The organism is Corynebacterium jeikeium (assembly GCF_000738175.1).
Classification (GTDB): Bacteria; Actinomycetota; Actinomycetes; order Mycobacteriales; family Mycobacteriaceae; genus Corynebacterium; species Corynebacterium jeikeium_C.
Map to the genome: position 1 here is coordinate 1 of NZ_JFCH01000011.1, position 113,822 is coordinate 113,822.

The 113,822-nt window shown below is 63.4% G+C and carries 104 protein-coding genes and 1 tRNA gene (1 of these 105 running past the window's edge); 34 read left to right on the plus strand and 71 right to left on the minus strand.

Annotated features, from left to right (window positions below; translation table 11 throughout):
- The first annotated feature begins 244 nt into the window (after window positions 1-244).
- Window positions 245-1,423: an IS256-like element IS3507 family transposase gene (locus JQ46_RS01020; RefSeq protein WP_034984675.1), complete on the plus strand. Its 1,179-nt coding sequence runs from the start codon at window positions 245-247 to the stop codon at window positions 1,421-1,423.
- A gap of 112 nt (window positions 1,424-1,535) precedes the next feature.
- Here the strand turns inward: JQ46_RS01020 and JQ46_RS01025 are convergent.
- Together JQ46_RS01025 and JQ46_RS01030 are read right to left on the minus strand one after the other, a co-directional pair.
- Window positions 1,536-1,609: transfer RNA gene (locus JQ46_RS01025), tRNA-Met, on the minus strand.
- 96 nt (window positions 1,610-1,705) lie between these two features.
- Window positions 1,706-4,771, minus strand: coding sequence for a UPF0182 family protein (locus JQ46_RS01030; RefSeq protein ID WP_034984676.1), 3,066 nt, complete (start codon window positions 4,769-4,771; stop codon window positions 1,706-1,708).
- A 131-nt stretch (window positions 4,772-4,902) separates the two neighbouring features.
- Here JQ46_RS01030 and JQ46_RS01035 point away from each other — a divergent pair, with 131 nt between their 5' ends.
- Window positions 4,903-5,463: a PPA1309 family protein gene (locus JQ46_RS01035; protein ID WP_034984679.1), complete on the plus strand. Its 561-nt coding sequence runs from the start codon at window positions 4,903-4,905 to the stop codon at window positions 5,461-5,463.
- Window positions 5,464-5,487: 24 nt separating this feature from the next.
- On the opposite strand, the gene JQ46_RS01040 is transcribed toward JQ46_RS01035, so the two are convergent.
- On the minus strand, window positions 5,488-6,567 hold the full coding sequence (locus tag JQ46_RS01040) for a YlbL family protein (protein WP_034984681.1): 1,080 nt from the start codon (window positions 6,565-6,567) through the stop codon (window positions 5,488-5,490).
- Between the two features lie 144 nt (window positions 6,568-6,711).
- Between JQ46_RS01040 and JQ46_RS01045 the strand changes: the two genes are divergently transcribed.
- Entirely contained in the window at window positions 6,712-8,202 is a 1,491-nt protein-coding gene (locus JQ46_RS01045; RefSeq protein ID WP_034984682.1) for a zinc-dependent metalloprotease, read from the plus strand.
- Here JQ46_RS01045 and JQ46_RS01050 read toward each other — a convergent pair whose 3' ends face one another.
- Entirely contained in the window at window positions 8,203-8,793 is a 591-nt protein-coding gene (locus tag JQ46_RS01050) for a M48 family metallopeptidase (RefSeq protein ID WP_034984684.1), read from the minus strand.
- A 130-nt stretch (window positions 8,794-8,923) separates the two neighbouring features.
- Here JQ46_RS01050 and JQ46_RS01055 point away from each other — a divergent pair, with 130 nt between their 5' ends.
- A complete protein-coding gene (locus JQ46_RS01055; protein WP_034984685.1) occupies window positions 8,924-9,805 on the plus strand; it encodes a hypothetical protein in 882 nt (293 codons plus the stop codon).
- Here JQ46_RS01055 and JQ46_RS01060 read toward each other — a convergent pair whose 3' ends face one another.
- The 7 genes from JQ46_RS01060 to JQ46_RS01090 form a co-directional block, all read right to left on the minus strand.
- Window positions 9,806-11,896 (minus strand): ATP-dependent DNA helicase UvrD2, encoded by a 2,091-nt coding sequence (locus JQ46_RS01060; protein WP_034984687.1) that lies wholly within the window; start codon window positions 11,894-11,896, stop codon window positions 9,806-9,808. It lies immediately after the preceding gene.
- An 11-nt stretch (window positions 11,897-11,907) separates the two neighbouring features.
- Window positions 11,908-12,990 carry a potassium channel family protein gene (locus tag JQ46_RS01065; RefSeq protein ID WP_034984689.1) on the minus strand — a complete coding sequence of 361 codons (1,083 nt, stop codon included), beginning with the start codon at window positions 12,988-12,990 and terminating at the stop codon, window positions 11,908-11,910.
- A 13-nt stretch (window positions 12,991-13,003) separates the two neighbouring features.
- Entirely contained in the window at window positions 13,004-16,642 is a 3,639-nt protein-coding gene (locus JQ46_RS01070; protein ID WP_034984693.1) for a UvrD-helicase domain-containing protein, read from the minus strand.
- Complete coding sequence (locus JQ46_RS01075) at window positions 16,643-20,023, minus strand: ATP-dependent DNA helicase (RefSeq protein WP_034984695.1); 3,381 nt, start codon at window positions 20,021-20,023, stop codon at window positions 16,643-16,645.
- Between the two features lie 73 nt (window positions 20,024-20,096).
- On the minus strand, window positions 20,097-20,996 hold the full coding sequence (locus JQ46_RS01080) for a TIGR02569 family protein (protein ID WP_051876185.1): 900 nt from the start codon (window positions 20,994-20,996) through the stop codon (window positions 20,097-20,099).
- An 8-nt stretch (window positions 20,997-21,004) separates the two neighbouring features.
- The gene (locus JQ46_RS01085; RefSeq protein ID WP_051876186.1) at window positions 21,005-21,949 is read right to left on the minus strand and encodes a DUF3152 domain-containing protein; all 945 of its coding nucleotides are present in this window, start codon (window positions 21,947-21,949) and stop codon (window positions 21,005-21,007) included.
- A 19-nt stretch (window positions 21,950-21,968) separates the two neighbouring features.
- Window positions 21,969-22,214 (minus strand): DUF3107 domain-containing protein, encoded by a 246-nt coding sequence (locus tag JQ46_RS01090; protein WP_034984697.1) that lies wholly within the window; start codon window positions 22,212-22,214, stop codon window positions 21,969-21,971.
- 98 nt (window positions 22,215-22,312) lie between these two features.
- Between JQ46_RS01090 and JQ46_RS01095 the strand changes: the two genes are divergently transcribed.
- The 4 genes from JQ46_RS01095 (at window position 22,313) to JQ46_RS11610 (ending at window position 25,759) form a co-directional block, all read left to right on the plus strand.
- Complete coding sequence (locus tag JQ46_RS01095) at window positions 22,313-23,662, plus strand: DEAD/DEAH box helicase (protein ID WP_034984996.1); 1,350 nt, start codon at window positions 22,313-22,315, stop codon at window positions 23,660-23,662.
- Window positions 23,659-24,957: a hypothetical protein gene (locus JQ46_RS01100; protein ID WP_034984699.1), complete on the plus strand. Its 1,299-nt coding sequence runs from the start codon at window positions 23,659-23,661 to the stop codon at window positions 24,955-24,957. The genes JQ46_RS01095 and JQ46_RS01100 overlap by 4 nt, the downstream gene beginning before the upstream one ends.
- A 365-nt stretch (window positions 24,958-25,322) precedes the next feature.
- Window positions 25,323-25,589: a WhiB family transcriptional regulator gene (locus JQ46_RS01105; protein ID WP_005293852.1), complete on the plus strand. Its 267-nt coding sequence runs from the start codon at window positions 25,323-25,325 to the stop codon at window positions 25,587-25,589.
- A gap of 95 nt (window positions 25,590-25,684) precedes the next feature.
- Window positions 25,685-25,759, plus strand: a complete 75-nt coding sequence (locus JQ46_RS11610; protein ID WP_011274008.1) for a 50S ribosomal protein bL37 — start codon at window positions 25,685-25,687, stop codon at window positions 25,757-25,759.
- A gap of 84 nt (window positions 25,760-25,843) precedes the next feature.
- Here the strand turns inward: JQ46_RS11610 and rsrA are convergent, their stop codons facing one another.
- Genes rsrA through JQ46_RS01120 form a run of 3 tightly spaced genes read right to left on the minus strand, consistent with a single transcriptional unit; the run spans window position 25,844 to window position 27,394 of the window.
- Window positions 25,844-26,107, minus strand: a complete 264-nt coding sequence (gene rsrA, locus JQ46_RS01110) for a mycothiol system anti-sigma-R factor (protein WP_034984701.1) — start codon at window positions 26,105-26,107, stop codon at window positions 25,844-25,846.
- 6 nt (window positions 26,108-26,113) lie between these two features.
- Entirely contained in the window at window positions 26,114-26,728 is a 615-nt protein-coding gene (locus tag JQ46_RS01115) for a sigma-70 family RNA polymerase sigma factor (protein WP_034984704.1), read from the minus strand.
- Between the two features lie 33 nt (window positions 26,729-26,761).
- On the minus strand, window positions 26,762-27,394 hold the full coding sequence (locus tag JQ46_RS01120) for an SOS response-associated peptidase (RefSeq protein WP_034984706.1): 633 nt from the start codon (window positions 27,392-27,394) through the stop codon (window positions 26,762-26,764).
- A 72-nt stretch (window positions 27,395-27,466) separates the two neighbouring features.
- Between JQ46_RS01120 and aroA the strand changes: the two genes are divergently transcribed.
- Together aroA and rsgA are read left to right on the plus strand one after the other, a co-directional pair.
- Window positions 27,467-28,756 carry a 3-phosphoshikimate 1-carboxyvinyltransferase gene (gene aroA, locus JQ46_RS01125; RefSeq protein WP_034984708.1) on the plus strand — a complete coding sequence of 430 codons (1,290 nt, stop codon included), beginning with the start codon at window positions 27,467-27,469 and terminating at the stop codon, window positions 28,754-28,756.
- Entirely contained in the window at window positions 28,757-29,764 is a 1,008-nt protein-coding gene (gene rsgA / locus JQ46_RS01130) for a ribosome small subunit-dependent GTPase A (RefSeq protein ID WP_034984710.1), read from the plus strand.
- Between the two features lie 8 nt (window positions 29,765-29,772).
- Here rsgA and JQ46_RS01135 read toward each other — a convergent pair whose 3' ends face one another.
- Window positions 29,773-30,279 (minus strand): DUF6912 family protein, encoded by a 507-nt coding sequence (locus JQ46_RS01135; protein WP_034984724.1) that lies wholly within the window; start codon window positions 30,277-30,279, stop codon window positions 29,773-29,775.
- 3 nt (window positions 30,280-30,282) lie between these two features.
- Window positions 30,283-30,693: an HAD family hydrolase gene (locus JQ46_RS01140; RefSeq protein WP_034984727.1), complete on the minus strand. Its 411-nt coding sequence runs from the start codon at window positions 30,691-30,693 to the stop codon at window positions 30,283-30,285.
- Window positions 30,694-30,829: 136 nt separating this feature from the next.
- Here JQ46_RS01140 and JQ46_RS01145 point away from each other — a divergent pair, with 136 nt between their 5' ends.
- Entirely contained in the window at window positions 30,830-31,330 is a 501-nt protein-coding gene (locus tag JQ46_RS01145; RefSeq protein ID WP_034984730.1) for an Rv3235 family protein, read from the plus strand.
- Between the two features lie 3 nt (window positions 31,331-31,333).
- Here JQ46_RS01145 and secA read toward each other — a convergent pair whose 3' ends face one another.
- The 9 genes from secA to JQ46_RS01190 form a co-directional block, all read right to left on the minus strand.
- The gene (gene secA / locus JQ46_RS01150; protein WP_034984732.1) at window positions 31,334-33,937 is read right to left on the minus strand and encodes a preprotein translocase subunit SecA; all 2,604 of its coding nucleotides are present in this window, start codon (window positions 33,935-33,937) and stop codon (window positions 31,334-31,336) included.
- 193 nt (window positions 33,938-34,130) lie between these two features.
- On the minus strand, window positions 34,131-34,835 hold the full coding sequence (hpf, locus tag JQ46_RS01155; protein WP_034984735.1) for a ribosome hibernation-promoting factor, HPF/YfiA family: 705 nt from the start codon (window positions 34,833-34,835) through the stop codon (window positions 34,131-34,133).
- A 130-nt stretch (window positions 34,836-34,965) separates the two neighbouring features.
- Entirely contained in the window at window positions 34,966-35,649 is a 684-nt protein-coding gene (locus JQ46_RS01160) for a ComF family protein (protein ID WP_051876187.1), read from the minus strand.
- A gap of 5 nt (window positions 35,650-35,654) precedes the next feature.
- On the minus strand, window positions 35,655-37,397 hold the full coding sequence (lpqB, locus tag JQ46_RS01165; protein WP_034984738.1) for an MtrAB system accessory lipoprotein LpqB: 1,743 nt from the start codon (window positions 37,395-37,397) through the stop codon (window positions 35,655-35,657).
- A complete protein-coding gene (gene mtrB / locus JQ46_RS01170; RefSeq protein ID WP_034984742.1) occupies window positions 37,390-39,147 on the minus strand; it encodes an MtrAB system histidine kinase MtrB in 1,758 nt (585 codons plus the stop codon). Before mtrB ends, lpqB begins: the two co-directional genes overlap by 8 nt.
- Before the next feature lie 6 nt (window positions 39,148-39,153).
- Window positions 39,154-39,831 (minus strand): MtrAB system response regulator MtrA, encoded by a 678-nt coding sequence (gene mtrA, locus JQ46_RS01175; protein WP_155271074.1) that lies wholly within the window; start codon window positions 39,829-39,831, stop codon window positions 39,154-39,156.
- A gap of 5 nt (window positions 39,832-39,836) precedes the next feature.
- Window positions 39,837-40,487 (minus strand): dTMP kinase, encoded by a 651-nt coding sequence (locus JQ46_RS01180; RefSeq protein ID WP_034984748.1) that lies wholly within the window; start codon window positions 40,485-40,487, stop codon window positions 39,837-39,839.
- A gap of 2 nt (window positions 40,488-40,489) precedes the next feature.
- Entirely contained in the window at window positions 40,490-41,929 is a 1,440-nt protein-coding gene (gene ahcY, locus JQ46_RS01185) for an adenosylhomocysteinase (protein ID WP_034984751.1), read from the minus strand.
- Window positions 41,930-42,007: 78 nt separating this feature from the next.
- Entirely contained in the window at window positions 42,008-42,388 is a 381-nt protein-coding gene (locus tag JQ46_RS01190; protein ID WP_034984754.1) for a DUF4259 domain-containing protein, read from the minus strand.
- Between the two features lie 187 nt (window positions 42,389-42,575).
- Here JQ46_RS01190 and JQ46_RS01195 point away from each other — a divergent pair, with 187 nt between their 5' ends.
- Window positions 42,576-43,373, plus strand: a complete 798-nt coding sequence (locus JQ46_RS01195; protein ID WP_034984757.1) for a hypothetical protein — start codon at window positions 42,576-42,578, stop codon at window positions 43,371-43,373.
- Here JQ46_RS01195 and manA read toward each other — a convergent pair.
- Genes manA through JQ46_RS01210 form a run of 3 tightly spaced genes read right to left on the minus strand, consistent with a single transcriptional unit; the run spans window position 43,351 to window position 46,248 of the window.
- Complete coding sequence (gene manA, locus JQ46_RS01200) at window positions 43,351-44,433, minus strand: mannose-6-phosphate isomerase, class I (RefSeq protein ID WP_034984760.1); 1,083 nt, start codon at window positions 44,431-44,433, stop codon at window positions 43,351-43,353. The two genes, JQ46_RS01195 and manA, sit on opposite strands and share 23 nt — an antisense overlap.
- 9 nt (window positions 44,434-44,442) lie before the next feature.
- Window positions 44,443-45,819 (minus strand): phosphomannomutase/phosphoglucomutase, encoded by a 1,377-nt coding sequence (locus tag JQ46_RS01205; RefSeq protein ID WP_034984763.1) that lies wholly within the window; start codon window positions 45,817-45,819, stop codon window positions 44,443-44,445.
- 15 nt (window positions 45,820-45,834) lie between these two features.
- Complete coding sequence (locus JQ46_RS01210) at window positions 45,835-46,248, minus strand: DUF3499 domain-containing protein (protein WP_237744662.1); 414 nt, start codon at window positions 46,246-46,248, stop codon at window positions 45,835-45,837.
- 82 nt (window positions 46,249-46,330) lie between these two features.
- Here JQ46_RS01210 and JQ46_RS01215 point away from each other — a divergent pair, with 82 nt between their 5' ends.
- Window positions 46,331-46,783 carry a metallopeptidase family protein gene (locus JQ46_RS01215; protein ID WP_034984769.1) on the plus strand — a complete coding sequence of 151 codons (453 nt, stop codon included), beginning with the start codon at window positions 46,331-46,333 and terminating at the stop codon, window positions 46,781-46,783.
- On the opposite strand, the gene JQ46_RS01220 is transcribed toward JQ46_RS01215, so the two are convergent.
- From JQ46_RS01220 to JQ46_RS01235, 4 genes are all read right to left on the minus strand, one after another.
- Window positions 46,784-47,074, minus strand: a complete 291-nt coding sequence (locus JQ46_RS01220) for a WhiB family transcriptional regulator (protein WP_237744672.1) — start codon at window positions 47,072-47,074, stop codon at window positions 46,784-46,786.
- Between the two features lie 364 nt (window positions 47,075-47,438).
- A complete protein-coding gene (locus JQ46_RS01225) occupies window positions 47,439-48,521 on the minus strand; it encodes a sugar phosphate nucleotidyltransferase (RefSeq protein ID WP_034984774.1) in 1,083 nt (360 codons plus the stop codon).
- A 75-nt stretch (window positions 48,522-48,596) separates the two neighbouring features.
- The gene (locus JQ46_RS01230; protein ID WP_034984780.1) at window positions 48,597-49,466 is read right to left on the minus strand and encodes a glycosyltransferase family 2 protein; all 870 of its coding nucleotides are present in this window, start codon (window positions 49,464-49,466) and stop codon (window positions 48,597-48,599) included.
- An 11-nt stretch (window positions 49,467-49,477) separates the two neighbouring features.
- Window positions 49,478-50,302 (minus strand): SDR family oxidoreductase, encoded by an 825-nt coding sequence (locus tag JQ46_RS01235; RefSeq protein ID WP_034984786.1) that lies wholly within the window; start codon window positions 50,300-50,302, stop codon window positions 49,478-49,480.
- Between the two features lie 47 nt (window positions 50,303-50,349).
- Between JQ46_RS01235 and JQ46_RS01240 the strand changes: the two genes are divergently transcribed.
- Both JQ46_RS01240 and JQ46_RS01245 read left to right on the plus strand, forming a co-directional pair.
- On the plus strand, window positions 50,350-52,038 hold the full coding sequence (locus JQ46_RS01240; protein ID WP_034984791.1) for an LCP family protein: 1,689 nt from the start codon (window positions 50,350-50,352) through the stop codon (window positions 52,036-52,038).
- Entirely contained in the window at window positions 52,038-52,619 is a 582-nt protein-coding gene (locus tag JQ46_RS01245; protein ID WP_034984795.1) for a TIGR03089 family protein, read from the plus strand. The genes JQ46_RS01240 and JQ46_RS01245 overlap by 1 nt, the downstream gene beginning before the upstream one ends.
- Here JQ46_RS01245 and JQ46_RS01250 read toward each other — a convergent pair.
- The 8 genes from JQ46_RS01250 to JQ46_RS01285 form a co-directional block, all read right to left on the minus strand.
- Complete coding sequence (locus JQ46_RS01250) at window positions 52,612-53,346, minus strand: ABC transporter permease (RefSeq protein ID WP_034984798.1); 735 nt, start codon at window positions 53,344-53,346, stop codon at window positions 52,612-52,614. The two genes, JQ46_RS01245 and JQ46_RS01250, sit on opposite strands and share 8 nt — an antisense overlap.
- Window positions 53,346-54,278 carry an ATP-binding cassette domain-containing protein gene (locus JQ46_RS01255; protein WP_034984801.1) on the minus strand — a complete coding sequence of 311 codons (933 nt, stop codon included), beginning with the start codon at window positions 54,276-54,278 and terminating at the stop codon, window positions 53,346-53,348. The genes JQ46_RS01250 and JQ46_RS01255 overlap by 1 nt, the downstream gene beginning before the upstream one ends.
- Window positions 54,279-54,298: 20 nt before the next feature.
- Window positions 54,299-55,039, minus strand: a complete 741-nt coding sequence (locus JQ46_RS01260) for an ABC transporter permease (protein WP_034984804.1) — start codon at window positions 55,037-55,039, stop codon at window positions 54,299-54,301.
- Between the two features lie 25 nt (window positions 55,040-55,064).
- On the minus strand, window positions 55,065-56,000 hold the full coding sequence (locus tag JQ46_RS01265) for an ABC transporter ATP-binding protein (RefSeq protein ID WP_034984806.1): 936 nt from the start codon (window positions 55,998-56,000) through the stop codon (window positions 55,065-55,067).
- A 59-nt stretch (window positions 56,001-56,059) separates the two neighbouring features.
- Window positions 56,060-57,220 (minus strand): HNH endonuclease signature motif containing protein, encoded by a 1,161-nt coding sequence (locus JQ46_RS01270; protein WP_034984808.1) that lies wholly within the window; start codon window positions 57,218-57,220, stop codon window positions 56,060-56,062.
- A gap of 169 nt (window positions 57,221-57,389) precedes the next feature.
- Window positions 57,390-58,073 carry a response regulator gene (locus JQ46_RS01275; RefSeq protein WP_034984810.1) on the minus strand — a complete coding sequence of 228 codons (684 nt, stop codon included), beginning with the start codon at window positions 58,071-58,073 and terminating at the stop codon, window positions 57,390-57,392.
- Window positions 58,074-59,285: a sensor histidine kinase gene (locus tag JQ46_RS01280; RefSeq protein ID WP_034984812.1), complete on the minus strand. Its 1,212-nt coding sequence runs from the start codon at window positions 59,283-59,285 to the stop codon at window positions 58,074-58,076.
- A 15-nt stretch (window positions 59,286-59,300) separates the two neighbouring features.
- Complete coding sequence (locus JQ46_RS01285) at window positions 59,301-60,083, minus strand: SDR family oxidoreductase (protein WP_034984814.1); 783 nt, start codon at window positions 60,081-60,083, stop codon at window positions 59,301-59,303.
- A gap of 41 nt (window positions 60,084-60,124) precedes the next feature.
- Between JQ46_RS01285 and JQ46_RS11190 the strand changes: the two genes are divergently transcribed.
- On the plus strand, window positions 60,125-60,577 hold the full coding sequence (locus JQ46_RS11190; RefSeq protein WP_155271075.1) for a hypothetical protein: 453 nt from the start codon (window positions 60,125-60,127) through the stop codon (window positions 60,575-60,577).
- Between the two features lie 34 nt (window positions 60,578-60,611).
- On the opposite strand, the gene purE is transcribed toward JQ46_RS11190, so the two are convergent.
- From purE to JQ46_RS01305, 4 genes are read right to left on the minus strand one after another with little or no spacing between them, the layout of a single operon-like run.
- Window positions 60,612-61,124 carry a 5-(carboxyamino)imidazole ribonucleotide mutase gene (purE, locus tag JQ46_RS01290; protein ID WP_034984816.1) on the minus strand — a complete coding sequence of 171 codons (513 nt, stop codon included), beginning with the start codon at window positions 61,122-61,124 and terminating at the stop codon, window positions 60,612-60,614.
- Between the two features lie 3 nt (window positions 61,125-61,127).
- Entirely contained in the window at window positions 61,128-62,363 is a 1,236-nt protein-coding gene (locus tag JQ46_RS01295; protein WP_051876189.1) for a 5-(carboxyamino)imidazole ribonucleotide synthase, read from the minus strand.
- 5 nt (window positions 62,364-62,368) lie between these two features.
- Window positions 62,369-62,872 (minus strand): hypothetical protein, encoded by a 504-nt coding sequence (locus JQ46_RS01300; RefSeq protein WP_034984818.1) that lies wholly within the window; start codon window positions 62,870-62,872, stop codon window positions 62,369-62,371.
- Window positions 62,869-63,711 (minus strand): biotin--[acetyl-CoA-carboxylase] ligase, encoded by an 843-nt coding sequence (locus JQ46_RS01305; protein WP_034984820.1) that lies wholly within the window; start codon window positions 63,709-63,711, stop codon window positions 62,869-62,871. Before JQ46_RS01305 ends, JQ46_RS01300 begins: the two co-directional genes overlap by 4 nt.
- Before the next feature lie 85 nt (window positions 63,712-63,796).
- Between JQ46_RS01305 and JQ46_RS01310 the strand changes: the two genes are divergently transcribed.
- The 3 genes from JQ46_RS01310 to JQ46_RS01320 are packed head-to-tail and all read left to right on the plus strand — an operon-like array spanning window position 63,797 to window position 65,954.
- Complete coding sequence (locus JQ46_RS01310) at window positions 63,797-65,161, plus strand: acyl-CoA carboxylase subunit beta (protein WP_034984821.1); 1,365 nt, start codon at window positions 63,797-63,799, stop codon at window positions 65,159-65,161.
- 10 nt (window positions 65,162-65,171) lie between these two features.
- Window positions 65,172-65,366, plus strand: coding sequence for an acyl-CoA carboxylase subunit epsilon (locus tag JQ46_RS01315; RefSeq protein WP_034984823.1), 195 nt, complete (start codon window positions 65,172-65,174; stop codon window positions 65,364-65,366).
- Window positions 65,367-65,369: 3 nt separating this feature from the next.
- Window positions 65,370-65,954: a Maf family protein gene (locus tag JQ46_RS01320; protein WP_034984825.1), complete on the plus strand. Its 585-nt coding sequence runs from the start codon at window positions 65,370-65,372 to the stop codon at window positions 65,952-65,954.
- A gap of 5 nt (window positions 65,955-65,959) precedes the next feature.
- Here the strand turns inward: JQ46_RS01320 and JQ46_RS01325 are convergent, their stop codons facing one another.
- From JQ46_RS01325 to JQ46_RS01335, 3 genes are all read right to left on the minus strand, one after another.
- A complete protein-coding gene (locus JQ46_RS01325; protein ID WP_034984827.1) occupies window positions 65,960-67,192 on the minus strand; it encodes a bifunctional 2-methylcitrate synthase/citrate synthase in 1,233 nt (410 codons plus the stop codon).
- A gap of 19 nt (window positions 67,193-67,211) precedes the next feature.
- The gene (gene prpD / locus JQ46_RS01330) at window positions 67,212-68,708 is read right to left on the minus strand and encodes a 2-methylcitrate dehydratase PrpD (protein WP_034984828.1); all 1,497 of its coding nucleotides are present in this window, start codon (window positions 68,706-68,708) and stop codon (window positions 67,212-67,214) included.
- A 123-nt stretch (window positions 68,709-68,831) separates the two neighbouring features.
- Window positions 68,832-69,896 (minus strand): Cj0069 family protein, encoded by a 1,065-nt coding sequence (locus tag JQ46_RS01335; RefSeq protein WP_034984831.1) that lies wholly within the window; start codon window positions 69,894-69,896, stop codon window positions 68,832-68,834.
- A 151-nt stretch (window positions 69,897-70,047) separates the two neighbouring features.
- Here JQ46_RS01335 and JQ46_RS01340 point away from each other — a divergent pair, with 151 nt between their 5' ends.
- The 5 genes from JQ46_RS01340 to JQ46_RS01360 are packed head-to-tail and all read left to right on the plus strand — an operon-like array spanning window position 70,048 to window position 75,597.
- Window positions 70,048-70,914, plus strand: a complete 867-nt coding sequence (locus JQ46_RS01340) for a sulfurtransferase (protein WP_034984834.1) — start codon at window positions 70,048-70,050, stop codon at window positions 70,912-70,914.
- Window positions 70,915-70,970: 56 nt separating this feature from the next.
- On the plus strand, window positions 70,971-72,764 hold the full coding sequence (locus tag JQ46_RS01345) for an acetyl/propionyl/methylcrotonyl-CoA carboxylase subunit alpha (RefSeq protein WP_034984837.1): 1,794 nt from the start codon (window positions 70,971-70,973) through the stop codon (window positions 72,762-72,764).
- A gap of 22 nt (window positions 72,765-72,786) precedes the next feature.
- Complete coding sequence (locus JQ46_RS01350; protein WP_034984840.1) at window positions 72,787-73,404, plus strand: hypothetical protein; 618 nt, start codon at window positions 72,787-72,789, stop codon at window positions 73,402-73,404.
- Window positions 73,405-74,991 (plus strand): glycerol kinase GlpK, encoded by a 1,587-nt coding sequence (glpK, locus tag JQ46_RS01355; RefSeq protein ID WP_034984842.1) that lies wholly within the window; start codon window positions 73,405-73,407, stop codon window positions 74,989-74,991.
- 24 nt (window positions 74,992-75,015) lie between these two features.
- Window positions 75,016-75,597: a DUF1707 SHOCT-like domain-containing protein gene (locus tag JQ46_RS01360; RefSeq protein WP_051876190.1), complete on the plus strand. Its 582-nt coding sequence runs from the start codon at window positions 75,016-75,018 to the stop codon at window positions 75,595-75,597.
- Here the strand turns inward: JQ46_RS01360 and JQ46_RS01365 are convergent.
- The gene (locus JQ46_RS01365; RefSeq protein WP_034984844.1) at window positions 75,578-76,810 is read right to left on the minus strand and encodes an amidohydrolase; all 1,233 of its coding nucleotides are present in this window, start codon (window positions 76,808-76,810) and stop codon (window positions 75,578-75,580) included. The two genes, JQ46_RS01360 and JQ46_RS01365, sit on opposite strands and share 20 nt — an antisense overlap.
- 57 nt (window positions 76,811-76,867) lie before the next feature.
- Between JQ46_RS01365 and JQ46_RS01370 the strand changes: the two genes are divergently transcribed.
- Together JQ46_RS01370 and JQ46_RS01375 are read left to right on the plus strand one after the other, a co-directional pair.
- Window positions 76,868-77,680, plus strand: a complete 813-nt coding sequence (locus JQ46_RS01370; RefSeq protein ID WP_034984847.1) for a purine-nucleoside phosphorylase — start codon at window positions 76,868-76,870, stop codon at window positions 77,678-77,680.
- Window positions 77,677-79,212, plus strand: a complete 1,536-nt coding sequence (locus JQ46_RS01375; RefSeq protein ID WP_034984849.1) for a phospho-sugar mutase — start codon at window positions 77,677-77,679, stop codon at window positions 79,210-79,212. The genes JQ46_RS01370 and JQ46_RS01375 overlap by 4 nt, the downstream gene beginning before the upstream one ends.
- Here the strand turns inward: JQ46_RS01375 and upp are convergent.
- A complete protein-coding gene (gene upp / locus JQ46_RS01380; RefSeq protein ID WP_034984852.1) occupies window positions 79,183-79,821 on the minus strand; it encodes a uracil phosphoribosyltransferase in 639 nt (212 codons plus the stop codon). The genes JQ46_RS01375 and upp overlap by 30 nt on opposite strands.
- Window positions 79,822-79,909: 88 nt before the next feature.
- Here upp and JQ46_RS01385 point away from each other — a divergent pair, with 88 nt between their 5' ends.
- Genes JQ46_RS01385 through JQ46_RS01395 form a run of 4 tightly spaced genes read left to right on the plus strand, consistent with a single transcriptional unit; the run spans window position 79,910 to window position 82,650 of the window.
- The gene (locus JQ46_RS01385; protein WP_034984854.1) at window positions 79,910-80,221 is read left to right on the plus strand and encodes a hypothetical protein; all 312 of its coding nucleotides are present in this window, start codon (window positions 79,910-79,912) and stop codon (window positions 80,219-80,221) included.
- Between the two features lies 1 nt (window position 80,222).
- The gene (locus tag JQ46_RS01390) at window positions 80,223-81,143 is read left to right on the plus strand and encodes a C40 family peptidase (protein WP_034984856.1); all 921 of its coding nucleotides are present in this window, start codon (window positions 80,223-80,225) and stop codon (window positions 81,141-81,143) included.
- A 33-nt stretch (window positions 81,144-81,176) separates the two neighbouring features.
- A complete protein-coding gene (locus tag JQ46_RS11305; RefSeq protein WP_005291698.1) occupies window positions 81,177-81,347 on the plus strand; it encodes a hypothetical protein in 171 nt (56 codons plus the stop codon).
- Window positions 81,348-81,387: 40 nt separating this feature from the next.
- Window positions 81,388-82,650, plus strand: a complete 1,263-nt coding sequence (locus JQ46_RS01395; RefSeq protein ID WP_034984858.1) for a hypothetical protein — start codon at window positions 81,388-81,390, stop codon at window positions 82,648-82,650.
- On the opposite strand, the gene JQ46_RS01400 is transcribed toward JQ46_RS01395, so the two are convergent.
- From JQ46_RS01400 to JQ46_RS01460, 13 genes are all read right to left on the minus strand, one after another.
- On the minus strand, window positions 82,647-83,318 hold the full coding sequence (locus JQ46_RS01400; RefSeq protein WP_237744664.1) for a hypothetical protein: 672 nt from the start codon (window positions 83,316-83,318) through the stop codon (window positions 82,647-82,649). The genes JQ46_RS01395 and JQ46_RS01400 overlap by 4 nt on opposite strands.
- Before the next feature lie 94 nt (window positions 83,319-83,412).
- On the minus strand, window positions 83,413-84,339 hold the full coding sequence (locus JQ46_RS01405) for a hypothetical protein (protein ID WP_080719470.1): 927 nt from the start codon (window positions 84,337-84,339) through the stop codon (window positions 83,413-83,415).
- 104 nt (window positions 84,340-84,443) lie between these two features.
- Window positions 84,444-85,094, minus strand: coding sequence for a hypothetical protein (locus JQ46_RS01410; protein WP_034984863.1), 651 nt, complete (start codon window positions 85,092-85,094; stop codon window positions 84,444-84,446).
- Window positions 85,095-85,109: 15 nt separating this feature from the next.
- Window positions 85,110-85,970: a hypothetical protein gene (locus JQ46_RS01415; RefSeq protein ID WP_034984866.1), complete on the minus strand. Its 861-nt coding sequence runs from the start codon at window positions 85,968-85,970 to the stop codon at window positions 85,110-85,112.
- A 49-nt stretch (window positions 85,971-86,019) separates the two neighbouring features.
- Window positions 86,020-86,805 (minus strand): ATP-binding cassette domain-containing protein, encoded by a 786-nt coding sequence (locus JQ46_RS01420; protein ID WP_034984867.1) that lies wholly within the window; start codon window positions 86,803-86,805, stop codon window positions 86,020-86,022.
- Window positions 86,806-87,801 carry an ABC transporter permease gene (locus JQ46_RS01425; protein ID WP_034984870.1) on the minus strand — a complete coding sequence of 332 codons (996 nt, stop codon included), beginning with the start codon at window positions 87,799-87,801 and terminating at the stop codon, window positions 86,806-86,808. It lies immediately after the preceding gene.
- Window positions 87,798-88,766 carry a substrate-binding domain-containing protein gene (locus JQ46_RS01430; RefSeq protein WP_192817220.1) on the minus strand — a complete coding sequence of 323 codons (969 nt, stop codon included), beginning with the start codon at window positions 88,764-88,766 and terminating at the stop codon, window positions 87,798-87,800. The genes JQ46_RS01425 and JQ46_RS01430 overlap by 4 nt, the downstream gene beginning before the upstream one ends.
- A 120-nt stretch (window positions 88,767-88,886) precedes the next feature.
- Window positions 88,887-90,206 carry an adenosine deaminase gene (locus JQ46_RS01435; RefSeq protein WP_034984874.1) on the minus strand — a complete coding sequence of 440 codons (1,320 nt, stop codon included), beginning with the start codon at window positions 90,204-90,206 and terminating at the stop codon, window positions 88,887-88,889.
- A gap of 47 nt (window positions 90,207-90,253) precedes the next feature.
- On the minus strand, window positions 90,254-91,336 hold the full coding sequence (locus tag JQ46_RS01440) for a YhjD/YihY/BrkB family envelope integrity protein (protein WP_034984876.1): 1,083 nt from the start codon (window positions 91,334-91,336) through the stop codon (window positions 90,254-90,256).
- 115 nt (window positions 91,337-91,451) lie between these two features.
- Window positions 91,452-92,483 (minus strand): tryptophan--tRNA ligase, encoded by a 1,032-nt coding sequence (gene trpS / locus JQ46_RS01445; protein ID WP_034984878.1) that lies wholly within the window; start codon window positions 92,481-92,483, stop codon window positions 91,452-91,454.
- An 11-nt stretch (window positions 92,484-92,494) separates the two neighbouring features.
- Window positions 92,495-93,352, minus strand: coding sequence for a trimeric intracellular cation channel family protein (locus tag JQ46_RS01450; RefSeq protein ID WP_034984881.1), 858 nt, complete (start codon window positions 93,350-93,352; stop codon window positions 92,495-92,497).
- Window positions 93,346-94,356 carry an exodeoxyribonuclease III gene (locus JQ46_RS01455; RefSeq protein ID WP_034984883.1) on the minus strand — a complete coding sequence of 337 codons (1,011 nt, stop codon included), beginning with the start codon at window positions 94,354-94,356 and terminating at the stop codon, window positions 93,346-93,348. Before JQ46_RS01455 ends, JQ46_RS01450 begins: the two co-directional genes overlap by 7 nt.
- A 59-nt stretch (window positions 94,357-94,415) precedes the next feature.
- Window positions 94,416-95,660, minus strand: a complete 1,245-nt coding sequence (locus JQ46_RS01460; protein WP_192817219.1) for an MFS transporter — start codon at window positions 95,658-95,660, stop codon at window positions 94,416-94,418.
- A gap of 221 nt (window positions 95,661-95,881) precedes the next feature.
- Here JQ46_RS01460 and JQ46_RS01465 point away from each other — a divergent pair, with 221 nt between their 5' ends.
- The 3 genes from JQ46_RS01465 to metX all read left to right on the plus strand — a co-directional run bounded on the left by JQ46_RS01465 (window position 95,882) and on the right by metX (window position 101,580).
- Window positions 95,882-98,110: an NADP-dependent isocitrate dehydrogenase gene (locus JQ46_RS01465; protein ID WP_034984886.1), complete on the plus strand. Its 2,229-nt coding sequence runs from the start codon at window positions 95,882-95,884 to the stop codon at window positions 98,108-98,110.
- Between the two features lie 925 nt (window positions 98,111-99,035).
- Complete coding sequence (locus JQ46_RS01470; RefSeq protein ID WP_034984888.1) at window positions 99,036-100,367, plus strand: O-acetylhomoserine/O-acetylserine sulfhydrylase; 1,332 nt, start codon at window positions 99,036-99,038, stop codon at window positions 100,365-100,367.
- A gap of 34 nt (window positions 100,368-100,401) precedes the next feature.
- Window positions 100,402-101,580 (plus strand): homoserine O-acetyltransferase MetX, encoded by a 1,179-nt coding sequence (gene metX / locus JQ46_RS01475; RefSeq protein WP_034984889.1) that lies wholly within the window; start codon window positions 100,402-100,404, stop codon window positions 101,578-101,580.
- On the opposite strand, the gene JQ46_RS01480 is transcribed toward metX, so the two are convergent.
- The 8 genes from JQ46_RS01480 to JQ46_RS01515 all read right to left on the minus strand — a co-directional run bounded on the left by JQ46_RS01480 (window position 101,577) and on the right by JQ46_RS01515 (window position 111,269).
- Window positions 101,577-101,936, minus strand: coding sequence for a DUF3017 domain-containing protein (locus tag JQ46_RS01480; RefSeq protein ID WP_034984892.1), 360 nt, complete (start codon window positions 101,934-101,936; stop codon window positions 101,577-101,579). The genes metX and JQ46_RS01480 overlap by 4 nt on opposite strands.
- Entirely contained in the window at window positions 101,929-102,786 is an 858-nt protein-coding gene (locus JQ46_RS01485) for a bifunctional methylenetetrahydrofolate dehydrogenase/methenyltetrahydrofolate cyclohydrolase (protein ID WP_034984893.1), read from the minus strand. Before JQ46_RS01485 ends, JQ46_RS01480 begins: the two co-directional genes overlap by 8 nt.
- 74 nt (window positions 102,787-102,860) lie before the next feature.
- Window positions 102,861-103,490 carry a hypothetical protein gene (locus JQ46_RS01490; RefSeq protein WP_034984896.1) on the minus strand — a complete coding sequence of 210 codons (630 nt, stop codon included), beginning with the start codon at window positions 103,488-103,490 and terminating at the stop codon, window positions 102,861-102,863.
- A 175-nt stretch (window positions 103,491-103,665) separates the two neighbouring features.
- Window positions 103,666-104,583 (minus strand): pilin N-terminal domain-containing protein, encoded by a 918-nt coding sequence (locus JQ46_RS01495; protein ID WP_034985010.1) that lies wholly within the window; start codon window positions 104,581-104,583, stop codon window positions 103,666-103,668.
- A gap of 12 nt (window positions 104,584-104,595) precedes the next feature.
- Window positions 104,596-105,516 carry a class C sortase gene (locus JQ46_RS01500; RefSeq protein WP_034984898.1) on the minus strand — a complete coding sequence of 307 codons (921 nt, stop codon included), beginning with the start codon at window positions 105,514-105,516 and terminating at the stop codon, window positions 104,596-104,598.
- Window positions 105,517-105,549: 33 nt separating this feature from the next.
- A complete protein-coding gene (locus tag JQ46_RS01505) occupies window positions 105,550-107,040 on the minus strand; it encodes a SpaH/EbpB family LPXTG-anchored major pilin (RefSeq protein ID WP_034984901.1) in 1,491 nt (496 codons plus the stop codon).
- Between the two features lie 247 nt (window positions 107,041-107,287).
- A complete protein-coding gene (locus JQ46_RS01510; RefSeq protein WP_034984904.1) occupies window positions 107,288-110,518 on the minus strand; it encodes a prealbumin-like fold domain-containing protein in 3,231 nt (1,076 codons plus the stop codon).
- A 235-nt stretch (window positions 110,519-110,753) separates the two neighbouring features.
- The gene (locus JQ46_RS01515; protein ID WP_034984907.1) at window positions 110,754-111,269 is read right to left on the minus strand and encodes a tRNA (cytidine(34)-2'-O)-methyltransferase; all 516 of its coding nucleotides are present in this window, start codon (window positions 111,267-111,269) and stop codon (window positions 110,754-110,756) included.
- A gap of 30 nt (window positions 111,270-111,299) precedes the next feature.
- Here JQ46_RS01515 and JQ46_RS01520 point away from each other — a divergent pair, with 30 nt between their 5' ends.
- Complete coding sequence (locus JQ46_RS01520; protein WP_034984911.1) at window positions 111,300-112,580, plus strand: saccharopine dehydrogenase family protein; 1,281 nt, start codon at window positions 111,300-111,302, stop codon at window positions 112,578-112,580.
- 10 nt (window positions 112,581-112,590) lie between these two features.
- Here the strand turns inward: JQ46_RS01520 and JQ46_RS01525 are convergent, their stop codons facing one another.
- Window positions 112,591-113,822, minus strand: the 3' portion of a protein-coding gene (locus JQ46_RS01525; RefSeq protein ID WP_011274073.1) for an alpha-hydroxy acid oxidase. It continues 46 nt past the right edge of the window; the window shows 1,232 of its 1,278 coding nt (coding positions 47-1,278); its start codon lies off the right edge, out of view; the stop codon is at window positions 112,591-112,593.

Below are 113,822 nucleotides of genomic sequence, written 5' to 3' on the forward strand. Positions count from 1 at the left end.
TGAGTGCGCTTGTAAACCTGCAGAGCTATGCGTCGCTGCTCCTTGGTGTATGAGCGGTTCATGATGGAATCCTCCAAGATTCCGTCCGCATCCCCGAAAGTGTGTCTGGATTCGGTGATTTGTAGTGGTTGACCTCTAGGTTTCAGGAAAATATATGCTCCAGGAGCATATATCTGGCTCCGGGACGGTAAATCCACGGTGTGGCAGCAGTGATGTGCTACATGCGGCGTGGTGTGGTGTCGCAATGTCAAAGAACCAACCACGCTGCCACTGCGGCGGTGAGATGAAACGCAACGGCACCACCAGCAAAGGAACTACCAGGTGGCGATGCAAACACTGCGGCGCGTCGAGTGTGAAGCGCCGGATCGACATCACCAATTCCACGGGTTTTACCGCCTTCATTGACCATCTCACCACCGGCGCCAGCCTCGATACCATTGCCAGCCGTGTGGGATGCTCGCCGCGCACACTGCAACGCCGCTTCGAACCCTTCTGGCTCGTTGACGTACCCGATCCAACCATCGGACACATCGGGCGGGTCTACGACCAGGTGTTTCTAGACGGCACATATACCGCCGGCGGCTGTTTGATCATTGCCGCCACTATCGACCATGTCATCGCCTGGCACTGGTGCAAACACGAAACCACGCGCGACTACCAACGACTTCTCGAGCGCATCGAAGCCCCACTTATCGCCGTTATCGATGGCGGCCAGGGAGCGTTTAGCGCGATCAAAAAGTGCTGGCCCACCACGAAAATCCAGCGTTGCCTCGTGCACGCCCAACGCGTGGTACGCCGCTACACCACCTCACGTCCCCGCACTGATGCTGGGCGCACCATCTACCGACTGGCGCTGAAACTGACCCGGATCACCACCCTGGACCAAGCAGCAGCATGGGGTGCGCAACTGCACGAATTCTCCACGATCTACCGTTCCTGGATGGACGAGAAAACCACGGTCAAAGACCCTAAAACAGGTACATGGACCCGCACGTGGACACATCACAACGTGCGTAAGGCCTACAACAGCCTCAACCACCTCTGGCGCTCCGACCTGCTGTTTGTCTACCTCACCCCACCAGAAGGTGTGCTGGAGAAAAACCGGATTAAATCCACCACCAACAGCCTTGAAGGCGGCATCAACTCCCAGATCAAACTACTTGCCAGAACACACCGCGGAAGATCAGGCGAACGACAACGCCGGATGCTGGATTGGTGGCTCTACTTAAAAACCGAACTGCCCGACGATCCAGCACGAATCGCCAGGCAGTCCAACTGGGGCCAGGACCAACTCGCCAAAGTTTCCACCCTGACCCAACACGAGAACCAAGCCGACCACGAAACAGGACGACCAGCCCTCTACGACAACGCTATCGACACCGACTACACCCACTCAATCGGCATCCAGAAAGGCCAAATCTAACCCCCGCGCGACACGCCGAGCCAGACACACATTTTGTCGTTTAACCCGGACTAGGCCTTCTCAACGAGAAAATCCCCTCGCCGGTATCTAAACCAACGAGGGGATCAATTTGTAGCGGGGGCAGGATTCGAACCTACGACCTCTGGGTTATGAGCCCAGCGAGCTACCGAGCTGCTCCACCCCGCGACGAGTGCTGTACGCCATCGCGTCAGCGACTCCCCTACTGTAACGCAGAGCTTGGATAAAGTGAAATCGCCTGGTCATAGGCGATTTCACCAGAGACTAGCGCTCAGTCTGCAGGTCCTGCACTGCCTTATCCAGCTCGTCCAGCGCCTTACCGAACTCCTCGAAGGTGCCGGACTCGCGGGTCTTGTTCACCTTGTCCATCGCATCGCGCACGCGCTGCTCCGGAGCCGTATCGGTACCCTTGTCGTCGGACTTGCCGGCAGCGCCCTTCGCATCCGAGCTCTGCTCGTCCTTGGACTTGTCTGTGTCCTTGTCTGCACCCTTGGCCTTATCGCCCTTATCACCCTTGGCCCCATCCTTAGTCGGATCAACGACCGAACCGTCAATCTCCTGGATGTCAGTAGTGGAGGACGTCTTGATCCCTACCTGGTCCAGGGCCTCAGCAATGGTCGGGGCATAGCCCACCTGGCCGTTGTAGCTCACCAGCACGCGCAGCAGCTTCGGGAAGGCCGAATCCTGCCCACTGCGCTGCGAGTACACCGGCTCGACGTACAGGATCTGTCCGTCGCCCACCGGCAGCGTCAGCAGGTTACCGTTCGTCAGGTCGTTCGTGCCCTTTAGCAGGGTACGCTCGCGGGCGATCTCGTCGGAGGACATCATCGTGTCCTGCGCCTGGTTCGGGCCCAGCGTCTGCGTGCCCGTCGGCAACACTCGCACGTTGATTTGTCCGTAGTTATCCGGGTCGGAGCCCACGGACATGTGCGCCGCCAGGAACTCACGGCGCAGGCCACGGAACGGGGTAATCAGCTGGAACGACGGCTTGTTGGTCTCCGGGTCAGCCGCCACCACGTAGTACGGCGGCTGCGCATTATCTTGGCGGTCCTGCGGTGCCGTCGGATCCGTCGGCACGGACCAGAAAGAGTCGTTCTGGAAGAATACGCCCGGGTCGGAGACGTGGTACTTGGCGATGAGCTCGCGCTGCACCTTGAACATATCCTCCGGGTAGCGCAGGTGATCCTCCAGCTCCTTGCTGATCTCGGAGCGCGGCTTCACCACGTCCGGGAACGCGCCCCGCCACGCCTTCAGCACCGGGTCCGATTCATCGAAGGCGTACAGATCCACGCTACCGTCGTAGGCATCGACCACGGCCTTCACGGAATTGCGAATGTAGCCAACCTCATTGTCGACGACCTGGGTTTCACTAACGCCGTCGGGATTAAGGGCGTCCGCAGTAGAATCAGTGAGCCCAATCCGCTCGGAGTAGGGCAGGTTATTCAACGTCGTGTAACCGTCAACGACCCACTTCACACGGCCGTCAATAACGATCGGATAGGTCTTGGAATCCGTGGTCAGCCACGGAGCAACCTTGTGCACACGCTCGCGGGGGTCGCGCTCGTAAAGAATCTTCGAGCCCTCACCAATACGGTCCGTCAGCAACATGTTCATCGACTCGAAGTGGGCCGAGAACATTAGGCGGTTGAAGTAGTTAGAGACATCCACACCACCGGTGCCGGTGTAGGTGTAATTGGATGCGTCGGTATCGTACTCCAACGGTTCACCCTCGGAATTGCCGACGATCGCGTAGTCAGAGTTGTTCTGGTTCGACGAAGCAATAACCGGACCGAAGTAGATGCGCGGCTGCTTAATATCCAGTTCCAGCTCGCCGCCCTGCTTACCGGACTGCATCGACTGCAGATCCGCGACCGTGTAGACCGGGTAGCCACCGCGGGCAGAGCCGACGTCGCGGGCGACCTCATCCACCTTGCGGGCTGGGGCTGCTACAAAGCCGTTGCCGTGGGTGTAGACCGTGTGGCGGTTGATCCAGTCGTTCTGGTTGCCGTCCAGGGTGTTCGGGTTCAGCTCGCGGGCGGCAACTACAAAGTCGCGCATCTTGCCGTCCACCTCGTAGCGATCGATCGCCAGCTCGTCCGGGAACCCGTAGAAGTTACGCAGCTGCTGTTGCTGGGTGAACGTCGGGCTCAGCACCTCCGGGTCCAGCAGGCGCACGTTAGAGAGGGTGGCGGAGTCGTCCGCAACGGCCTTCTTCTGCTCCTTCGAGGCCGCATCTCCAGCAGCACCCCAGTCACGGTCGTAGGTGACCTTGTCGTCACCAATGCCGTAGGCGTACCGGGTAGCCTCGATGTTGCGGGCGATGTACTCGCGCTCCTTCTCCGCACGGTTCGGGTTGACGGAGAACTGCTCCAGCATCGCAGGCCACGCCAGCCCCACGGTCAGCGAAGAACCCACCATCAACGCCACCGCCAGCGCCGGGATGCGCAGGTCGCGGAGAACAATCGTTATGAAGAACATGGCTGCCACGAAGATCGAGATCACCAGCAGCACAATCTGTGCAGGCAGTACAGCGTTGACGTCCGTGTAGGAGGCACCCGTGAAGGTTTCGTGCGAACGGGTAAGCAACCCGTAGCGGTCGAACCAGTAGCCGACTGCCTTAAGCAACATCCATGCACCGGCAATGACCGCCAGCTGACGGCGGGCATTCGTAGAGATAGAGGCTTTCTCCCCCACCCGCGGGTTACCCGTCGTGATGGATCCCAGCAGGTAGTGGCCAATGCCGTTGATCACAAAGGCCAGGATCAGCAGCACGCTGAAGGTGGAGACCAGCATCTGCAGGAAAGGCAGATTAAAGGCGTAAAAACCCAAGTCCTTGTCGAACTGCGGATCGTGCACGCCAAAGTTCGACCCGTTCAGGAATAACAGCACCGAACGCCAGTTGGATTGCACGATCATGCCGGTGATCACACCCACGAACAGCGGAATGCCCACCAGGAAGGGGCGCATGTTGCGGCGGATCAGCGGTCGGTACTCAGCCAGGGGCGAGGAGGTTCCCAGGGATTCGATCTCGTCCGGCCGCGCCCGGTAAGCCAGATACGCGGCCAGCCAGGAGATCAGTGCACCGATCAGTCCAAAGACTGCGAAGAGCACCAGTCGAGTCACAATCACATTCATGAACACACCCTGGTAATCCACGCTGCGGAACCAGGCGAAGTCGGTGTACGTGCTCACCACCACCGGCACGATGAAGATCATGATGGCGATGGCTGCCACCAGGATCCCCAGGAATTTCGAGCGCCTGCTCGACCCTGGGGTGGACGGGAACGGCTGCTTCGGGCGACCCGAAGACGGTGGCGTGGGCGTGCTCAAGGCTTAAATACTCTCCTGCTAATCGCACCTGTGGGTATCGCTGATCGCGATGTTTCTACCAGGATACGTACAATTCTTAAAGCCTCATAACAAACCCCAACCCATCCCCCAACGAAAGAAAGGCATCACGAATGACCTCTCCCGATTCCTCCCCGAACGTCGATCTGCAGGACGAGCGCGTGCTCAACGCAGCTCTGCGCGAGGCCGTGGACTTCGTGCAGGCCGAGGGCTGGGATCAACCGGCCACCCTTTTTGCCCTGGTTCCGGCCTCGCTAATCGCCGATGCCGCGCCCCAGGCCTTCGACGACGATGCCCCGGCCAACCCATTGGCCCTGGTGGTGCAGGAGGACATCCCGGAGCATATCCGCCCTGGCAGTGAGGAACTTGGCCAGTTCCTCGCCACCATCCGCTGGCCCGCCCCCGTCGTCGGGGCGATCCTCGCCCAGGAGATCACCTTCTCCAACGCCGCGTCCGGTGCGGACCCTGCCCCGCGCCAGGCTCGTTTGTTCAGCGGAATTCTTTGTGACGCCGACTTTTCCGGCCCCGAGCGTTCCCTTATCCAGCTCCGCCCCAGCGAGGAGGAGCTTGCGGAAGATCCCTTCGGCCAGGACAAGGTGCAGCTGCTCGGCGGGGACGACATCGCCCCCGGCGTAATTCACACCCTGCGCGCCACCTTCGAGGCTGATGAATAGGCCCTACCTGTAAACGCTACTTGGCTACTTGCAGGTATCGGCCTGCTTGCCGTCGTTGTAATCCTGAAGGTCCTTGATCGCATCGTCGAGCGTATCGACTTTCAGCAGGGTGATCCCCTCCGGCGGCTCGTGGACCGCTTCGGCGCAGTTCTGCGCCGGCACTAGGAACACCTCTGCACCGGCTCCCTTGGCAGCGGCGATCTTGTGAGTGATGCCACCAATCGGGCCGACCTTGCCTGCGGCGTCAATAGTTCCGGTGCCGGCGACGAACTTCCCACCTGTCAGTTCCTCGGGCGTCAGCTTGTCGACGACCGCCATAGAGAACATCAGTCCGGCGGACGGGCCGCCGATGTCGGTCAGGTTGTACTCCACCTTGATGTCACCGCCCGGCTGAGCAACGGCCGTCACGCCGAGGAAGGCAGTGTCCTTCGGATGGTCGCCACGCACCTCCTCCGGTAGTTCGGCGAGCTTGACCTTGATGTCCTTGTCCTTCTCCTGGCGCTTGACGGTGACGGTGACCTCATCACCCGGCTTGTAGCCCTTGATTTTGTCGGACAGTTCGCTGGGCAGCGTGATCTTCTCCCCATCGACCTTGGTGATGATGTCGTTGACCTCGATCTTGCCCTGTGCGGGGGAATCCTCGGAGATCTCCAGCGCCATGGTCTCCAGGGGCTTGTCCAGGTGGTTCATCGCCGAAATCGTGGCGTTGGACTCCGAATTGGCGAAAGCGGCGGCATTCTGGCGCTGTACTTCCTCCGAAGACTTGCCTGAGGGGAATACATGCTCAATCGGCACCAGGGTGTCGTCCGTGGAGATCCAGCGCTTCAAGGCCTGTGGCAACGTCATGCTCGTGCGGACGGACACGGTGGTCATGTTGAGGTTTCCGCTGGTTGGGTGAGTCTTCGCGCCACTGATATCTACGACCTCCTGGCCATCGATCTCGCCCAGAGTATTGAACGTCGGCCCGTTCCCCTCGGCTGCATAGGGGACGGTCAAGTCAATGTTGGTGCCGGGGATCGACGGCAGTCCAAGGAGGGAAAAGATCGCCACGACGGGCACTGCGCCCACGACGATGGTGCGATTTCGCCTGTTCCAGAATTTCACCCGCCCAACTTTACATGCTTCACCGGCCCGGTTTGCCCACCCCGGCACAGGCCGAACCCTGTTCGCTCTCAGCACACGCAAATAGGCGCCTTTGCGGCCTTTCGAGGTCGTTTTCACCCTGCAACAGTCGGTACGGTGGGGTACATGAGTAAATTCGGTTTTGGCTTCCACGGCCCGCACGATTCCGATGACGACCGCGACAAAGACGGCGATAAAGACGGCGACAACAACCGCGACGAAAACGGGAACCAGAACAACCCGTTCGGCTTCTTCTTCGGCGGCCCCATGGGCGGCGGCGCCGGCGGTATGAACGGCGGCGCGGGCAACATGGGGGCAGGCAACCTGGGCGACATCCTGAACCAGTTTGGTTCCATGCTCTCCGGATTCGGTACAGACATGAACAGTGCCGAGGGCCGGGGGCCGGTCAACTACGGGCTGGCCAAGCGCACCGCGCGCCAGCGGATCGCCGCCACTAACAAGGACACCCGCCCCAGCCAGAACGACTCGCAGGCGGTAGCCGATTCCGTTCGTCTGGCCGAGCTGTGGCTGGACGAGGCCACCAACCTGCCCGCGGGCGCCTCCGGCTCCGTGGCCTTCGGCCCGGCGCAGTGGCTGGACGAAACCTTCGAAACGTGGAAGCGCGTGGTCACTCCCCTGGCCGACAAGCTCGGCGACGCTGCCCTGGGTGGCGTGCCGGAGGAAATGCGCAGCCAGCTCGGCCCGCTGGCGGGAATGATGAAGCAAATCAACGCCATGAACTTCGGCGCCCAGTTGGGCAACACCCTGGGCGCGATGGCCACCGACGTGGTGCTTTCCACCCAGTGGGGCGTGCCGCTGGCCGAGGGCGATACCGCCGCCATCGCAACCGAACACCTGGATTCCATGGCCAAGAAGTTGGGCTGCGAGCCCCGCGAGGCACTGATCTACCTGGCCGCCCGCGAGGCCGCGCATCTGCGCCTGTTCAAGCACGTCCCGTGGCTGGTGGAGCGCCTCATCCTGGACGTCGAGGAGTTCGCCGCCGGCCTGTCGCTGGACTACTCCGCCATTGAGGAAGCCACCCGGGAGATCACCCCGGAATCCATGAACGATCCGGCGAAGATGCAGGAGATGATGGAGCGGATGCAGGGCCAGGATCTCTCCCCCCAGGTCGTCTCCACCAACGCCCATGCCCGCGAACGCCTGGAAACCAGCCTGTCGCTCATCGAGGGCTGGGTGGATTATGTCGTGGGCTCCGCCTTGAATTCGCGCATCCCCGGCGCGGCCATGATCGGTGCGGCCTGGTCCGAGTTCCGCAACAACGGCTCCCCCGCCATGGATGCGCTGACTAAGGCCGTCGGAATCAGCTTCACTGCTCCGAAGGCAAACGAGGCAGCCGAGCTGTGGCGCAAGCTGGATGATGCGGTGGGCGTCACTAAGCGCGACGGCGTGTGGGACCACCCCGACTTCCTTCCCGTGGCCTCCGACCTGGACAACCCGGCGGCCTTCATCAGCAGCGTGGCTTTCGACGAGGACGAGATGGAGGACTTCAACCCCATCAGCGAGATCGAGAAGCTGGAGCGGGAGCTCAACGAAAATCGCGGCGACGAAGACGGCGAAGACGGCGCCGGCGAGAACGACGACAGCGACAAAGAGTAGCTAGCCGCGCATCCCCCAGCGCTTAAAAGCCTCCAGGTAGCCCTGCGCCTTCTCCAGCTCCGGGGTGCGCGCCTCCCATTTACGAAACTCCGGGCCGTGATTCGGCACGAACGTGTGGATCAGCTCGTGGATAATCACCGCATCCAGCACGTAGCCGGGCACTTCCTGCAACTGGTGGGCGATCCGGATGCGCTTGGACTGCACCGAGCAGCTGCCCCAGCGCGTGTTCATGTTCGTGACGAACTTGATCTCCCCGATTGTCGCCCGGCCGCCGAGGTACTTGTCGTTGAGCTGCACCGCCCGCGCTGCTAACTCCTTGTTGCCCATTGTTTGACGCCGACTCTTCAGCGCCTTACCCACCAGCTCTACGCTGATTCTGCGCAGCTCGGCCTCTCCGATGGCCGCGGGCGACATGACCAAGAACCCATCGCCTTCTTCCCGCACCGCAACTGTCTTCTTGCGCCGGGTGGACAGGCGGATGGTGATGGGCGGAACCGTGGAGTCTGACCCCAGGTGGGTCGCAAGATCCTCCTGCACCTCGCGGGCCAACCGCTGCGGGTCGATCGCCTGGGAGCGGAAGGAGGGGGCCATCGGAACAACCTTTCCACCAGCGAGGACGATGCTGCGCTGCTAGGGTGAAAGGCGACTGCACAGCGCGCATGGGGAGCGCAGGCTGTCGCACTGGGGATCTAAGGTGACAGGGGTTTAGGGGAATGCAATCATGCTAGAGCTTAACTTGCCGTCGAGCACAGCCATCCTGGCCAGGCCGACGATCGGCCTGCAGTTCGGGGTGCTGCCGCACGAATCGATGATCCTGCCGCTGCCGAAAAGCGTGAACCCTGGCCAGGTGGCACACGTGTTCGCCCTGGCCCGCGTGGGAATCGGTTTCGACGAACTGCACCAGAAGCTGGGCTACTGCGGGCTGGAATCTGAGGATGCGCGGTTGATGCTCTCCGAGATGATGCAAGCCAGGATCCTGCGGCCTTCCCAGGGGAACGTGGACTTCCACGTCCTGGCCTCCGGCGTGGCCAGCGAGCGGCTGGAACCCGTGCTGGAGGCGCTGGGCTTAAGCTACCGCATCACCTCCACCCCCAGCGAGGCTCGACGTTCGCTGATAGCCCTCCCCGGCGCGGTGTTCCCCACCCCGGACGTGCAGCACGCACTGATGGTCAACCGCGTGGCCCACTACCCCGCGGGCATCGTGGACGGGAAAACCGTGCTGGGGCCGCTGGTGGTCCCGGGTGTTACTCCGTGTCTGGCCTGTATGGATAGCTACTACGGGAAGATTGACGATGGCTGGCGCGGAGTTCGACTGCAGGCCACGGGTAGGCCCGGCAGCACGGAGCGGCACCTCATCCAGGCAGCCTCCACGCAGCTGGCGATGATGCTGAACGAACATGTGCTGCCCTGGTGGCGGGCACACAAGGACTTCATCCGCACACGCCGGATGGCGCGGCTCCAGCAGGAGCCCCCGCCGGAGGAGCCGGAGATCCCGGAAGTCCTGAAGCAACGGCGGCTGGTGGACTTTGCCACCGGGGCCGTGCAGACCTATCAGGTGCCCTTCAACGACAGCTGTCTATCCTGCCGGGCGGTGCGGGTCTAGCTAGGCATAGTTGCTGACGATCGCCAGCACGTCCTCACCGAACTCCTGGACCTTCACCGGGCCTATGCCCGGCACAGCCAACAACTGGTCAGACGTGGTGGGCAGCTTCTCGGCGATGGCGCGCAACGTGGCGTCGGTAAAAATGACATACGCCGGCACCGCCTTGTCTTTCGCCTGGGCAATACGCCAATCGCGCAGCTCAGTGAGCAAAAGGTGGTCGGTTTCGGGGGCGTGCTGGCCGCAGCGGCCGAGGATCTTCAGTTCGGGGCTGCCCAGGCGAGCGCCGCAGACGACGCAGGCGTTCTTCGGCGCGCCAAGCCTCTCGCGGGAGCCTCCGCTGCCAGAGCGGCGCTGGGCGGCGGCTGCTTCCTCCTGCGGAACCAGCCCATCGAGGAAGCGGGTGCGGTGGCGGTTCGCCTTCGACCCCTCTTGGCGCGCGAGCGACCAGCTGAGATGCAGGTGCTCGCGGGCGCGGGTGATGCCGACATAGAACAGGCGGCGCTCCTCCTCGATGGCCTCCTCCGCGCCTGCCCCCTTGAGCGCATGGCGGATCGGCAGGGTGCCTTCGTTCAGGCCGACGAGGAACACCGCGTCCCACTCCAGGCCCTTGGCGGCGTGGATGCTGGCGAGAGTGACCCCCTGGAACTTCGGCGGGTTCTTCGCGCTCATGCGCTCCTTCAGCAGCGCCACCACACCCGGCATGCTTAAGGGCTCGGCGGCGCTGGAGGTGATCTCCTTCACCAGATCGAACAGCGCCTGCAGGGACTGCCAGCGGGCGCGTTCCTGCGAGCCGGAGGGTTCGGTGGTAGTCAGGCCGACGGGGACGAGGGCGGCGCGGACAGCATCGGGCACGTCCTCCGGGGCTGGGTCGTACTTCTTCGCCGCGGCGATGATGGCATTCATACCCTCGCGGATTTCGGTGCGTTTGAAGAAGCCCTCGCCGCCCTTGACCTGGTAGCCGATTCCGGCCTGCTCCAGCTCGTATTCGTAGTTCGCCGACTGCGAGTTGATGCGGTACAGGATCGCGATGTTCGCAGGTTCCACGCCCTTGCTGATGAGCGACTGGATTTCCTTAACCACCGCCACGGCTTCGGCGGGCTCGTCCGGGTACTCGTGGAACTGCGGGAGCGGACCTGCGGGGCGCTGGCCTTCCAACTTCAGGCGAGTGCCCGCCACACGCCCCTTCGCCTTGCCAATGACGTTGTTCGCCAGGTCCACGACCTGCGGGGTGGAGCGGTAGTCGCGGTACAGGCGCACGGTGGTGGATTCCGGGTACTTGGTGGTGAAGTCCAGTAGGTACTCCGGGGTGGCGCCGTTGAAGCTGTAGATCGTCTGGTTGGCATCGCCCACCACAGTCAGGTCGTCGCGGTCGCCCACCCAGGCGTCCAGAACCCGCTGCTGCAGGGGCGTGACGTCCTGGTACTCGTCGACGACGAAGGTGCGGTAGCGGGAGCGGAACTCGTCTGCGATACCCGTGTTGGATTCGATGGCTGCCGCCATGTGCAGCAGCAGGTCGTCAAAGTCTAACAGCATGCCCTCTGGCGTGGCCTTCATGCTCTCGTAGCCCTGGAAAACCTTGACGAATGCCTTGGGATCCACTGGGCAGTCGCGGCGCCGGGGCTCGACGTATTCCGGGTAGTCTTCCGCGCTGATCAGGGAGGATTTCGCCCATTCGATCTCCCCGATCAGGTCGGCCAGCATCGTGGTGCTGGTTTCCACTCCCACGGCCCGGGCGGCGCGGGAGACGATGCGGAACTTGTTGTCCAGCAACGTCCACGGCAGGTCGCCCGCGTAGGCGGGCCAGAAGTATTTCAGCTGTCGCATCGCCGCAGCGTGGAAGGTCTTGGCCTGTACCTTGGGGATGTTCATGAGCGCCAGGCGCTCGCGCAGCTCCGCGGCGGCGCGGGCGGTGAAGGTGACGGCCAGAACGTGGTCGGGGTTTACAAACCCGCCGTCCACGAGGTGGGCAATGCGGTGGGTAATGGTGCGGGTCTTACCGGTACCGGCGCCGGCGATGATGCTGACCGGCCCGCGTGGGGCCGAGGCAGCTCTTGCCTGTTCCGGATCCAGTCCGTCCAGCAGGGAGCTCACTTAAAGCACCCCTACTTCGCGCCGAGGATGTCGTCGGCTCCTGGGTTAGAGCGCACGTACAGCACGCGGTCGCCCGGTTCGATCGTCTCCGCCTCGGAGGAATCGATGCGGTACAGCTCGCCGGAGCGCACCACACCCAGCACGACGTCTTCCAGCACGCGCGGGTTGCCGCCGACTTCCTCTTCGCTGACCAGTCGCTCGGCGATGGAGAAGCCTTCGTCTGGGGACAGCAGATCCTCCATCATTTCCGTCACCGACGGGGTGACGGTCGCCAGACCCATCAGGCGGCCCGCTGTTTCGGAGGAAATCACCACGGAGTCCGCGCCGGACTGGCGGAGCAGGTGCGAGTTATCGGATTCGCGCACGCTGGCGACGATGGTTGCGGCCGGGGCGATCTCGCGTACCGACAGAGTGATCAGCACGGCGGTATCGTCCTGGTTCGGCGCCACAACGACGGCGCGGGCACGATTAACGCCGGCGAGCTTCAGCACGTCGGACCGGGTGGCGGAGCCCTGCACGGTCACCAGTCCTTGTGCGGAGGCCTGGTCCAGCACCTCGCGGTCCGTATCCACAACCACGATCTGCGAGGGCGACACGCCGTCGGCCAAGAGTGCTGCGATGGCGGAGCGCCCCTTGGTGCCATAGCCGATGACGATGGTGTGGTTGCGCATTTTCTTCCTCCAGCGGCGAATGTTGAAAGTCTTGCGGGACTCTTCGGTAAGGACGGACAGCGTAGTACCGACCAGCAGGATCAGGAAGATCAGACGGGCCGGGGTAATGATGAGGATGTTGACGAGCCGCGCATTTTGCGTCTGCGGCGAGACATCGCCGTAGCCCGTGGTCGACAGGGATACCGACGAGTAGTACAGGGCGTCTACAAACGTTTCCATCCCCTCGTACGCATCCCGGTCAAGGTAGGCCAACACGGCGACAAGCATTATCAGCAGGAAGGCGTAGAACATTCGCCGGATGATCAGCCACCAGGGGCTTTGGATCACTGAACTCGGGATACGGACGATGTTGATTAGCGCGTGCGGCGGTAGCTCATCGACTTCATCGTCGGCGCGGAAGCGCTCGCGCAGCCGGTACTTCATCTACGTCCTCTCGTCACTGCTCGTGGTTGCCTTGGGTGGTCTTTTTGGTGACGCCCCCAAGCATCCCTTCGAGCTCGTCTGCAGACAGTAGTGTACGCGGTTCATAGGTTTCATTTGCCGCGACATAGTGGAACGCAGCCCGGACGTTCTCGGCGGGCACCTCCACCCCCAGTTTCGCACTGAGCAGTTTGGCCCAGGCGAGCCGGTAGACGGCCAGCTGCATGGCGGCTGCGTCCATGTCCGCGCCGGTGGGTTTGCGTCCGGTCTTCCAGTCCACGACGATCCAGCCGTCGGTGGGGTCAGTTCCGTCGTGGAAGACCGCATCGATTCGGCCTTCGAACACGTGGCCGCCGATGGTGACGGAGTACGCCCCTTCCACGCTCTCGGGTTGGCGGTCGGCCCACTCGGAACGTAAGAAGGCCTCCTTGAGAGTTTCAAGATATGGGTCCTCCAGGGTTGCGTCGGAAGCACCGGGGAGTTGTTCTTCGTCCAGCAGGCTGACCTGCTTGTAGCGTTCCTCCACCCAGTTGTGGAAGGCGGTGCCGCGCTTGGCATAGGGCTTCGGTTCCAACGGAATAGGCCGGCGGGCACGCAGGGCGAACTCCTGGTCGTCCTTGCGCAAGCTCACGGCTTCGGTGGCCGTCATGCGGACGTTCAGCGGAACCACCAGCTCGGCATTGTCCATTGCCGAGAACTCCTCGAGCAGCAGGTTCGTCTCGAGATCCCAGGCCTCGGCGAGGGTGGTCGGCGCTTCGCTCGCAGTGGCGCCTGGCTCGGGCTGGTGCTGTGCACGTCGGGCGTCTACTGCACGTTGCGCGGGCAGAGCCGCGATTTCCTTGCGCACCTGCTCGGCGGCTTCGGCCACACCAGGGGTCGCCATTGCGGACGCGGGACTGGGCCAGCTAGCGCCGATGGAGACGACGGCATCTCGTTCTTTGCGATCCTCTTGAAAGTCCAGGCGCTCGCCATTGAGCTGCGGGGTGGGAAGCAAATACTTGTCTTCTACAGGAAGATCCGAGTTTTCCAGCTTCTCGTCCAACTTCGAGTAGTACTTGCCCATGTCGGACCAGTGCTCCACGCAATCTATAGCGCCACTTTTCTCGAGGTGCTCGCGCAGCAGGGTCAGGCAAATGGATGGGTCGTTACCTCTGACCGTGAACGTCTTAAAGGCCGAACCGCTGACGTACAACACCCGCTCGGAACGGGTGATGGCCACGTAGAACAGGCGGTCGTTTTCCTTCGCCCGGAAGCGTTTGACCTGGAGGTTAAACTCGTCGTATGCCTTCTTGTGCTCCTCTCGGTCGTTGAGTTTTCGTTCTTCCACATGGCCCGTCGAGAACGCCGGATACGCACCCGGATAGTCACCGGCATCGCCGCGCAGACTGCTCGGCATGACCCTTGCGTTGGTGGTCCACGCGGATTCGCTCCGTGGCTGGGAGTAGTCTCCATAACGTTCGCGTGAGGCGTGCGGCACGGCGACGATGTCCCATTCCAGCCCCTTGGCCTTGTGAACGGTGAGGATCTGCACGGTGTTGTCCTTTTTCTGCACCTCTCCTGGGTCCAATCCACCTTCCTCCGATTGAGCCGCCATTAGGTACTCCGCCAATGCCTTAGGGGTGGTGGTACCGGCGCGGGAAACGTCTCGCACAATCTGTGCGAACTTATCCAGGTGGCTGGTGCCGATCGACTCCTCGGGGTGCCGATGCCAACGGGTGAGGACTTCCGTGCGGACTCCCAGCATCTTCTCGATGTCCGCCACCAGGTCCGGCAGGTTCTTGCCCAGGCTGTGGCGGCGCAAGTAACCGAGTTCCCGGCCTAGCAGTGCAAGTCGCTTCGCTCCCTCGGCCGACATGCCCATCTCCTCGGCGTCGGTCAGGTCGGCGAGCGCATCGATCAGCCCCACGGAGAACTCCGTGGCATTCGGAATAGCCTCCAGCACTGCCTCGATCAGCTCGTCGCGCACTCCAGGAGTGCGGAGCAGCTCGATGTTTTCCTGACGCTGCCGTTCCATTGCAGCGTCGTCGACGGCACCCGCTTCCCCGGCCTCGCGTTGGGCGATCTGCTCTGCCCGGCGCGTAAGAATGGCAAGGTCGGCTGCACCGATGTTCCACCGCGGGCCGGTCAAGAGGCGCAACAGCGCCACGTCATCCGTCGGATCCACCAGCACCCGCAGGGTGGCGAACACGTCCGCGACCTCGGGAATGTCCAGCAGCCCCGGCCCGGCTGTCATGTCCGCGGGCACCCCGCGCTCTACTAGTTTTTCGTAGATCGGCACTGCGTCCTTGTTCACCGTCACCAGCACAGCGGCGGAAAAGGGCTTGACCCTAGTCGGGTCGTCGGCCATCTCCAGTTTCCGTTGGTAGTCCTCCCACTGCGCCTGCAGCTTGTCGGCCAGCCAGTCGAGTTCCTGCTCCCTCTCGTCGAAGAAGGCCACCGCCGTCTCGCCTTCCGCAGCACCGGGGCGCGGGCGTAGTTCGGAGACCAGGCGCCCGGTGCTTTCGGTGCTGCGTTCCATGGACCACGTGGAGATCTTGTTGGCCATGTCCAGCACCATGGTGGGGTTGCGCCAGGAGGTTAGCAGCTGCAGCTTTTCGGCGGGCTTGCCGTTCGCATCGGGGAAATCGGTGCGGAAATTCTCTAGGTTGGAGGCCGTCGCCCCGCGGAATAGGTAGATCGACTGCATGGGGTCGCCCACCGCCATCGCGGAAAACTCACCATCGCTTTCTTTTTCGCCGCCGAACAACGACTGCAGCATTATGCGCTGGGCGTGGCCGGTGTCCTGGTACTCGTCCAGCATCACCACGCGGAAACGGCCCCGCTGGTCCTGCCCCACTATCTCGTGAGCGCGCACGAGCTGCGCTGCCTTGCTCATCTGCTGGCCGAAAGTTAGCAGATCGCGCTCCTGCAGGGTTTCGCGGAACTGCTGCACCAGCGTCAGCAGCTCGGTGCGATATTGCTGAGCCTTAAGGAACTTGGCGTTTTCTTTGGCGACTTCGCTACTGATCTTCTCCGCGGACAGTCCCTCCAGCAGCTCCTTCGCCGCCGTGCTTTCCTCCTCGACCTTTTCGATGCTGGTCAGGTGATTATCCATCTCATCCGACAGAGCGCACACGTCGGCGATCACGCTGGGAACAGTCTTTTGCGCGCTTAATGAGCCACCAGAGTTGACCACCACGTCGCGGGCCACCATCCACCGTTCTGCGTCCGTAATGAGCCGGGCGGCTGGCTCCGAGGGGATCAACAGGCCGTACTCGCGGACGATGTCTCCCGCATAGGAGTCGTAGGTCGCCACCGCCGGCGCAATGTTCTTTAGCGCCTCCCGCCGCGGATCATCTGCCGACAGTTGGTCCATGAAGGCGCTTTCCGCCAAGGTTTGCAGGCGCTGGCGGATGCGCTCGCCCAGCTCGGCCGCGGCCTTGCGGGTAAAGGTCAGGCCTAGGATCTGCTCGGGCCGGGCGTAGCCGTTGGCCACCATCCACACGGCGCGCGCCGCCATGGTTTCGGTCTTACCCGCGCCGGCGCCGGCGACGACCAGGAAGTTGCCGAACGGCCCGGCCTGGATAACGTCCGCCTGCTCGTCGGTTGGGGCGAACTTCTGCCCCATCAGCTGGGATAGCTCCTGAGGGCTGAAGATGTGTCGGTTGCTATCCATTTAAATCACCTGGTTCCCTTCGTCCTGCGCGGGGCAGATCGCCTTGAAGGCGCAATACCTACAGCCGTCATTCGGTGTGGCCAGGTATATCGGCCCCGCTGTCACCGGTGCGATCTCCATAAGTTGGTCGTGTACTCCGCTCAGTTGTTCTTCCGTCAGCTGTACCTGCTTTCTTTCGGTAATCCTCTTGGTCTGAGCCGCCGGATACACCAGCAATGCATCGCCGGGGCGGTACTTTTGCCCGCCGCCTCCCGGGTGCTCGTTCAGCGTCAGCAGGAACTGGTAAGCACTCAGCTGCGGGCTCTCCGCGGCAGTTTTCTTCGAAACTGCGTTTTTGCTGGTCTTGAAGTCGATCACCTGCGTCAGCCCGTCCTCCGGGTTCGTCACCAGCAGGTCGGCGCGCCCGCTCAGCGTCACCTCAACCCCGTCGGCAGTCTGTCCGACGCGCGCCCGTAGCGTTCGCTCGGTCTCGAGCTCTTGGCCCCTGTAGCTGGCAATGAAGTCGTGTAGCCTTTTGACGCCATCTTCCCAGCGCGCCGCCGTGTGCGCATCCTTCCACGCTGGTCCGTCCAGCACGTGCGGAAGGATTTCCCGGACGGCCAGCTGCGCCTCGTCGAGATCCATGCCCTGCACAATTTGCTCGGCGATGGCGTGAATGAAGATGCCCACGCGCATCGGCTCGGTGGATTCGCTCACCCCTCCGTTGCTGTCCAGGAAGGTGCGCAGCGCGCAGGTGCTCCAGCTCTCCAGCTTGGAAGGGCTCAATCGGATCTTGTCGCCGGCCAGCACGCGCGCGTCCGTGGAGGGTTCCGCCATTCCCCACCAATCTTCGGGATCTGCACCGTGCACCCCGGCCTGCGCCATCTTGGCCAGATTCCGTGCTGCCGCACGTCGTTCGTGGCCGGGGCGGTTAAGGTCGGTGACGGCATCGCGCAGCTCCGCCAGCAACGATTCGATGGCCAGCACGCGCGGCAAAGCGCCCGCCCCGGAGCCAGAGACCTTGCTCCCCGCTGCAGCTTGCGCCTCGTCGGTTGTAGCCAGTTCCGTGGGCTCCACACCCATCTCGGCGATGAACCTTGAGGGAACCAGCGCCTCATCGCCGGAGTTCCGCACGCAGGTCACGTGCACACTATCGGTAGCGCGGCTGAGTGCCAGCAGGAAGAGCCTGCGCTCCTCCTCGATGGCATCGTTGATGCGCGCCACCGGCACGCTCGGGTCAATCCCTCGATCCAGCAGATCCACAAGCTCCAGTTGGCCGAAAAGCCCGCCGACGGTCGGGCCGGTCGGCCACTCGCCTTCTTGCACTCCGGCGATGGCCACTACCTTCCACTGGCGCCCTGCAGCCGCGTGGGCAGGCAGAATCTCTACTGCCCCGGCGCGCACGCCGCGCTGGTCGCGCCCGCCGGTTGGCACTTTCTGGGCACGGAGGTTTTCTACAAAGCTCTGCGTCTCTGCGTGCGGGTTGCGCTCCGCGAAGTCGCCCAAAATATCAAACAGGCTCATCACTGCGTCCAGGTCCGCGTCGGCTTGCGCGCCAAGCGATCCGCCCTTCAGCGCTTGCGCACGCAGGTGCATGTCCAGCTTGGTGGCCTGCCAGATCTTCCACAGCACCATCTCCGTGCCCTGGCGGTTCTTCCACGCTTGCCGTCCGGCCTCCAAGACCGTGGACACGCGCTGGATGACCTCCTGCTCGCGGGGTCCGCAGTGGCCAAGAATCCACTGATTGTCCGGATCGTCGGGGTGATTCAGCAGCTCCGTGACGTAGTCCGCGGCCTGGAAGGGCCTGCCGTCCTCGTGGGCCCGCAACGTCTGCCCGGCCACCTGCGCGGAGCGGATGGCCAGCGCCACCGCACGGTGCACGCGGCGCACCATTACCGGGTCCGCGCCACCCACGCTGCCTTCCAGCACACTGTGCATCTCCGCCACCGTGAGGTTCCGGTAGCTCGCCTCCGCGGCCAGCAGCAACATCCGCACCAAGGGTTGTTCCGCCAGCACCACGGAGGTCGGGTCCACCTTCACCGGCACACCGTAGGCCATCAGCGTCCTGCGCACCCGCGCGATGCTGCCGGTGCCGCGCACGATCACCGCGATGTCATCCCACGCGACCTGTTGTTCGATGTGCGCGCGCCGCACCACATCCACGATCTTCAGGCGTTCCGCGGTCTCTGTCGGGGTGATCGTCACCTGCACAGAATCGACGCCTGCGGAGCTGCCATCTGCCCGCGCGCTCGAAATGGCACTGTCACTAGTACCCGCAGAGCGCAGCTCCACGCGGCTCGGCTGAGCTCCCAAGTGCCTACGGAGAGCGTTCACGGACTGGGCCGCAGGTGGCGTCAAACGATAAGAAGCGCTCAAAACCACCCGGTGGTCCGGATCCTGCGAGTAGGAGTCCAGGAAAGCCTCGTCCGCACCGCGGAAGTGGAACACGCACTGGTCCGGATCGCCTGCGATGAGGGTCCGGGTCCCCGGCACCATGAAGCTCTCGATCAGCCGGGCGGAGGCCGGGTCCAGGTTGTGCGCATCGTCGACTAGTAGCAGCTTCACCTTCTCCCGCTGCCGCTCGACCAGCTGCTCGCCCTCCGGCTTCTCAAAGGCGGCCAGGGTCGCGTGCAGTAGCTCGGAAGCGTTCAGGCTCTCCGAGCGGCTCAGGCGCTGGACCTGCTGGTATTCCTCCTGGAAGCGCCCCGCAGCCTCCCACATCGGGCGGTTGTGTTCGACCCCTAGCTGCTGCAGCTGCTGGGCTGATAGACCACGCTCGGTGGCACGCAGCAGCAAATCACGCAGCTGCTGGGCAAAGCCCGCGTAGCTCAGCGCGGGTACGACGTTGGCGGGCCAGTACCGATTACCGTCCTCCTCGGTGCCCCGCAGGATCTCGCGAATCTGCATGTCGTGTTCCGCGCCCGTAATCAACCGCGGCTGCTTCTGCCCGCGCAGAGTCTGCACGCTGCGATAGAACGCAAAAGCCCACGAGTGCACCGAACGCACAAACGTGCCGGACGCAGCGTAGTCGCCCTCACCCGCCATGCGCTGGTACAGCGCCGCGCGCACGGCCGTCGCCGCCTCCTTCGACGGCGCGAAGAACATTATTTCGGACGCCGATCCCCCCTGCAGCAGGAAGTTCCGCGCCGCGGAGATCAACAGGGACGTCTTGCCCGTGCCCGGCCCGCCGAGGATCGCATAGGGCTGCGAGTAATCCACCTGCGCCGAGCCCTCAACTAGGGCTCCGGCCAGGCCGTCGAAAACCTCCGTGGGCTGAATTCCATCCGTGGGCTGGCCCAGCCGTACCTTCGGTTTACCGCTGGCTCCGAGGCGTTTTTCGAGATCGTGGTTGGGGTTTAGGGGTGGGTTGCTGTGAGGGTTCTTAAGGCTGCCGTGGTCCATGGCTCTAAGTCTGTCATGCGCCCCGGACAGCCTCCCGACGAATACCTCTTTCGTGTTCGATTTCGTGCGGCGACTAGCCTTCCCGCTTAGCCCCCCAGGCCGCCACGACGTCGGCCACGCGCGCCAGCCCCTCCCAAGATTCCGGCTGGGAGTTCGGCAGCATGGCGTGCAAGAACAGCCGGTACATCGCCGCCCGCAGCACCAGCTGCGTGAAGTCGGGCAAATGCGCCCAACGATCCAGCAGGGCATCCGGCGCGTTGCCCCAGGCCATCGTGTCCACGATCAGCAGCGCGACGCTCCAGGCCGCCGGGTGCCACGCTGGATAGAGGTCCGTGACAATGGGGTCGGCGGTGCCGTCGAAAATGGTGCATCCGGCGATGTCCCCGTGCACCAGCTGGTCGTCCTCCACGATCGGTTCGCGCAGCTCGGCAAGGCTTGCGGCCTTCACCAGAGCGGCGGCCACATCCTCCCGCGGCACGCTCTCGGGCGCCAGCACTGGGGTGACCCATTCCGCCGGGTCCTCGGCGAATGCGGCCTGGTCCGCCGCGGCGAAGAGGTCGTGTTCGTTCCACTTTTCCCCTGCTACAGGCGGCGCCAGGAACGTCGGCTTCTTTTCGCCGCGCAGGGCCTCATTCAGGCGCAAGGCGGCCGCCACCATCTCGTCGAAGCGTGGCGACTGGTGGCCGGACATGAAAGTCCGCGCCCGCCAACCGGACACGCTAAAGCGCCCGTCGGAAGAGAAGATGGGCCGCGACATGGACACTCCCGCCGGGCGCACCTTCGACATGATCTTAGCGATCCACGCCGCCCGCGCCGGCTCGTCCGTCCGGGAGATCACCGCCCGGTCGCAGCGCCACCCCTGGCTCCATTCCTGTTCCAACAGCACCGGGTGCGCCGAGGGCACCTGGAAGCTAGCCAGGATGTGTGCCGGTGGCGGGGAGTTGAAGTCGCTGTGAGAATCGTCGTTGATCATGTGCTCGCTTATTTACTGTTCTTGTACCCAAACGGGAACACCCACGGGTTTGCCTTGCAGGTGTTCGAATTGCCCTTGAATGCCTTGTCTGGGTTGATTTTATAGATCTCGGCGTTGTTCAGGCTGATGGTTTGTTGCATCATAATCGGCGCCAGCGCGCCATCCTTGGAACACGGCACGTGTGCTTTGTGCCCGATGCCGTGACCGACCTCATGATTAATCATGTACTGCCGATACGCGCCCAGATCCCCCTCGAACGTTATGGCTCCGCGCACCCAGCGCGCCTCGTTGAGCACCACGCGTCCCTCGCCCGGGAAGTTGCAGCTGGTCTCAATGCCATAGCTATCACCACAGGTCGCGGCGGTGGTCTCCGGCGAGGTCAACTGAATCCGCATATCCGGCTTCTTCCCCTTCGGCAGCTTCTTCTCGTCCACGTGCTGGAAGGAATACTGCGGATCGCCCACCCACGACTTCGGGTTGGCCAGAGTGGCGTCCACCATCGCGGCAAAAGCATCGTCACCGCCGTAAGCGGAGGACTTCAGCGTCGTCTCAACCTCCACCACGTAGGTGAATTTCTTCTTCCCCTTGCCGAAGGTTTTGCCGGGCTCGCCGGCGGTGCGGAATTTGCCGCTGCCCTTCTTCGTGTACTTGCCGCCCGGGGGCAGGGAACCGAACTTCAGCCCCTCGTAATCGCCGTGTTCGGCGCCGGCCGTGCCGCCGTCGTCGCTGGTCGTAACCGCGACCTCACCGGTGGCCTGTGTGTCTTCTTCGTCGCCCAAGCCATGCAAGATGCTGTACATAACCAGGAGGGTAACCAGCACAAACGCGACAGTAATTAGTATTACGCTGCGGAAGCTAAACCGCCCATTCTGGGACTGCGCGCCCGGTTCTTCCGGTGCAGACTTCCGCGCCGGCGGGATGGGGTGGCGCTCCACGTTACTGCCGCTACTCATACAGCTAGTCGCAGCCTCCCTAGCTTACGAAGCCGACGGAGTTCTTGGACTCTGCCCCGACCTCTACGTAAGCGATCTGTCCGCGCACCAGCACGTAGCGTGCTCCCTTGGCGCCTTCAATGGTCAGCGTCTCATTCTCGCCAGAACGCAGGAAGTTCTCGATCTCTGCCACGTACTCGTCCTGGGACTTGGCCTGCTCACTCTTGGTGTCGATGGTGATAGCCAGCTCGCGGGCGTTGTGTACGAATCCGACCTTGATCTGCATGGGAAACCCTTCCTTCATGTTCGTTCTATACTCACGTGCAGTATTGTGACCATCATAGCTATCGGGTCGAGCAAGGAAGGCAGGTGCTGCAGGTGCCGATGTCCTCTGGGGCTTCTAAGAGCTCTGCCTCCCGCCCGTCGTTCAACTCGCTCGGCGTGGCCGTGGAAATCACGGACGCCCTAGCCACCGCCAACATTACGCACGCCTTCGCCATCCAGGAATACACTCTGCCCATCGCACTGAAGGGCTCCGACGTTATCGGCCAGGCGCGCACGGGTATGGGCAAGACTTTGGGTTTCGGCATTCCTGTTCTCGATCGGGTTTTTGATGACGCCACCGTCACCGCCCCCGACGGCACTCCGCGCGCCTTGATCGTGGTGCCTACCCGAGAGTTGTGCCTGCAGGTCACCGACGACCTGACCTTGGCCGCCCGCAACTTGCGTGTGCCGGTGGGGACCGAGGGGGCGTCCCAAAGAAAGAAGAGCAAGACCCGTGCCCTGCAGGTACAGGCGGTGTACGGCGGCGTGGGGTTCGACGCGCAGAAGACGGCACTGGCGCGCGGCGTGGACGTGGTCGTCGGTACTCCGGGACGGCTACTGGACCTAGCGCAGCAGGGGTATTTGCAGCTGCGGACGGTCGAGATCGTCGTGCTGGACGAGGCGGACGAGATGCTGGATCAGGGGTTCCTGGACGATGTGCGCGACATCATCACGCAGACCAGCCCACAGCGGCAGACGATGCTGTTCTCCGCCACCATGCCAGGCCCGATTGCAGCGCTGACTAGGACATTCATGCGGCACCCGGTGCTGATCCAGGCCGACAGTGCGGCGACTGAGGCAACCCACGAATCGACGAAGCAGGTGGCGTTCCAGTCCCACAAGCTCGATAGGCTCTCTACACTCGCCCGAATTCTGCAATCCCCCGGGAGGGGCCGCAGCATCGTTTTCGCCCGCACGAAGCGGCAGGCGGCGGGCGTGGCAGAGGAGCTAGCCAAGCTGGGCTTCCGCGTGGGCGCAGTGCATGGGGACATGCGACAAAAAGACCGCGAAGAATCCCTCGACGAGTTCCGCCGCAACAAGGTGGACGTGATGGTAGCTACCGACGTGGCGGCGCGCGGCATCGACATCGAAGACGTCACGCACGTGATCAACTACCAGGTGCCGGACGACGAGCGCACCTATGTTCACCGCATCGGTCGCACGGGGCGCGCGGGCAACACGGGCACGGCAGTGAGCCTCATCGGCTGGGACGAAGTCGCGCGGTGGAACGCCATCAGCGAGGCCCTGGGGCTGGACATGCAGGACCCACCGCAGTGGTTCTCCTCCAGCGCAGAGTTCCTGGCGGAGTTCGACCTTCCCGAGAATGTTGACGACCGAGTGGGGGCGCCGCGCGGCGTGAAAGGCGCAGCACTGAAGGTGAAGAAGTCCCGCAGGGGGCCGCGCCCATGAGCCGTCGCATCCCGTCCCCCGAGCGCGCCCGCCGCAGCGACCACATCGTCGCCGCCGCGTTGGCCTGCGGGCTGCTTGCCCTCGGCGGGATCACGTGGCTGGGTTCCGATGCTCACGAGGTAGACCACCGGGTCGCCGATCACCCGATCGAGGCCGAGGACAAAACCCTCGACTCTTCCGACTCCGCCAAGGGCGACCGGCAGATTCCAGAGCATCTGCGCGAGCTGTGGGATGCGAGGACAGACTCCGCCGACCTGGTGGTGGATCAAGGCGGAGTGGTTTTGACCTCCGGCAACAAGGCCACCATGGTGCGAGGCGACGACGGTACGGAGGTCTGGCACTACAAGGCGCCGCACGACCTGTGCGCAGTGGCGACGAACTGGGGGAAAACGAACCTCTTCCTGCAGGGTCCCAAGGGGTGCGGGCAAGTAGTGGCACTGGATAGCGGCACCGGCGAATATCGCCACACACGCGACATGCTGGCCGCCGACCACGTGGAGTTGTTCCAGAGCCGGGACAACATCGGGATGCTTTCCCCCACTCGCACGGAGCTGCTGCGCTCGGACGCTGTGCGGCGAGTGGAGGTTGGCGACAAGCTGACGGCAGTCAAGCCGAACAAGCAGCCCTATACCGAGTGCACCTTTACCTCCGCCCTGACGCGCAGGGATCTGCTAGTTACGGCGCAGACGTGCCCCAATAGCGAAAAGAAGCTGATCCGGCTGCTCAAGACGAACCCGGAGGACTCGGATGCCCCGGAGAAGTACCACGAGTACGAGGTCCCTGCGGACAGCGAGCTGGTGGGCGTGGGGCTAGACCGGGCGGTGATCTACGCCCCCGGCAACGGCACCCGCGCGAAGGACGAGAACGATAACGAAGGTTCGCGCTTCCAGGTGCTGGATAAGGAAGGCGACTTTCAGCAGTTCCCCGCCGACCCCGCCCCGCTACTGGATCCACAGCAGCGGAATGGCCCGCTGTTCCGCGCCCAGACGGCGGACTCGGCGCACCTGATGAGCTGGTTTGATGGCTCCCGGGTGGTGACCTTCATCCCATCGACCATGGAGCCTGCGTTCCAAGTTAATGGCGCAATCGGGCCTGCAACTCCAATGGGTGGGCGGCTGCTAGTTCCCACTGCTAAGGGGATCGCAGTAGTGGACTGGGATAACGGCAAAGTTCTGCGCACCATCCCGGTGGACCGCAACGGCTACACCGGACAGGTGACGCTCAAGCTGGCGGGTGAGGTGCTGGTGGAAAAGCGCGGCGAGTCCGTCGTAGCGCTGGGAAATGCTATCCCATAACCGCTTTCCCCTGGCATACCAAATTAAAATCTTGTGACGTTCATCACATTTTAAGAAAAACCTCTAGCCAAAGCGCGAATAACGTGCAACAATCTTCCAAGTAACCGATAAGAGACCAAAAGGTTAACAACAAACCAACAAGGTCTTAATCGCAAGGCGAGAAGCCGCCGCGACCCCCTCTACACACAGGTCTGCACGCCACTTCGCCACCACCACTTTTGCCTGAATTTACCTAGAGATTCTCTAGGTCAATTCGTCGAGCCCAACTTCGATCACCGGCCAAAGTGCCCACACCGACTGCAAAGAACCAAAACGACGCACCTTCGGACATCCTTTGTCCGAAAAAATAGAAGGGAAATACAATAATGGATTGGCGCCACAAAGCCGTTTGCCGTGAAGAAGACCCCGAGCTGTTCTTCCCCGTAGGAAACTCCGGCCCTGCCCTGGCTCAGATCGCCAAGGCCAAGCTGGTCTGCAACCGCTGCCCCGTCGCTTCCCAGTGCCTGAACTGGGCTATCGAGTCCGGCCAGGATGCCGGCGTGTGGGGCGGCATGGCCGAGGACGAGCGCCGCGCACTGAAGCGCCGCACCAACCGCGGTCGCACCCGCACCCGCAAGCGCATCACTGTTTAAACCCCAACCTTTTGTTCAGCTATTTTGTCCAGCTTCGCACCCCCGCTAAGCTGAACAGGTTGAAACTGTCCCCTTAAACACCAAGGAGCTGCACAATGAGCAAGCGTGGCCGCAAGCGCAAGGATCGTCGCAAGAAGAAGGCTAACCACGGCAAGCGTCCAAACTCTTAAGCCGTAACTCAAAAAAGGCCGACAGGCGCACCGCGTACAACGGTGCCCGCCGGCCTTTTGCTTTGCTCGCTACTCCCCTGCGAGCTACTCCTCCACCCGGTAGCTAATCACCCGCAACTGCGTGCAGATCCGCGCCCGCAGCTCCACAGGAGCGGGCTGGCTGCAGCAGCTCCGCAGGAGGTCCCGCACCTGCTGCTCGAGCCCCAACTGCTGCAGGCACTCCGGGCAAGCGTCGGCGTGGGCTTGCAAACGGTCGCGGCTCTCCCAGTCGGCGTCACCATCAGCAACCTCGTACAGGGCATCCAGCAGGTCGTCACAGTCCGTCTTTCGCGAATTGTCTTTGCACATGTGCTCTTATCCCTTCGCTTCCGTCAGCTTGTTATGCGCCGTCTCCGTCACGATCCCGTGCTCCGCGGCTACGTCCTTCAGCTTGCTGCGCAGCTGCTTGCGCCCGCGGTGCAACCGCGACATCACGGTCCCGATGGGAGTGTCCATGATTTCGGCGATCTCCTTGTAGGCCAGCCCTTCCACGTCCGCGTAGTACACGACCATGCGGTAGTCCTCGCCCAGGCTCATTAGGGCATCCTGGATGCGCTTATCCGGGATGTTCCTCAGCGCCTCCACCTCGGCAGATTGCAGCCCCACGGAGTCGTGCTTCGCCGTCTCGGCCAGCTGCCAATCGGTCATCTCGTCAGCGCTGGACTCCATCGGGCGGCGCTGCGCCTTGCGGTAGCTGTTGATGTACGTGTTCGTCAGGATTCGGTACATCCACGCCTTCAGGTTTGTTCCTTCCTTGAAGGAACCAAACGCCTGGTAGGCCTTCATGTACGCATCCTGCACCAGATCCTGCGCGTCGGCCGGGTTGCGCGTCATCCGCAACGCCGCACCGTAGAGCTGATCCAGCAGGGGCAGCGCGTCTGCTTCGAATCTTTGCAGCAGCTCGTCTGCAGTGTCATCGCTGCGTTTCATTCGCTCACCTCTCACCTTTCTTCCAACGCAATTCTATCGCCGGTTCATTCCCACCAGTTCCGGGAAATTGTTCGCCACGGAGCCGACCTTCCTGTCCGCCTTCCTGCTGTGTACTTCTGTTGCCTTGTTTGGTGACGCCACCATCTCCGCCCCTGCACCCTTCAACCAAGCATCTAGCTCGTCGCCCACCAAGATCCTGGGCATGCGGCTGTGCAGCCACTCGAGGCCGGGCAGGGCTGCGACGGTAATGATGGTGCCGTATAGCTTGCCTTCCACGGCCTTGCATAGCCCGGCGGCGTACAGGGGATGGCCGTCGGTGGCGGTGGTGAACCAAGGCTGTTTCTTGCCGTCCTCCCCAACGGTCCACTCGTACCAGCCGTCCATCGGGAACGCGCATGGCAGAGAGCCGGCAAACAGGGGTTTGGAGAATGCGGTCTCTCCCCGCGCGTTAAAAACCGTCTTCGGCGGATAGCCCCAGCGTGCGGGGCCGATCGCGGCCTCGTTTCTAAACTCCCGCACGATGGGCACCTCGGTGGTGGGCGCCACGTTGTAGTTGGCGGGCCACTCCCCGGCCCCGGCGCGGGGTATGCGCGAGGCTCCCAGCCGTCGTTGCAGGTCGCCCGAAAGCTCTTCTAAGGAGCTGAACAAAACGTATCGGCCACACATACTCGCCCATTATGCCCACCCCACACTTCTTTTCCAGCGAAAAAGTGAGACAATGTGGGTATGTCTGCAGGTATGTCTGAACAACTCTGGCCGGCTCCGGTCGCCACCGAGCCCGTACAGGCCACCGTGGCTATCCCCGGCTCGAAATCCATCACAAACCGTGCGCTGATCCTCGCCGCACTGGCGGATGCGCCTTCCACCATCACCGGCGGTCTGGTCAGTCGCGATACGGAGCTGATGATGTCGGCTCTGCGTTCCATGGGAACTCAGATCCTGTTGAAGAACGACCAAATGTACGTCACCCCGGCGGAGAAGCTGCACGGCGGTCAGGTGGATTGTGGCCTGGCTGGCACCGTGATGCGCTTCGTCCCGCCAATCGCGGCCTTGGCCACTGGCACGGTTGCTTTCGACGGTGATGTGGAGGCCCGCCGCCGTCCGATGTCCACCACCCTGAACTCCCTGCGTGCCCTCGGCGCCACCGTGAACACCAGCACCGAGTGCAACCCGGAGGGGCTGCCCTTCTTCGTGGAGGGTTCCGGGGAGATCCAGGGCGGGGAGATCACCATCGATGCCTCCCAGTCGTCCCAGTTCGTCAGCGGCCTGCTGCTGGCCGGAGCGCGCTTTACCGAGGGCGTCACCGTTATCCACGAGGGCAACTCCCTGCCCAGCCAGCCCCACGTCGAGATGACAGTGCAGATGCTGCGCGAGGCCGGGGTGAAGGTGGAGACCTCCTTCAACCGATGGACCGTCCACCCCGGCCCTATCAGGGGCCGCCAGTGGCACGTGGAACCGGACCTGTCGAATGCCACGCCGTTCATGGCCGCGGGCGTGCTTACCGGCGGTACCGTGCGCATCCAGAACTGGCCCGCCACCACCAACCAGCCGGGCGACCAGTTCCGCCAGATCCTGCTGGACATGGGCGCGGAGGCGGAGCTAGACGTCCACTACGGCGACCTTGTTGTCTCCGGCACCGGCCGTGTCAACGGGATCACCTGGGACATGCACGATATTGGGGAGCTCACCCCCACCGTCGCCGCCCTGGCGGCCCTGGCCGACAGCCCCAGCCACCTCTACGGAATCGCGCACCTGCGCGGGCACGAGACCGACCGCCTGCAAGCACTGGCGGATAACATCAACGCCCTCGGCGGCAACGTCGAGCAGACCGCCGACGGACTGATCATCCACCCGGCTGCCCTGGAGGGCGGTCGCTGGGAGTCCTACGCCGATCACCGCATGGCCACCGCCGGAGCAATCCTGGGCCTCCGCGTCGAGGGCATCGAGGTCTCGGACGTGGACACCACCACCAAGACCCTCCCCGGCTTCCGCCGCCGCTGGGCACAGCTGCTGGGCCAGGAACGCTAGATGGGGCGAAGGCACAGCAACGCCCACCACTGGGACGAATCCGACGTTCGCGTCCGCCCCGGCAAGGGCTCCCGCCCACGGACCAAGGATCGGCCGAGCCATAAAAACGCCAAGCGGGGCATGGTCATCTCCAAGGACCGCGGCCGCTGGGGCGTGGTGCTAGACGAAGACGGCACCCTCGTCACCTGCATGCGCGCCCGCGAGATGGGACGCACCAACGTGGTCGTCGGAGACCACGTCGGTGTGGTCGGCGATACCTCCGGCAAGAAGGACACCCTGGCGCGCATCGTGCGGCTCGAAGACCGCACCTCCATTCTGCGCCGCACTGCGGACGACACGGACTCTTTCGAGCGGATCGTCGTGGCCAATGCGGACTACCTGCTGATCGTCAGCGCCGTGGCCGATCCGCCGCCGCGCACCGGCTTCGTGGAACGCGCCCTCATCGCCGCCTTCGTCGGCGGCCTCACCCCGCTGGTCTGCCTCACCAAATCCGACCTCGCCGACCCCAGCGCCTTCGCCGCCGAGTTCCGCGATCTCGACGTAGAGGTCCTCACCACCGGCGTCAGCGACTCCCTGGACGAACTCACCGAGCACATCACGGGCAAGGTCAGCGCCCTCGTCGGCCACTCCGGGGTGGGCAAATCCACCCTGTTTAACCGCCTCATCCCCGACGCGGAACGCGCCACCGGGAAAGTCAGCGGGGTGGGCAAAGGCCGGCACACCTCCACCCAGTCCGTAGCGCTCCAGTTGCCCGCGGGCGGCTGGATTATCGACACTCCGGGCATCCGCAGCCTGGGGCTGGCACACGTCGACCCGGACACCGTAGTGGACGTCTTCGAAGACCTCCGCGAGGTCACCGGAGATTGCCCCCGCGGCTGCACGCACATGGGGCCGCCCGCCGACCCGGAGTGCGCCCTAGATACCCTCACCGGTGCCTCCGCCCGGCGCGTCACCGCGATCCGCCACCTGCTGGAGGCCCTGCGCAGCAACAACGAGTGGGAAATGTAGCTAACCTGCTACATCAGATCCACCAGGAACGGCAGCTCCTTCGCGTCGTACCAGCTCATCAGGTTGTCCTCGCAGTCCCCCAGCGCGAACTCCGCGTCCTCATCCCCCAGGTCAGCTGCGTCGATGCACTCGATCGCTTTCGCCGTGGCGGCCTCCGCGTCGGCGTCATCGACATGGATCGCCAACAACTGCTGCACCTTCACAACCGCCGGGTCCAGCCGCACCACGGACTCGCCGTCGGCCGGCGCCAAAGTAACCGCCGAGTCGTCGATCTCCGCGCTGATCACCACGCGCCGGTGCGGAAAGCGCTCCTCCCCGCCCGCGCTCAGCAGGCGCAGCGAGGCCCGCGCGGCATCCAGGAAAGCTGTGTACGCCAGCTCCTCCTCGTCGCCGCCGGTGTAGAACTCCCGCACCGCCGGGGTCAGGGCAAAGCCAACCGCAGACCGCACCGGGTGCTCTCCCTGCTCCGCAAGGGTGCCCAGCATGTCAAAGGTCGCGGGAATGTACACCAACATGGTTTAGAACTCTCCCTCCAGCTCGAACACGCCGGTGATCTCCACCACCGCGCGGTCGAACTGCTGGTAGTAAATGCCAATCAGGCCGGCATCCACGGCGCCGCGAATGTTCAGGATGTTGTCGTCCACCAGCACCAGATCCTGCTGCGGCAGGTCCAGGCGGTCGGCGGTGATACGGAAGATCTCCTCCGAGGGCTTCTCCGCCCCAACCTCGCCGGAAAGCACCACGGCATCCACGTAGCCGCCCTCCAGCCACGTGCGGATGGGGGCAGCTCCCGCCCCGCCCGGATCGTTGGAAAGAATCGCCGTGGCAATGCCCTCCGCTCGCGCTGCTGCCAGCAGCTTACGCCACCGCCTGCGGTCTTCCTCGGCACCGTCCAACACTCCGCAATAATCAACTACTAGTCCACGCATGCCCTATATTCTGCCATCTTTTCGCCCTCCGGCGCCCCGCGGGGCGTGCACTTCGCTATAGTTATGCCCGTATGGCGCCTTCGGGGGAACGCACCGTACAGCTTCACTGGCATGAACAACAGGGGGATTTTCTTTCGTGACCACTTCAACTACCACGCGCCCACTTCCGGACTTCGTGTTCCTGCGCCCACCCACCCCGGCCGTCGCTGTGCAGGCCGCCGAGGAGGAGGTCACTGATTCTTTTCGGGACGTCAACACCCCACCGCCCCAGCGCATCGCGCAGATCGTAAAAATGTGGCTGGAGGCTTTGGAAGGCCGCCGTCCGATCGACCATTTGCGCCGCGCGCCCTTCGGCGAGCGCGTGCTAGAGCAACTGCGCGTCCGCCGGCACGTGCGGCCAGAACCGACGAGTGGGCGGGTGGAAAAGGGGGCGTCAATAATAAGCCTGCACATCCAGCCCAGCGCGGGCGATTGCGTCCGCTTTTGTGCATCGGTGCAGATGGGCGACAGGGTGCGGGCCATTGCGGGCAGCATGTCGCAGCACACGCAAAAGCGCCGCGCGGAGCTGCATCAACTGCACAGCTCCGCGCGGCGCGGGGTCAAGGTCTGGGCGATCGATAGCCTCAGCTTGATCTAGCTCTTAGCCACCCATGGTGGTCTGCGTGGCGCGGTCCACGGCCACGCCCTCGTTACCCGCCGCCGGGTCATCAACGTGCACCTGACCGGCCTGCTTCAACTGGTTGCGCACCAGGAACAGCTGGCGGACGGTCTCTTCCTTGATGCCATCCTTCATGCGGTTAAACATGTCGCCACCCTCGCGCTGGTACTCCACCAGAGGATCGCGCTGCGCCATTGCACGCAGGCCGATTCCCTCCTTCAGGTAGTCCATCTCGTAGAGGTGCTCGCGCCACTTCTGGTCCACGACGTTCAGCAGAGCTGCGCGCTCCATGCCGCGCATCTGCTCCTCGCCGGCGATCTCCGTGACCTTTTCCTCCAGCTCGTCGTACTCGCGGTTGGCATCATCGAGCAGCGCCTCCAGCAGCTGCGAAGAACTCAGCTCGCCCGGGCGGCCGTAATCGTCGCCTTCCACCAGTTCCTCGTGGGTAAAGGTCGGGCCGTAGAGGGAATCCAGGGCGTTCCACAGGGTATCCAGGTCCCAGTCCTCGACATAGCCCTCGGCGGTCGCGCCGTCGACGTATGCCTCGATGGTGTCCTTCAGCATGTTGCGGATCTGCTTCTCCACATCCTCACCCTCGAGGATCTGGCGGCGCTCGCCGTAGATCACCTTGCGCTGCTCGTTCATGACTTCGTCGTACTTGAGCACGTTCTTGCGCATCTCGAAGTTGGCGGACTCCACCTGCGACTGTGCGCCCTTAATGGCGTTGGTGACCATCTTCGAGTCAATGGCCTCGTCATCCGGGATGTTCAGGCGAGTCATCATCGCCTCCATCGTCTGGCCGACGAAGCGCACCATCAGGTCGTCGCGCATGGACAGGTAGAAGCGGGTCTCGCCCGGGTCGCCCTGACGCGCGGAACGGCCACGCAGCTGGTTATCGATGCGGCGGGATTCGTGACGCTCCGTGCCCAGCACGTACAGGCCACCGACCTCGCGGACCTTCTCCGCCTCTTCCTTGGACTCCTCGCGGACCTTTTCGATCTCGTCGTCCCAGGCCGCTTCGTATTCTTCCGGGGTCTCCACCGGATCCAAGCCGCGCTCACGCAAGTTGATGTCGGCGATGATGTCTGGGTTACCGCCCAGCACGATATCCGTACCTCGGCCGGCCATGTTGGTAGCTACGGTGACGGCTCCCAGTCGGCCTGCCTGGGCGACGATCTCCGCTTCCTTCTCGTGGTACTTCGCATTCAGCACGTTGTGCTTGATGCCGCGGCGTTGCAGCAGCTTGGACAGGTACTCGGAGCGCTCCACGGAGGTAGTACCCACCAGCACCGGCTGGCCGGTCTCCACGCGCTCGGCGATGTCCTCGGCCACGGCCTCGAACTTCGCCTCCTGCGTCTTGTAGATCAGGTCGACGTGATCCTTACGCTGGTTTTCCTTGTTCGTCGGGATCGCGGCGACATCCAGCTTGTAAGTGGACTTCAGCTCGGCGGCCTCAGTCTCCGCCGTACCGGTCATACCGGCCAGCTTGTCGTACAGGCGGAAGTAGTTCTGCAGGGTGACGGTGGCCAGGGTCTGGTTCTCGTTCTTGATCTCGACGTGTTCCTTCGCCTCGATCGCCTGGTGGATGCCCTCGTTGTATCGACGGCCGTCCAGGATGCGGCCGGTGAACTCATCGACGATGACGACCTCACCGTTGCGGACGATGTAGTCCTTGTCGCGGGTGAACAGCTCCTTGGCCTTGATGGAGTTGTTCAGGTAGCTCACCAGCTGCGAGTGTTCCGGGGCGTACAGGTTCTCGATGCCCAGCTGGTCCTCGACGAACTCCACGCCCTCTTCCTTGACGCCCACGGTCTTCTTCCGCTCGTCCACTTCGTAGTGGATGTCACGGGTCAGCTTCGGGGCGATTGCCGCGAAGGCGGTGAACCACTTGCTGGAGCCCTCGACCGGACCAGAGATGATCAGCGGGGTACGGGCCTCGTCGATGAGGATCGAGTCGACCTCATCCACGATGGCGTAGTTGTGGCCGCGCTGCACCAGGTCGTTCAGGGAGTGCGCCATGTTATCGCGCAGGTAGTCGAAGCCGAACTCGTTGTTCGTACCGTAGGTGATGTCGGCGTTGTAGGCCTCACGGCGCTCGGCGGGGTTTTTGCCGCTCAGGATCACGTCGGTGCTGAGCCCCAGGAAGCGGTGCACGCGGCCCATCCACTCGGCGTCACGCTTAGCCAGGTAGTCGTTCACGGTAACGACGTGCACGCCCTTGCCGGACAGCGCGTTAAGGTATGCGGGCAGCACACAGGTCAGGGTCTTACCCTCACCGGTCTTCATCTCGGAGACGTAGCCGAAGTGAAGGCCAGCGCCACCCATGATCTGCACCTTGTAGTGCTTCTGGCCGAGCACGCGCCAGGAGGCCTCACGCGCGGTGGCGAAAGCCTCGAGCAGGATGTCGTCCAGGCTCTCGCCGTCTTCCTGAACTCGCTTCTTCAGCTCGTCGGTCTTGGCCTGCAGCTCCTCGTCGGTGAGTTTGGTGTATTCCTCATCGAGGTCCATCACCTGGTCGGCGATTTTCGCGAGACGCTTGACCGCACGGCCTTCGCCCATACGGAGGATTTTCGAAAGTCCTAGCACGCTGATGCTGTCCTTTGCTCGATTTCTAAAACTGGTTAGCTAACTTGTCGGCTTCGGATAATCCTACCCCCACCCCCAAGGCCGGGGGCAACTACACCCGGCAAGTCCGGGCATAATCCAGACATAAATAGCCGGCCCCCACGGGTTAGTCGTGGGGCCGGCTGATGGGTTGAAGACGGATTAGAGAAAGGGGTTACTTCTCTGCGTCCTTTTCCGCTGCCTTCTCCTCCAGGGTGATCAGGCCGTAGTCGAAAGCGTGGCGACGGTACACCACGGACGGCTGGCCGGTCTCCTCGTTGATGAACAGGAAGAAGTCGTGACCCACGAGCTCCATCTCGCTCAGCGCCTGGTCAACGCTGATCGGAGCGGCCTTGTGCACCTTCTTGCGCACGATCTGGCCGGGCTTGAACTGATCCTCGTAGGGATCAACGTCGTACGGGCCGACCTCCTCCGGCTTGGTCTCCGCCTTCGGCTGTGCCTCTTCCACCAGGCTGGCAGCTGCCTCGCCCATGGACATCGGAGCGCGGTGGCCGGAACGGGCGATCTTGCGACGCGCCTTCACCTTGCGCAGGGAGCGCTCCATGCGGCCAACGGCGACCTCGAGGGCAGCGTAGAAGGAATCTTCCTTAGCTTCTGCGCGAGCGATGTGGCCCTTGCCGGTTGCGGTGATCTGAAGGCGATCCTGCTGGTCACCACGGCGCGGGTTGGGCTCGTGCTGCAGCTCCACGTGGAAGAACGTGAGGGTCGGGTCCAGGCGCTCGATCTTCGCGAGCTTGCCCTTGACGCGGTCTGCGAAGTGCTCCGGCACCTCAACGTTGCGCCCAGTGATCTCTACGCCTGCCTCGGGTGCAGCAAGTTCCTCGTTGCCAAAGTCGGACGAGTTTTTGCCGGTCGACATTGCTCAACCTCCAAAGTCATTCACCGCCAGAATCGGGCCGGATTACCCACCTTCCAACGGCGATCGTTCCAATTCCTAGTCTACCTATCGCCGTTGCTGCACTTGTGCATATACCCCTTATTTATGTGAACTACGCGCCAGCCAATACCAGCGCCAATCGCGGCCGCACTCCCCGCGCCGACAGAGCCAGCGCAAACTGCGCTGTTGTGGCGCCCGTAGTGCACACGTCATCGACAATCACAACCTCCCCCACCCCGCGCAATCGCCCGACCGCCGCCGAGTCAAACAGGATACTGCTGGCCACGTTCTCGCGACGCTGGTGACGGTCCAGCCCCACCGAATCCACACTCGCCTCGCTCAGCCACGCCACCGGGTGGACCTCCACTCCGGGATACATCGCTGCGGCGGCGTGGCAGAAGCGGGTAACGATGTCCCCACCGCGCTTCCGCGCCGCCGATTTCCGGGTGGGGGCGGGCACCAGAACCACCCTCCCCAAACGCGGATCCGGCACCAATCCTAAGCCGCTGACGTGCAGAATCCCGGCGGCCAGCACCCTGCCGGCGACGTCTATGGCCGCCGGCCGCAGTCGCTCCTTGGCGCTGAGAATAAGCATCCGCCGCGCGCCGCCGTACACCCCGGCGGCGAAAACCGGCACTGCCGCCACCCGCGGCTGCCAGCGCTGCCAGCGCTCCATCAACTGCAGTCCGCAGGCCTCGCACAGTTGTCCACCGGTCACCGCCCCACAACACACGCAGTCCGCCCGCCACACCAGCCCGGCGAGCGCACCGAAGTCCCCCTTAATCCCCACGGTCACTCAGCTTAGTCGGCCAGTACCGGGGTTGCCCGCTTTCCTTGCATGGTCGGCACTTCGCGCCAGAAGCGCGACTCCTCAGACGTGATGTCGAACTGCATCAACGCATTCACGTCCGTGACGTAGATCTTGCTGCCGTCCGTGGCCACCGAGACCACCGGGGCGGATAGGTTGCGGCCCGTGATCTGCTGCGAATAGGATCCGTCGACCTCGATGTCCCACACCGGGGCGTCGTTGGCGCGCGTGCCCACCAGCACTGATCCGTCATCAGACCAGTCGGCGCTGACCGCAGTGTCCCCCACTGCGTGGCCGATCTCCACCGGCGCGCCCAGCCGCTTCGTGCCATCGTCGGTCGTCTCCAGCGTCACCACGTAAACCCGTCCATTCACGATCATCACGGCACGGGCACCATCGTGCGACACTCGGAATACGCTTATGCGCTTCTCGTCCCCGTCGATCATTTTCATCGTGGAGCTATCCACCTTCCGCTCCCCCACAGAGCCGGTCTCCGGGTTGCGAGTGATCTCTGTGATCCGCTCGCCATCGGCCACCACGTAGGCCGATGTGGCATCCAGGCCCCAGGTCGGGCGAGTCAGCGAATCCGCCTGCACGGAGCTCACCGGCTGGTCCTCCTTCGCCCCGATCATCAGCTGGCGTGGTTCATCGCCACGTCCGGTCACGGCTGCGAAGACCTCGTCCCGCGGGCTGAGGGCCACGGACTCGACATACTGCTGTGTAAGCCATCCCTCCAGCTTCTTCGTCCGCGTTCCATCCTGCTGGTAGATGTCGCCCCCGGACACGGCGCGCAGCGGCGCCTGAACCTGCACATTCGGGTCGTATTGTGAGAGATCCTGCACCAGCCACTTGCCGTGCGAGTCATCGCTCATGGGCGTGCCGTCCGCCGTGAGCTCATAGGGTCCACGGACCTCGGATCCCGCCAGCGTCCACACCACTTGTGCCGCCAGCAGCCGACGCGCATCAGCGGACAGTTCCTGCAGGCCGGTGAAGTGTACGGCGGGGTCTCCTTCGTCGTCCTTGGAGACTTGGGCGGTGGCGTCCTTAGGAATAAGGTTTCGCACCGCCTTCTTTAAACGATCCTGCGGGCCCGCAACCAACAACGAGACCAGAGAGGCGGCAGTGGACTGCTGTCCGGTGTAGATCCACCGGCGGTCCGGCACCAGCGCCCGGCCGTTGAAGTCCGGGAAGTAGATGTTGCGCGCGCGATAGGTGCCCACGAAGTCCTGCCGATCCAGCACCACGACGTTCGGCAGGTTGCTGATGCGCCACTGGCCGTCGACGTTTTGCATCTCGTAGCTGGTCTCGAACGCGCTGTACTGCGGGTCGAACACTCCACCCACGCCCAGCGTGCCAACGATGTTGCCGCGCACGCGGTAGGTGATCTTTGAATCATTGCCCGGGCCGTCGGAGGCAATGTCGATCCGGTCCAGCACCATCGTCGGCGCATCGGACTGCCACCGCCCCTGCATGCCGCCGGTGAGGAACCTCTTCGCCGCCTGGTGGTTGCGCAGCGGGTGGGCGCTGGCGGTGAAGAAATCGCGCAGCAGCAGGTCGGAGGGCTGCCCATCGGTCGGGGTCGGTGCCTCTTGCCCGCTGGGCGCCGGAGCGTAACTGGAGATCGCCTCGGGGTTGGTATCGTCCGGCAGGGTCGAGCACGACGCCAGAAGTCCCAGCCCGGTCATCGCGGACAGTACCTTTTTGACCTTTGTGACCTTTGTGGTCTTGTTACTCATCATCGCCCCCTTCTTGTTCTTGGGTAGTGACGCCCTCAGCTCCCACCGCCAAAGGCAGCGGCGAGGTCTTTACGGTGCGCCCCTGTTCCAGTGGGAGGGTCAGCCGGAAACAGGCGCCCACGCCGGGCTCGCCGATGGCTTCGAGGCGCCCGCCGTGGAGGTTGGCATCCTCCTTGGCGATGGCCAGACCCAAGCCGGTGCCGCCCGTGCGACGCTCGCGTGAGGGGTCGGAGCGCCAAAAGCGGTTGAAGACCATCTCCTCCTCGCCCGGCTTCAGTCCCACTCCGTGGTCGGTGACAGCGATTGCCAGTTCGTGCTCCCCGACGGCCATCTTCACCTCGATCGGATTGCCTTCCGAGTGGTCGACGGCGTTGGCCAAGAGGTTACGCAGAATGCGTTCCACGCGGCGCGAGTCCACGGCGACGACCACGGGGTCTTCCGGCAGGTCCACATTGAACTCGGTGCCAACCTCCTCGGCGATGGTGCGCACCTGTTGCAGGGCGGAGCGCACCACGCCGCGCACGTCGACCTTCTCTGCGGATAGGTTCGCCACGCCCGCGTCGTGCCGGGAGATCTCCAGCAAGTCGCCCAGGAGGGTCTCGAAGCGGTCGAGCTCCTTCGTCATCAGGTGAGACGCACGGGCGGTCAGAGGGTCGAGCTCGTCGGCGTTGTCCTCGATCATGTCCGCCGCCATGCGCACCGTCGTCAGCGGGGTACGTAGCTCGTGGGAAACGTCGGACGTGAACTGGCGTTGCAGCGAGCCGAACTCCTCCAGGTTGCGAATCTGGGTGGAGAGCTTCTCCGCCATGTCGTTGAAGCTGTAGGCGAGCCTGGCGACTTCGTCTTGGCCGTCCACGACCATGCGCTCGTGCAGGTGGCCCGCCGCCAGCTTCTCTGCGATCTTCGAGGCCGCACGAACCGGGCCGATAATCTGCTGGGAGAACACCCAACCGATCACCAACAGCAGAATGATGAGGACGATCCCGCCGGCCATCAGCAGGCCGCGCATGAGGTTAAGAGTGGCCTCTTCAGAGGTCAGCGGCACCAGCAGGTATAGCTCGAGACCAGGGATGTCGGAATAGACGGGACTGCCGATGATGAGCGCCTTGTAGCTGCCGTTTTCCCCGTCTACGCGGGCGTACTGGTAGGCCACCTGCCCCTGGTGTACAAACTCGCGCAGGTTTTCGGGGATCTGGATGTTGTCCGGGATCCGCGTTTCCGCATCGCTCGCGTCGGAGGCGATGAGCACCGAGTCATACACCGGGACACTGGTCTCCTCCACCCCTGGCGAACGGTTCGTCAGCACCGCCCTGGCGGAGGTCAAGCGCACGGACACCGGGTTGGAGGAGTCGGTGGCGCTGATCTGCTCTTCCACCGCCGTGCGTGCCCTGTCCATGCTGTCCACAGCTTCGGAGAACTTGGTGGCCAGCAGCTGCTGGCTCAGGAAGCCGACCAGCAGGAAACCAATGAGCAGGAATGCGAAAGTACTGGAGGCCACCACGCTGCCGATCACTCGCAGCTGGATTGACTGGTGCCAGCGCAGCCTTATCGAGTTGATAAGCCGCCGCCAGGTATCCCGCGGCCGGCGGAAGAAGTCGCGCAGCACGGACCAGAACGTCGCACCCGCGGCCAGCGTCTTCCCCTGAACTTTCTGCGGGAAACCCGGAGCCTTCAGTTGCGCTTGGCGGGCCGGTCTGCGCTTCTTGAGCCGTGCCTTCCGAGCTTGTTCCTTCGCTTGTTCCTGCTCCACGAGAACCTATTCGCCGGTCTTGTAGCCGATCCCGCGGACGGTCTGGATGATCTTCGGATCATCCGGGTCCTTCTCCACCTTGGAGCGCAGGCGCTGAATGTGGACGTTCACCAGGCGGGTATCGCTGGACTTGCGGTAGCCCCACACTTGCTCCAGCAACTCCTCGCGGGAGAACACCTGGCGCGGGCGGGAGGCCAGCGTGACCAGCAGGTCAAACTCGATCGGGGTCAGCGCGATCTCCTGGCCATCGCGGATCACTTGGTGGCCGGGCACGTCGATCTTCAGGTCTGCCACCTCGATCGTTTCCGCAGGAGCCTCCTCGGGGGTGCGGCGCAGGCGAGCCCGCACGCGCGCCACCAGCTCCTTCGGCTTAAACGGCTTGTGCACGTAGTCGTCGGCGCCGGATTCCAGACCCAGCACCACGTCCACGGTGTCGGTGCGCGCCGTCAGCATGACGATCGGCACCGTGGAGGTTTCGCGGATCGCCTTGCACACGTCAATGCCGTTCATGCCGGGCAGCATGACGTCCAGCAGGATGAGATCCGGGTTGTGTTCCTCCGCGGCCTTCACGGCTTCTACGCCATCGCCCACTACTACGGTGCGAAAGCCCTCGCCCTGCAGAACGATGGTGAGCATTTCCGCGATAGCCGGGTCGTCATCGACCACCAGAATCTTCGTTTCCACGGTTGTCATCCTCTCATTTCTTCCAGCAGGTCCGCGACCTTTGCCGCGCGGGCCTCATAGTCATCTCCAGTGCTGTCGACCGTCACCCATGGGCTCAGCCACTGCTGCTCCGCCAGCGCCCGGTAGGCACGGACGGTGCGTTCCTGCAGGCTGCTGTCCCGTTCGTAAGCATCCCGTGCCCGCGACTGATCCTGGGCTTCCCGGGACTCGGCGCGCTGCCCGGCCACCTTCGCCTCGACGTCCACCAAGATCTGTAGGTCGGGCGCCGGGATTCCCAGCTTCTCCTGCTCCAGTTGGGTAACCCACTGGCCGACCTCGGCCACGTCGCCGTCGACTCGCGCGGCGGAATAGGCCACGTTGGAGGCGGTGTAGCGGTCGATCAGGATCACGTAACCATCTGCGTCGAAGTCCGCCAGTTCCGCCCCAATCTCGGCGCGATCGAGGGCGAACAGGGTGGCCATGCCGTGCACGGAATCGATCAGATCCCCCAGGTTCTCGTGCAGCGCCTCTCGCGCCAACATCGCCGGGTGGGATTCCTCGTAACGCGGGAACGCGACGCGCGCCACCGGCACCTCGCGTTCCACCAACTCCTTTTCTACTGCCGTGACCAGCGTATTCTTCCCTGCGCCATCGACCCCTTCAAAGCTAACGATCATATTTAGTAGCGGTAGTGCTCCGGCTTGAACGGGCCGGCAACATCCACGCCGATGTACTCCGCCTGTTCCTTGGTTAGCGTCGTCAGCTTGCCGCCGAGCGCCTCAACGTGGATGCGCGCAACCATTTCGTCCAGGATCTTCGGCAGGCGGTAGACGTCGTTGCCGTACTGGTCGGACTTCGTGTACAGCTCGATCTGCGCGATCGTCTGGTCAGCGAAGGAGTTGGACATCACGAACGACGGGTGGCCGGTGGCGTTGCCGAGGTTCAGCAGGCGCCCCTCGCTCAGCACCACGATGGAGACCGGGTCGCCGTTGGCACCTGGGAAGGTGAACTCGTCCACCTGTGGCTTGATGGTCACGCGGCTGACGTCCTCGCGGTGCAGCAGGCTGGCCATGTCGATCTCGTTGTCGAAGTGGCCGATGTTGCCGAGCACTGCGTGGTTCTTCATCATCTGCATGTGCTCAAACGTGATGATTCCGAGGTTGCCCGTTGCGGTGATGACGATGTCGGCGTCACCAATAAAGTCCTCTACCTGCACGACCTCGAAGCCGTCCATGAGGGCCTGCAGAGCGTTAATCGGGTCGACCTCGGTGACCTTTACGATCGCGCCCTGGCCCGCCAGCGCCTCGGCGCAGCCCTTGCCCACGTCACCGTAGCCGCACAGCAGCACCGACTTACCGCCGATCAGCATGTCGGTGGCGCGGTTGATGCCGTCGATCAGGGAGTGGCGGGTGCCGTAGCGGTTGTCGAACTTGGACTTCGTCACCGCATCGTTGACGTTCATCGCCGGGAAGGGCAGCAGCCCCTGTTCCGCGAAGTGGTACAGGCGGTGCACGCCCGTCGTCGTTTCTTCGGTTACGCCCTTGATGTTTTCTGACGCCCGGCTCCAGAACTTACCGTCCTCCGCCAAGGTCTCACGCAGCATTCCGAGGAAGGCCTTGTACTCGTCTGCGTCCTGCTCCTCCGCGTCGGGGACCAGGCCGGCATTTTCGAATTCCATGCCCTTGATGACGGCCATGGTCGCGTCACCACCGTCGTCGAGGATCATGTTGGCCTCCACGCCTTCGCCCCAGGTGAAGATCTGCTTCAGGCACCACCAGTACTCGTCCAGGGTCTCGCCCTTCCAAGCGAAGACCGGCACGCCGGCCGGAGTTTCCGGGGTGCCGTCACCGACGACGATGGCCGCGGCGGCCTCGTCTTGGGTGGAGAAGATGTTGCAGGATGCCCAGCGCACCTCTGCACCAAGGGCCACCAGAGTTTCGATGAGCACGGCGGTCTGCACGGTCATGTGGATGGAGCCGACGATGCGGGCGCCCTTCAGGGGCTGATCTTCCGCGTATTCGCTACGCAGCTGCATCAGCCCGGGCATCTCGTATTCCGCCAGGCGGATCTGGTGGCGGCCGGCCTCTGCCAGCGAGAGATCCTTGACTTTAAACTCCATGGGTGGGGTGACTCCTCGGTAAATTCTCACGGTATAGCTTTCAGACAGTCTACTATCTCGCGTTCTGGTGCTTGCGTACTAGCTCAAGGCCTCGACAAAGGTTTCCAGCCCCTCGGCTTCCAGGTCTTCCTCGCCCTCGCGCCGTTCCATTTCCCCGTCCAGCAGCTGCAGCGAAACTTCCTGCAGGTTGGTCGGGCATTCGCCAATGTGGGCGCGGATAAAGGGGTGTTCGTCAGCCACAGTCGCCGTGCTGAAGGGCGCACCACCCCAGATGGCTGTGACCGTGGCAGCGCACAGGCCGATGGAGTAGTCCACCGAACCGGATTGTTCCTCACGCAAAGCCAGGTTCACGGCGTCCACGAGAGCCCCAGCCAACTCGGGGCCGTCCAGGTCGGCCAGTTCGTCCAGGAAGTCCACGTTGTCTTCCTGCGAGAAGATGAATTCGTCCCAGTTACTCATGGTGCTGCCCTTTCTGTCGCTCAATTACCGACTGTAGCGCGTTTACACGCCCAATAACTCTGGTCAAAGCCGTGTATCCCTGCTAGGCTCTGTGATGCCTTAACCAAATTGTGATCTTTACCGAACAAACACCGAACAAACACCGAAAAGACACCGAAAAGACTCTGCCGACAAGGAGGTGAGCCAGATGGCCACAGAAGACAATGGCACCAAGGAAGCCGAAGAGAAGGGCACCGCCGTCATCTACGAAACCGGTGAGCAGCACTCCCCGGTTCCCCGCGCCATCAGTGGCATCGCCATCGTCGGCTTAGTCCTGGCCGGCATCATCGGCGTCTGGACCTGGCAGTCGGGTTCGGAGGCCACCTCCCCGAACCGCAATACGGCAGAGGAGTCGACCGTCGCCATCAGCACGGGAGCGGCCTCCCAGGATCACGATGTGGTCTCCGATGAGCCGGCCTCGCCGCCGAATCCTCCCGCCTACTCCACTCGCGCCCCGCAGTCCGGGAACGGGTCGAGCTTCAGCAACGTCGCTCCGCTGGGTCAGGATCCCTACCTGCCACCCAACGCCTGGAACGGCCAGCAGAATAACGGCTTACAGCCGTCCGAGACCATCGTCGCGGAAGGCCTGGAGTCCCCCGGGCAGGCACAGCAGCCACAGCAGCCACAGGTTCCGCCCCAGTCCCCGTCGACCCAGCAGGCTCCACAGGTCTCGTCGGCTCTGCCGGGCGCGTCGCAGGCGGAACAGCCCGGCACAACTAAGCCCGGCCCCGTCACCGAGACCGGCAAGGCCACGGACGGCAGCGCCGAGATCCCATTCCCGACGGATGGCTTCCCTCTGGAGCCTTCCGACTCGACTAAGACCGCCGAGCCGCAGCGCGGGACTGACGAGGCCGAGGATCCAAAGAAACCTAACAGCGGCGAGGCCTCAGACGGCCCCACCGACACCACGGCCGGACCGAAGCCTAAGCCCCGGGACGAGCGATAAAGGCCTTCCCGCTCACACGCGCTTCCTCGCCTGCGGGCACCCACGCGGCGGAGCCGCTGTCCAGGTGCAGCTCCCCGCACTCCACGGTTCCCCCGACAGCCAGAACGATCGCCGGTCCGGCGGCCTCGGCCTCTCCGTCTACTCTGCACAGGCTGAACTCCTCCGCCGGAGTGTGGTACACCCCTTCCGCATCGGCCTGCAGCCGCGGATCCGCGAGTTCCTCCCAACGCACCACGCTCAGTAGTTCTTCGACGTCGATGTGCTTCGGAGTCAAGCCACAGCGCAGCACGTTGTCCGAGTTCGCCATGATCTCCACTCCGGTGCCGCGCACGTAGGCGTGCAGCTGTCCCGCATCCAGGTATAGCGCTTCGCCTTCCTGCAGCACCACGCGGTTCAGTAGCAGCGCGAACAGCACGCCTCGGTCGTTCGGGTACTGCTGCTCCAGGCGCACCACCAGGTCCGCCACCTCGCCCATCCAATCGTCCGCGTGGGCCACAAGCTCCCGGCAGCGCCGCGTGAGGGCGTCAATAATCTCCGGAAGATCCCCCTCCGGCATGTGCAGCGCGCGCTCGACCGCACCGCGCAGATCGCCGCGCAGGAAATCCAGCTCGGGGAGGGCCAGCCTATCCAGCAGCTCGGCGGTGCGGGTAACCGGTCGGAAGCCCGCCATCGCCTCGAACTCGCCCAGAGCCACCAGCAGCTCGGGCTTGTGGTTGTCGTCCTTGTAGTTGCGCTCGAAGGCGTCACGGGCGATCCCCGCGGCCTCATCGGCGGCGAATCCCGCCTCGGCCTGCGCCTTCGTCGGATGCACCTGGATGCTCAGCGCGCGTTCGGCGGCCAGCAGCTTCAGCAGAAACGGCAGGCTCTTGCGTCCCTGCCCCAGCTGCCCTTCGGGGTCGGCGGTAATTAGGTCCAGCAGCTCCCCGGGAGCGCCCGGGTGCGCGCCGAACCACAGCTCGGCCTCCGGCTTTTCGCTGGGTGTGGGCCGCCCCTGCAGCTTCGCCAGCGCTTCGTGCGAGCCCCAGGCGTAGTTCTGGACAACACCTTCGATGCGGCGCATATGTGCCTCCTAAGCCCGGATCACGGCGAGAGCTTCGTCGACGATGGCCTGCACTCCTTCGTCGTCGCGCGCCTCGACGTTGAGGCGCAGCAGCGGTTCGGTGTTTGACGCCCTCACGTTCAACCACGAGCCGTCCTGCAGCTCGATGGTCACGCCGTCCAGCCGGTCGACGGATGCGGTGCGGTCGGCGAAGGCCTCCACCACGGCCTCGGTGCGCCCCACCTGGTCGGCTACCTCGGAGTTGATTTCCCCGGAGGCACGGTAGGTCTCGTAGGCGCGCTTCAGTTCGGAGAGCGGCTTATCCTGCCCGCCAAGGGTAGCCAGCACGTGCAAGGCGGCCAGCATGCCGGAGTCCGCGTTGAAAAAGTCGCTGAAGTAGTAGTGGGCGGAGTGCTCGCCGCCGAAGACGGCGCCCTCCTTGGCCATCTGGGCCTTGATGAAGGAGTGGCCCACGCGGGTGCGCACCGGCTTGCCACCCTTGGCCTCCACCAGTTCACGTACGGACTTGGAGGTGATCAGGTTGTGGATGATCGTCGCGCCCGGCTGCTCGTCCAGGTAGCGCTCGGCGATCATGGCGCAGATGGTGGAGGGGGAAACGGCCTCGCCCAGCTCGTCCACGATGAAGCAGCGGTCCGCGTCGCCGTCGAAGGCGATGCCGAGGTCCGCACCCTTGTCCACGGTGAACTTCTGCAGATCCACCAGGTTCTTCGGATCCAGCGGGTTGGCCTCGTGGTTCGGGAAGTTGCCGTCGAGCTCGAAGTAGAGGTCGAAGATCTCCAGCGAGTCCTGCTTCAGTACGGCGGGAACGGTCAGCCCGCCCATGCCGTTGCCCGCGTCCACCGCGACCTTCAGGGGGTGGATGTTCAGCGGCACCAGGTTGTTCAGGTATTCGGCGTAGCCTTCCAGCACGTCCTCGGTGGTGTTGGTGCCGGGCTCGCCGTCGTAGGTGGGGATGCCCTCGACCAGTTCGTTCGAGATGCGATCCAGGCCGGAATCCTGCCCCACCGGGCGGGCGCCGGCGCGGCAGAGCTTGATGCCGTTGTACTTCGCCGGGTTGTGGGACGCGGTGAACATGGCACCCGGGCATTCCTTCACGCCGCTGGCGTAGTACAGCTCGTCAGTGCTGGTGAGGCCCAGGGTGATGGTATCCAGCCCCTGCGCGTTCACACCTTCGGCGAAGGCGGCGGCCAGACTCGGGGAGCTATCGCGCATGTCGTGGCCGACGACGATCGTCTCCGCACCCTCCTCACGCATCAGGCAGGCGAAGGAAGCCGCCACGTCGCGCACGAACTCCTTGTTGAGGAATCCGGCGCCCTCGCCGACAACTCCACGGACGTCATAGGCCTTGATGGCCGCTGCTACGTCTTTGGGGGAATGGGTAGCCATGGGGGTTTCCTTTCGCTAGTGCTGGTCGCGGACCGCGCGCAGGTGGCGGCGCGGCGTGGACCGGGGCAGGTTCTTCATGGAGGGATGGTGCGGCGTGGCTTCGGGGATCTCCGAGCGGCGGTAGAGCCGAGGGGCCGGTTGCGCCTCCGTCTGCTTCTCGTGCTCTGCGGCCTGCTGCACAGCCTCGGCCAGCGCCATCAGGTCTTCTTCGTCAGCTTCGGCCGCCGCAGGCTCGTCGGCGAATTCCAGCCTCCAGCCCTGCGGGACGGTGGTGCGGCGGGCGTGGTTTTCGCACAGGTCCCACCGGTGAGGGTTTCCGCTAACGCTCAGCGGCCCCACGATGGCCAGCTGCTCTGCATAGTTGAACTCCAGCGTGGCAACGGCGGGTTTGCCGCAGCCGGGGCGAGAGCATTGTCGGATAAAAGTCACGCGCATTAGTGTAGCCCTTTTCCCCTGGCTTTCGAGCGTGCCCTCGTGGCATGTCGCCGCGACACGGTTAAGATGTGTTCCTATGAAGCAGGACGCGCGCATGAGGCAGGATCCCCGTGGCAGAGGCATCCGGGGAATTTTACTGCCGGAAGTGCCGCGGAATAAGTCGCGTTCGGAGCGCTTCGACGATGCGGTTCTGGATGCGTTCGAACCTATTTTGGAGCGTTTTGACGCCGAACTTTCCAGCCTCGATATCGCCGTCGACGTCGTGCCACGCATGCGGCTGAGCACGGGTTACCGGCAGTGGCCGGAGGATGTGGTCGCCGATGGCCAGGTTCCGCTGGGCCGGCTGGTGACCGCCGGCGTGGACAACACCGGCGCCCCTACCCGCCCGCGCATCATTATTTTCCGCCGTCCGGTGGAGGCCCGCGCCGCTTCCGCGCGGGAGCTGCAGGACATCCTGCGGATGATCATTGTGCGCTTGGTGGCCTGCTACCTGAACGTCTCCCCCACTCAGATCGACCCCCGGCTTTAGCTAGCCGATTCGCTTCTTCAGGCGGCGACGCTCACGCTCGGAGAGCCCACCCCAGATACCGAAGCGCTCGTCGTGCTCCAGTGCATATTCCAGGCACTCGTCGCGCACGCCGCAGGCTTGGCAGATGCGCTTGGCCTCGCGGGTGGAGCCACCCTTCTCCGGGAAGAACGCCTCCGGGTCGGTTTGCGCGCACAGCGCCTGCTCTTGCCAGTCCTGCTCCACAGCATCGAAAAGCAAGTCGAAATCCTGCGTCAGATCGAAGAGGTTCTTCTGGCGAGCTTCATTGTCCATGTTCGCCTCCTGCTCCACCGCCGAGGAACCGTCAGCAAAGTGGCCACGAAGGGCGGTGTCTACTGACTTGTCCACGGGGAGTCTCCTCATCTGATGCCTGTCTTTGTCGGTCTACTGAAGATTACACACTGGTAATTACACCGCGTCAAGCTTTGGAAAATTCCCTCAAGTCACACCAGCCACATCAGTCACTAGGACCCCAATGGCCACACCCTCCTTAGAGAATAGGCTCCCGCGCAACCACAATGTATACACGGAGCACTATCTAAAACCACAATATATAGACATTTTCCTGAACCTTTAGTTCAGGACACACTAGATGTAGTGAAATTTGTCTAAATTTTTCCTCGGAGGGCGAAAAACGCTAGATATCGGAGGAAAAGCGCACGCCGCCGTCCGGCAAACTTACTCCCGGCCACACGCGCAGACCGTCGCGCAGCTCGCAGCGGGCACCGATAACGGCCCCCTCTCCGATCACGCAGTCCACCAGGTGCGCCCGCGCACCGATGCGCACGCCGGCGGCGATCACGCAGCGCTCCACAGTCGCGCCCGCCTCGATCTGCACGCCATCGAAGACCACGGATTCCTCCACGCGCGCCCCGCCGCCGATCTCCACGCCGCGGCCGATCACGGTGCCGCCCAGCAGCAGTGCACCGCCGGCGATAGCACTGGACTCGTCCACCAGGCTCTCCCCGTGGCGTCCGGCAAGCAGCGGCGAGGGGGCGATACCGCGCACCAGGTCCGAGGACCCGCGCACAAAGTCCGCCGGCGTGCCCATGTCGCGCCAATAGGACTGATCCACGTGGCCGAACACCCGGGCGCCGGATTCCAGCAGGGCCGGGAAGATCTCGCGCTCCACACTCACCGGGCGGCCGGCGGGGATCTTCTCGATCACGGAGCGGTTGAACACGTAGCTGCCAGCGTTGATCTGATCCGTCGGCGGATCCTCCGTCTTCTCCAGGAACGCGCTCACGCGGCCGTCGGCATCCGTCGGCACGCAGCCGAAGGCGCGGGGGTCAGAGACGCGCAGCAGGTGCAGTGTCACATCCGCCTCCTGCTCCACGTGGGTTTTCGCCACGGCATTCAGATCCGTCCCGCCCAGCACGTCGCCGTTGAAAACCATGGCGCGGTCATAGCGCAGGTGGTCCAGCACGTTGCGGATGCCGCCGCCGGTGCCCAGCGGCTCCTCCTCCACCACGTACTCGATCTCCAGCCCCAGGTGGCTGCCGTCGCCGAAGTGCTCCTCAAAGACCTCGGCCTTGAACGAGGTGCCGAGCACCACGTGCGTCATACCGGCGGCCTTGATGCGGGCCAGCAGGTGCTCCAGGAATGGCGCGCCCGCCACCGGCAGCATCGGCTTCGGGATGGAGTTAGTCAGGGGGCGCAGTCGGGTGCCCTTGCCTCCGACCAGGATCACTGCGTCGGTCGTGGCTGCGAGATCTACCACTTCTTTGGCCTTTCTGTTCCTTACTGCTTCTTGCTATTGGTTTTCACACACTAGTCACTGTTTTTGCCGCGGCGTTCAACCCACGCCGTGCGCTGCCGCAATTGCAATCTTCTCGCGGATCTTCAGCCCGGCCTTCAGCACCATGCGCACCGGAAGGTAGCGCCACCCCGGCAGCCGGTCCGCCTGGAAGCGGTAAGCGCTGTCGTGGTGGGCCTTCAGCACGACGTCCGGGTGCTTGCCCGCCACGTGCCCCTTAGCGTGCCGGATCTCCGCGCTTGGAACGAAAACGTTCAGCCACCCCGCGCGCCCCAATCGGTCGCCCAGGTCCACGTCTTCCATATACATGAAGTAACGCTCGTCGAACCCGCCCAGGGCCTCGAAGGCATCCCAGCGCAGCAGCAGGCAGGAGCCACTCAGCCAGCCTGCGGTTCGCTCGCTGTCCATGTCTTCGTCGTCCAGGTAGCGCTTGGTCCAGGGATTGGTCGGCCAGATCTTGCCCAGCAGTGCATGCCCGATGCCGGAGCCGAGTTGCGGCACCGCGCGGGCGGATGGGTAGGCGCTGCCGTCTGCCTCTACGATGCGGGGGCCCAGCGCTCCTGCTCGAGGGTGACGCCGAGCCGCCTCCAATAGTTCCTCAATCGCGTCCTCGCTAAACACGACGTCCGGGTTGGAGATCACCAGGTAGTCCGGGTTGATCTCTCCAGCTTCGCGGGCCGCGCGCAGATGCCGGGCGCCGAGGTTCATGCCGGCCCCGTAGCCGACGTTGCCCCCGCTGTAGATCAATTCCGCGCGCCCGGCCTCCGCGGCCGCCTCGGGAGCTCCGTCCGTGGACCCGTTGTCCACCATGACGACCCGCGCGTTGGTTGGCACCGAGTCCAGGAACTTGTTTAGGTACTCCCCCGGTGAATAGGTCACGGTGATAATCGCGATGGGTGCCTCTGTCATGGCCGTTGAGGTTACCCCAGGGCAGCCCGCAAACTATCCCGCCACGCGGGCAGGCCGGTGGCTGGAATCTGCAGAGCACTGTTGTGGGGCCGGCGCGCGGGAGTGGGATACTCGCTGCTCGGAATGGCCTTCACCCGTGCCGGATCGCACCCCAGTGTGGCGAAGATCTCGCGGGCGAAGCCGCACCAAGTTGTGAGCGGTCCGGAGCCGGTCACGTGGCTGATCGCCGGAGACTGTCGCCCGTCCACCATCGCCGCCAGCTCCGCTGCTAGCACGTCGGTGTGGGTGGGGCGGCCGTATTGGTCGTCCACCACCGCGGGGTTCACGCCCGTCCGTGCCAGGCGCGCCATGGTGGTGGCAAAGTTGCGCCCAGTCGCGTCGTAGACCCAGCCCGTGCGGACCACGTGGCCGCCGAGGTTCAGCACCCGCCGCTCCCCCTCCAGCTTGCTGCGCCCGTAGGCGTTCAGCGGGCCGGGCTGGCCGTCGACCGGGTTTTCGCAGCCCACCGGCAGATCCCCGGAGAAAACGTAGTCAGTGGAGACGTGCCACATCGGCACCCCGTGCACCTCGGCCCAGGAGGCCATCCTCCCCGGGGCTACCGCATTTACTTGGTGCACCACGCCCGCGTTCTCAGGCTTCTCGGCAGCGTCCACGGCTGTGAATGCAGCGAGGTTGACGATGGCTTCCACATCAGACGGCGGCGTCAATAAGAAAGAATCCACAGATCCCGCAACGGCGAGGTCCGCGTGCGCGCGCCCTACCGGCACAAAGTCGGGGCGGAGGCGCAGCAGGGACCGGCCTACCTGACCGGAAGCTCCGAAAACCAAAACACTCATAAAATCAGTACTACACCAGCGGCATCTTTGCCGCTAAAGTGTGAATAATGACAGAGCATGAGAGAAGCCGCCATTCACGGCGTATCCAGGCAGCTCCCGGTGGCGTAGAAGCCAAGCAGATCGGCCCCGGCTGGTCGCGCGGGGTGCTGGCTGCGGTCTCGGCACTCGCGCTGGTCGTGATGGGTATCGGCTACATGGCGGTCGGCAACTTGAACGGTGGGCTGGCCCAGGCGGACAACCTGAACCTCGGCAACCAGCCGGACGGAGCAACCGACATTCTGCTGGTGGGCGTGGATTCCCGTACGGATGCGAAGGGCAAACCGCTGTCCCAGAAGGAAATCGACATGCTCCGCGCGGGCGACGAAGAAGCCACGAACACGGACACGATGATCCTCATCCGCATCCCGAACGATGGCTCTTCGGCGACCGCGGTGTCGCTGCCCCGCGACACGTACGTCAGCACCCCTGACAACGGCAACATGAAGCTCAACGGCGTGTACGGCACAGCTAAGTTCGAGAAGTCACAGCAGCTGGAGAAGGATAGCGACAACAGCGAGTCCGACATCGAGCAGAAGTCCACGGAAGCGGGCCGCCAGGCGCTCATCAGCTCGGTGGCGGACCTCACCGGCATCAACGTCGACCACTACGCCGAGGTTGGCCTGCTGGGCTTCGTGCTGCTCACCGACGCGGTCGGCGGCGTGGACGTGTGCCTGAAGAACAAGGTCGACGAGCCGCTGTCCGGCGCGAAGTTCAAGAAGGGCCGCCAGACCCTTAACGGCCAGGACGCGCTGAGCTTCGTCCGCCAACGCCACGAACTGCCGCGCGGAGACCTGGATCGCATCACCCGCCAGCAGGCCTACATGGCAAGCCTGGCCAACAAGGTGCTTTCCTCCAAGACACTGACGGATCCGGGCAGCATGTCCAAGCTCAACGACGCGGTGCAGCGCTCCGTGGTGCTGGACAGCGGCTGGGACGTGATGGGCCTGGCCACGCAGATGCAGAACATGGCCGGCGGCGACGTGAGCTTCCAGACCATCCCCGTGACCAGCATCGACGGCACGGGCGACTACGGCGAATCCGTCGTGACGGTAGACACCGACCAGGTCCACGAGTTCTTCGAGGATCTGCTGGGCGACAAGCCGGGCGAGGAGAGCGCTTCCTCCGACAAGCCCGCCGACATCACCGACTACAAGGCCAAGGACTACAAGGTCAACGTCTTCAACGCCTCCGAGGCGCCCGGGCTCGCCGCCCGGGTGTCGGACCTGGCGAAGGACTACGGCTACAAGGCAGGCAAGGTCGGCAACCACGCCGAGACCGGCATTTCCGAGTCCCAGGTGAACGCCAAGAACCCCGACGATCCGGCGGCTCGCGCCCTGGCAAAGCAGCTGGGCGGGCTGAACGTGGTGGAGGATTCCTCCCTGGACGAGCACGAGCTCTCCGTCACCCTGTCCGGCACCTATGCCGGCCCGGGCATCCTGGAGCAGTCCGCCCCGCTGACAAAGCCGGACGACCCGAACGTCGGCACGCTCACCGAGGGCATCAAGGACCTCGACGGCGACGGCATCCCGGACGACGATGCCTCCACAGCCGGCACCACCACCGACACTGGTTCCGGCTCTGGCTCTGGTTCCGATTCTGAACAGCCCACCACCGTCGGCACGCCGGGCTCCGGCGAGGGCATCGACCGAAAGGATCCGATCGACGCCGGCGGCGACGGTCCGATGTGTGTGAACTAATGGATATTATCGCCCCGCTCGTTGCCCAGGATCCGGCCAGCCCGCGCCTGACCACCTACACCCCGGCTGGCCGCATGGAGCTATCCGCCCAGACCCTGCACAACTGGCAGTCGAAGGCCGCCCACCTGCTGGATTCGCTCGACCCGGCATCAGTCGGGATCGCCTGCGCCCCGGGTTGGCAGCCACTCATGATCGTTCTGGGTTGCTGGCGCACTGGTGTTTCTATTGTGGACGCCGACTCTTGCGACGTGCTTTTTACCGACGACCTCGCCCTGGCGGAGGCCCACTCCGGTGAGGTTTTCGTGCTCTCCGACGACCCTTTCGGCCGTGGCGTGGAGGAGTCCGGCGGCGAGCTGCCCTTTGGACTGAACGATTTCTCCCCCGAGCTGCGCGTGCAGCCGGATGACTACCCCGGCCCGGCGGCCGCCCCCGCCCCAGAAGGCCCGCGGGTGCTGGTGCCCACGTGGACCGATACCCAGTCGATGCTGGATACACTAAAGCCGCTGCGCGACGGCGGGTCGGTGGTGATGGCCACCGAGCCCACTGCCGAGATCGCAGCGGCGGAGAACGCGACTATTTAACGTCCTTGCGCTGGTGGACAAAGAAGGCCCAGGCCACCAGCACCACCGTCCAGGCGCAAACGATCGCCACGCTGACCGGGGTGTCGTGCGCGCCGATGGAGACGCTGCCGCCCAGGATCATCCAAATGTTGTTGAACGGCAGGTAGGGCGCGATGTTGTCGGCAATCCATTGGCTGAGCTGTTGAGAGATCAGCTCCACCGCGGTGGCCCACACCAGCGGCAGCGCTACCGCGCCGGCCGAAGAGGGAATCAACACGCCGATCGCGGAGGCCATCAGGCTGATTAGCCCGGCAAACAGGATCGTGTAGCCCAGCAGCGGCAGCCCGTCGGTGTTAATCTCCTGCGGCAGGGTCGCCATCATCGCGACCGAGACTCCCACTGCCACAGCCATGGTCACCATCGCCAGCGCAGCGTTGACGAACATCTGCGCGAACAGCTGCTGCCAACGGGCGGGGATCACCAGGAAGGACTGCGCGTGCAGGTTGTGCCCGCGTGTACCGCTGACCCGCACGGCCGACAGCGACAGGATCATCAGGTACGCCGGCATAAGGCCCACGCCCAGCTCCATCAGACCCACCTCCGGCTCGTTCATCCCATATTCAGACCTGTAGTAGCTCAGAGTCAGCGCGTTGGCACCGATGTAGAACAGCAGGACGAAGCCCAGCATGATCCAGGTGCCCCACATGACGCGCGAGCGCGTCCACTCACTGCGGATGATTCCTAGCATTACTGACCCCTCCTGTCCTGAGTCCTGTACTCCACTGCCTGCCCGGTCGCGTCCAGGAACTTCTGCTCCAAGCCCGCGCGCTGCGGGGTCATCTCCAGCACCACCGCGCCGGTATCGCGCGCCAGTTCGCCGAGGTGCCGATCCAAGTCGGGGGCCTCGGAGGCGAACTCCAGGGAGCCGTCGGGGCGCCGTGTGAGGTTGATGCCTTCCAAGCGCGAGGTGGCGTCCACAAAAGAATCGGGATCGGCCACGCGCATCCGGATGGTGGGCTGGGCCCCCGTGCGCAGGAACTCGTCCATCGTGTACTCGCCGATGAGGGAGCCCTTGCCGATGACGACCAGGCGGTCGGCGGTGACTTCCATCTCGTGCAGCAGATGGGAGCTGACCAGCACGGCGCGGCCTTCGGAGGCACTGCGGCGGATGAGCTCGCGCATCCAGTGGACGCCCTCCGGATCGAGGCCGTTGACCGGCTCGTCGAGGATCAGGTGCTTCGGGTCGCCAAGCAGGGCCACTGCCAGGCCCAGGCGCTGCTTCATGCCGAGGGAGAACTTCTTGATCTTGCGCTTCTGCACCCCGGCCAGGCCCACCAGCTCTAGGCACTCGTCGGCGCGGGACTGCGAGATCCCGGCCGCCTGTGCGATGGAGCGGATGTGCGCCCGGGCGGAGTGGCCGGGCATGTACCAGGTGGGTTCCAGCAGCGCGCCGGCGATGTGGGGGCGCTTGGCGCGGTAGGCACTTAGGGGCTGGCCGTCGAAGGTGACCTCACCCTTGCCTATCGTGTCCAACCCCAGGATGCAGCGCATCGTTGAGGATTTGCCGGAGCCGTTCGGACCCAAAAAGCCCGTGACCTGCCCGTCTGGGACAGAAAAAGTGAGCCCATGGAGAACCTCCGTGGAGCCATACTTTTTGGTTAATTCTTTTACTGCGATCATGATGCCAGTGTAACTGAAACTTATTTCACGTCTCGGGTCTTGTTGCTGTACAGCCCCAGCACCAGCAGTGCGACCATCCAGGCGATCATCACCGCGAAGCCGAAGCCGGGGCTGACCATGTCGGTGTGGTCCTGGGCGTAGATCCAGGTCTGCATGTCTTGGACGCGGCTGCCCGGGGAGAGGTTGTACAGAGTCTTCAGGAAGGAGATCTTTTCACCCGCGGCGTACAGCAGGCCCTCGACCACCAGCATCCACACCAGCGGCAGTGCGATGGCACCCACTCGATTACGCAGCAGTGCGGCGATGCCGACGGCCATCACGGCGAAGGCGGGGGCGCCCACCGCGTATCCCCACAGCAGCAGCTGATCTTCGCCGGTGAAGTGCCCGGCCGGGAATACATTGAGCACTGCCCAGCTGAGTGCCACGCCGAGGATGTAGTTCAGCTCCACGAACACCGCCGCCACCAGCGCGCGAGCCAGCAGCCAGGAGCTTCTGTTCTTCTGGGTGAGGAAGGCGTGGGCCGTCATGTGGTTACTGATGTCGCCGCCGGTCGTCGAAGCACCGAAGATAATGGCGATCATCAGGAAGATCATTCCGCCGAATAGAAGGTCGGGCCAGCCGCCATCCAATCGCGGGGAGTCATTGAAAAGCATGTAGAGCGTCGTCGGGCCGTAGATCGAACCCGTGAACAGGATCACGTAGATCCAGGTGCTGCGGAGGCTCAGCAGCTTCGTAGTTTCGGAGGAAATTGCTTTGAGCATGGTTGTTCTCTTTCTGTTGTTGGACCTAGTGGCTGCGGTATTCCTGCTGCCCCGCCGTAGCGGCGAGGAAGCGCTGTTCCAGGTTGTCTGCGGTGGTCGCGAGCTTGGTTACCGCGAACTTTTCCTCCAGCGCCGTGGCCGCGATCGTCGCGCGTACCTCGTGCTCTGGAATGTTGTTGACGCCCACACGCAGCGTCCGCTCCCGGTCCAGATCGACCTGGAAGCCGCGGCTGCGCAGGCTGTCTGCCAGCAGGACCGCTTCCTTGCACTCGACTTCCACATGGGCGCCGCCGGCGAGAAACTCCTCCAGGGTTTGCTCGCCGATGAGCTTGCCCTGGCCGATCAGCACCAGACGGTCGGCGGTTTGCTGCATCTCGCTGAGCAGGTGGGAGCTGACCAGCAGGCCGCGGCCGTCGTCGGCGAGCTGACGGATGATGCGCCGCATCCAGGAGACACCCTCCGGGTCGAGGCCATTGACTGGCTCGTCAAGGATCAGGTGCTGCGGGTTGCCGAGGAGGGCGGCGGCCAGGCCGAGACGCTGCTTCATGCCCAACGAGTATCCGCCAACTTTCTTCTTGCCCGCGCTGGTGAGTCCCACCATGTCGAGGCATTCGTCCACACGCTTGTCGGAGATGCCGGCGCCCTTCGCGATGACGCGCAGGTGGTTGCGGCCGCTGCGGGCAGGGGTGAACCAGGCGGCGTCCAGGACCGCGCCGGCGATGCTGGACTTGTTATCCAGGCCTGCGAAATCGCCGGCGTACCCCTTGCCGCTGAAGGTCACCTTGCCGGCGCTCGGCTTATCGAGGCCGAGCATGCAGCGCATGGTGGTGGACTTGCCCGCGCCATTGGGCCCGAGGAAGCCGGTCACCTGCCCGTCCGGGACGGTGAATGAAAGGTCGTTGACTACTGTTTTCTTGCCGTACCTCTTAGTGAGGTTTTCCACGATGATCATGGTTCCCATGCTGCCGCCCGGGGTGGTACTCCCACATCGGACGAGGGGTTGATCTTGCGTGTCCTACCTCAGTATGACGGCCCGCCCTCCTGCTCTTTGATCGCCTGGTGGTACTCGGCCAGCGCCTTAGTTTTGCGGACGTTGCGCTGGGCGAAGGTCTCGCGCCCCAGCGGCCCCTCGGCCTCGGTGATCACGCTGTGCCCGTCGCCGTGGGAGGTCCACACCTCGTGCCCGTCGGGGTGCAGAGCAACATCCCAGCTGCCGGCGGTCTTGAGGTTGTGGTGCTTCGAGCAGAGTAGGTGCAGGTTCGCCGTGGACGTCGGTCCGCTGCCGTATCGCCTTACGTGGTCGTATTGGCACTTGTAGGCGGGAACCTCGCAGCCCGGGAAGCGACAGTGCAGGTCGCGCCCAGCGACGGCTGCCTTGATGCCCTCCGTCGGCGCATAGCCCTCGCACTCCGCGTAGCCCGGCGCAGACAGGTGCGTCACCCGCTGCAGCCAGGTCTTGGAAGCGGAGCGGTTCAGCCAGTGGTCCTCCCCCAGCACCGCACCGTCGTTCGCCGGGTCGTGGTACAGGTTCAGAGTCACCGAAACTTCGGCCTTGTCGGTGATCAGCCGCAGCATCGCCTCCGGCTGCGAGCACTCGTACTTTTTGGCGGTGGCGCGCACGATCTTGTCGATCTCAATGCCCTCCATCCGCGGAACCCGCAGCGTGAAGGTGGTGTATTCCGGGTCGCGGCAATCCACATTGAAGCTTGGCTCGGCCGCGGGTGCCTCATCCTTAGGTACGACGTTCCGATCGACCTCCCGCAAAATCTTCGAGATGCGGTTGTGGATAGTCCGCGGTGAGAACACGTGCTGGTCGGGACGTGAAGGTGTCAATTCGCAAAGTACCTTTTCCTCGACGGCCGAGCGATCGTCCGGCGCCACGGCGAAAAGATCCTGCGCCACCCGCAGAACGTGGCGGGCGGTGTAACACCCCTGGTCAAACAGCTCGACGAGGCGCGGAAAGTCGCGCAACACGAAAGCGGCCTCGGCCCAGGCCTCCGCGACCCCGGCGGAAACACCCAGACGCACGGCGAGGCGGGTGCAAAAATCGGGCACCAGATCCTCCCTGTCTGGGGCGCATGCCATTATCAGTTGGAATTGTTGTTGATTTAGCTGCCGCGCCGCGACAGTCAGCGGGTCCTGCGAACTGGCTATTCGAAACGATGGTGGTGAGGTAGTCATGGAGTTCCCCTAATCCAGCGGCGAGGTTGTGGTGCCCCCGCCAAACTTCCTAACTAAAGAATAGAACACACCATCAAACCAAGTCAATACCCCCACCGAAACTTTTTTCTTTTTTATTGACGCCACCAGCCCCAACAGCGAAAATGCCCGTAAAGCTAAGGTAGAGGTTTTAGAAAGTCTGTTCGAGTAAATCCTCGGAATTGACGAGGTGGTACTTAAAGGCAAACAGCACCGCATGCACCCGATCCCGCGACTGGGTTTTCGTGAGCACTCGGCCGACGTGCGTCTTCACGGTGGGCAGCGAAATGTAGAGCTTGTCGGCGATCTCCTGGTTGCTGAAGCCCAGCGCGATGAGTTTCAGAATCTCCAGCTCGCGCGGGGTCAGCGGATCGGGAAGATCCAGCTCCACGGGCTCGCGGCGCTGCGGGGTTTGCTCCATGCGGATGCTGCGCAGCAGGCGCGCGGTGGCCTTCGGGCTGATCACGGCCGCCGAATCACCGACGGTGCGGACGGCGGAGATGAGGTCCTCGGGGTCGGTGTCCTTGAGCAGAAAGCCGCTGGCCCCGGCCTCCACTGCACCGAGGACGTAGTTGTCGTTATCGAAGGTAGTCAGCACGATCACGCGCGCCCCGGAATCACCGGAAACCACCCGGCGGGTCGCCTCGATGCCATCCATGCGCGGCATCTGCACGTCCATGAGGATGATGTCCACGGGCTGCGACTCGGCCAGTTCACAGGCCTCCTGCCCGTCGGCGGCCTGCCAACGGACGGTGATATCGTCCTGCGAATCCAACACCAATCCAAAGCCGGCGCGCACCAACTGCTGATCGTCGGCCAATCCAACGCTAATCACTTAATCCTCCTTCGCAAAAGGCACCGTCGCGGTCACGTTCCACCCGCCGGGGTACACCGCGGAGGCTCCCCACGTGGCCTTGCCACCGTGGATTGCTACGCGCTGGCGGATGCCTGTCAGGCCGCGACCAGAACCTTCGATCTGCTCGTCGCCCGGCGCATTATCCACGCTAATGGTCACCTGGACAGGCTCCCACTCCAGCCGCACCTGCGCGGGCACAGAACCCGCGTGCTTCAGCACGTTGGTCAGGGATTCCTGCACGATGCGGTACACACTGAGGTCGCGGACCTCGTCCAACTGGTGCGGTTCGCCCGTGACGTGCAGCTCCACCTGCACCCCGTTGCGCTTCGCATCCTCCACCAGGTCGGGCACTCCAGCCACCCCAGGGGTGACGGCGGTAGAACGCGGCGAGGGGGCGTCATCGTGAAGAACAGAGAGCAGCTCCCGCATTTGAGTCAGGGCCGAGCGACCGCGCGCGGCGATAGTGTCGAGGGCTTCGATGGCCTTGTCCGGATCCTTGCGCCCTGCGTAGCGCCCGCCATCGGCCTGCGCGATGACGACGGTGAGGGAATGCGCGACGATGTCGTGCAGCTCGCGGGCGATGCGGTTGCGCTCGCTAACGGTGGCGAGCTCGGCGCGGGCGGCCAGCGCCTCGACAGCCTGATCGCGGCGCAGCGAATAGCGACCCGTCAGCCACATCAGGGCGACGGTCACGGCGGTGAGCAGGATAATTAGCCCCCAGAACAGCCAGAACTCGGCGGTCCGAAAATCTACGCCGACCCACGCCAAGTCACCAGTGGTGCCCGCGTTGTAGAAAGTCCCCCACACCATCGCGAAAAAAGAGCCGAGCAGTAGCAAAGTCAGCCACAATTTGCGGCGCAGTGTCAGCTTCGCGGAGATGAAATAAGCCTCATAAGCCACGACCCAGTATCCAAGCGGCCACACCAGCATCGCAGACGCAGCGAAAATAAACATGCCGAGCGCCACGACTGCCACGCCCGGCTCGGGCCGGAAACGCTGCAGAAGCAGGCCGATAAAGCTGATGACCAGCCCCGTGATGGCCAGCACTACCTGCCACGTGGAGTTCTCGATCCCGCTGCCGAGTGCCGCGCCAACACCGAGGAAGAGGTATAGGAAGCCCGCGATGGATACGAACACCCACCAGGAGGCATCTCGCCACCACACCGGGCGAGGAACTGCTTCATAAGACATGTATGAAGAGTCTAGTTACAGGCGCACCCTATCGCCGTAAACGAGCAGGCCATTAACGAAACGGGTGAGGAACGGCGGCGAGAAGTGGCTGGTAGCCTCCAGCAGCTTCGTCTTCCAACCGACCGGGAAATGCACCTTCGTGGGGCTGCGGCGCGGCGCGGTCACGGCCCTTACTACTTCTGCGGCCACATCTTGTGGGGTTGTGGACGCCCCTAGCCGCCGCATGCCCGCCGTTTCCACATCGGCGATGAGCGCCGTCCGCGAGTACAGGGGCAAGACGGTGCGGACGCGAATGTTGTGCTTATCCCACTCGAAATCCAGCGCCTCGGAGATGCCGCGGACGGCGAACTTGGTGGCAGAGTAGGTGGCCATATCCGGGGTGCCGTAGATAGAGGAAGCGCTGCAAATGTTGACAACCACGCCGTTGCCGGCGGCCTTGAGGTGTTCGAAGGCCGCGCGACAGCCGTAGACCACCCCCTTGACGTTGACGTCGACGAGGGCGGAATCCTGCTGGAAGCTCCCGCGGTCGATGAAGTCGCCGCCGTAGAGAACGCCCGCGTTGTTAATGAGTGCATTGATTCCCCCGGTGCGGGCGGCGAAGTCGGCGACAGTGGCGGACCACTGGTCGGGGTCGGTGACGTCGAGGGTACCGGGGATGATGTTGGGGTGCTGAGCCCAGTCACGGACCTTGTCGCCGTCGAGGTCGTAGGCACCAACGGTCCAGCCGGCCTCGGCGAAAGACTCAGCGATTGCGCGGCCGAAGCCTTGGGCTGCGCCGGTAACGAGTATTGATTTCATACTCCTAACTATTACAATAGCCAGAGTACAGGAGGTAAATTATGGCCTATTTAATCATCGACCCATCCGGGAACCCATTAAGTCGCCCGAATGATGGAGATGTTGTATCCAATCCAGACACAGGGCAGGTTCTTACCGTCAGCTTCCTAAGAATAACCACGCCCGACGGGGACTATGAAGTTGATTTTCTTCCCGGAATTGTCGACCTCTACCAAGGAAGCAAGGATAAATCATCCTACTCCACTAATATTCAAGAGATAAGCGTCAAGAAAGGAACTCGACTTCACAAAATTGGCAGCATTGACCATATAGATGATGTAACCCTGACACATTTAGGGGATAAATACCGAGTTCAGGCCGCGAAACTAGACGACACGAAACCAGATAGTTTAATCCTCTGCGAAGATGGTTTTATAAGAACTTTGCAAGATAGTTTTTCTGCTACCGACAGGCCTCAAGGGGTACTTCCCGTTCTCCACAAAGTCGATGAGTAGGTAGCCCCGCCGAGCACTACCCAGTTAGAACGCTTCACCCCATCAGCTTCTGCTGCAGAGCACGATCCTTCTCCAACACCGCGTCGCGCATGTTCTCCTGGTATTCGACCATCTTGTCCATCAGCGCCGCATCCGCCACCGCGAGGGTGCGCACAGCCAGCAGGCCAGCGTTCTTCGCGCCGTCGATGGAGACGGTGGCAGTCGGCACGCCTCCGGGCATCTGCACGATGGAGAGCAGGGAATCCAGGCCATCCAGGTTGCCCAGGGCGCGCGGAATGCCAATCACCGGCAGCGGAGTAGCTGCGGCGACCATGCCTGGCAGGTGGGCCGCACCGCCGGCGCAGGCGATGATCACCTTCACGCCGCGGGTGTGGGCGGTGCGGGCGTAGTCAAGCATGCGCTCCGGGGTGCGGTGCGCGGAGACCACGCCGACCTCGAAGGGGATGCCGAACTCGGCCAGCACCTCGGCGGCCGGTTCGACGGTGGGCCAGTCGGAGTCGGAGCCCATCACCAGGCCGACCAGCGGGGTGCGTGCGTTCTCAGTCATCGGTTAGTCCTCCCATTCGGCGGTTTCCAGGAACTTCGCGGCCAGGCGCGCTTGCTCGCGTGTGCGCACCGGATCCTCCCCCAGCATATTGACGTGGCCGATCTTGCGGCGTGGGCGCCAATCCTTGCCGTACATGTGAATCTTTGCGTTCGGGAAGCGACGCCACACCGCATCCATGCGCTCGTGCATCGGCATCGCCGGATCCTCGGCCGCTCCCAGCACGTTTGCCATCACTACCACCGGCGCGGTCGGCTCCGTGGAACCCAGCGGGCGGTCCAGTACGGCGCGGACGTGCTGCTCGAACTGGCTGGTGATGCAGCCGTCCTGGGTCCAGTGGCCGGTGTTGTGCGGGCGCATGGCCAGCTCATTGACGATAATCTCCGGCTGGCCGTTCTCGTCGGTAGTCTCGAACAGCTCGACCGCCAGCACACCCGTGACGCCCAACTCGGTGGCGACGTCGCGGGACAGCTGCTCGGCGGCGGCCAGGATCTCCGGCGTGGAGTTCGGGGCGGGCGCCACGGCCTCCACGCAGATTCCGTCCTCCTGCAGGGATTCCACTGCCGGCCACGCCTGCACCTCGCCGGACGGAGTGCGGGCCACCATGGCGGACAGCTCGCGCACCAGCGCGACCTTCTTTTCCGCCATCAGGGGGATCTCCTTGTCCAGCAGCTTCTCCACCAGCTCGCGGGCCTCGTCCACCGTGGCGGGGAACCACACGCCCTTGCCGTCATAGCCGCCGCGGCGGGCCTTCAGGCACACCTGGCCGCCCACGGCATCGAAGAACCCGGCGATGTCGTCGGCGGACTCGATGGCGGCAAACGCAGGCACCGGAGCGCCCAGCTCGCGCAGCTTCTTGCGCATCACCAGCTTGTCCTGCGCGTGGATCAGCGCAGACGGCTGCGGCTGCACATTCACCCCCTCATCGATAAGGGCATCCAGGAAGCGGTTGGGTACGTGCTCGTGGTCGAAGGTCACCGCGTCGGAGTCGCGGGAGACCTCGCGGACGTGCTCCTCCAGCGCGTAGTCCCCCAGCACCACGTCGGCGGTCACCTGCGCGGCCGAGGAATCCGGCGCCCCGGCCAGCACGCGGCAGCTAAGGCCCAGCTCGATCGCCGCCTGTTGTGTCATTCGCGCCAGCTGCCCGTCACCGATGATCGTCACCAGCGGTGCGCCCGGCGCATGCGCGGTCTCGCGGGCTAATGACCAGTCGGCTGTGTTTTTCCCGTTGTTCTCACTCACAGCTTCTAACTATAGTTCCCCGGCCCGACACGCCTAAGCTGGCTCTTCAGCAGCCTCTCGAACTTGCGGGTATAGGGAACCGAATGCAGCACCAGCGGCACCCGGGCGCCCGCCACGTACACCGCCACGTCCCCCCGGTGGGAGCGGCAATCCACCACGTTGGCCAGCGGGATCTGCCCGATCCGGCTGCGCAGGTGGCCGGTCGCGGTGATCAGCCGCCTGTCGGTCAGCAGCATGCAGGAGCGCGCGCGGAAGATCAGGTGGCGCACGCAGCGCCTCCAGCAGACCCACAGCCACGCAACCAGCAGGCCCCGGCGGAGCCAGAGGAAAGCTTCCACGGTGGGGGCGTCCAAAGCATTGGTGGCCAAGTACTGATCCAGAACGCCGATGCCCATCCAGAACAGGCCCGTCCACAGCATCAGGCGCAGCACCGGGAAGAACATGGAGCGGCGCGCGGGGCTGAGCTCGGCCAGGACCTTCTCGCCGGGGTCGAAGGTGATTTTGCTCATGCGTAGCGCCCTCCGTAGTCGCCCGTGCCGTCGGCGCGCAGGTGCACGATCTCCCCGGCGCGGATCACGCGCGTGCCCTCGCTGGTGCGGACCAGCAGCTCGCCGTCGTCGTCGATGTCGGTTGCCGTACCCTCCACGACCTCGTCGCCGGGCAGGAAAGCGCGCACGGAGGTGCCGATGGTCGCGGAAGCCTGGCGGTAGCGCGGTAGTACGGTCTGGGCCGCCCCTCCTAGTCGACGCCACCTCTCCAGATTCGCCGCCAACTCCGCGAACACGGCCACCGCGACGTCCTCGCGGCTCGGGCAGGTTAGCCCCAGGCGGGCGCACTCCAGGTCGATGGAGCTGGCGTGGGCGACGGGCAGCTCGTCGGTCTGCAGGTCGTAGTTGATGCCGAAGCCCAGGATGATCGCCGGGTGCGGATCCAGGTGCACGGCCTCCACCAGGATGCCCACCAGCTTGCGGCCGTCCAGCACACAGTCGTTGGGCCACTTCAGCTGGATGGGGATGTCCGCGGAAGTGCGGATGCCCTCCACGATCGACAGGCCCGTGAGCAGCGGCAGCAGGCTAATACGATCCACAGGCACGTCCGGCAGGCGCAACAGCACGGAACAGATCAGCTGGCTGCGGGCCGGGGCCTCGAAGGAGCGCCCCTTACGGCCCCGCCCGGCGGTCTGCTCCTCGGCCATGAGCAGGGACATGTCGGGCAGATCCTCCCCACAACGCACGCGGTCGGCCAAATCGGTGCTGGTGGAGCCGGTGGTTTGCAGTACTTCGACGTGGCGGTAGCCCAGCGGAGCCAGGCGCTCGGCCAGGCGGCGGGGGTCTAGCGGCGTGCGCATGGGAGTACTGTCCTTTCTCTTCACATGCCTTCCCTCAGACACTCTAGCCCCACCAATCACGGCGCTGAAGTTTTTACACCGTATTATGGCGACCATGAGCTCTACCACCGACACCTCGACAACCGCCGGGAAGATCGCCGACCTCCGCGATCGCCTGGCGGAGACCCACAAGCCGCAGGGGGACGAGATCCCGCGCGCCCGTCGCCGCGTGGACGCACTGCTGGATGCCGGTAGCTTCGTGGAGACCGACGCGCTGGCCCGCCACCGCTCCACCGCCTTCAAGGCCGACAAGTTCCGCCCCGCCACTGACGGCATCGTCGCCGGCTACGGCACCATCGACGGCCGCCCGGTGTGCGTGTTCTCGCAGGACGCCACCCTCTTCGACGGCCAGATCGGCGAGACCGCGGGCGAGAAGATCCTGAAGGTCATGGAGCTGGCCGTGAAGTCCGGCACCCCACTGATCGGCATCTACGAGGGCGCCGGCGCCCGCCCGAACGAGGGCATCACGGCCCTCGAGTTCTTCTCCCGCATCCACAGCCTGCAGACGAAGCTTTCCGGCGTGGTTCCGCAGATCGCCCTGGTCGCCGGCCCGACTAGCGGCGCGCTGGTGCACTCGGTGGTCCTGTCCGACGTCGTCGTTGCGGTCAAGGGTGCCGGGGAGCTGGTAGATGACGCCACCGACGGCACCGCCCACGTCGTCGCCGAGGATGACGCCTCCGCGCTGGGACTCGTCGCGGACATCCTGGGCTACCTGCCCAGCAACAACCGGGCACTCCCCCTGCGCGGAGACGAGGCAGCCGCAGAGGCGGAGACAGACGAGCTGGACGGCCTGATCCCCGACGCGGACGCGCAGGCCTACGACATGCACGAGGTGCTGGACCGTGTGGTGGATGCCGGCACCGTGCTGGAACTCCAGAAGTTCCACGCGCCGAACCTGATCACGGCGCTGGCGCGCGTGGGCGGCCGGAGTGTGGGCGTCATCGCGAACCAGCCCGAACAACAGGCAGGGGCGATCGACGACGCGGCGGCGGAGAAGGCAGCGCGCTTCATCCGCTTCTGCGATGCCTTCAACATCCCGCTGGTAACCTTCGTGGACTCGGCGGGCTACGCACCGAACGTGCTGTTCCGCCGCACCGCGAAGCTGATCGGCGTGACGGCAGCGGCAAGCGTCGGCAAGATCGCCGTTATTACCCGCAAGGCCTTCGGCGACGCCTACCTTTCCCTGGGTGCGAAGCGCCTGGGCACCGACCTGGTGTATGCATGGCCGACCGCGCAGATCGCGCAGGATGACAGCTATCAGGCGGAGCCTTACTCCGCCGCGGAGCGGGGCCTGGTGGACGCGGTGATTCCGCCGCGCGAGACCCGCGACCGCATCGTCGACGGCCTGCGCCTGGTGGAGCGCAAGGCCGAGGACGGCTACCCGCGCAAGCACGACAACCTGCCGTTCTAGGAGGAAGCGCGTGACTGACTTTCAGGTGATCAAGGGCAACCCGGACGAGGTAGAGACCCGGGCGCTGCAGCTCATCGTCGACGACCTGGCCAAGGAGGCCGAGGCGCTGCGCAACGCGAAGCCGGATACGCGCGGGCACTACGGCCGCGAGCTGCGCCACAGCAGCCCCGGTGCGTTCCGCAATCCGCGGATGCCGCGGGGTTAGGACATGCAGCTGACATTGGCCAGCACCTCGCCGGCGCGGGAGAAGGTACTGAACGCCGCCGGGGTGTTCCCGCGCAAGGTCTCCCCTGGTGTGGACGAGGAAGCCGCCGTCGCGGAGCTGGTGAACCCCACCCCGGCGCAGTACGTGCAGCACCTGGCCACTGCGAAGGCGCGGGCGGTAGACGGCGAACTGGTGCTGGGCGGCGACAGCATGCTGCTGATCGACGGCGAGCTGCAGGGCAAGCCGCACACGCGCGAGGAGACGGTGCGGCGGTGGCGCCAGCAGCGCGAGAAGCGCGCAGAGCTAGTCACCGGGCATGCGCTTTTTGACGCCACCACGGGCCAGATCTACGAGGAAGCCGTGGCCACGCAGATCCAGTTCGCCGATGTCTCCGATCGGGCGATCGAGGCGTACGCCGCCACCGGCGAGCCGCTGAAATGTGCCGGCGCCTTCACCCTGGAAGCGCTCGGCGGCTGGTTCATCGAGAGCATCGACGGGCACCCGTCGGCCGTGATCGGCCTATCGCTCCCCGCCCTGCGGCGGGGGCTGACCCACTTCGGCTACGACTTCTCCGACCTCTGGGGCTAGGTCGGCTAGTCGGCCTTGACGGAGCGCTGTTCTGGGCCGACGTAGCTGGAGAGGGGGCGGATCAGGGCGTTGTCCTCGTTTTGCTCCACGATGTGGGCGGTCCAGCCGACAACGCGAGCCATGACGAAGATCGGGGTGAAGAACGGGATGTCGATGCCCAGCATGTAGTAAGTCGGGCCGGCCGGGAAATCCAGGTTCGGCTGGATACCGGTGCGCTGGTCCATGGCCTTCTTCATGTTGTCGTACATCTCCACCCAGCGCTGGCCGTCGTGGTTGGCGGCGGTGCGGCGCATGGCGGCCTCCATGGTGGGCACGCGCGAGTCGCCCTTCTTGTACACGCGGTGGCCGAAGCCCATGATCTTGTTCTTCGCGTCGCACTGGTCCAGCACCCACTGCTCGGCAGCTGCTGGGTCCTCTACGGCCAGGAAGTTGTGCATCACGGCCTCATTCGCACCGCCGTGCAGTGGGCCTTTGAGGGCACCGATGGCGCCGGTGACTGCGGAATAGACGTCGCTCATGGTGGAGCTGATCACGCGACCGGTGAAGGTGGAGGCGTTGAAGCCGTGCTCCGCGTACAGGGTGAGGGACTGGTCGAAGGCCTCGACGTCGTCGCGGTTGTTGGCGGGGCTGCCCTCCTCGTCGCCGAAGCACATGTACAGGAAGTTCTCGGCGATATCGCGGTCGCGGGAGGGCGGGATGTAATCCAGGTTCTTACGGCGGCGTAGGTCGTAGGCGATGATCGTCGGCAGTTTGGCCAGCAGGGTCAGCCCAGTGCGGCGCACGGCATCGGGGCTGCGGTCGTCCGCATTGAGGTCCTCCGTGCCGAACACGCTCACAGCAGTGCGCAGCACGTCCATGGGGTGGGCGGTCTTGGGCAGAGAGTTGATGAGATCCAGCATGCTGCGGTCGATGGGGCGCAAGGCACGCTCGCGCTGGCGGAACTGCTCCAGCTCGCGGAAGTCCGGCAGCTCGCCGTTCCAGAGCAGGTAGGCCACGTCCTCGAAGGTGCAGTGCTCGGCCAACTCCTGGACGGGGTAGCCCCGGTAGGTCAGGGAGTTGGTCTCCGGGTTCACCTTCGAAACACTGGACGTGTCCACCACCACGCCGTTGAGGCCCTTGTTGATGTTCTTGTCGGTGCCGGTGACATTGGAGGTCTTGCTGGACTGGGCGCGGGGCGTGGTGAAGTTGGTGCGTCCGCGGTCGAAGGGTGCGTTGGAAACCTTGATCGGCTTAGTCATGGTGAGTGGTCCTTTCGGGTTAGAAGATGCCGCCGGGGATCTGTGGTGCACGGGCCAGCACGTCGTCGCTGACCACGAGGTTCAACTGGCCAAGCTCGCCGGGGGCCAGGTCCGCTGTGGCCTCGGCGACGGCCAGGAATCGATCCTGCTCCGCCTCGTCCACCACGCCCTCGGCCAGGGTGCGGAACTTGTTGATGTAATCGGCGCGGCCGAAGGGGCGGGCGCCCAGCGGGTGGGCGTCGGCTACGGCCAGTTCGTCGACGATCTCGGTGCCGTCGCGCAGGGTGACTACTGCCTTGCAGCCGAAGGCCTTCTCGGCCGGGTCGGTGGAGTGGTAGCGGCGGGTCCACTCCGGATCCTCCACGGTGGAGATCTTGTGCCACAGCTCCACGGTCTCCGGGCGCTGGGCGCGTTCGGGGGCGTAGGAGCGCTCGTGGTGCCACTCGCCGTCTTCGAGGGCGACGGCGAAGATGTACATCACGGAGTGGTCCAGCGTCTCGCGCGAAGCCTTTGGATCGAACTTCTGCGGATCGTTCGAGCCGGTGCCGATCACGTAGTGGGTGTGGTGACTGGTGTGCAGCACGATGCTTTCCACCTGGCTTAGGTCCCCGATCTTGTCCCGCATGCGGCGGGCCAGGTCGATCGGCGCCTGAGACTGGTACTCCGCGGAGTGCTCCTTGGTGTAGGTATCCAGGATCGCCCGCTTCGGCTCCCCCACTTCCGGCAGGGGGACGACGTAGTGGGCGTCCGGGCCGTCCAGCAGCCAGGCGATCACACCGTCCTCGCCCTCCCAGATCGGGGCCGGGGCGCCCTCGCCGCGCATGGCGCGATCCACAGCCTCCACCGCCATCTTCCCGGCGAATGCGGGCGCGTGGGCCTTCCACGAGCTGATGAGCCCCTTGCGGGACTGGCGCGTAGCCGTGGTGGTGTGCAGCGCCTGGCCGACAGCCTGGTAGATCACCTGCGGGTCCAAGCGCAGCAGCGTGCCGATGCCCGCGGCCGCGGACGGCCCCAAGTGTGCGACGTGGTCGATCTTGTGCTTGTGCAGGGAGATGCCCTTGACCAGGTCCACCTGGATCTCGTAGCCGGTGGCGATGCCGCGGATCAGGTCGCGCCCGCCCAGCCCGCGCGCCTGCGCTACGGCCAGGATCGGCGGGATGTTGTCACCTGGGTGGGAGTACTCTGCAGCCAGGAAAGTATCGTGAAAATCCAGCTCGCGCACCGCTACGCCGTTGGCCCAGGCGGCCCATTCGGGGGAGACGGTGGCGTCAGTACCAAAAACGGCGCTGGGTCCGGTGTGGCACAGCGCCTGGGTGCGCGCCGAAGTGACGGGGCGGCGCACAAGGGAGGCAGCAGCGACGGCCGCGTTGTCGATAATTCGGTTGACCACCATGTCCGCGGTGTCTTGCGGCACCTCGACCGGGTCGGCGGCGACCTGCGCGACCTTCCATGCGAGGTGTTCTTTCTGCGGAAAGTCGTCGGCAGAGGGGTGGACGCGAACGTCGTGGTTAATCATCGCGGGGGTTAGATCCTTTCGGAGATTGAGACTGTGGTGCGCCTCACTCTAACGCCCCGCGACGAGTTATGTGGTTAAACAAATATTTTTTGACGCCAAAACGTCAGTGTTGCGCTGACGCGCTTAAGCGTGCTTTTCCTCCACGCGCTTGATCGCCTCTTCGGCAACCAGCTGCTGGATACCCATGTCCAGCTCGGAGGTGAAGCCCACGCAAGAGCAGTTGATCTCGCCCAGGACGTAGGTGTCCTCGCCGGTCTCGTCGTCATCGGCCAGCATGAAGTCGGCGGTCCAGATCAGTGGGATGTTGTCGCCACCCAGCTTCTCGGCGATGACCGGGCGAGCCTCGGCGAACATGTCCACCAGCTCCTGCCACTCCTCCGGCTTCTGGTAGGTGTACTTCGCGCCAGAGAACAGGGTTGCGGAGAACGCGTCGCCGCCCTCGGCCGGCTTCTTGTGAACCACGAACACCGGGTGTGGGCCGACCAGCAGAATACGGATCTCGCCCTCGACGATGCGCGGCAGGAAGCGCATGTCCACCAGCATGCCGTTGTCGCCAACAATGTACTGGTCACAGAAGTCCATGAACTCGCCCAGCTCGCGAACCTCAGTGTGGTTGTCAACTGCCTCGGTGCACTTCAACTTCGTATCCAGGGGAAGAGCCGTGCCCGGCTCGACGGACTCGGCCAGCTGCTTGTCTTCCAGCTGCACGCGCCAGATGCCGGAGCCGGTGGAGCCGCGGTTCTGCTTCAGCACGCGCTCGCCGTAGGACAGGGAGGTGGGGAAAGTCTTGTGGAAGGAGTCGACGTCGTAGTAGGCGGCGGTGTCGTCCGGCACCAGGTCGGTGTCGTTCAGCTTCACCAGCGCATCCTTTGCGCCGTAGGCCATCATCTCTGCCGGGGTGGACATGCCCACCAGGCCGGCCTCCTCGGTCAGCTTGGTCAGCATGTCGAAGTAGCCCTTTTCGCCGCCGGGGATGTGACCCGGGTTGACGCGGGAGATGTAAGCGTCGTACTTAGCGGCAACCTCTTCGTAAATCTCGCTGGCCTTCTCCGGGTCGAAGTAGACAACCTCGGCACCCCAGCCCTTCTCGCGGATGGCCTCGACGATGGGCATAGTGTCGCGGCGGTGGCCGTCCTCACCCTTGTCGTTTCCGCCCTGAACCTCAAAGACAACAATGTTCTTGTGCACGGTTTCCCCTAGCTCTGGAAGTAAAAATGCAGTGCGTGTGGCCACGTTTAGCCAACACCTTTAATTCTATGACCCGCCAGCCCGGGCGGCAGTGTAAGAAAGGCTGGCAAGAAGGCGCTAGACTCTCAATCGATCGAAAGGCAGGTGTTTCATGGGAATCGAATTCGACCCTAGCCCACAACTCAAGCAGTACGCGCACCCAAACAAGCTGGTCACGAACGCTTGGCTCGGCGCAAAGCTGGGGACTCCCGGCCTCAAGGTCGTCGAGGTGGATGCCGATTCGCTTTTATACGATATTGGTCACATTCCCACCGCCGTGCGCCTGAAATGGTACGAAGACCTCTCGGATCCGGTGTGGCGTGACCTTATCGGGCCAAAGGAATTCGAGGAACTCATGGGCCGCCTGGACATCTCCCGGGAAGACACGGTGGTGTTCTACGGCGACCACGCCAACCTGTGGGCCGTGTACGCGCTGTGGGTCTTCGAGCTTTTCGGCCACCCGGATGTGCGGATCCTGGACGGCGGGCGAGACGCCTGGATGCAAGAGGAACGCGAGATTTCCTATGCCGTCGATGAGGTTTCGCCGCGCCCCGTCTACTCAGTTCCCTCCCACCGAAACGACCACACCCACCGCATCTTCGTCGACGAGCTGCGCACGAAGTTCGACGGCACCCAGGTGATCGACCTGCGCAACGCCGAGGAGTACACCGGCGAGGTAACCCTGCCCGGCTACCCGATCCGCCGCAACGGGCACGTGCCGGGAGCCAAGAACCTGCGCGCCGACTCCTCGCTGCTGGCCAACTCGCGCTTCCGCCCCGCCGAGGCCATCGAGGCCATCCATGCCGAACTGGAGCTAGACCCCCACCGCGAGACCGTTGTTTATTGCAACAACGGCGCCCGGGCCGCACTCGAGTGGTTCGTGCTGCGCTTCCTCCTGGGGTGGGAAAACGTGCGGGTTTACGATGGCTCGTGGATCGAATGGGGAAACATGATGCGCGTGCCCATCGAACGTGCCTAACAGGGGCGTGTAGCCTCATTAACTAACACCTAACTAATAACCCGAAAGGATTGCCCGTGACTTCCAGCTCCGCCGCTGACTTGACGAAGGTACTGATCGCCAACCGTGGCGAGATCGCAGTGCGCGTCATCCGGGCTGCGCGCGACGAGGGCATCACTACCGTTGCCGTGTACGCCGATCCGGATGCAGAGGCACCCTTCGTGCGCATGGCTGATGAAGCACTGGCTCTCGGCGGCCAGACCTCGGCTGAGACCTACCTGGACATCGAGAAGATCATCGGTGCCGCGCGTAAGTCCGGCGCCGATGCGATCCACCCTGGATACGGATTCCTGTCGGAGAACGCGGACTTCGCCCAGGCCGTCGTGGATGCGGGTCTGAACTGGATCGGCCCACCACCAGAGGCTATTCGCAAGCTCGGCGATAAGGTCACTGCCCGAAACATCGCTCTTAGTGTTGACGCCCCTATGACTCCGGGCACTAAGGAACCAGTCGCGGATGCCGCAGAGGTCACCGCCTTTGCGGAGCGCCACGGACTTCCGATCGCCATTAAGGCCGCCTTCGGCGGCGGTGGGCGTGGCATGAAGGTCGCCTACACGATGGACGAGATCCCGGATCTCTTTGAATCCGCAACCCGCGAGGCCATCACCGCCTTCGGCCGCGGCGAGTGCTTCGTGGAGCGCTACCTGGACCGCGCCCGCCACGTCGAGGCGCAGGTCGTGGCCGATAAGCACGGCAACGTTGTGGTCGCCTCCACCCGCGATTGCTCCGCCCAGCGGCGCTTCCAGAAGCTCATCGAGGAGGCCCCCGCGCCGTTCTTGAGCGAAGAGCAGAACGAGCGCATCTACTCCTCCGCCAAGGCCATCTGCCGCGAGGCCGGCTACTACGGCGCGGGCACGGTGGAGTACCTGGTGGGCTCCGACGGGCTGATCAGCTTCCTGGAGGTCAACACCCGCCTGCAGGTGGAGCACCCCGTCACCGAGCAGGTCACCGGCTGGGACCTGGTGCGCGAGCAGTTCCGCATCGCTCGCGGCGAGGAGCTATCTCGCACCGAGGATCCGGAAATTGTCGGCCACTCCATCGAGTTCCGCATCAACGGCGAGGACCCGACGAACAACTTCATGCCGGCCCCGGGCCGCATCCAGACCTACCGCGAGCCCGCCGGCCCCGGCGTGCGCATGGACTCCGGCATCGAAACCGGCGCGGTGGTCGGCGGACAGTTCGACTCCATGCTGGCCAAGCTCATCGTCACCGGCACCAACCGCACCGAGGCGATCCAACGTTCCCTCCGGGCGCTGGAAGAGTACGAGGTCGAGGGCATCCCGACCGTGATCCCCTTCCACCAGGCCGCACTGACCGACCCGGCCTTCGTCGCCGAGGACGGCAACTACCGCGTGTACACCCGGTGGATCGAAGAGGAATGGGACAACCAGCTGCCCGCTTACGAGGAGCCGCTCGCGCCCGCCGCCGAGGGCGAGCTGCCGAAGGAGAAGCTGGTCGTGGAGGTCGACGGGCGCCGCGTGGAGGTGCTGGTACCGGGCGAGATCCTGGCGGGTCGTGGCTCGGTGAGCCGCGCTAAGAAGCGCCGCGCGAATGCCGCGGACATCGCCATCACTGGCGACACGGTGGCCGCCCCGATGCAGGGCACCGTGATCAAGGTGGAGGTTGCGGAAGGCGACGAAGTGGCCGAGGGCGACGTTCTGCTGGTCCTTGAGGCAATGAAGATGGAGAACGCCGTCAAGGCGCACAAGTCCGGCGTAGTGCAGTCCTTGAGCGTCGGAGGTGGCGATGGCGTCACAAAGAATCAGGCACTTATGGAGCTGAAGGACGACAGCTCTACTGATAACGAATAGACGAGACAGGAAACTCACCCTCATGACTGAAACCACCACCGAGCAGGCCAACAGCTTCGAAAGGAAGACGCCGAAGGGCATGATCTTCCTCGGCCTTGGGCTGCTGATCGTCGCCGTGATCACCGCTATCGTTTCGCTGGTGGGTGTGAAGGACTTCGGCAAGAGCTACGACGTTAAAGCCGGCAAGGAGTACTACCTACTGGCCGATGAGGACGCTCTGACCGCGAAGGAATGCGCCCTAGTCGACAGCGAGGGCAAGCAGCTCGTCGACCGCATCGAGGCCGCGGATCTGAAGTTCAGCCAGGATGACCTGGAGATCTCCGACGTCTCCCTGCCGCTGACGAAGAACAAGGGCGTGTACACCTCCATCAAGTTCACCGAAGACATCGAGGGCGCCGAGTACACCTGCGACCAGGGCAACATCTACATCTCCAAATACTCCTCTGGCACCCTGCAGGCACTGCGGTGGGTGACGATGCTGTGCGGCGCTGCGGGCGTAGCCATCCTGATTCTGGCGGCGTTTGCGAACCAGCGTAAGCGGGTCGCTGATGATGCTGACGACACAGCGGATGCCGACGCTGAGGATACCGAGGACACAGCGGATGCCGACGCTGAGGATACAAAGGACGCAGAAGACTGAGTGGTAGAAAACCTTACGAACCAGCTGACCGGGACCTTGGCTAAGTGGAAAAGCTCCAAGAGGGGCTACGTATTGGCGCTTGACCAGGGGACCACGTCTACCCGCTGCATCATTTTTGACGCACACGGCAAGATCATCAGCTCCAGCCACATGGAGCACCAGCAGATCTTCCCCCGCCCCGGCTGGGTGGAGCACGACCCGGAGGAGATCCGGCGCAACACCCGGCGCGTGATGGCGGACGCGGCGGCTTCCCACGACATTCCGATAGAAGAGTTCGCCGCGGTGGGTATCACCAACCAGCGCGAAACCACCGTCGTGTGGGACCGCGCCACCGGCAAACCCATCTACAACGCCATCGTGTGGCAGGACACGCGCACCGACAAGATCGTGAGCTCCTTGAGCGAAGAGCAAAAGGCCATGATCTTCGAGCGCACCGGCCTGAACGCCTCTACCTACTTCGCCGGGCCGAAGATCCAGTGGATCCTGGACAACGTCGACGGCGCCCGCGAGAAGGCAGGGCGCGGAGAGCTGGCCTTCGGCACCATCGACTCGTGGCTGATCTGGGAACTCACCCGCCGCTCACTCAAGAAGTCCAAGGCGGGCCGCAGCGACCATGCCCGGCACGTCACGGACGTCACCAATGCCTCGCGCACCATGCTGATGGATCTGCGGACGCAGAAGTGGGATCCGGAGCTGTGCGAGCTGTTCGGCGTGCCGGAATCTATGCTGCCGGAGATCGTCAGCTCCTCCGAGGTCGTCGGGAAGGTCCGCCGCAGTGGGCCGGTGCAGGGCGTGCCGATCGCGGGCATCCTGGGCGACCAGCAGGCCGCCGCCTTCGGCCAGGTGTGCTTCAACCAGGGCGAGGCGAAGAACACCTACGGCACTGGCAACTTCCTGCTGATGAATACCGGCACCGAGCCGCAGTGGTCCGAGCACGGGCTGATCACTACCGTCGCCTACCGGCTGGGCAACCAGCCCGCCGTGTACGCACTGGAGGGATCCATCGCCGTCACCGGCTCCCTGGTGCAGTGGTTGCGCGACAACCTGGGGTTCTTCGATACCGCGGACGACATCGAGCCGCTGGCCCGCAGCGTGGACGATAACGGCGGCTGCTACATCGTGCCGGCCTTCAGCGGACTGCTGGCGCCGCACTGGCGCCCCGAGGCTCGCGGCATCATCGCGGGGCTGACCCGCTACGTGACGAAGGCGCATATCGCCCGTGCCGCGCTGGAGGCCACGGCCTTCCAGACTCGCGAGGTGGTCGAGGCCATGAACGCGGACTCGCAGGTGGATCTGAAGAATCTGCGCGTCGACGGTGGCATGGTGGTCAATTCGCTGCTGATGCAGTTCCAGGCCGACCAGCTGGAGGTTCCGGTGACGGTGCCGGAGGTTTCGGAGACCACCGCCCTCGGAGCGGCCTACGCCGCCGGGCTGGCCGTGGGCTTCTACCGGGACCTCGACGAGCTGGTTTCCCTCTGGCAGGAGGAAAAGACCTACTTCCCCGAGGGGGATCCCGAGGAGCGCAAGATCGCCTACGACAAGTGGAAGCGCGCCGTGGAGCGGACGTTCAACTGGACCGAGGATTAGGCTCCGGGTGCTACCTTTAGAGGTATGAACGAACCGTCCCGCCGTGAAATCCGCATCTCCGATGTCGACCGTAGCGACGCTATCAGCGCGCTCGGTGAGCACTTCGCCGACGGTCGGCTCACCATGTCCGAATACGAGGAGCGCGTGCAGCAGGCCACCACGTCCCGCTCCGAGCGCGAGCTCGCGCAGTTATTCACCGACCTTCCACCGTTGGAGGCTTCGCGCGAGCTGGTTCCCTACTACTCCGCCCACGAGGTCGATCGCCAATACCGTAGCGGCCGGAACGTGCGCCTGGGCTTGTTGCTCAGCACCGTGATCGGCAGCAGCGCCCTTGCCATGCTCCTCAATGGCGTGTGGGCGAACTCCCCCATCCTTTTGCTAATGATCCCACTGGTCTTCGTGCTGCTCTACATCATGAAGGTCGGCCCTAGGGCCTGGTACGAGCCCAGCCCGGCACAGTTGGAGCGCCAGCGCTTCCGGGAACTGAAGATGCAGCAGCGCGCCCAGCAGGCGCAGTGGAAGTTCGAGCGCAAGCAGCGCACCCACCAGCTGACCAGCAGCGCGATGAAGTTCGCGCAGAAGCGCCTTAACGGAACTGGTCAATAACCCCGGCGAACAGGCGGATGCCGATGCCGAGGGCGCGCTCGTCGAACACGATGTCCGGCTGGTGCAGGTCGGGGCGCTCCCCCTTGCCGGTCCACGCGCCCAGGCGCGCCATGGAGCCCGGGACGTGCTCCAGGTACCAGCTGAAGTCCTCGCCGCCGGTGGATTGCGGGGCCTCCTTCAGCGCGTTCGGATCCACGTCCTTGACGGCCTGCGCGAGCGCGGCGGTGGAAACATCGTCGTTCATCACCGGCGGCACGCCCTTGGTGTAGCGCAGCTCGAGCTCGGCTCCGGTAGGTGCCACCAGGTGCTCTAGGAGTTCTCGCAGGGTTTCTTCGCCACGACGCCACACTCCAACCTCCGCGGTGCGGAACGTACCGAGCAGGCGGACCTCCTGCGGAATTGCGTTGAAGGTGGAGCCGCCGTTGATTGCGCCGAAGGTCAGCACCGTGCCGGTGCGTGGGTCCACGGTGCGGGACAGCAGGCCCGGCAGCTGCGAGGCGATGAGGCCTGCGGTGTACACCAGATCCGCCGCCAGGTGCGGACGGGAGGTGTGGCCGCCATGGCCGCGCAGGATGATCTCCACCACGTCGCTGGCGGAGGTGATCGCACCGGTGCGCACGCCGATCTCGCCGGTGCGCAGCTTCGGCTCGCAGTGGACGGCAAAGATGCGGGACACGCCATGAAGCGCTCCGGCTTCGATGACGTCCACCGCGCCGCCGTCCATGACTTCTTCGGCGGGCTGGAAGATAAAGCGAACCTGAACTCCCAGGGCATCCTCCCCGTGGGCGTCAACAAAATCGGCAAGGGCGACGGCCAGCCCCAGCACGATTGTGGTGTGGATGTCGTGACCGCAGGCGTGCATAACCCCCGGCACCTCGGAGGCGTAGTCGAGGCCTGTGACCTCTTGCAACGGCAGCGCGTCGATGTCACCGCGGAAGGCGATACGGGGCGCGCCGACAGGGCCGATGTCGGCGATCAGGCCCGTGGAAGGCAGGGCCACGGGCTGCAGCCCAGCGCGCTCGAGTTCGGCGGCGAGGAAGCGGGTGGTCTCCGTCTCCATGTGCGACAGCTCGGGGTTGCGGTGCAGGTGACGCCGCCAGTCGATGACCCGCTGTGCGTTGTCCCGCGTCCAGTTCTGCACGAACTGGGCGACGGAATGGGTGCTGCTTTCCTGCGCGCGTTCCTGTGTGCCGTCTTGCACTTGAATACTCACGTCCCTCTCACTTTTACTGACCTGTCTAGTCTAGCGCCTGCGGTATTCTTGGTTGGCATGACTGCTTCCCCAAATCCCTATGAACTGGCCGCAGAGGCTGCGGCGGCGCTGAAGGAGCGCACCGGCCTCGATTCCTATGACTGTGCCGTGGTGCTCGGCTCTGGGTGGCGCCCCGCCGCCGACGTGCTGTGCGAAGGCGCGGAAGACCTGCAGGAGTTCCCGATGTCGGAGCTGCCGGGCTTCCTTGCTCCCACCGCGCAGGGGCACGGCGGCACTGTGCGCAGCGCCCGCATCGGCAGCCGCAACGTGCTGGTGCTGTTGGGCCGCACCCACGCCTACGAGGGCCACGAGCTGTGGCGCACTGCCCATGCGGTCCGCACCGCCGCGGCCGCGGGCGTGCAGACGATCGTGCTGACCAACGCCGCGGGCGGCCTGACCGAGGGCATGACCGTCGGCGAGCCGGTGCTGATCGCCGATCACATTAACTTCACCGCCAAGACACCCCTGACGGGCGCGAACTTCGTGAACCTGGTGGATGCCTACAACCCCGAACTGCGCGCCAAGGTGCAAAAGCTACGCCCCGGCATGCGCGAGGCCGTGTACGCAATGATGCCTGGGCCGCAGTACGAAACCCCGGCGGAGATCCACATGCTGCGCACCCTGGGCGCAGGCCTGGTGGGCATGTCCACGGTCTACGAGACGATCGCCGCGCGTGAGGCGGACGTGGACGTGCTGGGGATCTCGCTGGTCACGAACCTGGCCGCAGGGGTTACCGGCGAGGCCCTGAACCACGAGGAGGTCCTGCAGGCGGGCAAGGAAGCTGCCAACGACATGGGCAAGCTGCTCGGCGAGCTGGTGAACAACCTATGAGCCAGTTGAAGTTCGGCACCGCCGGCCTACGCGCCAAAATCGGCCCCGGGCCAGACGAGATGAACGTCGGCACCGTCACCCGCGCCACGGCTGGTGTGGCTGCGTGGCTCAAGGAACGGAAGCGCCCCTTGCGCGCCGACGGGGTTTTTCGTGCGGCTGTGGGCTATGACGCCCGCTACGCCTCCCACGCCCTAGCCCGTGCGACGGCGGAAACCTTCGCCGGCGCAGGCTTCGACGTGACCCTCATCGCGGAACCCTCCCCCACCCCGGTGTTGGCGTGGCTGGTGCGCTCACGGCGCATGGACGTGGGCGTGCAGATCACCGCCTCGCACAATCCGGCGCAGGACAACGGCTACAAGCTGTACCTGGACGGCGGCTCTCAGCTGGTCTCCCCCGCCGACCGGCAGATCGAGGAGCACATTGCCGCCCAGCCAACTGACGCGGCGAAGATCCCCCGCTCCGAGGCGAAGTCTGTAGACCTGTCCGTGGTCTCCGGCTACGTCACCGAGCTGAGCACCCTGGTGGCCACCGGCCGCCAGGCGGAGCTGGCGCCGCGGCGGAAACTGAAGATCCTCTACACCCCCATGCACGGCGTGGGAGGCAATGCCCTGGAGTGGGCCTTGCGCGAAAACGGCTTCGGCAACGTGCACGCGGTGGCCTCGCAGCGCTGGCCGGACCCGACCTTCCCGACAGTGGACTTCCCCAACCCTGAGGAGCCGGGTGCCACCGACGCGCTGCTGGAAGAAGCCCGCGCCATCGATGCGGACCTGCTGATCGCCCTGGATCCGGATGCGGACCGCTGCATGCTGGGGCTTAAGCGCGCGGACGGCGATTATCACATGCTGCGCGGCGACGAGGCCGGCCCCTTGCTGGCGCGCCGGGTGTTGGCGGGCGTAGGGGCGTCCACAAAGAACAAGCATGTAGTAGCGACAACGGTGGTCAGCTCGCAGCTGCTGGGGCGCATGGCGCGCGCCGAGGGCTGGGACTACGTGGAGACGCTGACTGGGTTTAAGAACCTGGCGCGTGCTGCCCAAGGGCGGCCCGGCGAGCTGGCCTTTGCCTACGAGGAGGCGATCGGCACCGCACCCGCGCCGCACATCGTGGCGGATAAGGATGGCATTGCGACGGCGTTGATCGCGGCGGCGTGGGCGGCCGAGACGGATCTGGTCGCCGAGCTGGATGACATCGAGGCCACCTATGGCGTGTTCAGGACCGCGCAGGTCAGCGCCCGTTTCGACAGTGCGGAGCAAGCACAAGAGCTGATCGCGCGCTGGGCGGATAACCCTCCGGCGGAGCTCGCGGGTGCGGCCATGCAGGCCGGGCCGATCGAGGATTCCGCGGGCAACCGCACCGACGGCGTGCGTCTGGTGGGCACTGCCGGGGATATGGGACTGCGCGTGATCGCCCGCGCGTCCGGCACCGAGCCGAAGGCGAAGTTCTACCTGGAGGTCAGCGCGGAGCCAGGGGCGGATGGGCAGGCCGTGGAGGCGCTGCTGGAGCGCCTAAAGGTCGATGTTTCGGGGGCCGTATAGGCGGTCGCCGGCATCGCCTAGGCCGGGGACGATGTACGCCTCCTCGTTCAGGCTGGGGTCGATCGTGGCGGTGAAGAGCCTGCGCACGCTCACATTGGCCTCCACTAGCGCATCCACGCCCGGCTGGGCGGAGACCATGCACACACAGGTGATGTCGTTGGCGCCGCGATCCTCCAGCAGGCGGATGGCGTGCAGCAGCGAGCCGCCGGTGGCCAGCATCGGGTCTACCAGGAACACCGGCTGGTCGCTGAGGTCGTCCGGCAATGCTTCCAGGTAGGGCACCGGCTCGTGGGTGGTTTCGTCGCGGGCCATGCCGATGAATCCGACCTGCGCGTCGGGAATCATGGACAGCGCCGGGTCGATCATGCCCAGGCCTGCACGGATGACGGGCACGATGATCGGGGGCTTTTCCAGCCGCGTGCCCGTGGTGGTGGCGACGGGGGTTTCGAGCTCGAAGTGCTCTACCACCAGGTCCGCCGAGGCCTCGTAGATCAGCATGGCCCCCAGGTCGGACAAAGCAGCGCGGAACTGTGCGTTGTCGCTGTTCTTGTCGCGCATGATGCTGAGCCGGGAGGCGACGAGCGGATGATTAACCACCTGAATTTCCATGGTTCCCCACTCTAGTTGATCCGCAATTGAACTTTTTGCGCCGAGGCGGAGTCTAAAGAAGCTGCAGAGTGTTTTTGGGGAGGGTTTCATGCTTTCAGGGGATGCGTTAACGGCCGATTCGGAACTGGTGGGGCGGCTAAAGGGACGCACGCAGGATGTGAGTACGGCGCTGCAGGGAAAGGTCGCACCGCTGCACGGCGCCGTGGGTATGGTGGCGCCGTCGGCGCTCAAGGATTTTCTACGGGTGCTGTCGACGGCGCGGGACGCCCACGATGGGTTGCTGCGGGATGCGGAAAGTTACTTTAATGACGCCACGTTTGCCCTGGGGAGCGTTCAGCGCGGACTAGACGGGCACGAGGGCGAATATTCCCACGCCTTCAGCGGGTTGAGGGAGGTCTGAAGTGCTGGACATAGCGAGCCTCGTGGCCCCACTGGCCGCGGCGATCCCCTCGCCCTTTAGTCCGGGCCTCAGCGCCAGCGTCTCTGGGGTAAGGGGCCTGCAGGATCTGGGGAATCTGGCGGCCTCTGCCCTGCAGGGACGGGCGGGCGATAACGTCCACGGTTCCCTGGACTCGGTTGCCAAGGTCGTTTCCCAGGCCTTAGGTGCAGGCGACGCACTGGACAAGCTGGCGGGGCAGGCAGCCCAGGCCGTAGAGCGGGCAATCGGGGATTTGAGCGTCATCTTCGACGACTGCGTGCGGGAAGTCGGCCAGGCGGTGGCCACCAGCGGCTTGGCAGGCCCTCTGGGCTGGGCTAATGGCCTCGGCGCGGCGATGCCGGTGGTCGTGCGACACGTCGGGCGGGCGGAAGGTCGCGTGCACACTCTGGAGGAGGAGCTGCGCGGGCTGACCTTGGACGTGCAGCAGGTGGAGAAGGAGCAGATTCCTGAGCGGCTGCCTGCCAGGAATCCGGATACGGCAGAGGTTGCGGCGCCGGCGTCACCGGATAACAACAGCGCGCCGGGCGCACCAACGGACCAGGCACAAAAGGCCGTAGCCGCAGCGAAGACGGCCCTGGGAACTCCGTATCAGTGGGGCGGGACGGTGCCGGGCAAGGGGCTGGACTGCAGTGGTCTGGTGCAGTGGGCCTACCAGCAGGCCGGGGTGGATCTGCCGCGCACGGCGAGCGCGCAGGCGGTCGGACCGCAGATCCCGCGCGCGGAATTGCAGGCGGGGGATCTGGCGGTGTGGGACGGGCACGTGGCGATGATCGTCGACGGCGGGAACATGATTGAGGCCGGTGATCCGGTGCAGATCAACCCCATCAGGCAAGACAATATCGGAATGCCCTTCAAGGGTTTCTACCGGCCGACGGCGGCCTAAGTAAACAGGCAAAGGACTTAGAGGAGAAAAAACATGCCACTCATCAACGGACGATCCCACGGCAGCGGGTTGGCTCGCATCGTGAGCACTCCTCCACCTCGGGAGTATCTGGCTGCGCAGTTCCTGGGCGAAATGCCGGAAACCGTGCCCGCGGTACTGACGGCGGAGCTGCGCAACCGGCGGGCCGACCAGACGCAGGACTAAACACCGACGTAACCAGACCGACCTAGTAGAATGCCTAGCCATGGCAGCAGATAATGGCTTGAGGACATTCGGCAACGGCATCGTCGCCGTGGAGTTAGAGATCACCAGCGGCACCTGGTACACCCTGTGGGCCCCGAACTGGCTGGTCAAGGGTGAGCGCTGGCAGGGCTTCCTGGGCGATGACGACGATCTTTTCGTCTTCGACTCCCCCGCCAAGCTCCTGGCTTTCCTCGAGGACGGCGGCCGCAACGAACTGGCCGAGCACCCCAAGTGGGCGCAGTTCAAGTCCGACTTGGTCACCAATGTGGTGCCCACCCGCACCGGCAAGATCAGCCTGGTCGAGGTGCCTCGCAAGCTGGCTCAGCGCCCGGGCTATGAATCCACCTCCGCGGTCGCCCGCGGTTTCGATCTGCTGCGCTCCATGGGCAATGTCCTGGGGCTGAAGAGCGTGAACAACTGGTTCCACTCCTACTCCATCCTGGATAACGTGCGCCGCGGGCCGGACCACTACCAGTCGCAGAACGGCCTGGAAGAGTGGTCGGGGGTTGGCCGCACCGTGCTGGATCGGTGGAAGGGCATGCTCGATGACGTCGAAGTGTACCTGACCGAGCCTGAGGTCGACGAAGCGAAGGTGGAGGACGCGCAGAAGCGCATCGACGAGGCTCAGGAGGCCCGCGAGAAGCGCCAGGAGGAAAAGGAAGCCGAGGCGGCGGCTGCGGCCACGGCCACCGAGGGCAAGGACGTCGACCCTTATGACAAGACCATCTGGGCCGACGCCGGCATCGATCCGATCCGTATCAGCCTGAACGGCCAGTACGTCTACACTCTGCGCTGCTACGTCGGCGACAAGCCGCGCTTCCTCGGCCGCCACGGGGAGATCAACACCTTCCCGAACTCTCGTGCCCTCGTGCGCTGGATTATTGACGCCCACGATCACGACCTCGAAGAGCTGGATACTTGGGGCGACCTAGTCAGCGCCGCCAACGCCGGCGAGCTGGAGGTCACGGTGCACGACTCGAACCAGTACTCCTTCGCTGGCCTGCACGACGACATTTCGGAATCCCTCGACGCCGTGGATACCGACCAGCTGGGTCGCGCCTACGAGCTGCTGGCGGACGCCGCGGACTGGGCGGGCGACGACGGCGTGAACAAGATCCTGCTGAGCTACCCGAAGCTGCAGAACTACCTGGCTTACATGCTGGGTTCCCCGTCGGACGCACAGCCATCCGCCCCCTTCGACGAGGAGGCAAAGGGCTGGAAGGCACTGGAGGAAGGCCTGGTTAAGCGCTTTACGCGCTTTTAGAAATTAGATGGCTGGCCCGGCCAGCCCCAGGGCATCTTCGCCTGGCTGTTGTATTTGAAAAGCGCAAATACACCAAGAGAGACGGCCGCCAACGAAAGGGCGATTGCAAAATAAACGCCGATTTCTGCACTCCCTCGGAACACCTCCTCGAAAACCAGGCCTTCTTCCCGCAGTCGAGCGCCCTCTTCCCTCTCCATGGCCTTCAATGCTCGCTGGATCTTCATGATCGACCAGATCGCCCAGCCTAGAACCACCAGACCCGCGCCAATAAACATGGAAAAGGCCACACGCGGCTTCACCGCCTGCCACAACATGACGGCACCCACAATCAGGAGCGACAGGGCTGTGACATTGGCTGGTACGCCGACTCCGGCACTGCTGAACTTCGAATCAACAACGTCAGCACCCTCCGGAGCACCTGTGACGACAACCCTGCCCCAGCCGTTCACATTCAGCCTCATAATTCCTTCATCGTAGTTAAACCTCAGCTCCGTCCATCCGAGAAAGCTCGCAGTGAATATAAGCAGGGCTAAAGCTGTAGCACCGCCGGAGACGAGCAGCATCCATGTGCCGGGGCGGGAGCCATACGACGGGTTTGGTTGCGGACGGTAGCTGTATCCAAACTGAGGGTTTCCACCCATCGCGCCGTAGGGATTGGGGTTATTCATGGATCAATCACTTCCGGTCATTCAAGGGCAGCTACTAACAAAAGAGCTCGTCTGGGCTTACCATGACGAGCTCTCTTGCGATGTAGAAAGGTTCTTACTGCCCCGGCTGGTTAAACGGGTTCTGGTTGCCCGGCTGGCCAGGCTGATTCTGCGGTCCTGGCTGCCCGAACTGGTTTGGCTGGTTCTGTGGCTGACCAAATTGCGGCTGCTGGTTCGGCTGGTTCTGTGGCTGGCCGAACTGGCCCTGCGGGTTACCCGGCTGGCCGAACTGGTTCGGCTGGTTGTTCCCCGGAACGTTCAGCTGCTGGCCGAACTTCACGATCGCCAGCACGCCGAGCGCGATGATCGCCAAGGCGATGATGATTGCCAGGAAGACCGCGAACTTCGGACCACCGTTTAGGGAAATATCAGAGGCAAACCCGTAATCACTGTTGGTGGACTGAACTGCGTCCAGCTCGTCCTTTGCTTCCTTGTAGGGGCCGTTGAAATCAACGATTGTCCAGATGGCCCAGATCAGATGCACTGCACCACCGGCGATGCCGAGGTAGACGGCCACGCGCGGCTGGATCTTCAGCCACAGCATGACGGCCGCGGCGATCAGCAGGCCCAAGGTCAAAAGCATGAAGAGCACGCCCAGGCCGGTGCTACCGAAATCCTCGGCGAAATCCTTCTTGTCGGCGTTGTCACTCACCGAGAGCATGCCCCAGCCGTTTACTCCAGCGGTGTACTTATCTTCACCAATTTTAGTCGTTAAGCCAACCCACTTGAAGAAGCTGAAGAACAGCACCAGCAGCGCTGCGATGCCTGCTACGCCTGCGGCCAGCTGGTTCCACGCGAAGGACTGTAGCCCCTGCTTCCCTGGCTGACCCGGCTGGTTCGGCTGGCGAGGCTGGCCAAACTGGTTTGGTTGGTTCTGCTGACCGAACTGGTTCTGCGGCTGCGGCTGGTTCGGCTGCTGCGAGTACGGATTCTGGCCACCTGGGTTCGATCCCGGCTGGCCATAAGGGTTCTGGTTGCTCATGGCGAATGCTCTCAATCTTTTCTGCGAATTCTTCTGCGAATAATTCCTGTGTAGGATCCGCCTAATTATTACAGCTTGTTATTGATTCAGCGACCGGAATGGCATTATCGATCAACTACGAAGAATTGGTCGAACTTTACGTTACTGGCCACCTCGCCGTGTTCGTAGACCTTTAGGTCTCTTTGGTTGATCTCGATGCGCGTTCCACCCCCGACCGGCACACTATAGCTGCCACGGCTCGGGTCTGCGTAGGACATGTCCACGTCCTTCTCGATCGAATGGCCACCGACATAGCTTCGGTAGTAATAGTCGCCGTGCTCCCCGACCTTGCACACCACGACATAATCGCCGTCGCCATAGGCTGCGTACAGCCACTGGTCGTCGGCGTTGCAGTGCGCGGGGCTGCCCTCCCAGCCGTAGCTGCTCAACCTATATTCTGGGCTGGAAGATCCATTGCCTCGCGGCTCCTCCGGGGTTGGCTCTTCCTCCGGGGTATCCGAGGTTGGCTCCGCTTCGCTGGTCTTGGTTTTTTGGCGCTTGGACGCCACCGTCTCCGCCGCTACCGGCGATTCCTCACCGTCACTGCCGTCCTTCCCCATAACTGCCGTGGCCGTCAGCACACCGGCGACCAGCAGCGCCACCACGGAGATTGCGACGATGGAATACACCCAGGGAGAGGTCTTATTCTGTGGCGGCTGCGGAACCTGCTGCGCAGGATAGTTGGGGTTCCAGTTACTCCAGTTGTTATTACTCATGCGGTGTTCCGACCCCTAGCGGTCGAGAATATTCATGTTCAGCAGCTTCGGCCCGTCATTGCCCACGCCGAAGAACAGTATGCCCTTCAGTATTCCGTTGTTGTCCTCCACGGAGACGAGGTAGAAGTCCTCGTAGCGGTCAACGCTCTCCTCGGTCAGGACAAACCGGGCGAAATCGTTGCTCTTCGTGACTTCTCTGGGCTGGGGAGCGAGGGCGTCAAACTCCTTATTCATGCCCTCGTATCCGCCATCGTCCAGGTCGAAGTAATCCGAGGCATCGGACATGAATTCCTTGCCAACGTGATCGTCCATCCACATCTGGGTCTCGCCCTTCTTGCGCAGATCCAGAAACTCCTGGGAAAGGTTCTTCACATCTCGCGCATCGCTGAAGAACCAGCTCACACCCTTGTAAGCCCCGAACAGAACCAGGACTGCGAGGAGGGGAACAACAGCTGCCACGGTCAGCGCCACCTTCGAGGAGCGGGCGAACTCGCGCTTCAGTTTGGACGGCTGCTTAGGTTGCTGCGGTTGCTGTGGTTGTTGCGGCTGTCCGGGCTGCTGGAACTGCTGGGAAATGGGCTGTGCCTGCGATTGCTGCTGTTGTGGCTGCTGCCCCTGCGCCGGCACCTGTAGCTCGCTTAAGTCACGCAGCGCGGCAATGTCGATCTCGGGGGCGCTCGGATCATCCAGGCGGGCATCGTACATGCCGCGCTTCGTCGGATCCGCAATCACCTGACGCGCTACCTGCAGCTCGTCCTCCCCGCCCGGGTTGGAAGTGTTGCCCGTGCTCAGACGCTTATCGATGTCCTCAGCGATGCCCTGAGTACTTGTGCTCCGGTCAATCCCAAGCGACTCGTACAGGTTGTAATGCGCCACGGCTTAGGTCAACTCCCATCCTTAGAACGTCGTTATACAGGCATTTAGCTTAACTTAAATCCCGCAGCTCGTGGTTGAGAGAATCCAATTCGCCCCCGCCGGCCATCTCCAGCGTCAGCTGCTCCAGAGTGACCTCGGAATAATCCGCATCCAGAGTCTGCTCGCCCATGTTCAGCAGCACAAAGTGACTGCCTACCAGATAGGCATGGTGGGGGTTATGGGTAATCAGTACCACGCCTACCCCACCTTCGGCGGCGGACTTGATGAAGCGCAGCACCATGCCGGATTGTTTGACGCCCAACGCTGCGGTTGGCTCGTCCAGAATGATCACTCGCGCGCCGAAGTACACAGCCCGCGCAATGGCCACGACCTGCCTCTGGCCACCGGAAAGGTTGGCGATGGGCACCTCGACATCGTCCAGGTGCACTCCCATCTTCTCCAACTCTTCGGCCGCGATGCGGCGCATCTCATCGGCACGCAACAAGCCGAAGCGCCCGGTGAGCTCTTGACCCAAGAAGAAATTGCGCCACACGGACATCTGCCCGACCACGGCCAAATCCTGGTAGACGGTGGCGATGCCCTTATCCAGGGCATCCTTCGGGCCGTTGAAATTGACCTCCTCGCCGTCGACCAAAACCTCGCCACTGGTGTGCTTGTGGCGGCCGGCGAGGATCTTGATGAGGGTGGACTTGCCCGCGCCGTTGTCACCCAGAATGCAGGTCACCTTGCCGGGGTAGATATCCAGGTTAATGTCCTTCAGCACGTGGACATCACCATAGTCCTTGTCCACATTCCGGAGGCTGATAATCGGGGTGGCGTCATTAGAAGAAGACATTTAGCTGCGACCTCCCGAAGTGAACCTGGAGACAGAGTTGTTGGTGAGCACCGCAAACAGCAGCATTGCCCCCAGGAAGAACTTGAACCAATCCGGGTTCCAACCTGCGTAGACGATGCCCTGATTCGTCATGCCGAAGATCAGCGCGCCGATGGCCGTACCGATGGCGGTGCCGCGCCCACCCGTGAGGGCACAGCCGCCAATGACCGCGGCGATGATGTAGAGGAACTCGTTGCCCACACCCTGGCCGGCCTGGATCGAATCGAAGGCGAAGAGGTTGTGCATGCCCACGAACCAGGCGGCGAAGCCGACGAACATAAACAGGATCACCTTCACTCGGCGGACGGGCACGCCGGTGGCACGGGCGGCTTCGGCATCGCCGCCGACGGCGAAGATCCAGTTGCCGAAGCGCGTCTTGAACAGCAGCACGCTGGCCAGGGCCACAAAGAGGAGCCACCAGAAGACGATGGTCTTGACCTCCACACCGAAGATGTTGATCGAGGAGGCGAAGACGGCCTTGGCGGATTCGAAACCCTCCATGTCGGCGATCGACGGGGTGGCGACCTGGCCGGTGACCAGCTTCGTGACGGCCAGGTTGATGCCCTGCAGCATCAGGAACGCGGCCAGGGTGATCAGGAACGACGGGATGCCCGTGCGCATCACCATCATTCCGTTGAAGGCGCCGATGGCCAGGGCGATCAGCAGGGAGAGGAATACGCCCACCCAGGAGTTCAGCCAGAAGTTGTAGTTCAGCATCGTGGCGGCCAGGGCGGCGGTGGTGACGGCCACGCCGGAGGACAGGTCGAACTCGTCGCCGATCATCAGCAGGCCAACGGCTAAGGAAATAATGCCCATCGTAGAGCTGGCGTACAGCACAGTGGAGAACGCATCGAGGGAGCGGAACGACGGCGCGACGATCATGAACAGCGCGAAGATCAGAACCGCGCCGAGCACCGAGGTGAACTCGGGGCGCTTGAGCATACTCATCGCTTTCATCGCAGTCCTTCCTTGGCCGCGTCCGCGATGGTGCCCACATTGGACTTATCCACGAATGACGGTCCGGTGAGGACCGGCTGGCCGCCACCCACGGTGGAGCCATTGCGCTTGGCCAGCCAGAGCGCGTCGATGGCCATGTAACCCTGCAGGTAAGGCTGCTGGTCCACGGCCCACTCAATGGTGCCCTTCTTGATAGCGGCGACGAGCTCCGCGTTGGTGTCGAAGGTAGAGATCTTCGCCTTGGAGCCGGCCTGCTCCTTGGCCTGGACAGCGGTCAGCGCGACGGGCGCGACCAGTCCCATGACCCAATCAATATCCCTCTGCTGCGCCAGCTTGGCCTGCACGGTGGACTGCACGCTGGTCAGATCCATGCCGTTGACGTAGAGGTTTTCCACGGAACCCCCACCGAGACCCTTCTTGATGCCCGCGCAGCGGGACTCCTGGCTGGGATTGCCCTGCTCGTGGATCACGCACAGCACCTTTTTGGCGCCGTCCTTGGCCAGGCGCTCGCCGGCACGCTCGCCGGCGACGGATTCGTCCTGGCCGAAGAAGGCGCTGACGTCGTACTTCTTGTAGTGCTCCATGCCGGAGTTCAGGCCGACCACGGGAATGTCCGCCTTCGCCGCTCGCTTCGCCACCGGCCCCAGGGCCTCCGGGGTGGGCATGGTCAGCGCCAGGCCGTCGACGTTGGAATCGATGGCATTCTGCACCAGGTTCGCCTGGTCAGGTGCCTGCGGGGACGAACTGTAGCGGAGCTCCAGGTTGTTCTTCTTGGCGGCATCCTCCGCGCCCGCGCGGACGAGATCCCAGAAGGTATCGCCCGGCGCGCCGTGGCTCACCATCGCCACGGTGTAGCGCGGGGTATCCACTCCCCCGCCGCCGTCGCCGGACGCGCCACCGCGTGGCCGACCGCCGGTCTCCGAACACGCGGCAAGTGCCGCGCCAGTGCACATAACCACCAGCATCGCCACCACACGGCGGAGGTTGAACTTGTTTCCCCAAGAATTCGCCATGCAGAGCATTTTGCCAGTTCACAGGGGCAAAGCCCAACCCTAAGCGGGCAAACTTAAAGCATTCAGATGCGTCTAGCTGGAGGTTTGGCCGTCCGCTTCCCCGTCGCTTGCGTCATCGTCCAGGCTGAGGCCCAGCTCCTCCAGCTCGGCCTTGAGGTTCTCCATGGAAAGCTCAATATCCTGCTGGCCCGCGCCCGCTGCAGCACCAGCGCCGTGCGGCTGGCCGTGGCCGTGCAGGCGCTGCATGCCGTTGGAAAACTCGGTGCCCTCCGCGTCGCCTGCGTCCAGAGCCTCGTCCGGCAGGCTGTTGCCGACCTCGGCGTAGGCCGGGTAGATCACGTTACGCTCGAGGTCCTCGCGCAGCCCCTCGTCGCAGTACGCCACCTGCAGTGCGTTGCTCGTAAGCTCCAGCAGCTGCCACAGCTCCAGGTCGCAGTGCTCGGCCAGCAGCTCGAACTCGCGGGACATCGTGGTGCCGGAAACCAGGCGGTTATCCGTGTTCACGGTGCAGAAGAAGCCCATCTCGTACAGCAGCCCAAACGGGTGTTCCGCCACATCGTCGCAGATACCCGTCTGCGTATTAGAGGTCGGGCAGATCTCCAGGGCAATGCGCTGGTCGCGCATGAAGCGGGCGACAGGACCCAGCTCAATGCCGCTCATGGTGGCATTAAAGTCCTCGTACACGCGCACGCCGTGGCCGATACGTCGGGCGCCCTGCGCTAGGGCGTCACGAAGAGAGTCCACACCGGCGGCCTCACCAGCGTGAATGGTGAAGGGAACGAGGTTCTTACGCAGCAGGTCGAACGCAGCGGCATGCTTCGACGGAGGGAAGCCATCCTCGGCGCCGGCGATGTCAAAGCCCACCACGTAACCTTCGCCCGGGGTGTGCTCGCCATAGTTGTCCACCGTGAGCTGAGCGATCTCCTCGGAGCGGTCCGCGTGGCGCATGGCGCACAGGATCAGGCGCACGTGGATGCGACCGCCGCGCTCGGCGACCAGGCGCTCGCCCTCCTTCACCCCCTGCACCGTGGCCTCGACGACCTGTTGCAGGGAAAGACCATCGGCCTGGTGCTGCTCGGGGGCATAGCGCAGCTCGGCGTAGCAGACGTTGTCGGCGGCCAGGTCCTCGACGGCCTCGCGGGTGATGCGCACCAGCCCCTCGGCGGTCTGCATGACGGCGGTGGTGTGGTCGAAGGTGGTGAGGTAGGTCGGCAGGTCACCGGAGTTCGCCGCCTCGTAGAACCACTTCTCCAGCTCCGCCGGGTCGGTGGTGGGCAACTCGTAACCGATCTTCTCGGCGAGCTCGACCAGGGTGGCGGGGCGCACGCCGCCGTCCAGGTGGTCGTGGAGCTCTACTTTGGGAAGGGACGCGATGATGTCAGAGTCAATCATGTCTAAAGATCCTAGCTGCATCCGCGTCCCACGCTCGCAGCTGGCCGCTAGCGCTTGAAGATCTTGGTGACCAATCCGCCGACGACCACGCCCGCGGCTGCGCCGACGCCGAGCAGGCCGGCGCGGTTGGTATCGGTGCTACCTGCACGCACCTCCTGGCGCACGCGAATGACGGCGGCCGGCGGCGCATCCGGGCGCAAGTTAGCCAGGGATTCCGGCGTGGTCGCAGCCCACGCGGAGCAGTACAGCAGGATGCGCCAGATGAAGTACATCAGCACCATCACACCGATCACCGGGCCGAAGGCGGCGCCGGCGGGGTTGGACAGCGCATTGGAGAAGAACACGGTAGCGAACTGCTTGAAAACCTCGAACAGGATCGCGCCGATGATAGCGGCCTTCACTGCGGACTTGCGGGGCACCTTAGTACGCGGCAGGTAGAGGATCATCCAGAAGAACACGCAGAAGTTGGCGATTAGTGCCACCAGCAGAGCCACCGCGAAGGTGATGTAGCGAATGCCTGGCACGTGGGCCAGCCCAACTGCATCCAGTAGCTGGGTGGTCAGTCCGGAGTTACCGATGGTGGTGACGGCAAAGGCGACAATCAGGGAGACCAACAGGCCGACCAGGCCGATCAGGTCCTTGATCTTGCCAGATACGAATCCGGCAGGCTTGCCGTCGACCTTCCACATTTCAGAAACGCCCAGCCGCAGGTGGGCCATCCAGCCCAGTCCGGTCCACAGGGCCAGCAGTAGACCGATGGAGAAAACGGACTTCCTCTGTTCGATGGACTGCTCGATGATGGTCTGCAGCACCTCGCCCATGTTGCCGTCGCCCATGTTGGCAACCTTGTCCATGACGTCGTTCAGCAACCTCTCGTTGCCCGCCAGGATCATGGCCATAACGGCCAAGGTCAGCATCATCAGCGGGAAGATCGTCATCACCGAGAAGTAGGTGATGCCGGCGGCAAACTGGTTGCCGCCCTGCTCGGTGTAGCGATCCTGCATCCGTAGCACGTGGTCCAGCCATGGCCACTTGTCACGGTACTTATCCAGCGGGCCTGGATCGTCCTTGCGGGATCGCTCCACGCCGTAGTTATCCAGCTTGTTTTTATCAGGATCAGTGGTCGCCAAGGGGACGGCCCTTCCTTCCGGTCGTCTCGTCTTGAAAGTTCTTCACATTAGTAAAGCACGGCCGGGGCCGCCGTGCTTTACTGTTTCGCGTTAGTTGTTCCGCGTTATTGCTTCGCTATTGCTTTACTTCCGCCAGGAAGCCCACGCGCTCGTAGACCTGTTCGATGGTCTTCGCCGCGATCTCGCGGGCGCGGTCCGCACCATTTGCGAGGATGCGGTTCAGCTCGGCGGGGTCGGCCATGTACTCGTCGTAGCGCTGGCGCAGCGGGGTGCAAAACGCCTCCAGCACCTCGGCCGTGTCCTTCTTCAGGTCGCCATAGCCAGAGCCGGCCTTCTGGTAGCCCTCCACCAGTTCGTCGATGCTCTTATCCCCCAGTGCGGACTGGATGACCAGCAGGTTCGATACGCCCGGCTTGTTTTCCTTGTCGTAGCGGATCTCACCATCGTTATCGGTTACTGCCGAGCGGATGCGCTTGGCGGAGACCTTCGGGTCGTCCAGCAGGTTAATCAGCCCCTTGGGGTTGTCCGTGGACTTCGACATCTTGGCCGTCGGGTTCTGCAGGTCGTAGATCTTGGCCGCACCCTCGGGGATGAAGCCCTCGGGCACCACGAAGGTCTTCTTGTAGCGGGAGTTGAAGCGCTCCGCCAGGTTGCGGGTGAGCTCCAGGTGCTGGCGCTGGTCTTCACCGACCGGCACCAGGTGCGGGCGGTACAGCAGAATGTCCGCGGCCATGAGCATCGGGTAGGCGTACAGCCCGGAGGTGGTATTGTCACCGCCCTGTTTGGCGGACTTGTCCTTAAACTGCGTCATGCGGCGCGCCTCACCGTCGCCGGTGATGCACATCAGCACCCATGCCAGCTGCGCATGCTCCGGCACGTGGGACTGCACATACAGGGTGGAGCGCTCCGGGTCGATGCCCAGCGCCAGCAGCTGTGCCACACCCGCGAGGGTGCGCTTGCGCAGATCCTTGGGGCTGTAGCCGGGCACGGTGATGGCGTGCTGGTCGGGGATGAAGTAAAAGGTCTCGTAGTCTTCCTGCAGCTGGATAAACTGCTTGACTGCTCCCAAGTAGTTGCCCAGGTGGTAGGAATCGCTGGTCGGCTGCAAGCCGGAGACGACGCGCTGTTTCTTCGCAGGTTGGTTCATGTTATGTAACCTTACTCGTCGCTGTTGCGGGGTTCTTCGGGTGGGTTTTGTGACGCCTGCTCGTCCCCGTATTCGTACTCTCCCCGATCGACCAGTTCGAACCGGTTTTTCCGCTTGCGCTTCTTCTGCTTGGACTTGTCCTTAGGTGCCTTCGGGGCGCCAACACTGCGCCGGCGCATCTCGCGGCGCTGCACCCCGGCCTTGTTGAGAGCCCACATGGTCAGCCGCCCAGCGGGGTCGCGGACGTACTCGCGCTCCTGGTATTCGAAGACTGGCAGGGAAATGCGGTAGAAGATCGCCAGCAGGCGCAGTCCGAAAGCAAAGATCAGGCAAATGACGATGACCAGCTGGCTGCCGATAGTCTCGTCCAGGTTGAAGTGCAGCATGCCCATATACATCACCGCCACGAGGATGGCGATGGAAGCGTAGAGTTCCTCGCTGAACACCAGCGGCACCCGGTCGCATAAAACGTCGCGCAGCACGCCGCCAAACACGCCCGTCACTACGGAGGAGACGATGACAATCAGGGGGTTGTACCCCAGCTCGAGCGCCACCTGCGCACCTAGTAGGGCGAAGGTGGAAAGGCCGACCGCGTCAAGCACCAGAAAGACGGTGCGAAAGTAGTCCATCAAGAAGCTGGCCAGCACTGTCACCAGCGCGGCGCCCAGCACGATGGCTAGGAAGATCGGCTCGTCCACCCAACGCAGCGGGTAGTGGCCGAACAGCAGGTCACGCACCGTGCCGCCGCCGAAGGCGGTTACGGAGGCGATGAGCATGACGCCGAACATGTCCATCCGCTGACGTCCCGCAGCCAACGCCGCCGTCATTGATTCGGCGGTAAGCCCCAGAACGTAGAGGACGGTCAGCATGCGTACTCCACCAGCACCGGCGAGTGGTCGGACCAGCGCTGGTCGTAGGCCGCGGCCTTATCCACCCAGACATTGTTGGCGGTCAGTGCGCGTTCCAGCATGCCGCGGGTGACCACCTGTAAGTCGATGCGCCAGCCCGCGTCAGTATCGAAGGCCTGGCCGCGATAGGTCCACCAGGAGTAAGGCCCAGCCTGGTCGGGCAGCACCCGGCGCATCACGTCGAAGTACTGCGGCTCCTCCGCCGCGCCGGCGGCCAGGCGGGCGCTGGCGAGGTCCCCCGGCGCGTAGTCCACTGTCCCGAAGAAGTCCCCGGCCACCCCTGCGGGGTTACCGTTGCGGCCGGAATCTTCGGCGTCCGCCACCTGGGTGGCATCGTCCGGGAAGGTGCCCAGCAGGGAATCCATGAATGCCCGCTCGTCGGGCAGGAAGCCGGACTTCTTGCGGTTGGTCTTCCAATTCTTCAGGTCCTCGCGGCGGTGGCAGATGTTCCAGTCTCCGCCGACCACCAGCTCGGGGTGTCCGGCCTCTTCGGCCTGTGCCGCCCGGCTGTGCAGGTACTCGCCGAAGGAATCCAGGAAGCGGTACTTCTCGTCCTGCTTCTCCGTCCCCGCCGAACCGCTGGGCAGGTACAGGGAGGCCACGCGCACCGGCAGGTCCCCGGCATCCACCGTGGCCTCGATGTAGCGGCCGGAGTCTGCGAACTCCTCGCTTCCTGGACCGTCACCGAAGCCAATCTGCACGTCCCGCAGCGGCAAACGCGACAGGATGGCCACCCCGGCGCGCCCCTTGGCGGCGGCGGGCGCCTGAGCCAGGTGCCACTCCCCCAGGACGGGCTCCAGGGCAGCGCGCGTCTGCTTTTCGTCCGCGCGCACCTCCTGCATCAGCACCACGTCCGCCGGCGTGGCCTCCAGCCACGGCAAGATCCCCCGGTTGTTCTCGTGGCGCACCTTCGCTGCCGCTCGAATTCCATTGACGTTGACCGTCGCAATAGTCAGTGACTTCATGAGTCCCTACCCTACTAACCCAGACGACTAACCCTTACTATTCCTTAAAGCTTTAGAATCTACGCCCGGGCGGCCGCGAGCTGACGGCGTCGTAAATAATAGGCAGGAATCCACAGCAGAGCGCCACAGGCGGCCATCGCCGCACCGGCGAGCGCCGGGGTGGAATAGCCATAACCAGCGGCGATGACGGCACCACCGACCGCCGCTCCCGCTGCATTAGCCATGTTCAGCGCAGAGTGGTTCAGCGCCGCGGCGAGGGTCTGCGCATCGCCCGCAACATCCATCAAACGGGTCTGCAGGTTCGGCACCAGGGTGGAACCCAACAAGCCGATCACGCCGAAGTTGATGATGCCTGCCACCGCGTTGTGGGACAGGAAGTAAAAGGCGGAGAGGACGACGATCAGGGACAGCAAGGTGCCGAGGATCGCGTACTCCAGGTTCCGGTCGGCCAGCACACCGCCGATGTACGTGCCGATGACCATGCCGATGCCATAGACCATCAGGGGAATCCAGATGAGGTTGGCATTAAAGCCCGCGTTCTCCGTCAGGGTCCAGGAGATATAGGTGTAAACCGCGAACATGCCGCCGAAACCGACGGTGCCAATGGCGAGGGTCATGAGAACCTGCGAGTTCACCAATGCACCGAGCTCCGTCAGCGGCTTGGTGCGGGGCATCAGCGTCATGTGCGGCACGGTGAACCACAGGGCGACGAAGGTGATCACGCCGATGACCGCGACCATCGCGAAGGCCGCGTTCCAGCCGAAAGTGGAACCCAGCCACTGCGCAATCGGCACGCCAATGACGGTGGCGATGGAAAGCCCCATGCCCGTCAGCGCCACGGCCTTACCGCGCTTGCCGTTCGGAGCCATGGACGCGGCGATCAAAGCCGTGACGGAGAAGTACGCGCCGTGCGGGAAGCCCGCGATGAAACGGGAGAGCATCAGGACCTCGTAGGAATGCGCGAAGACACTCAGGCCGTTGCCGATCACGAAGGCGCCCATCAACAGCAAGGCCAAGCGGCGGCGCGGGATAGACCCTGTGAGGGTGGTAATCAGCGGAGCGCCGATGACTACACCCAGCGCGTAAGCGGAAATCACGTGGCCGGCCTGGTCCTCCGAGATAGAGAAGTCCTCCGCGATGAGGTTCAGCAAACCCATCGCCACAAACTCCGTGGTGCCGATGCCAAAACCACCGAGGGCCATCGCCACCATGGCGATGTAACGGTGGCGGGTGGAGATCTCCGTCTGGCGCGGAACCGGACGGCGGGAGGGCAACTTTGTAAGTTTCGTTTCGCTCACGGGCATCGCTCGCTTTCAAAGGTTGATAGGGCGGGAAGTGCGGCGGGTAGGTCGCAAGAGCGCGGCGGGCAGGCGTCAAAAAAAAATCTTTTAGGCTTTAAAACGGAACAGGCCGCGCGGTGGGCAATAACCCCGTACCATTCACAGGTTTGATATTTGCCGTATTCTTGGATCGTAAACCACTAAAAGACCAACTGACTAACTAGAGGCTGGGAGACGAACGCCACATGGCAAAGATCATCTACACCCGCACCGACGAAGCCCCACTCTTGGCGACGTATTCTTTGAAGCCGATTGTGGAGGCTTTTGCTTCGACCTCTGGAGTGGATGTGGAGACCCGCGATATTTCGCTGGCCGCCCGCATCCTGGCCGCGTTCTCCGACGTGCTGCCCGAGGAGCAGAAGGTTGACGACGCTCTGGCTGAGCTCGGCGAGCTGGCCAAGACCCCGGATGCGAACATCATCAAGCTGCCGAACATCTCTGCGTCCATCCCGCAGCTGCAGGCAGCCATCGCGGAGCTGCAGAAGGCGGGCTACGACCTGCCGGATTACCCGTCCGAGCCGAAGACCGACGAGGAGCGCGACGCGCAGGCTCGCTACGACTCCGTGAAGGGCTCCGCCGTTAACCCGGTGCTGCGCGAGGGCAATTCCGACCGCCGCGCGCCGAAGGCCGTGAAGAACTTCGCCCGCAAGCACCCGCACTCCATGGGCAAGTGGTCGCCGGATTCCAAGACGAACGTCGCCACGATGGAGGACGACGACTTCCGCCACAACGAGCAGTCGGTAATCATCGACGGCGATGACACGCTGCGCATCCAGCTGGTCAAACCGAACGGCGAGACGCAGGTGCTGAAGGAAGAGCTGCCGGTGCTGGATAAGGAAATTGTTGACGCCACGGTGATGCGGGCCGAGGCTCTCAGCACCTTCTTCCGGGCTCAGGTGGCTCGCGCGAAGGCGGAGGGCGTGCTGTTCTCCGTGCACCTGAAGGCCACGATGATGAAGGTCTCCGACCCAATCATGTTCGGCCACGCAGTGCGCGCATACTTCCACGACGTGTTCGAGCAGTACGGCGACCAGCTGCTGCCGGCAGGCCTGAACGGCGAGAACGGCCTGGGTGCCATCCTGGACGCACTGGATGCGGACAAGGTAGACAACTCGGCCGAGATCCGCGAGGCCTTCGACAAGGCCCTGGCCGACGGCCCGGACCTGGCGATGGTGAACTCCGACAAGGGCATCACTAACCTGCACGTGCCGTCCGACGTGATTGTGGATGCTTCCATGCCGGCGATGATCCGCACCTCCGGCCAGATGTGGAACAAGAACGACGAGACCCAGGATGCGCTGGCGGTTCTGCCGGATTCCTCCTACGCGGGCATCTACCAGGTCGTTATCGACGACTGCCGCAAGAACGGCGCTTTCGACCCGACCACGATGGGCACCGTGCCGAACGTGGGCCTGATGGCGCAGAAGGCCGAGGAGTACGGTTCCCACGACAAGACCTTCCGCATCGAGTCCGAGGGCCGCGTGCAGGTGCTGAACAGCGCCGGCGACGTGCTGATGGAGCACGAGGTTGCAGAGGGCGACATCTGGCGCGCCTGCCAGGCCAAGGACATCCCGCTGCAGGACTGGGTGAAGCTGGCCGTGAAGCGCGCCAGCGCTACCGGCGCCCCGGCTGTGTTCTGGCTGGATCCGGAGCGCGCGCACGACCGGAACGTGCAGAAGCAGGTGGAGACCTACCTGAAGGACCACGACACCGAGGGTCTGGACATCCGCATTCTGCCGCCGGAGGAGGCAATGCAGCTCTCCCTCGACCGCATCCGCGCTGGCGAGGACACGATTTCCGTCACCGGCAACGTGCTGCGCGACTACCTGACGGATCTGTTCCCGATCATGGAGCTGGGCACTTCCGCGAAGATGCTTTCCGTGGTTCCGCTGATCGCCGGCGGTGGCCTGTTCGAGACCGGTGCGGGTGGTTCCGCGCCGAAGCACGTGGCCCAGCTGGTGGAGGAGAACCACCTGCGTTGGGACTCTCTGGGTGAGTTCCTGGCGCTGGCGGAGTCTCTGCGCAAGCTGCAGGAGACGGACGACAACCCGCGCACCCCGATCCTGGGCGATGCTCTGGATGCCGCCACGGAGTCCGTGCTGAACGAGTCGAAGTCCCCGTCCCGCAAGGTCGGCGAGATCGACAACCGTGGCTCCCACTTCTACCTGGCGAAGTTCTGGGCTCGCGAGCTGGCTGACCAGACTCGCGATGCTGAGCTGGCGGAGGTCTTTAAGCCTGTTGCTGACGCCCTCGAGGCCAACGAGGAGAAGATCTCCCAGGAGCTGCTGGATATTCAGGGCAGCGAGGTGGATCTGGGCGGCTACTACTGGCCGAACGATGAGAAGACGAACGCTGTGATGCGCCCGTCTTCGACGTTCAACGAGATCATCGACGGCCTGAACACCAACAAGTAGCCGCCGGGCGGGTTAGGCCGGAGCTGGGCCGCGTGTCCAGCTAGAGCCGCTGGGGTGCTAACCTGCTGGATCCCGGCCCGGCTCGGCGGGCCTCGGCTCGAGCCCGCCGGATCTCGGCCCGGCTCGGCGCCTGGTTCCAGCCCCACTCGGCCCCCGGCCTGCAATAACCCCGGCGCTAGCATTTTGCTGCTGGTGCTGGGGTTTTCTTGTACTCGCGTCCCCTCCGCTCCCTCCGCTCCCTCCGCCGCCTTCCCCTTACCCTCACTCAGCCAAGCCTCAGGAGACCCAGATGTCGTTAGAACGGGAATACGTCACTCCTGAGAAATCCAGAGTCCCAGCACCAACCTTCTGACCAGCGGTTTTACACATTTGCAAACGGTTACAAATAACACATTCCCGTTCTAGCGACATTTCGCGCGCCAGAGAGGGCCTTAAATGTCGGAAAACTTACAGAACCTTGGGTAGCGGGGGCGGCAACAGCATCCCAAAGCGCCTTAAATGTCGGAAAAGTTGCAAAACGTCTCGTGGTCAAAAACGAGACTCGGTCGCGCAGCCCCGTGACCAGCGCATTTACACTAATGAATATTGCCACCAATAACGTTTTGCAACTTTTCCGACATTTCACCCCAGTAGAGACACTCCCTAAAGGGGCACCACACCCCAGCGAGACCACCGAAGCTGCACAGCGGAGCTGTGGAGCTCAGCAGCAACATAGCAGGCAGAAAAAGCACAGTTCTAGACCAAGCGGTACAGCGATTTCCAAAGCAGCAAATACCTTACCAACTGGGACTTTGTGGCGTCACTAAGAAAAAAGTAGACAGAGCGGTTTACTTTTAATGCGCGTGGGTCTATGGTCGTAACACAGCAAAGCTAAACAGCAAACCAAAGCGCAAACCAACCAACAAAACCCCAAAGGACCACACCAATGCCGAAGTACAACAACGAGAACGCAGAGCAGTGGGGCTTCGCCACCCGCCAGATCCACGCGGGCCAGCCCGTCGGCGACACCGGCGCGCGCAACCTGCCGATCCACTTCACCACCAGCTACGTCTTCAACGACGCAGAGCACGCCAAGCAGCGCTTCCACCTGGAAGACCTTGGCCCCATCTACTCCCGCCTGACCAACCCCACCGTCGAGGCGCTGGAGAACCGCCTGAACTCCCTGGAAGGCGGCGTACACGCAGTCGCTTTCGCCTCCGGCATGGCTGCCGAGACCGCCGCGATCCTGAACCTGGCCGGTGCAGGCGACCACATCGTCGCCTCCCCGCGCCTCTACGGCGGCACCGAGACCCTGCTGCAGCACACTCTGCCGAAGCTGGGCATCGAAACCACTTTCGTGGAAAACCCCGACGACCCGGAGTCCTGGCAGGCTGCCGTCCGCCCGAACACCAAGGCCTTCTTCGCCGAAACCTTCGCAAACCCGCAGGCAGACGTCCTGAACATCCCGGCCGTCGCAGAGGTCGCCCACGCTAACCAGGTCCCGCTAATCGTGGACAACACCCTGGCCACCGCAGCCCTGGTCCGCCCGCTGGAGTTGGGCGCGGACGTCGTGGTTGCATCCCTGACGAAGTTCTACACGGGCAACGGCTCGGGCCTGGGCGGCATCATCGTCGACGGCGGCTCCTTCGACTGGTCCGTCGAGCGCGACGGCCAGCCGGTCTTCCCCGGCTTCGTCAACCCGGACCCGGCCTACCACGGCCTGAAGTACGTGGACCTGGCTCCGGCTGCATTCGGCATGAAGCTCCGCGCTGGCATTATCCGCGACACGGGTGCCACCCTCTCCCCATTCAACGCATGGGTGGTAGCCCAGGGCCTGGATACCCTGACCCTGCGCATCGCCAAGCACAACAAAAACGCGAAGGCCGTGGCGGAGTTCCTGGCCGAACAGCCGCAGGTAGCCACCGTGAACTACGCGGGCCTGCCAACCTCCCCGTGGTTCAAGGTCAAGGAGGAGCTGGGCCTGGAGTACACCGGCTCTGTCTTGAGCTTCGACCTGAAGGTCGACGACCCCACCTCGGAGGAGGCGAAGGCAAAGGCCTGGGCCTTCATCGATGCCCTGCAGCTGCACTCTGACCTGGCAAACGTTGGCGATGTGCGTTCCCTGGTGGTGCACCCAGCCACCACCACCCACTCGCAGTCCGATGCGCACGGCCTGGCCCGCGCGGGTGTGTCCCACGCTACGGTTCGCCTGTCCGTGGGCATTGAGGACATCACCGACATCATCGACGACCTGAAGCGCGGCTTCGCGGCCATTTAAGACCGGTTGTTTTCTAGGCTTTAGGCTGATTCCCATGAACCCCGAGTTCCTCCCCGCTTCTGGCGCGTCGCGCACGGTCTCTATCGGCGACGTGGTCACGGAGGCGGGTGTAACTATTTTTGACGCCGAACTCCGCTACTTCGCGTTCTACGACTCTCCGGATGGCGCCGCGGACTATGCCGAGTTCTCCGCCGGCCCTGAGCCGGGGCTGTCCCCGGAGGAGCGGCCGATTGTGCTGATCGAGCATGCCCTCACTGGCGACGGCAATGCCGCCGACTGGTGGGCGGACATGGTGGGCCCAAACAAGCCCATCGACACCACCCGCTACCTGGTGCTCTGTGCCAATGTGCTGGGCGGCTGCCAGGGGTCCACCGGCCCGAGTTCACCGCACCCCGACGGCCAGGCATGGGGTTCGCGATTCCCCGCTTTGTCGATCCGTGACATGGTTACGGCGGAACGGCTGTTGTTGGAGCGTGTGGGCGTCACAAAGATCCATGCCCTTGTGGGTGCCTCGATGGGCGGGGCGCGGGTGCTGGAGTGGTCGCTCATGTACCCGGAGATGGTCAACGCGGCGTTACCGATCGCGGTGAGCGCGCGTGCGTCTGCGTGGCAGATTGGCCTGCAGTCCAGCCAGATCCGCTTCATTGAGGCGGATCCGGCCTGGCAGGGCGGCGATTACTACGACTCGGGCGAGGTTCCCTCGCATGGGCTGGGGCAGGCGCGCCGCATCGCGCACCTGACGTATCGAGGCGAGCTGGAAGTCGATGAGCGTTTCGGGGTGGATCCGCAGAACGGCGAAAACCCCTACGGGCCGTACCGCGACCCGCACCAGCGTTTCGCGGTAGAAAGTTACCTGGATCGCCAGGCCGAGAAGCTGGTCGCGCGCTTCGATGCAGGCAGCTATGTGGTGCTAACCGACGCGCTGAACAGGCACGACGTCGGCCGTGGCCGGGGGGGCATGAACGCCGCCTTGGGCTCGTGTGAGGTGCCGACGATGGTGGTGGGTGTGGATACCGACATTCTGTACCCGCTGCACCAGCAGGAGCACCTGTCGCGCAATCTGGGAGACTTCATCGGCATGTCGAAGATCACCTCGCCGACAGGCCACGATGGGTTCCTGATCGAGTCGCGCCAGATGGGCCAGGCGTTGGCGAAGTTCCTGGCGAAGGCGGAGATCATCGCCGAGGGGACCGAGGGCGCTGCGCGGGCTTAGCTGGTCAGCGGGTCGACGCTCACGGCGATCCACAGAATGATTATGCCGATGGCGGCGGTGAAGGCGGTATCGAACTTGCGAGAACGCACCGCCAGCACGCCCAGCACGCGGGAGTCCAGGAGTAAGCGAAGTACAGCCAGGTAGACCATCGCGCTGCCCAGCATGACGCTAGCTCGACGCCACCTGTCCACCAACAACAGCGCCAGCACAGCCAGCAGCATCAGCCCGAACAGCCCCAGCAGCGCGTATTGGACGGAGCGGGAGAGCCGGGAGGGCGGGTTGTTCCGGTCGTGGGGGTTATCGAGGAGTCGCAGGCGGGCGTCGCCGATGCGGGCTGGGCGGGAGCGATTAGGCACGCAGCAGCTTCTCCGCGCGCTCGACGACGTTGCGCACCAGGAAGGCTCGGGTCAGCGGGCCTACTCCCCCGGGGTTCGGGGAGACGGCGCCGGCAACGTCCCACACATCCGGGTGTACGTCGCCCTTCAGCTTGCCGTCCTCGCCGCGGGAGACTCCCACGTCCAGGATCGCCGCGCCCGGCTTGACCATGTCCGCGGTGATCATGTGCGGCACGCCAGCGGCGGCGACAATCACGTCCGCGGCCTTCGTCTCCGCCGCCAGGTCCTTGGTGCCGGTGTGGCAGAGGGTGACAGTGGAGTTCTCGCTGCGGCGGGTGAGCATCAGGCCGATCGGGCGACCGACCGTCACTCCACGGCCAATGACTACAACCTTCGCACCGTTCAGCTCCACGCCGAAGCGGCGGAGCAGGTGAATCGCACCGTTGGGAGTGCAGGGCAGCGGGGCGGGCTCGTTGAGCACCAGCTTGCCCAGGTTTACCGGGTGCAGCCCATCGGCATCCTTGTCCGGGTCGATGCGCTCCAGCACAGCATTTTCATCCAGGTGCTTCGGCAGCGGCAGCTGCACGATGTAGCCGGTGCAGGCATCGTCGGCGTTCAGCTCGTCGATGACTGCGTTGAGCTCTTCCTGGGATACGTCCGCCGGGAGGTCCTTGCGGATGGAGTTCACGCCGATCTGCTCGCAGTCCTTGTGCTTCATGCGCACATAGGAGTGGCTGGCCGGGTCGTCGCCCACCAGCACGGTGGCCAGGCCGGGAGTCACGCCCTTTTCCTTCAGCGCGGCGACGCGCTGTTCCAGGTCGGCGAAGATCTCGTCGCGGTAGAGTTTTCCATCCAATTTAGTAGCTGCCATACCGCCTATTATTCCACGCGGGCTCGCTGGGATCGAGGTGGCGTCATGGCTAAAAGAGCAACTAGCACAAGAAGCTAGTAGGGCCTACCCGGCCAGTGCGGCGCATAGGCGACAGTTGGACGAGCCGGGTTCGTGGCGGCCACGACCACGCCGATGACGACGATGGCGATTCCGGCCAGGGCGACCAAGGTGGGGATTGTGAGAGTATGCTGCAGAGTCGTTTCGGTATCCAGCCAGGTATCGAGGATTTCGATGTAGCGCTGCCCATCTTCCGCGGTCATTACATCCCGGCCATTAGATCCCCCGGTGGGCCAAGCTTTCTCTCCGTACTCCCGGATTTCCTCGCGAAAATCCCACCCTGGCACCACCGCGAAAGCCGCCCCGCCACCCCACCAGACGAGCATGCCGCTCCAAAAAATGGCGAGGGAATCATTGCACCACTTCGGGATCGCGAGCGCCACGAAATTGAGGAGGCACTGAATGCCGAAGAAGAGCGGGCCGACCGCGGCTGCGACCAGAAGGATCCCCACCCAGTCCTTGCCATAGAAAACGAAGCGCAAGACGCAGTACACGATCGGCATAAGGAAGGCAGCTAGCCAGCCGATCAGCAAAGGCATGAAGCGAGAGTCTTGGCCGGTTTGCGGCGGCGGGGCATACCCGTAGGCGGGCATAGGGGCAGGCGAGCCGTAGTGAGGGTACGTCATGCCACCGATCCTGTCAGAAGGCGGACACTTTGGCTGGGTATTCTGGGCATTAAGGTGAACACGGCCAAGAGCATGAAAAACCGCGGCACGTTGAGAATATGCCGCGGGGTAGGATGAGGTTTTTCTTCCATACTTATAGAAGTTTCTGCACTGTGGGAATGTTCCCACAGTTACTTTAATTCGCCTGCGATTCAGCCAGATCACGTCGGCGGCGAAGCAAGGTAAATGCACCCAAAACAACGAGCATGGCTCCGATGAGCGCCACCCACCACAGATGCGCTCCGGTTTGTGCCAGTCGATCGATGATGCTTGAAGACTCGCCGCCTTCATGGCCACCGCCTGGGCTATTTGGCGGTGCTGGAGTATCCGGGTGCTCCGGCGGCGGGGTACCTGGAGTGCTTGGTTTATCGGGCGGCGTCCCGGGCTTATCCGGAGGCGTTCCGGGATCGTCCGGCGGCGTTCCTGGCTTATCTGGAGGCGTTCCGGGATCGTCCTCCGGCTTCGGCTTCGTATTCACCGTCACGTTGTAGTTCCAGCTGCCGGTTTCTCCGATAGGGATCGTGATGAGGAAAGGACTGGACTGGCGGTATTCCTTAGTGGGATCCGCGCCCTCGTATTCTGTGACCAAGTACAAACCGACCGGGAGACCGGTGAACACTGCCTTACCGGAACTATCTGTGTACGCCTCAAAGGTCCTATCGAATCCCCGCCGACGAGCATCAGCTACCGAGAGCCGCTTCGCCTGTTTCATCCCCTTCTCGGTAGTGAGGTCAATCCCCTGGACACGCTGCGCTGTGAAGCGAATGTTGTCGATAGGCCCAAAGGGTTTCTTGCCCCCTCGGTCGTCCCACCAATTTGGTTCGCTTTTCACCACAGTGAGAGTACCGAGACGGGTGGCATCAATAAATTTCACATCCAGGTCTTCGACCTGGCCTGTGATGGTGTGCTGCTTCGCGTTAGCCTGCGGCACAACAGGGGCGGGGGCAACGAGCGGAGTGCCGACCAGAGCCACGACTGCGCCCAAACCGAACACGGAGCGGCGCAGCCCGGCACGGTGCACCGGCGCCCGCTGCACATGTGACGCGGTGTTCATGAGGTTCACGGCTTATTCCTCTTCCATTTCTTCTTCGCCTACTACTACCTGTTCGGATTGTCTGGCTTTCTGCTTCTTCCGCTCGCGAAGGAACCACCAAGTAATCAGTGCGATGATCAACACTGCGGCGGCGAGCAGTAGCCACATCCACCACTGCATCAGCTTGCCGCGATCATCGAACACGTTGCCTTCGTCCTCATCCATTGGAACGCGGTGTGCATGCACCAGGAGCCGGTGGGTATTCACACCGTAGGGGGTGCAAGTGATGAGGGTCAGTAGGTCCTCGTCCGGTCGGGTTTTGAGGCTGTCGACCTCGCCCGGCAAGACAACCTCTGTGTCGTACACCTCGTACTTCATCTTCTCGCCGAAGGTGGATACGTAAACCGCATCGCCCTTCCGCACATCCACGAGGTCATCCCACAGCGTGGCGTTGGACAGGCCTGTATGGCCTGTAATAACCGCGTGAGTTCCCTTCCCACCTACAGGTAAGGAGGATCCATATAGGTGCCCAAGACCTTTTTGCAGAACCTCGTCGGACGTCCCGTGATAGACGGGGAGGCGCGATTCGATGGACGGGATAACCACTTGGCTCATGGCACTCTGGCCAGAGAGCTGGGAAAGATAGTCTTCGTACGCGGGGTTATCCTCGCTGACGCGAGCCAGCCACGGATCTAAGATCGGTCCGTCCTTGTGCGTCGTGTTGTACCTGCGGGCTTCCTCTACCGCTCGACTAAGGGCCTGAGGATCCGTTTCCTTCAAGTCTTGTTCGTATTGTTCCGCGATTTTTTGTTGCTGGTGGTTGTTCCACTGCGTGGCGTAAACGGGATAAAGCATGACAAGCAGCCCCACCACCACTAAGAGGATGGGGAGGAAGGTGCGACGAAAGAGTGATCGCGGTGCGCTCTTTCGATGCTTACCAATTGTGCTTGTCATGTCCGTTGCTTTCCCGTTCGAACTGCCTAGCCCCTACTGCTGGGTGCTTCGGCGAGCTGCGTAGAAACCGCCACCGATAATTGCCAAACCAGCCAGAACGATGGCCCAGAAGCCTGCGCCACCGGTGTTCGGCAGGTGGTTTTCGTCGGTGTAGTTCTTGATGTTGGCGGTGTACTTGATTTCGGCGGTCGGTGCACCGTTTTTGTCCACGTCGCCCTTGTTCAGCTCGAAGTGTTCAAGCGCATCGTTGGCCACGTAGCCTTCAGGTGCCTTGGTCTCCTGCAAGCAGTAGTTGGTCTCCGAGTCCGCCTGGTTGTTGGCGAAATCGGTAACGTGCACGCCCTCGATGGTGACAGTGCCCTGGTCGTTGGTGGTCCACGTATCCTTACCCTGGACATTCAGAGGCTCGGTGTCCTCCTTCTGCTTCCAGGCCCCGTTACTGTCGTCGACACACTGCACCAACTGGAACTCTGCACCCTCCAGCTGCTTGTTCTCATCGTTGCCGTCGATCTTGTTAATGACGACCTTGCCCCAGTAGGTGTGAACCTTATCCGACGTCTTCTCTGTGTCGTGGTCGGAAGAGCCGTTATTGGTGATCAGCGTTGCGTCGTTGGGAACGTGCTGGATGAAGCCCTTGGTCTTGGTCGTGATGGTGGTGAACACGACGTCGGTGGACTTCAGCTTGTCGCGGCCAGCTTCGGTGAATTCGACCCTGATCTCCTGGCCTTCCTTTACCAACTGGTAGTCGGTGTCTGCCACCAATGCTTGAGCGCTGTCAGCGGCCGCTCCGTACTTCACCTCGACAGTGGCGTTTTCAGCGTCCAGGTTCTGATCAAGCTCATCCTTGACGATGTACTTGCTCAGCGTGGAATTCTTAGCAACAGCCGGAACACCCGTGGTGATCGTGTACTTGTAGTTCTGGCCTGCCTGTGCGTTCTGGTCCTCAACTTCCTTGGTGATTGTCACCTTGGAGTTCTTCGGGTACGCGTGTACGTCATAGATCCAGCCCGTGCCCTCCGAGTTGGTCATCGGCACATACACCAGGAACGGTGCGCCGGGCACCAGACCCGAATCAGCCGGGACTTCGGTTTCGGTGACCTTGTAGAGGCCCTTTGGCAATCCATCGAACTTCAGGGTGCCATCTTCGCCGGTGGTGCCTTCCTTGACGTACGCACCGTCGCCTGTCCAGGCCTTTGCCTTGGAAGGATCAGTAATCTCGCGTGCCTTTGCCCAGTCGCCACTGTTGTTCAGTGGCTGAACCAGCTCAATCTTGTACTTGACATCCTTGGCCGGTTCACCAGAGGGATTGTCAATCTCGGTTCCGTTGCCCTGCTCGCCCTCAGCGCCGATGCGCTTGTGCAGGGTAAGGGAAAGTGGCTGGTTGTTGTCGATGGTGCTGACGGCCTGCGCCTGTGCGGTCGGGGCTTCGTAGACTACTTCGGCGCCGACGGTGCCGGCAGCCAGTGCGATAGCGAATGCAGCGGACAGCGCACCTACGCGCTTGCCGACAGTTGCGTTAGACATGAACGTCCTTCTTTCTTACAAGTGAATGAGTAGTGGAAGTTGATCCGAGTGGTCGAGGGCACATGGTTGGCAATACTCGTGGCGAGCTACTTGCGGTGAACACTGCGCGCCTTCGTAACGGATCCTTGTGTGAGCAATGTGGCTTCTTGGCTTCAGGTCATCGTGCCCACCCGGGTCCATCTCGGCACCGGCCTGGGGTACTGTGTTGAAACATTGTTCTCCTCTTTAGAAGTTGTGCACGTCAGGGTTAGTTCAGTCGTCGGCGTATGCCCATGGCTCCTGTGGCTGCGATGAGAAGCCCCGCGAGAATGGGGAGTATCACACCGTCGCCACCGGTCTTTGGCATCACGCCCTGGTGCACATTGGCCACCTGCAGCCATGCACCGTCTGGATAGTCCTGTGGCAGGTCACTCGGCTTAGACGCAGCAAACAGCGCGCTCCGCTGGGCCGACTCCACGATCGTCTTGCCACTGGCATCTCGTTTGATGCTGATTTTCACCGGGGTAGGCAAGAGCTGATAGCCGTCCGGCGACTTCGTCTCCAACAAGAAGTAGGTTCCGTAGTCCAGTTCAGTCCAGAGGTACTTTCCATCCTCTGTGACCTTGAGGTCCGCAATTTTGTTCGCCGCCGGTCCCGTGGGGTCTTGGTCGTAGATCGCGAACTGCGCCCCGTATTTGTCGCCGTCGCGCGCGGGGATAGTCGTGATGTTTCCTGCGGAGTCCGAATCGACCTTCCATAGATAGAAACGGGTCTTATCGGGTCCGGGATAGCAACCCTCGTCTTCGAGGTCGCCCATCTTCACGCTATTGGCGAAGCCGCCGCGCTCTGCACTGCATTCTGGTGCGTCGTCACCGTCACCGGGTGTGACGCCACCTTCCCCGCCTCCGGCCGATTCAGTTCGAGCTTTATCGTATTCTGCCTTATCAAGGGTGAACTTCAGTTTGACTCGGTACCGATGAATGCCGTCGCCATGCTTGGGATCCTGCCGTCCAACTGCATCGATGGTGCGCTTTTCCCGCATCTCTGGGGAATCTCCGGAACCTTCTCGGTCGCAGTTGTCTAGCCGGAAAATTCCCGTTTGCAGCACGTCGGGTTTTACCACACACGAAGGTGTGTCTCCTGGTTGTTTGTCCTTGGACGTGTATTCGTCAGTGAAGTACACCTCCGCACCGGTGAGCTTCGCTCCCTTGGGCAGCTTCGGGGTATCGGTGGGCACCGGGTAGACGTATTCGTTAAGGTCATCAAAGCTCTTGACCGTCACGTCATAGGCAGCAGTGTATGTAACGTTGCCCTGGCCATCTGTGTCGGAAGAGATGTCGTCGAAGCCGACCTTTCCGTCACCGTTGGTGTCGATGGCAGTCTTGCTCAATGCACCTGGACAGGAATCGTAGGCAGTGTCGTTCGTCGGGTCTTCGTCTTTGTCGTGGTTAATCACAGACGCCGTATTCGGACGACATTCCGCACCGGACTTCAATGTCGCGCCAATGATGACGGTCGCCTTACCGCCGGCAGGCATGGGACCAAAGAAGTAGGTTTTTGTTATCTCGCCGGTTTGGGGGTTAGTCGTGGCAGCTTGAGTGTGGACATTCCCACCGTCGTACCCTTCGTAGATAACCTGGTCGTATTCCACAAGGCCTTCGTAGGTTGCCGGCAGAATGTCGTACAAGGTGAAACCTGACGAAGCACCTTTTCCGATGTTCTCAACCTCCAGCGCCCAATACTTCTTGTTCCTGGGCAAGCCGGCAGCATAGACCTGTTCCAGTCGGGGGTCTCCTGGCTCCAAAGTAGTTTTCTTTGCCTTAAGATCCGAGGGGATCTGCACTCCGGGGTTACTCGTTGCATCGGTGTTGTAGGAAGCAGGAAGTTTCGACAGCCGAGAGACCAGCTGAAAGCTCGGATGCTCTCCGGTTGGGTCGAAAACCCTAATCTGCATGCCCACCTGATCGGCAGTACTTCCTCCAGTACCAAAGCCGAGGTTGCCGTTGCCGTACAACCAGGCCTTACCCCAGACCTTCTCCGAGATCGCTGTATTACCAGACGGGTCTTGAAGCTGATCCGCGGGGATAGTCCACGTCTTCCGTTCTCCTGTATCCATGTTGATGCGCTCAAACATGACGTGTGTCTTTGGGTTCGCCCCGTCTTGCTGCATGCGGGCGGGACTCACCAGACCCCAGAGGTACTGTGGGGCACTGGGGAGGACAACATGATCCTCAGCTCCAGCTTGGAAAGGCGGGTTGTATTGATTACGGGCAATCTCGCCACGTGGATCCTTCGCACCTACCGCTGGCAAGGGAATCTTATACAGCTGTCGGGTACCGGATGTTGCGGTGTTGCCCACCCACATCACTTCGTTCGATCCACGTAGGTCAAAGGTGCCGGTGTTGATTTGATCCAGGTCGTTTGGGTTTCCGCTGGTCGCCTTTTGGAAAAGGGTCGCCCCTTGAGCATTCTTGACCAGCCCGAGGTCGTACACCTCACCCGTGACCGGATTGATCTGCAGAAGATGGCCCGCGGGGTGGCATTCCTGGAGGCTCGAATTGTGGTTCGCCTGGCTTATGGCGTAGATCCAGTGATCCTTCGTGTTGTAGGACAGCGCGTTGTACACCCAGTTGGAGGGCTTGCCGATGGGGGTAAAAGTACTGCTACCCTCGATCTGCAGGTTGAGCTGTGTGCTCGTGTTTCCCGCCTGACCACCATTCGGCGTGGCCGACACGTAAACAGCCGTGCCCTTATTGAGTTCGTCTTGGGTGAGCTTTCGGGGACCTTTACGGGTTGTCGCCTCCTCACACTTACACGGCACCGAGACCATGCCATAAACCTTGACCGAGTAATCGTTACCTTGTGTCGACGGCGCATTCGTCAACACCTGTAGGGTATTTCCTGGCCAAGTATTGAATCCCGTCCCTGTACCTTCAAGGTCAAAAGAGACGGAATTTACCTTCCCTGCGCTATTACGACTTTGCACCGTAATACCGGTGGTTTGCACAGCCTTACCGTTCGTGCCGATCCGACCGCCTCCGGGTGGTGGCGTGGTAGACGAGTTGTATTCAACCCCGTTGCTGGTCTCCTTCTTAGTGACAAAAAACCCGCCTAGATCCACATTAAAGGACCTTGTAGTGCTAATTTCTACCCGGGTCAGCGGCAGATTCATCCCCCGCGTACCACTCTTGATGTTAATGCGGAACCTCTTGGCGTTGCTCTTTGTAGGATCTGCAACTTGCTTTAAATCTTCGTCATTCCTCGCATCCGAAAGAGGTGAGTAGAGCTGCGTATCCAGCAGTTTCTCTTCTTTACAGTTTCCCGTTGGAGTCTGCGCCTGCGCCGAAGGAACATTAATTCCTCCAATGGCTCCCACGATGGTCACGAGTGCACCCAGAAGGGCAGCAACGGTTAGAAGACAAATACATGCCCGACTAAGCGCCGCCCCTTGGCGATCTTCGGCCAACTTAAGGTTTTCACCGGTTAATACGCGAGCCATTATCCTTTTCCAGCCTTAGATCCGTTCTTCGACCCACCTGTTAAGGTTGACCTAAAAACGGATACCCACTCCTTCTTGGCGAGATGAAGGTTAAGCCTTCAAGCTCGCACCCAATGTTAACAAGAATATAAGCCTCACAGGTACTACTCAATTTATAGAAAGGTGATTTAGGCTACTCTTATTCGAACCTTCACCCGAGTTCACCGGACAGCACTGGCACCCTTCCACCCCCCCTCTATACCCCGCCGGCGAAGCCCAACTGGCGCCACGCCTCGTAGGCCGCCACCGCCGCCGCGTTCGAAAGGTTCATGGACCGCCGCCCCGGCAGCATCGGGATGCGCACCTTCGCCGTCACCCGTGGATCGGCCAACACCTCGTCGGCCAGGCCAGTCGGCTCCGGGCCAAAGAGCAGCGCGTCACCCGGCCGGTAGTCCACCTCCGTGAACCACGTGCCCGTCTGCGCGGTAAAGGCGAATACCCGCCCCGAGCCGCGAGCCCGATCAGTCACGTGAGCCAGCGCCTCATCAATCCCCTCGTGGACATGCACGTCCGCCAGCTCGTGATAATCCAGCCCCGCCCGGCGCACATGCTTGTCGTCGAACTTGAAGGCCAGTGGTCCGGCGAGGTGCAGTGAAGCCCCTGTACCTGCACACATGCGGATCGCGTTGCCCGTGTTCGGGGGGATCTCCGGGCGGTCAAACACTACGTGCAGTGGTGGATTCACACCCGCAAACTGGTTTTCAGACGTCATTCACCCAATCTAACCGGTACAAATGTAGCCATGAGCAACTCCCCCTCCCGCAGCTTCGACATCACCCTGATGGGCGCCACCGGTTTCGTCGGCGCGCTGACCGCCGGCTACCTGGCCGCCAACGCTCCCGCCGACGTACGCATCGCCCTGGCTGGCCGGAACCAAACCAAGCTGGAGGCCCTGCGCGAGCAGCTAGCTGCAAAGCACCCGCGGGCCAAGGAATTCCCGCTGGTCATCGCCGATTCCAGCGATAATCGCTCCCTGGAGAAGCTGGTCCGCGATACCCGCGTGGTCATCTCCACCGTCGGCCCCTACTACCGCCACGGCTTCCCCCTGGTCCGCGAATGTTCCACCCACGGAACGCACTACGTCGACCTCGCCGGAGAGGCGCTCTTCATGCGCGAATCCGCCGATTCCTACCACGACCGCGCCACCGCCAGCGGAGCGCGCATCGTCCACGCCTGCGGCTTCGATTCCGTTCCGAGTGACCTGGGAATGCTGCTGCTGGGGCAGAGGGCGTCCGAAAATAAAGACAGCCTCAAGTCCGCCACCATGATCGTGAAGATGAAGGGCGGGCTCTCCGGCGGCACGATCGACTCGATGCGCGAACAATTCGCCGCCGCCAAGGGCAGCCAGGAGAAGAAGCGGCTGCTAGCCGACCCGTACACCCTCTCCCCCGACCGCGCCAACGAGCCGGAGCTGGGCAAGCAGCCGGACTTCGGTGTAGTGCGGGAAAGTGACATCGGGGGTGCTAGCGCTAGCGACGGAGAGGACGTCTGGGCCGGGCCGTTCATCATGGCGGGCTCCAACACGCGCGTGGTGCGCCGCTCGAACGCGCTGCTCGGCTACGAATACGGCGATAAGCTGCGCTACAGCGAATACCAATACACCGGCAAGGGGCTGAAGGGTCGCATGCGCGCCTTCACCATGGGCGCGGTGCTCGGCACGGCGGTGGCGGCGCTGAACCAGGACAAGCTGCGCACGTTCCTCTCCCGTTGGGTGCCGAAGCCCGGCGAGGGGCCGTCTGAGGCCGAACGCGATGCCGGTTTCTTCCACACCACGCATTTCGGCGTGGGCACCAGCGGAGCCACCTACACCCAAACCATCAGCCTGGACGCCGACCCGGGGTACAAGGGCACGTCCCTGATGCTTAGCGAGGCTGCGCTCACTCTTGTTCTTTGTGACGCCGAACTGCCGACAGGCTCCGCCTACCAAGGAAAAACCGGCGGCGGAGTGCTCACTCCGGCCACCGGCCTGGGGATGCCCTACGTGCGCCGCCTCGGCGACGCGGGCATGAAGTTCACTGACTAGTTGAACATGCCTAGCTGAACAGGTTCTGCTCGTCCTCGGGCACGCCGTTCACCTGGTTTAGGTTCAGGGTATTGAGCTGGGTGACGTGCTCTGGGGTCAGCTCATCCAGGGAGGAAACCTGCAGCAGGCGCATGGTGCGGCGAACCTCGCTGGCCAGGATCTCGATGGCGCGGTTCACGCCGGCCTCGCCACCGGCCATCAGGCCATAGAGGTATGCGCGACCGATCAGGGTGAACTTCGCGCCCTTGGCGATCGCAGCGACGATGTCCGCGCCATTCATGATGCCGGTATCCATGGCCACGTCCACGTCGTTACCGACCTCACGGGCGACCTCTGGCAGCAGCTGGAAGGGCACCGGTGCGCGGTCCAGCTGGCGACCGCCGTGGTTGGACAGGATGATGCCATCGACGCCCAGGTCGGCCAGCTTCTTGGAATCCGGCAGATTCTGCACGCCCTTGACGACCAGCTTGCCTGGCCACATCTCGCGGATGGTCTTTAGATCCTCGAACTTGATGGAGGGATCCATCGCGGAGTCCAGCAGCTCGCCGACCGTACCGTCGGTGCTGGTCAGGGAGGCGAACTCCAGCGGCGGGGTGGTCAGGAAGTCCCACCACCACCAAGGGCGCGGGATGGCGTTAACCACGGTGCCCAGGGAGATCTCCGGGGGGATGGAAAAGCCGTTGCGGGCATCGCGCAGACGGTTACCGGCGACGGGCGTATCCACGGTGAACAGCAGGGTATCGAAGCCGGCCTTGGCCGCGCGCTCCACCAGGCCGTAGGAGATCTCGCGCTCCTTCATCACGTACAGCTGGAACCAGTTGCGGCCGTTCGGGTTTGCCTTCTGCACGTCCTCAATGCTGGTGGTGCCCAGGGTGGACAGGCAGAACGGGATGCCCGCGGAACCTGCGGCGCTCGCGCCCGCGAGCTCGCCTTCGGTCTGCATCAGGCGGGTAAAGCCAGTCGGAGCGATGCCGAACGGCAGGGAGGACTTGCCGCCGAAAATCTCTGCGGTGGTGTCCACATTGGATACATCGTTCAGGATCGACGGGTGGAACTCCACATCGCGGAAAGCCTGGCGAGCGCGGTTCATCGAGATTTCTTCGTCGGCGGCGCCATCGGTGTAATCAAACGCAGCGGCCGGGGTGCGGCGCTTAGCGATGGCCCGCAGATCCCAGATGGTCTGCGCATCGTGGAGACGACGAGCCTTGAAATCCAGGGTGGGCTTTTTAAACTTCAGCAGGT

What these genes read in the sequence shown, in the direction of transcription:
- JQ46_RS01260 (WP_034984804.1), bottom strand. Translation starts at nt 55,039, where the DNA reads ATGCTCAAAGCAATTTCCTCCGAAACTACGAAGCTGCTGAGCCTCCGC.
- hpf (WP_034984735.1), bottom strand. Translation starts at nt 34,835, where the DNA reads ATGTCGACCGGCAAAAACTCGTCCGACTTTGGCAACGAGGAACTTGCT.
- JQ46_RS01385 (WP_034984854.1), top strand. Translation starts at nt 79,910, where the DNA reads ATGCTTTCAGGGGATGCGTTAACGGCCGATTCGGAACTGGTGGGGCGG.
- JQ46_RS01265 (WP_034984806.1), bottom strand. Translation starts at nt 56,000, where the DNA reads ATGGGAACCATGATCATCGTGGAAAACCTCACTAAGAGGTACGGCAAG.
- JQ46_RS01085 (WP_051876186.1), bottom strand. Translation starts at nt 21,949, where the DNA reads ATGAGTAGCGGCAGTAACGTGGAGCGCCACCCCATCCCGCCGGCGCGG.
- JQ46_RS01095 (WP_034984996.1), top strand. Translation starts at nt 22,313, where the DNA reads ATGTCCTCTGGGGCTTCTAAGAGCTCTGCCTCCCGCCCGTCGTTCAAC.
- JQ46_RS01050 (WP_034984684.1), bottom strand. Translation starts at nt 8,793, where the DNA reads ATGGCCCCCTCCTTCCGCTCCCAGGCGATCGACCCGCAGCGGTTGGCC.
- JQ46_RS01460 (WP_192817219.1), bottom strand. Translation starts at nt 95,660, where the DNA reads ATGCCCGTGAGCGAAACGAAACTTACAAAGTTGCCCTCCCGCCGTCCG.
- JQ46_RS01450 (WP_034984881.1), bottom strand. Translation starts at nt 93,352, where the DNA reads ATGCTGACCGTCCTCTACGTTCTGGGGCTTACCGCCGAATCAATGACG.
- JQ46_RS01235 (WP_034984786.1), bottom strand. Translation starts at nt 50,302, where the DNA reads ATGAGTGTTTTGGTTTTCGGAGCTTCCGGTCAGGTAGGCCGGTCCCTG.
- JQ46_RS01320 (WP_034984825.1), top strand. Translation starts at nt 65,370, where the DNA reads ATGCAGCTGACATTGGCCAGCACCTCGCCGGCGCGGGAGAAGGTACTG.
- JQ46_RS01455 (WP_034984883.1), bottom strand. Translation starts at nt 94,356, where the DNA reads ATGAAGTCACTGACTATTGCGACGGTCAACGTCAATGGAATTCGAGCG.
- JQ46_RS01515 (WP_034984907.1), bottom strand. Translation starts at nt 111,269, where the DNA reads ATGACGTCTGAAAACCAGTTTGCGGGTGTGAATCCACCACTGCACGTA.
- JQ46_RS01360 (WP_051876190.1), top strand. Translation starts at nt 75,016, where the DNA reads ATGAACGAACCGTCCCGCCGTGAAATCCGCATCTCCGATGTCGACCGT.
- JQ46_RS01180 (WP_034984748.1), bottom strand. Translation starts at nt 40,487, where the DNA reads ATGATCGTTAGCTTTGAAGGGGTCGATGGCGCAGGGAAGAATACGCTG.
- JQ46_RS01470 (WP_034984888.1), top strand. Translation starts at nt 99,036, where the DNA reads ATGCCGAAGTACAACAACGAGAACGCAGAGCAGTGGGGCTTCGCCACC.
- JQ46_RS01075 (WP_034984695.1), bottom strand. Translation starts at nt 20,023, where the DNA reads ATGGACCACGGCAGCCTTAAGAACCCTCACAGCAACCCACCCCTAAAC.
- JQ46_RS01305 (WP_034984820.1), bottom strand. Translation starts at nt 63,711, where the DNA reads ATGCGCACGCCGCTAGACCCCCGCCGCCTGGCCGAGCGCCTGGCTCCG.
- JQ46_RS01280 (WP_034984812.1), bottom strand. Translation starts at nt 59,285, where the DNA reads ATGTCTTATGAAGCAGTTCCTCGCCCGGTGTGGTGGCGAGATGCCTCC.
- JQ46_RS01325 (WP_034984827.1), bottom strand. Translation starts at nt 67,192, where the DNA reads ATGACTAAGCCGATCAAGGTTTCCAACGCACCCTTCGACCGCGGACGC.
- purE (WP_034984816.1), bottom strand. Translation starts at nt 61,124, where the DNA reads ATGACTGAGAACGCACGCACCCCGCTGGTCGGCCTGGTGATGGGCTCC.
- JQ46_RS01370 (WP_034984847.1), top strand. Translation starts at nt 76,868, where the DNA reads ATGACTGCTTCCCCAAATCCCTATGAACTGGCCGCAGAGGCTGCGGCG.
- upp (WP_034984852.1), bottom strand. Translation starts at nt 79,821, where the DNA reads ATGGAAATTCAGGTGGTTAATCATCCGCTCGTCGCCTCCCGGCTCAGC.
- metX (WP_034984889.1), top strand. Translation starts at nt 100,402, where the DNA reads ATGAACCCCGAGTTCCTCCCCGCTTCTGGCGCGTCGCGCACGGTCTCT.
- JQ46_RS01310 (WP_034984821.1), top strand. Translation starts at nt 63,797, where the DNA reads ATGGCGACCATGAGCTCTACCACCGACACCTCGACAACCGCCGGGAAG.
- JQ46_RS01245 (WP_034984795.1), top strand. Translation starts at nt 52,038, where the DNA reads ATGGATATTATCGCCCCGCTCGTTGCCCAGGATCCGGCCAGCCCGCGC.
- JQ46_RS01190 (WP_034984754.1), bottom strand. Translation starts at nt 42,388, where the DNA reads ATGAGTAACTGGGACGAATTCATCTTCTCGCAGGAAGACAACGTGGAC.
- lpqB (WP_034984738.1), bottom strand. Translation starts at nt 37,397, where the DNA reads ATGAGTAACAAGACCACAAAGGTCACAAAGGTCAAAAAGGTACTGTCC.
- JQ46_RS01035 (WP_034984679.1), top strand. Translation starts at nt 4,903, where the DNA reads ATGACCTCTCCCGATTCCTCCCCGAACGTCGATCTGCAGGACGAGCGC.
- JQ46_RS01300 (WP_034984818.1), bottom strand. Translation starts at nt 62,872, where the DNA reads ATGAGCAAAATCACCTTCGACCCCGGCGAGAAGGTCCTGGCCGAGCTC.
- JQ46_RS01080 (WP_051876185.1), bottom strand. Translation starts at nt 20,996, where the DNA reads ATGATCAACGACGATTCTCACAGCGACTTCAACTCCCCGCCACCGGCA.
- JQ46_RS01485 (WP_034984893.1), bottom strand. Translation starts at nt 102,786, where the DNA reads ATGGCAGCTACTAAATTGGATGGAAAACTCTACCGCGACGAGATCTTC.
- JQ46_RS01505 (WP_034984901.1), bottom strand. Translation starts at nt 107,040, where the DNA reads ATGTCTAACGCAACTGTCGGCAAGCGCGTAGGTGCGCTGTCCGCTGCA.
- trpS (WP_034984878.1), bottom strand. Translation starts at nt 92,483, where the DNA reads ATGAACCAACCTGCGAAGAAACAGCGCGTCGTCTCCGGCTTGCAGCCG.
- JQ46_RS01230 (WP_034984780.1), bottom strand. Translation starts at nt 49,466, where the DNA reads ATGACAGAGGCACCCATCGCGATTATCACCGTGACCTATTCACCGGGG.
- JQ46_RS01430 (WP_192817220.1), bottom strand. Translation starts at nt 88,766, where the DNA reads ATGCTGGTGGTTATGTGCACTGGCGCGGCACTTGCCGCGTGTTCGGAG.
- JQ46_RS01045 (WP_034984682.1), top strand. Translation starts at nt 6,712, where the DNA reads ATGAGTAAATTCGGTTTTGGCTTCCACGGCCCGCACGATTCCGATGAC.
- prpD (WP_034984828.1), bottom strand. Translation starts at nt 68,708, where the DNA reads ATGATTAACCACGACGTTCGCGTCCACCCCTCTGCCGACGACTTTCCG.
- JQ46_RS01520 (WP_034984911.1), top strand. Translation starts at nt 111,300, where the DNA reads ATGAGCAACTCCCCCTCCCGCAGCTTCGACATCACCCTGATGGGCGCC.
- JQ46_RS01500 (WP_034984898.1), bottom strand. Translation starts at nt 105,516, where the DNA reads ATGACAAGCACAATTGGTAAGCATCGAAAGAGCGCACCGCGATCACTC.
- JQ46_RS01020 (WP_034984675.1), top strand. Translation starts at nt 245, where the DNA reads ATGTCAAAGAACCAACCACGCTGCCACTGCGGCGGTGAGATGAAACGC.
- JQ46_RS01215 (WP_034984769.1), top strand. Translation starts at nt 46,331, where the DNA reads ATGAAGCAGGACGCGCGCATGAGGCAGGATCCCCGTGGCAGAGGCATC.
- JQ46_RS01400 (WP_237744664.1), bottom strand. Translation starts at nt 83,318, where the DNA reads ATGAATAACCCCAATCCCTACGGCGCGATGGGTGGAAACCCTCAGTTT.
- JQ46_RS01490 (WP_034984896.1), bottom strand. Translation starts at nt 103,490, where the DNA reads ATGACGTACCCTCACTACGGCTCGCCTGCCCCTATGCCCGCCTACGGG.
- JQ46_RS01465 (WP_034984886.1), top strand. Translation starts at nt 95,882, where the DNA reads ATGGCAAAGATCATCTACACCCGCACCGACGAAGCCCCACTCTTGGCG.
- JQ46_RS01115 (WP_034984704.1), bottom strand. Translation starts at nt 26,728, where the DNA reads ATGAAACGCAGCGATGACACTGCAGACGAGCTGCTGCAAAGATTCGAA.
- JQ46_RS01240 (WP_034984791.1), top strand. Translation starts at nt 50,350, where the DNA reads ATGACAGAGCATGAGAGAAGCCGCCATTCACGGCGTATCCAGGCAGCT.
- JQ46_RS01105 (WP_005293852.1), top strand. Translation starts at nt 25,323, where the DNA reads ATGGATTGGCGCCACAAAGCCGTTTGCCGTGAAGAAGACCCCGAGCTG.
- JQ46_RS01420 (WP_034984867.1), bottom strand. Translation starts at nt 86,805, where the DNA reads ATGTCTTCTTCTAATGACGCCACCCCGATTATCAGCCTCCGGAATGTG.
- JQ46_RS01410 (WP_034984863.1), bottom strand. Translation starts at nt 85,094, where the DNA reads ATGAGTAATAACAACTGGAGTAACTGGAACCCCAACTATCCTGCGCAG.
- JQ46_RS01205 (WP_034984763.1), bottom strand. Translation starts at nt 45,819, where the DNA reads ATGGCTACCCATTCCCCCAAAGACGTAGCAGCGGCCATCAAGGCCTAT.
- JQ46_RS01090 (WP_034984697.1), bottom strand. Translation starts at nt 22,214, where the DNA reads ATGCAGATCAAGGTCGGATTCGTACACAACGCCCGCGAGCTGGCTATC.
- JQ46_RS01425 (WP_034984870.1), bottom strand. Translation starts at nt 87,801, where the DNA reads ATGAAAGCGATGAGTATGCTCAAGCGCCCCGAGTTCACCTCGGTGCTC.
- JQ46_RS01055 (WP_034984685.1), top strand. Translation starts at nt 8,924, where the DNA reads ATGCTAGAGCTTAACTTGCCGTCGAGCACAGCCATCCTGGCCAGGCCG.
- rsrA (WP_034984701.1), bottom strand. Translation starts at nt 26,107, where the DNA reads ATGTGCAAAGACAATTCGCGAAAGACGGACTGTGACGACCTGCTGGAT.
- JQ46_RS01435 (WP_034984874.1), bottom strand. Translation starts at nt 90,206, where the DNA reads ATGATTGACTCTGACATCATCGCGTCCCTTCCCAAAGTAGAGCTCCAC.
- JQ46_RS01120 (WP_034984706.1), bottom strand. Translation starts at nt 27,394, where the DNA reads ATGTGTGGCCGATACGTTTTGTTCAGCTCCTTAGAAGAGCTTTCGGGC.
- JQ46_RS01070 (WP_034984693.1), bottom strand. Translation starts at nt 16,642, where the DNA reads ATGGATAGCAACCGACACATCTTCAGCCCTCAGGAGCTATCCCAGCTG.
- JQ46_RS01495 (WP_034985010.1), bottom strand. Translation starts at nt 104,583, where the DNA reads ATGAACACCGCGTCACATGTGCAGCGGGCGCCGGTGCACCGTGCCGGG.
- aroA (WP_034984708.1), top strand. Translation starts at nt 27,467, where the DNA reads ATGTCTGAACAACTCTGGCCGGCTCCGGTCGCCACCGAGCCCGTACAG.
- JQ46_RS11305 (WP_005291698.1), top strand. Translation starts at nt 81,177, where the DNA reads ATGCCACTCATCAACGGACGATCCCACGGCAGCGGGTTGGCTCGCATC.
- JQ46_RS01140 (WP_034984727.1), bottom strand. Translation starts at nt 30,693, where the DNA reads ATGCGTGGACTAGTAGTTGATTATTGCGGAGTGTTGGACGGTGCCGAG.
- JQ46_RS01285 (WP_034984814.1), bottom strand. Translation starts at nt 60,083, where the DNA reads ATGAAATCAATACTCGTTACCGGCGCAGCCCAAGGCTTCGGCCGCGCA.
- JQ46_RS01340 (WP_034984834.1), top strand. Translation starts at nt 70,048, where the DNA reads ATGGGAATCGAATTCGACCCTAGCCCACAACTCAAGCAGTACGCGCAC.
- JQ46_RS01270 (WP_034984808.1), bottom strand. Translation starts at nt 57,220, where the DNA reads ATGACTACCTCACCACCATCGTTTCGAATAGCCAGTTCGCAGGACCCG.
- rsgA (WP_034984710.1), top strand. Translation starts at nt 28,757, where the DNA reads ATGGGGCGAAGGCACAGCAACGCCCACCACTGGGACGAATCCGACGTT.
- JQ46_RS11190 (WP_155271075.1), top strand. Translation starts at nt 60,125, where the DNA reads ATGGCCTATTTAATCATCGACCCATCCGGGAACCCATTAAGTCGCCCG.
- JQ46_RS01350 (WP_034984840.1), top strand. Translation starts at nt 72,787, where the DNA reads ATGACTGAAACCACCACCGAGCAGGCCAACAGCTTCGAAAGGAAGACG.
- JQ46_RS01395 (WP_034984858.1), top strand. Translation starts at nt 81,388, where the DNA reads ATGGCAGCAGATAATGGCTTGAGGACATTCGGCAACGGCATCGTCGCC.
- JQ46_RS01255 (WP_034984801.1), bottom strand. Translation starts at nt 54,278, where the DNA reads ATGATCGCAGTAAAAGAATTAACCAAAAAGTATGGCTCCACGGAGGTT.
- JQ46_RS01195 (WP_034984757.1), top strand. Translation starts at nt 42,576, where the DNA reads ATGGCCACAGAAGACAATGGCACCAAGGAAGCCGAAGAGAAGGGCACC.
- JQ46_RS01065 (WP_034984689.1), bottom strand. Translation starts at nt 12,990, where the DNA reads ATGAAGTACCGGCTGCGCGAGCGCTTCCGCGCCGACGATGAAGTCGAT.
- JQ46_RS01375 (WP_034984849.1), top strand. Translation starts at nt 77,677, where the DNA reads ATGAGCCAGTTGAAGTTCGGCACCGCCGGCCTACGCGCCAAAATCGGC.
- JQ46_RS01405 (WP_080719470.1), bottom strand. Translation starts at nt 84,339, where the DNA reads ATGAGCAACCAGAACCCTTATGGCCAGCCGGGATCGAACCCAGGTGGC.
- JQ46_RS01135 (WP_034984724.1), bottom strand. Translation starts at nt 30,279, where the DNA reads ATGTTGGTGTACATTCCCGCGACCTTTGACATGCTGGGCACCCTTGCG.
- manA (WP_034984760.1), bottom strand. Translation starts at nt 44,433, where the DNA reads ATGCGCCGCATCGAAGGTGTTGTCCAGAACTACGCCTGGGGCTCGCAC.
- JQ46_RS01220 (WP_237744672.1), bottom strand. Translation starts at nt 47,074, where the DNA reads ATGGACAATGAAGCTCGCCAGAAGAACCTCTTCGATCTGACGCAGGAT.
- ahcY (WP_034984751.1), bottom strand. Translation starts at nt 41,929, where the DNA reads ATGGAGTTTAAAGTCAAGGATCTCTCGCTGGCAGAGGCCGGCCGCCAC.
- JQ46_RS01100 (WP_034984699.1), top strand. Translation starts at nt 23,659, where the DNA reads ATGAGCCGTCGCATCCCGTCCCCCGAGCGCGCCCGCCGCAGCGACCAC.
- JQ46_RS01250 (WP_034984798.1), bottom strand. Translation starts at nt 53,346, where the DNA reads ATGCTAGGAATCATCCGCAGTGAGTGGACGCGCTCGCGCGTCATGTGG.
- JQ46_RS01510 (WP_034984904.1), bottom strand. Translation starts at nt 110,518, where the DNA reads ATGGCTCGCGTATTAACCGGTGAAAACCTTAAGTTGGCCGAAGATCGC.